Origin of the sequence: Nocardioides cynanchi (genome assembly GCF_008761635.1) — a bacterium.
Taxonomy (GTDB): Bacteria; Actinomycetota; Actinomycetes; order Propionibacteriales; family Nocardioidaceae; genus Nocardioides; species Nocardioides cynanchi.
In genome coordinates, this window is the sequence record NZ_CP044344.1 from 53,385 (window position 1) to 163,077 (window position 109,693).

The 109,693-nt window shown below is 71.3% G+C and carries 119 protein-coding genes, 6 tRNA genes, 1 other RNA gene and 1 pseudogene (2 of these 127 only partly in view); 80 read left to right on the top strand and 47 right to left on the bottom strand.

Going from position 1 to position 109,693, the window contains the following annotated elements:
• Both E3N83_RS00315 and ssrA read left to right on the top strand, forming a co-directional pair.
• Positions 1 to 115, top strand: partial view of an amidohydrolase family protein gene (locus E3N83_RS00315; protein WP_238342993.1) — the end only. It extends 770 nt beyond the left edge of the window; the window shows 115 of its 885 coding nt (coding positions 771-885); its start codon lies off the left edge, out of view; its stop codon occupies positions 113 to 115.
• A gap of 207 nt (positions 116 to 322) precedes the next feature.
• Positions 323 to 692, top strand: a transfer-messenger RNA (tmRNA) gene (gene ssrA / locus E3N83_RS00320).
• A 50-nt stretch (positions 693 to 742) separates the two neighbouring features.
• On the opposite strand, the gene E3N83_RS00325 is transcribed toward ssrA, so the two are convergent.
• Together E3N83_RS00325 and E3N83_RS00330 are read right to left on the bottom strand one after the other, a co-directional pair.
• Positions 743 to 1,159: a hypothetical protein gene (locus E3N83_RS00325; protein ID WP_151081456.1), complete on the bottom strand. Its 417-nt coding sequence runs from the start codon at positions 1,157 to 1,159 to the stop codon at positions 743 to 745.
• A gap of 108 nt (positions 1,160 to 1,267) precedes the next feature.
• On the bottom strand, positions 1,268 to 1,900 hold the full coding sequence (locus tag E3N83_RS00330; RefSeq protein ID WP_151081457.1) for a TetR family transcriptional regulator: 633 nt from the start codon (positions 1,898 to 1,900) through the stop codon (positions 1,268 to 1,270).
• Positions 1,901 to 1,963: 63 nt separating this feature from the next.
• Between E3N83_RS00330 and E3N83_RS00335 the strand changes: the two genes are divergently transcribed.
• The 10 genes from E3N83_RS00335 to E3N83_RS00380 all read left to right on the top strand — a co-directional run bounded on the left by E3N83_RS00335 (position 1,964) and on the right by E3N83_RS00380 (position 8,648).
• Positions 1,964 to 2,446: an ester cyclase gene (locus E3N83_RS00335; protein WP_151081458.1), complete on the top strand. Its 483-nt coding sequence runs from the start codon at positions 1,964 to 1,966 to the stop codon at positions 2,444 to 2,446.
• Positions 2,443 to 2,964 (top strand): ester cyclase, encoded by a 522-nt coding sequence (locus E3N83_RS00340; RefSeq protein WP_151081459.1) that lies wholly within the window; start codon positions 2,443 to 2,445, stop codon positions 2,962 to 2,964. The genes E3N83_RS00335 and E3N83_RS00340 overlap by 4 nt, the downstream gene beginning before the upstream one ends.
• Before the next feature lie 120 nt (positions 2,965 to 3,084).
• Positions 3,085 to 3,762, top strand: a complete 678-nt coding sequence (locus tag E3N83_RS00345) for a TIGR00266 family protein (protein ID WP_151081460.1) — start codon at positions 3,085 to 3,087, stop codon at positions 3,760 to 3,762.
• A gap of 115 nt (positions 3,763 to 3,877) precedes the next feature.
• Positions 3,878 to 4,546: a phosphatase PAP2 family protein gene (locus tag E3N83_RS00350; RefSeq protein WP_151081461.1), complete on the top strand. Its 669-nt coding sequence runs from the start codon at positions 3,878 to 3,880 to the stop codon at positions 4,544 to 4,546.
• A gap of 75 nt (positions 4,547 to 4,621) precedes the next feature.
• Entirely contained in the window at positions 4,622 to 5,047 is a 426-nt protein-coding gene (locus E3N83_RS00355) for an HIT family protein (RefSeq protein ID WP_151081462.1), read from the top strand.
• 37 nt (positions 5,048 to 5,084) lie between these two features.
• Positions 5,085 to 5,327, top strand: coding sequence for a helix-turn-helix domain-containing protein (locus E3N83_RS00360; protein WP_151081463.1), 243 nt, complete (start codon positions 5,085 to 5,087; stop codon positions 5,325 to 5,327).
• 40 nt (positions 5,328 to 5,367) lie between these two features.
• On the top strand, positions 5,368 to 6,129 hold the full coding sequence (locus E3N83_RS00365; RefSeq protein ID WP_151081464.1) for a Clp protease N-terminal domain-containing protein: 762 nt from the start codon (positions 5,368 to 5,370) through the stop codon (positions 6,127 to 6,129).
• A gap of 121 nt (positions 6,130 to 6,250) precedes the next feature.
• On the top strand, positions 6,251 to 7,021 hold the full coding sequence (locus E3N83_RS00370; RefSeq protein ID WP_151081465.1) for an SDR family NAD(P)-dependent oxidoreductase: 771 nt from the start codon (positions 6,251 to 6,253) through the stop codon (positions 7,019 to 7,021).
• A complete protein-coding gene (locus tag E3N83_RS00375; RefSeq protein ID WP_151081466.1) occupies positions 7,014 to 7,520 on the top strand; it encodes a hypothetical protein in 507 nt (168 codons plus the stop codon). Before E3N83_RS00370 ends, E3N83_RS00375 begins: the two co-directional genes overlap by 8 nt.
• A gap of 114 nt (positions 7,521 to 7,634) precedes the next feature.
• Positions 7,635 to 8,648 (top strand): DUF3048 domain-containing protein, encoded by a 1,014-nt coding sequence (locus E3N83_RS00380; protein WP_191907890.1) that lies wholly within the window; start codon positions 7,635 to 7,637, stop codon positions 8,646 to 8,648.
• Here the strand turns inward: E3N83_RS00380 and E3N83_RS00385 are convergent.
• On the bottom strand, positions 8,635 to 9,330 hold the full coding sequence (locus tag E3N83_RS00385) for a TetR/AcrR family transcriptional regulator (RefSeq protein ID WP_151081468.1): 696 nt from the start codon (positions 9,328 to 9,330) through the stop codon (positions 8,635 to 8,637). The genes E3N83_RS00380 and E3N83_RS00385 overlap by 14 nt on opposite strands.
• A gap of 153 nt (positions 9,331 to 9,483) precedes the next feature.
• Here E3N83_RS00385 and E3N83_RS00390 point away from each other — a divergent pair, with 153 nt between their 5' ends.
• The 5 genes from E3N83_RS00390 (at position 9,484) to E3N83_RS00410 (ending at position 13,709) form a co-directional block, all read left to right on the top strand.
• Positions 9,484 to 10,017: a hypothetical protein gene (locus tag E3N83_RS00390; protein WP_151081469.1), complete on the top strand. Its 534-nt coding sequence runs from the start codon at positions 9,484 to 9,486 to the stop codon at positions 10,015 to 10,017.
• 24 nt (positions 10,018 to 10,041) lie between these two features.
• Entirely contained in the window at positions 10,042 to 10,611 is a 570-nt protein-coding gene (locus tag E3N83_RS00395; protein ID WP_151081470.1) for a YqgE/AlgH family protein, read from the top strand.
• A 14-nt stretch (positions 10,612 to 10,625) separates the two neighbouring features.
• Positions 10,626 to 10,904, top strand: coding sequence for a DUF3039 domain-containing protein (locus tag E3N83_RS00400; protein ID WP_151081471.1), 279 nt, complete (start codon positions 10,626 to 10,628; stop codon positions 10,902 to 10,904).
• A complete protein-coding gene (locus E3N83_RS00405) occupies positions 10,901 to 12,682 on the top strand; it encodes a DEAD/DEAH box helicase (RefSeq protein WP_238342994.1) in 1,782 nt (593 codons plus the stop codon). Before E3N83_RS00400 ends, E3N83_RS00405 begins: the two co-directional genes overlap by 4 nt.
• 112 nt (positions 12,683 to 12,794) lie before the next feature.
• A complete protein-coding gene (locus E3N83_RS00410) occupies positions 12,795 to 13,709 on the top strand; it encodes a bifunctional helix-turn-helix transcriptional regulator/GNAT family N-acetyltransferase (RefSeq protein WP_151081472.1) in 915 nt (304 codons plus the stop codon).
• Between the two features lie 53 nt (positions 13,710 to 13,762).
• Here E3N83_RS00410 and E3N83_RS00415 read toward each other — a convergent pair whose 3' ends face one another.
• A complete protein-coding gene (locus E3N83_RS00415) occupies positions 13,763 to 14,230 on the bottom strand; it encodes an Lrp/AsnC family transcriptional regulator (RefSeq protein ID WP_151081473.1) in 468 nt (155 codons plus the stop codon).
• Positions 14,231 to 14,312: 82 nt separating this feature from the next.
• Between E3N83_RS00415 and hppD the strand changes: the two genes are divergently transcribed.
• Together hppD and E3N83_RS00425 are read left to right on the top strand one after the other, a co-directional pair.
• Positions 14,313 to 15,539, top strand: a complete 1,227-nt coding sequence (gene hppD / locus E3N83_RS00420; RefSeq protein ID WP_151081474.1) for a 4-hydroxyphenylpyruvate dioxygenase — start codon at positions 14,313 to 14,315, stop codon at positions 15,537 to 15,539.
• A gap of 483 nt (positions 15,540 to 16,022) precedes the next feature.
• Entirely contained in the window at positions 16,023 to 17,831 is a 1,809-nt protein-coding gene (locus E3N83_RS00425) for a bifunctional metallophosphatase/5'-nucleotidase (RefSeq protein WP_151081475.1), read from the top strand.
• Here E3N83_RS00425 and E3N83_RS19680 read toward each other — a convergent pair.
• Both E3N83_RS19680 and E3N83_RS00430 read right to left on the bottom strand, forming a co-directional pair.
• Positions 17,828 to 18,043 carry a hypothetical protein gene (locus E3N83_RS19680; RefSeq protein ID WP_202879375.1) on the bottom strand — a complete coding sequence of 72 codons (216 nt, stop codon included), beginning with the start codon at positions 18,041 to 18,043 and terminating at the stop codon, positions 17,828 to 17,830. The genes E3N83_RS00425 and E3N83_RS19680 overlap by 4 nt on opposite strands.
• On the bottom strand, positions 17,974 to 18,246 hold the full coding sequence (locus tag E3N83_RS00430; RefSeq protein ID WP_202879283.1) for a hypothetical protein: 273 nt from the start codon (positions 18,244 to 18,246) through the stop codon (positions 17,974 to 17,976). The genes E3N83_RS19680 and E3N83_RS00430 overlap by 70 nt, the downstream gene beginning before the upstream one ends.
• A 60-nt stretch (positions 18,247 to 18,306) precedes the next feature.
• Here E3N83_RS00430 and E3N83_RS00435 point away from each other — a divergent pair, with 60 nt between their 5' ends.
• The 3 genes from E3N83_RS00435 to E3N83_RS00445 are packed head-to-tail and all read left to right on the top strand — an operon-like array spanning position 18,307 to position 20,008.
• Positions 18,307 to 18,837: a DUF1697 domain-containing protein gene (locus E3N83_RS00435; RefSeq protein ID WP_151081476.1), complete on the top strand. Its 531-nt coding sequence runs from the start codon at positions 18,307 to 18,309 to the stop codon at positions 18,835 to 18,837.
• Positions 18,834 to 19,607 carry an enoyl-CoA hydratase gene (locus E3N83_RS00440; RefSeq protein WP_151081477.1) on the top strand — a complete coding sequence of 258 codons (774 nt, stop codon included), beginning with the start codon at positions 18,834 to 18,836 and terminating at the stop codon, positions 19,605 to 19,607. The genes E3N83_RS00435 and E3N83_RS00440 overlap by 4 nt, the downstream gene beginning before the upstream one ends.
• Positions 19,607 to 20,008 carry a nuclear transport factor 2 family protein gene (locus E3N83_RS00445; protein ID WP_151081478.1) on the top strand — a complete coding sequence of 134 codons (402 nt, stop codon included), beginning with the start codon at positions 19,607 to 19,609 and terminating at the stop codon, positions 20,006 to 20,008. Before E3N83_RS00440 ends, E3N83_RS00445 begins: the two co-directional genes overlap by 1 nt.
• On the opposite strand, the gene E3N83_RS00450 is transcribed toward E3N83_RS00445, so the two are convergent.
• Together E3N83_RS00450 and E3N83_RS00455 are read right to left on the bottom strand one after the other, a co-directional pair.
• The gene (locus tag E3N83_RS00450; RefSeq protein WP_151081479.1) at positions 19,995 to 20,570 is read right to left on the bottom strand and encodes an isochorismatase family protein; all 576 of its coding nucleotides are present in this window, start codon (positions 20,568 to 20,570) and stop codon (positions 19,995 to 19,997) included. The genes E3N83_RS00445 and E3N83_RS00450 overlap by 14 nt on opposite strands.
• A gap of 76 nt (positions 20,571 to 20,646) precedes the next feature.
• Positions 20,647 to 21,930, bottom strand: coding sequence for a nicotinate phosphoribosyltransferase (locus E3N83_RS00455; RefSeq protein WP_151081480.1), 1,284 nt, complete (start codon positions 21,928 to 21,930; stop codon positions 20,647 to 20,649).
• A gap of 50 nt (positions 21,931 to 21,980) precedes the next feature.
• Here E3N83_RS00455 and clpS point away from each other — a divergent pair, with 50 nt between their 5' ends.
• From clpS to E3N83_RS00525, 14 genes are all read left to right on the top strand, one after another.
• Positions 21,981 to 22,274, top strand: a complete 294-nt coding sequence (gene clpS, locus E3N83_RS00460; protein WP_151081481.1) for an ATP-dependent Clp protease adapter ClpS — start codon at positions 21,981 to 21,983, stop codon at positions 22,272 to 22,274.
• Between the two features lie 49 nt (positions 22,275 to 22,323).
• Positions 22,324 to 22,905 (top strand): DUF2017 domain-containing protein, encoded by a 582-nt coding sequence (locus E3N83_RS00465; RefSeq protein WP_151081482.1) that lies wholly within the window; start codon positions 22,324 to 22,326, stop codon positions 22,903 to 22,905.
• Positions 22,906 to 22,982: 77 nt separating this feature from the next.
• Positions 22,983 to 23,831 (top strand): HAD family acid phosphatase, encoded by an 849-nt coding sequence (locus tag E3N83_RS00470; protein ID WP_151081483.1) that lies wholly within the window; start codon positions 22,983 to 22,985, stop codon positions 23,829 to 23,831.
• A 179-nt stretch (positions 23,832 to 24,010) separates the two neighbouring features.
• Positions 24,011 to 24,478, top strand: coding sequence for a M67 family metallopeptidase (locus tag E3N83_RS00475; protein WP_151081484.1), 468 nt, complete (start codon positions 24,011 to 24,013; stop codon positions 24,476 to 24,478).
• Positions 24,468 to 24,767, top strand: coding sequence for a MoaD/ThiS family protein (locus tag E3N83_RS00480; protein ID WP_151081485.1), 300 nt, complete (start codon positions 24,468 to 24,470; stop codon positions 24,765 to 24,767). Before E3N83_RS00475 ends, E3N83_RS00480 begins: the two co-directional genes overlap by 11 nt.
• Positions 24,764 to 25,318, top strand: coding sequence for an NYN domain-containing protein (locus E3N83_RS00485; protein ID WP_151081486.1), 555 nt, complete (start codon positions 24,764 to 24,766; stop codon positions 25,316 to 25,318). The genes E3N83_RS00480 and E3N83_RS00485 overlap by 4 nt, the downstream gene beginning before the upstream one ends.
• 21 nt (positions 25,319 to 25,339) lie before the next feature.
• On the top strand, positions 25,340 to 26,287 hold the full coding sequence (locus E3N83_RS00490; protein WP_151081487.1) for a PLP-dependent cysteine synthase family protein: 948 nt from the start codon (positions 25,340 to 25,342) through the stop codon (positions 26,285 to 26,287).
• A 66-nt stretch (positions 26,288 to 26,353) separates the two neighbouring features.
• Positions 26,354 to 27,337, top strand: a complete 984-nt coding sequence (locus tag E3N83_RS00495; protein WP_151081488.1) for a ribose-phosphate diphosphokinase — start codon at positions 26,354 to 26,356, stop codon at positions 27,335 to 27,337.
• Positions 27,338 to 27,458: 121 nt separating this feature from the next.
• Positions 27,459 to 28,271, top strand: a complete 813-nt coding sequence (murI, locus tag E3N83_RS00500) for a glutamate racemase (RefSeq protein WP_151081489.1) — start codon at positions 27,459 to 27,461, stop codon at positions 28,269 to 28,271.
• A complete protein-coding gene (locus E3N83_RS00505; RefSeq protein ID WP_151081490.1) occupies positions 28,268 to 29,047 on the top strand; it encodes an MBL fold metallo-hydrolase in 780 nt (259 codons plus the stop codon). Before murI ends, E3N83_RS00505 begins: the two co-directional genes overlap by 4 nt.
• 53 nt (positions 29,048 to 29,100) lie before the next feature.
• On the top strand, positions 29,101 to 30,024 hold the full coding sequence (locus E3N83_RS00510) for an ABC transporter ATP-binding protein (protein WP_191907891.1): 924 nt from the start codon (positions 29,101 to 29,103) through the stop codon (positions 30,022 to 30,024).
• On the top strand, positions 30,021 to 30,824 hold the full coding sequence (locus E3N83_RS00515; RefSeq protein ID WP_151081492.1) for an ABC transporter permease: 804 nt from the start codon (positions 30,021 to 30,023) through the stop codon (positions 30,822 to 30,824). The genes E3N83_RS00510 and E3N83_RS00515 overlap by 4 nt, the downstream gene beginning before the upstream one ends.
• A gap of 19 nt (positions 30,825 to 30,843) precedes the next feature.
• Entirely contained in the window at positions 30,844 to 31,587 is a 744-nt protein-coding gene (gene rph, locus E3N83_RS00520) for a ribonuclease PH (RefSeq protein WP_151081493.1), read from the top strand.
• A 3-nt stretch (positions 31,588 to 31,590) separates the two neighbouring features.
• The gene (locus tag E3N83_RS00525) at positions 31,591 to 32,226 is read left to right on the top strand and encodes a non-canonical purine NTP pyrophosphatase (RefSeq protein ID WP_151081494.1); all 636 of its coding nucleotides are present in this window, start codon (positions 31,591 to 31,593) and stop codon (positions 32,224 to 32,226) included.
• 188 nt (positions 32,227 to 32,414) lie between these two features.
• Here E3N83_RS00525 and E3N83_RS00530 read toward each other — a convergent pair.
• The 3 genes from E3N83_RS00530 to bcp all read right to left on the bottom strand — a co-directional run bounded on the left by E3N83_RS00530 (position 32,415) and on the right by bcp (position 34,319).
• Positions 32,415 to 32,487 (bottom strand) — tRNA-Leu (locus E3N83_RS00530).
• Entirely contained in the window at positions 32,478 to 33,800 is a 1,323-nt protein-coding gene (locus E3N83_RS00535; protein ID WP_151081495.1) for an MFS transporter, read from the bottom strand. Before E3N83_RS00535 ends, E3N83_RS00530 begins: the two co-directional genes overlap by 10 nt.
• A gap of 51 nt (positions 33,801 to 33,851) precedes the next feature.
• Positions 33,852 to 34,319, bottom strand: coding sequence for a thioredoxin-dependent thiol peroxidase (gene bcp, locus E3N83_RS00540; RefSeq protein WP_151081496.1), 468 nt, complete (start codon positions 34,317 to 34,319; stop codon positions 33,852 to 33,854).
• A 43-nt stretch (positions 34,320 to 34,362) separates the two neighbouring features.
• Here bcp and E3N83_RS00545 point away from each other — a divergent pair, with 43 nt between their 5' ends.
• Positions 34,363 to 34,614 (top strand): DUF3618 domain-containing protein, encoded by a 252-nt coding sequence (locus tag E3N83_RS00545; RefSeq protein ID WP_238342996.1) that lies wholly within the window; start codon positions 34,363 to 34,365, stop codon positions 34,612 to 34,614.
• A gap of 6 nt (positions 34,615 to 34,620) precedes the next feature.
• Positions 34,621 to 34,956 (top strand): GroES family chaperonin, encoded by a 336-nt coding sequence (locus E3N83_RS00550; RefSeq protein WP_151081497.1) that lies wholly within the window; start codon positions 34,621 to 34,623, stop codon positions 34,954 to 34,956.
• On the opposite strand, the gene nicT is transcribed toward E3N83_RS00550, so the two are convergent.
• From nicT to E3N83_RS00570, 4 genes are all read right to left on the bottom strand, one after another.
• Complete coding sequence (gene nicT, locus E3N83_RS00555) at positions 34,953 to 36,086, bottom strand: Nickel transporter NicT (RefSeq protein WP_202879284.1); 1,134 nt, start codon at positions 36,084 to 36,086, stop codon at positions 34,953 to 34,955. The genes E3N83_RS00550 and nicT overlap by 4 nt on opposite strands.
• Positions 36,087 to 36,162: 76 nt before the next feature.
• On the bottom strand, positions 36,163 to 37,185 hold the full coding sequence (adhP, locus tag E3N83_RS00560) for an alcohol dehydrogenase AdhP (protein WP_238342997.1): 1,023 nt from the start codon (positions 37,183 to 37,185) through the stop codon (positions 36,163 to 36,165).
• 60 nt (positions 37,186 to 37,245) lie between these two features.
• On the bottom strand, positions 37,246 to 38,175 hold the full coding sequence (locus E3N83_RS00565) for a universal stress protein (protein WP_151081498.1): 930 nt from the start codon (positions 38,173 to 38,175) through the stop codon (positions 37,246 to 37,248).
• A gap of 25 nt (positions 38,176 to 38,200) precedes the next feature.
• Positions 38,201 to 38,749, bottom strand: a complete 549-nt coding sequence (locus E3N83_RS00570) for a flavodoxin family protein (RefSeq protein ID WP_202879285.1) — start codon at positions 38,747 to 38,749, stop codon at positions 38,201 to 38,203.
• A 143-nt stretch (positions 38,750 to 38,892) separates the two neighbouring features.
• Here E3N83_RS00570 and E3N83_RS00575 point away from each other — a divergent pair, with 143 nt between their 5' ends.
• Positions 38,893 to 39,198 (top strand): hypothetical protein, encoded by a 306-nt coding sequence (locus tag E3N83_RS00575; protein WP_151081499.1) that lies wholly within the window; start codon positions 38,893 to 38,895, stop codon positions 39,196 to 39,198.
• Between the two features lie 68 nt (positions 39,199 to 39,266).
• Here E3N83_RS00575 and E3N83_RS00580 read toward each other — a convergent pair.
• A tRNA-Lys gene (locus E3N83_RS00580) sits at positions 39,267 to 39,342 on the bottom strand.
• Positions 39,343 to 39,474: 132 nt separating this feature from the next.
• Between E3N83_RS00580 and E3N83_RS00585 the strand changes: the two genes are divergently transcribed.
• A complete protein-coding gene (locus E3N83_RS00585) occupies positions 39,475 to 40,422 on the top strand; it encodes a pirin family protein (protein WP_151081500.1) in 948 nt (315 codons plus the stop codon).
• Positions 40,423 to 40,552: 130 nt separating this feature from the next.
• Here the strand turns inward: E3N83_RS00585 and E3N83_RS00590 are convergent, their stop codons facing one another.
• From E3N83_RS00590 to orn, 3 genes are all read right to left on the bottom strand, one after another.
• Complete coding sequence (locus E3N83_RS00590; RefSeq protein WP_151081501.1) at positions 40,553 to 41,110, bottom strand: hypothetical protein; 558 nt, start codon at positions 41,108 to 41,110, stop codon at positions 40,553 to 40,555.
• Between the two features lie 213 nt (positions 41,111 to 41,323).
• Positions 41,324 to 41,399, bottom strand: a tRNA-His gene (locus E3N83_RS00595).
• A gap of 47 nt (positions 41,400 to 41,446) precedes the next feature.
• Complete coding sequence (orn, locus tag E3N83_RS00600; RefSeq protein WP_151081502.1) at positions 41,447 to 42,088, bottom strand: oligoribonuclease; 642 nt, start codon at positions 42,086 to 42,088, stop codon at positions 41,447 to 41,449.
• 123 nt (positions 42,089 to 42,211) lie between these two features.
• Between orn and E3N83_RS00605 the strand changes: the two genes are divergently transcribed.
• From E3N83_RS00605 to E3N83_RS00620, 4 genes are read left to right on the top strand one after another with little or no spacing between them, the layout of a single operon-like run.
• Positions 42,212 to 42,718: a DoxX family protein gene (locus E3N83_RS00605; protein WP_238342998.1), complete on the top strand. Its 507-nt coding sequence runs from the start codon at positions 42,212 to 42,214 to the stop codon at positions 42,716 to 42,718.
• Positions 42,684 to 43,436, top strand: coding sequence for a DsbA family protein (locus tag E3N83_RS00610; RefSeq protein WP_191907892.1), 753 nt, complete (start codon positions 42,684 to 42,686; stop codon positions 43,434 to 43,436). Before E3N83_RS00605 ends, E3N83_RS00610 begins: the two co-directional genes overlap by 35 nt.
• Positions 43,436 to 43,702: a transcriptional regulator gene (locus tag E3N83_RS00615; RefSeq protein WP_151081504.1), complete on the top strand. Its 267-nt coding sequence runs from the start codon at positions 43,436 to 43,438 to the stop codon at positions 43,700 to 43,702. The genes E3N83_RS00610 and E3N83_RS00615 overlap by 1 nt, the downstream gene beginning before the upstream one ends.
• A gap of 13 nt (positions 43,703 to 43,715) precedes the next feature.
• Positions 43,716 to 44,741, top strand: a complete 1,026-nt coding sequence (locus E3N83_RS00620; RefSeq protein WP_151081505.1) for an adenosine deaminase — start codon at positions 43,716 to 43,718, stop codon at positions 44,739 to 44,741.
• Here E3N83_RS00620 and E3N83_RS00625 read toward each other — a convergent pair.
• From E3N83_RS00625 to E3N83_RS00655, 7 genes are all read right to left on the bottom strand, one after another.
• Positions 44,726 to 45,889, bottom strand: a complete 1,164-nt coding sequence (locus tag E3N83_RS00625; protein ID WP_202879286.1) for an adenylate/guanylate cyclase domain-containing protein — start codon at positions 45,887 to 45,889, stop codon at positions 44,726 to 44,728. The genes E3N83_RS00620 and E3N83_RS00625 overlap by 16 nt on opposite strands.
• Positions 45,886 to 46,260, bottom strand: coding sequence for a response regulator (locus E3N83_RS00630; RefSeq protein WP_151081506.1), 375 nt, complete (start codon positions 46,258 to 46,260; stop codon positions 45,886 to 45,888). The genes E3N83_RS00625 and E3N83_RS00630 overlap by 4 nt, the downstream gene beginning before the upstream one ends.
• Complete coding sequence (locus E3N83_RS00635; protein WP_202879287.1) at positions 46,257 to 48,509, bottom strand: hybrid sensor histidine kinase/response regulator; 2,253 nt, start codon at positions 48,507 to 48,509, stop codon at positions 46,257 to 46,259. The genes E3N83_RS00630 and E3N83_RS00635 overlap by 4 nt, the downstream gene beginning before the upstream one ends.
• A gap of 377 nt (positions 48,510 to 48,886) precedes the next feature.
• Positions 48,887 to 49,741 (bottom strand): class I SAM-dependent methyltransferase, encoded by an 855-nt coding sequence (locus E3N83_RS00640; protein WP_151081508.1) that lies wholly within the window; start codon positions 49,739 to 49,741, stop codon positions 48,887 to 48,889.
• A 114-nt stretch (positions 49,742 to 49,855) separates the two neighbouring features.
• Positions 49,856 to 50,947, bottom strand: coding sequence for an alpha/beta fold hydrolase (locus E3N83_RS00645; protein WP_151081509.1), 1,092 nt, complete (start codon positions 50,945 to 50,947; stop codon positions 49,856 to 49,858).
• A 9-nt stretch (positions 50,948 to 50,956) separates the two neighbouring features.
• Positions 50,957 to 51,574 carry an HAD-IA family hydrolase gene (locus E3N83_RS00650; protein ID WP_202879288.1) on the bottom strand — a complete coding sequence of 206 codons (618 nt, stop codon included), beginning with the start codon at positions 51,572 to 51,574 and terminating at the stop codon, positions 50,957 to 50,959.
• On the bottom strand, positions 51,574 to 51,999 hold the full coding sequence (locus tag E3N83_RS00655) for a PPOX class F420-dependent oxidoreductase (RefSeq protein WP_151081510.1): 426 nt from the start codon (positions 51,997 to 51,999) through the stop codon (positions 51,574 to 51,576). The genes E3N83_RS00650 and E3N83_RS00655 overlap by 1 nt, the downstream gene beginning before the upstream one ends.
• A 172-nt stretch (positions 52,000 to 52,171) precedes the next feature.
• Between E3N83_RS00655 and E3N83_RS00660 the strand changes: the two genes are divergently transcribed.
• Positions 52,172 to 52,846, top strand: coding sequence for a PAS and ANTAR domain-containing protein (locus E3N83_RS00660; protein WP_191907893.1), 675 nt, complete (start codon positions 52,172 to 52,174; stop codon positions 52,844 to 52,846).
• A 38-nt stretch (positions 52,847 to 52,884) separates the two neighbouring features.
• Here the strand turns inward: E3N83_RS00660 and E3N83_RS00665 are convergent, their stop codons facing one another.
• A complete protein-coding gene (locus tag E3N83_RS00665; protein WP_151081512.1) occupies positions 52,885 to 53,385 on the bottom strand; it encodes a hemerythrin domain-containing protein in 501 nt (166 codons plus the stop codon).
• A 330-nt stretch (positions 53,386 to 53,715) separates the two neighbouring features.
• On the opposite strand from E3N83_RS00665, the gene E3N83_RS00670 reads away from it, so the two are divergent.
• A complete protein-coding gene (locus E3N83_RS00670; RefSeq protein ID WP_151081513.1) occupies positions 53,716 to 54,537 on the top strand; it encodes a hypothetical protein in 822 nt (273 codons plus the stop codon).
• Positions 54,538 to 54,548: 11 nt separating this feature from the next.
• On the opposite strand, the gene E3N83_RS00675 is transcribed toward E3N83_RS00670, so the two are convergent.
• Positions 54,549 to 54,622, bottom strand: a tRNA-Arg gene (locus E3N83_RS00675).
• An 87-nt stretch (positions 54,623 to 54,709) separates the two neighbouring features.
• On the opposite strand from E3N83_RS00675, the gene E3N83_RS00680 reads away from it, so the two are divergent.
• Positions 54,710 to 55,921 carry a cysteine desulfurase-like protein gene (locus E3N83_RS00680; RefSeq protein WP_151081514.1) on the top strand — a complete coding sequence of 404 codons (1,212 nt, stop codon included), beginning with the start codon at positions 54,710 to 54,712 and terminating at the stop codon, positions 55,919 to 55,921.
• Positions 55,922 to 56,175: 254 nt separating this feature from the next.
• Here the strand turns inward: E3N83_RS00680 and E3N83_RS00685 are convergent, their stop codons facing one another.
• On the bottom strand, positions 56,176 to 57,783 hold the full coding sequence (locus tag E3N83_RS00685) for a peroxidase family protein (RefSeq protein ID WP_191907894.1): 1,608 nt from the start codon (positions 57,781 to 57,783) through the stop codon (positions 56,176 to 56,178).
• 91 nt (positions 57,784 to 57,874) lie between these two features.
• On the opposite strand from E3N83_RS00685, the gene E3N83_RS00690 reads away from it, so the two are divergent.
• Positions 57,875 to 58,834 (top strand): LLM class F420-dependent oxidoreductase, encoded by a 960-nt coding sequence (locus E3N83_RS00690; protein ID WP_151081516.1) that lies wholly within the window; start codon positions 57,875 to 57,877, stop codon positions 58,832 to 58,834.
• 3 nt (positions 58,835 to 58,837) lie between these two features.
• Here the strand turns inward: E3N83_RS00690 and E3N83_RS00695 are convergent, their stop codons facing one another.
• Entirely contained in the window at positions 58,838 to 60,304 is a 1,467-nt protein-coding gene (locus E3N83_RS00695; RefSeq protein ID WP_238342999.1) for an aminopeptidase P family protein, read from the bottom strand.
• Between the two features lie 69 nt (positions 60,305 to 60,373).
• On the opposite strand from E3N83_RS00695, the gene E3N83_RS00700 reads away from it, so the two are divergent.
• The 5 genes from E3N83_RS00700 to ettA all read left to right on the top strand — a co-directional run bounded on the left by E3N83_RS00700 (position 60,374) and on the right by ettA (position 67,230).
• Complete coding sequence (locus E3N83_RS00700; protein WP_151081517.1) at positions 60,374 to 61,495, top strand: PrsW family intramembrane metalloprotease; 1,122 nt, start codon at positions 60,374 to 60,376, stop codon at positions 61,493 to 61,495.
• A complete protein-coding gene (locus tag E3N83_RS00705) occupies positions 61,492 to 63,261 on the top strand; it encodes a GTPase family protein (protein ID WP_238343000.1) in 1,770 nt (589 codons plus the stop codon). The genes E3N83_RS00700 and E3N83_RS00705 overlap by 4 nt, the downstream gene beginning before the upstream one ends.
• A gap of 73 nt (positions 63,262 to 63,334) precedes the next feature.
• Positions 63,335 to 64,957, top strand: a complete 1,623-nt coding sequence (locus E3N83_RS00710) for a GTPase (RefSeq protein ID WP_238343001.1) — start codon at positions 63,335 to 63,337, stop codon at positions 64,955 to 64,957.
• Positions 64,958 to 65,082: 125 nt separating this feature from the next.
• A complete protein-coding gene (locus E3N83_RS00715) occupies positions 65,083 to 65,496 on the top strand; it encodes a single-stranded DNA-binding protein (RefSeq protein WP_151081519.1) in 414 nt (137 codons plus the stop codon).
• A 51-nt stretch (positions 65,497 to 65,547) separates the two neighbouring features.
• Positions 65,548 to 67,230, top strand: coding sequence for an energy-dependent translational throttle protein EttA (gene ettA, locus E3N83_RS00720; protein WP_151081520.1), 1,683 nt, complete (start codon positions 65,548 to 65,550; stop codon positions 67,228 to 67,230).
• A 9-nt stretch (positions 67,231 to 67,239) separates the two neighbouring features.
• Here the strand turns inward: ettA and E3N83_RS00725 are convergent, their stop codons facing one another.
• The 3 genes from E3N83_RS00725 to E3N83_RS00735 form a co-directional block, all read right to left on the bottom strand.
• A complete protein-coding gene (locus tag E3N83_RS00725; protein ID WP_151081521.1) occupies positions 67,240 to 67,734 on the bottom strand; it encodes a MarR family winged helix-turn-helix transcriptional regulator in 495 nt (164 codons plus the stop codon).
• A 64-nt stretch (positions 67,735 to 67,798) separates the two neighbouring features.
• Positions 67,799 to 69,022, bottom strand: coding sequence for an acetyl-CoA C-acetyltransferase (locus tag E3N83_RS00730; protein ID WP_151081522.1), 1,224 nt, complete (start codon positions 69,020 to 69,022; stop codon positions 67,799 to 67,801).
• A gap of 39 nt (positions 69,023 to 69,061) precedes the next feature.
• Complete coding sequence (locus tag E3N83_RS00735) at positions 69,062 to 69,640, bottom strand: TetR/AcrR family transcriptional regulator (RefSeq protein ID WP_151081523.1); 579 nt, start codon at positions 69,638 to 69,640, stop codon at positions 69,062 to 69,064.
• 113 nt (positions 69,641 to 69,753) lie between these two features.
• On the opposite strand from E3N83_RS00735, the gene E3N83_RS00740 reads away from it, so the two are divergent.
• The gene (locus E3N83_RS00740) at positions 69,754 to 69,936 is read left to right on the top strand and encodes a hypothetical protein (protein ID WP_151081524.1); all 183 of its coding nucleotides are present in this window, start codon (positions 69,754 to 69,756) and stop codon (positions 69,934 to 69,936) included.
• Positions 69,937 to 69,972: 36 nt separating this feature from the next.
• Complete coding sequence (locus E3N83_RS00745; protein WP_151081525.1) at positions 69,973 to 70,848, top strand: acyl-CoA thioesterase; 876 nt, start codon at positions 69,973 to 69,975, stop codon at positions 70,846 to 70,848.
• On the opposite strand, the gene E3N83_RS00750 is transcribed toward E3N83_RS00745, so the two are convergent.
• From E3N83_RS00750 to E3N83_RS00770, 5 genes are all read right to left on the bottom strand, one after another.
• Positions 70,838 to 71,401: a sigma-70 family RNA polymerase sigma factor gene (locus tag E3N83_RS00750; RefSeq protein WP_151081526.1), complete on the bottom strand. Its 564-nt coding sequence runs from the start codon at positions 71,399 to 71,401 to the stop codon at positions 70,838 to 70,840. The two genes, E3N83_RS00745 and E3N83_RS00750, sit on opposite strands and share 11 nt — an antisense overlap.
• Entirely contained in the window at positions 71,397 to 72,092 is a 696-nt protein-coding gene (locus E3N83_RS00755; protein WP_151081527.1) for a hypothetical protein, read from the bottom strand. Before E3N83_RS00755 ends, E3N83_RS00750 begins: the two co-directional genes overlap by 5 nt.
• Positions 72,093 to 72,179: 87 nt before the next feature.
• A complete protein-coding gene (locus E3N83_RS20140) occupies positions 72,180 to 72,767 on the bottom strand; it encodes a PT domain-containing protein (protein ID WP_151081528.1) in 588 nt (195 codons plus the stop codon).
• Positions 72,768 to 72,836: 69 nt separating this feature from the next.
• Complete coding sequence (locus tag E3N83_RS00765) at positions 72,837 to 73,211, bottom strand: globin (protein ID WP_151081529.1); 375 nt, start codon at positions 73,209 to 73,211, stop codon at positions 72,837 to 72,839.
• 30 nt (positions 73,212 to 73,241) lie between these two features.
• Positions 73,242 to 74,237: a mechanosensitive ion channel family protein gene (locus E3N83_RS00770; protein WP_151081530.1), complete on the bottom strand. Its 996-nt coding sequence runs from the start codon at positions 74,235 to 74,237 to the stop codon at positions 73,242 to 73,244.
• Positions 74,238 to 74,258: 21 nt separating this feature from the next.
• Between E3N83_RS00770 and E3N83_RS00775 the strand changes: the two genes are divergently transcribed.
• Together E3N83_RS00775 and E3N83_RS00780 are read left to right on the top strand one after the other, a co-directional pair.
• Positions 74,259 to 74,627, top strand: a complete 369-nt coding sequence (locus E3N83_RS00775; protein WP_151081531.1) for a hypothetical protein — start codon at positions 74,259 to 74,261, stop codon at positions 74,625 to 74,627.
• Between the two features lie 5 nt (positions 74,628 to 74,632).
• Complete coding sequence (locus tag E3N83_RS00780; protein ID WP_238343146.1) at positions 74,633 to 75,010, top strand: DUF5130 family protein; 378 nt, start codon at positions 74,633 to 74,635, stop codon at positions 75,008 to 75,010.
• Positions 75,011 to 75,272: 262 nt separating this feature from the next.
• On the opposite strand, the gene pepN is transcribed toward E3N83_RS00780, so the two are convergent.
• Positions 75,273 to 77,822, bottom strand: coding sequence for an aminopeptidase N (pepN, locus tag E3N83_RS00785; protein ID WP_151081533.1), 2,550 nt, complete (start codon positions 77,820 to 77,822; stop codon positions 75,273 to 75,275).
• 117 nt (positions 77,823 to 77,939) lie between these two features.
• Here pepN and E3N83_RS00790 point away from each other — a divergent pair, with 117 nt between their 5' ends.
• Together E3N83_RS00790 and metG are read left to right on the top strand one after the other, a co-directional pair.
• Positions 77,940 to 78,542, top strand: a complete 603-nt coding sequence (locus E3N83_RS00790) for a mycothiol-dependent nitroreductase Rv2466c family protein (protein ID WP_151081534.1) — start codon at positions 77,940 to 77,942, stop codon at positions 78,540 to 78,542.
• 50 nt (positions 78,543 to 78,592) lie between these two features.
• Complete coding sequence (metG, locus tag E3N83_RS00795) at positions 78,593 to 80,416, top strand: methionine--tRNA ligase (RefSeq protein ID WP_151081535.1); 1,824 nt, start codon at positions 78,593 to 78,595, stop codon at positions 80,414 to 80,416.
• A 17-nt stretch (positions 80,417 to 80,433) separates the two neighbouring features.
• Here the strand turns inward: metG and E3N83_RS00800 are convergent, their stop codons facing one another.
• From E3N83_RS00800 to E3N83_RS00810, 3 genes are all read right to left on the bottom strand, one after another.
• Positions 80,434 to 80,781 carry a YrdB family protein gene (locus E3N83_RS00800; protein ID WP_151081536.1) on the bottom strand — a complete coding sequence of 116 codons (348 nt, stop codon included), beginning with the start codon at positions 80,779 to 80,781 and terminating at the stop codon, positions 80,434 to 80,436.
• Positions 80,782 to 80,802: 21 nt separating this feature from the next.
• Complete coding sequence (locus tag E3N83_RS00805) at positions 80,803 to 82,077, bottom strand: GNAT family N-acetyltransferase (protein ID WP_151081537.1); 1,275 nt, start codon at positions 82,075 to 82,077, stop codon at positions 80,803 to 80,805.
• A 67-nt stretch (positions 82,078 to 82,144) separates the two neighbouring features.
• Complete coding sequence (locus E3N83_RS00810; RefSeq protein ID WP_151081538.1) at positions 82,145 to 83,491, bottom strand: hypothetical protein; 1,347 nt, start codon at positions 83,489 to 83,491, stop codon at positions 82,145 to 82,147.
• Between the two features lie 56 nt (positions 83,492 to 83,547).
• On the opposite strand from E3N83_RS00810, the gene E3N83_RS00815 reads away from it, so the two are divergent.
• From E3N83_RS00815 to E3N83_RS19370, 11 genes are all read left to right on the top strand, one after another.
• A complete protein-coding gene (locus E3N83_RS00815) occupies positions 83,548 to 84,057 on the top strand; it encodes a ribose-5-phosphate isomerase (RefSeq protein ID WP_151081539.1) in 510 nt (169 codons plus the stop codon).
• Positions 84,050 to 84,910: an Fpg/Nei family DNA glycosylase gene (locus E3N83_RS00820; RefSeq protein WP_151081540.1), complete on the top strand. Its 861-nt coding sequence runs from the start codon at positions 84,050 to 84,052 to the stop codon at positions 84,908 to 84,910. The genes E3N83_RS00815 and E3N83_RS00820 overlap by 8 nt, the downstream gene beginning before the upstream one ends.
• Positions 84,911 to 84,941: 31 nt before the next feature.
• Entirely contained in the window at positions 84,942 to 86,033 is a 1,092-nt protein-coding gene (locus E3N83_RS00825; RefSeq protein WP_151081541.1) for a PP2C family protein-serine/threonine phosphatase, read from the top strand.
• Between the two features lie 131 nt (positions 86,034 to 86,164).
• A tRNA-Gly gene (locus E3N83_RS00830) sits at positions 86,165 to 86,235 on the top strand.
• A 37-nt stretch (positions 86,236 to 86,272) separates the two neighbouring features.
• Positions 86,273 to 86,345: transfer RNA gene (locus tag E3N83_RS00835), tRNA-Pro, on the top strand.
• Between the two features lie 181 nt (positions 86,346 to 86,526).
• Positions 86,527 to 87,936 (top strand): trigger factor, encoded by a 1,410-nt coding sequence (gene tig / locus E3N83_RS00840; protein WP_151081542.1) that lies wholly within the window; start codon positions 86,527 to 86,529, stop codon positions 87,934 to 87,936.
• A 100-nt stretch (positions 87,937 to 88,036) separates the two neighbouring features.
• Positions 88,037 to 89,206 carry a lipase family alpha/beta hydrolase gene (locus tag E3N83_RS00845; protein WP_151081543.1) on the top strand — a complete coding sequence of 390 codons (1,170 nt, stop codon included), beginning with the start codon at positions 88,037 to 88,039 and terminating at the stop codon, positions 89,204 to 89,206.
• Positions 89,207 to 89,325: 119 nt separating this feature from the next.
• Complete coding sequence (locus E3N83_RS00850; protein WP_151084756.1) at positions 89,326 to 89,931, top strand: ATP-dependent Clp protease proteolytic subunit; 606 nt, start codon at positions 89,326 to 89,328, stop codon at positions 89,929 to 89,931.
• A gap of 3 nt (positions 89,932 to 89,934) precedes the next feature.
• Complete coding sequence (locus E3N83_RS00855) at positions 89,935 to 90,543, top strand: ATP-dependent Clp protease proteolytic subunit (RefSeq protein WP_151081544.1); 609 nt, start codon at positions 89,935 to 89,937, stop codon at positions 90,541 to 90,543.
• Between the two features lie 121 nt (positions 90,544 to 90,664).
• Positions 90,665 to 91,951, top strand: coding sequence for an ATP-dependent Clp protease ATP-binding subunit ClpX (gene clpX / locus E3N83_RS00860; RefSeq protein ID WP_151081545.1), 1,287 nt, complete (start codon positions 90,665 to 90,667; stop codon positions 91,949 to 91,951).
• Between the two features lie 139 nt (positions 91,952 to 92,090).
• Complete coding sequence (locus E3N83_RS19370; protein ID WP_191907895.1) at positions 92,091 to 92,699, top strand: hypothetical protein; 609 nt, start codon at positions 92,091 to 92,093, stop codon at positions 92,697 to 92,699.
• Between the two features lie 7 nt (positions 92,700 to 92,706).
• On the opposite strand, the gene valS is transcribed toward E3N83_RS19370, so the two are convergent.
• On the bottom strand, positions 92,707 to 95,307 hold the full coding sequence (valS, locus tag E3N83_RS00870) for a valine--tRNA ligase (protein ID WP_151081546.1): 2,601 nt from the start codon (positions 95,305 to 95,307) through the stop codon (positions 92,707 to 92,709).
• A 67-nt stretch (positions 95,308 to 95,374) separates the two neighbouring features.
• Positions 95,375 to 97,033: a glycoside hydrolase family 44 protein gene (locus tag E3N83_RS00875; protein WP_191907896.1), complete on the bottom strand. Its 1,659-nt coding sequence runs from the start codon at positions 97,031 to 97,033 to the stop codon at positions 95,375 to 95,377.
• Positions 97,034 to 97,055: 22 nt separating this feature from the next.
• Between E3N83_RS00875 and E3N83_RS00880 the strand changes: the two genes are divergently transcribed.
• From E3N83_RS00880 to E3N83_RS00890, 3 genes are read left to right on the top strand one after another with little or no spacing between them, the layout of a single operon-like run.
• Complete coding sequence (locus E3N83_RS00880; protein WP_151081548.1) at positions 97,056 to 97,943, top strand: GNAT family N-acetyltransferase; 888 nt, start codon at positions 97,056 to 97,058, stop codon at positions 97,941 to 97,943.
• Positions 97,944 to 97,966: 23 nt separating this feature from the next.
• Positions 97,967 to 99,340 (top strand): bifunctional folylpolyglutamate synthase/dihydrofolate synthase, encoded by a 1,374-nt coding sequence (locus tag E3N83_RS00885; protein WP_151081549.1) that lies wholly within the window; start codon positions 97,967 to 97,969, stop codon positions 99,338 to 99,340.
• Positions 99,337 to 99,711 carry a DUF4233 domain-containing protein gene (locus tag E3N83_RS00890; protein WP_151081550.1) on the top strand — a complete coding sequence of 125 codons (375 nt, stop codon included), beginning with the start codon at positions 99,337 to 99,339 and terminating at the stop codon, positions 99,709 to 99,711. Before E3N83_RS00885 ends, E3N83_RS00890 begins: the two co-directional genes overlap by 4 nt.
• Before the next feature lie 10 nt (positions 99,712 to 99,721).
• On the opposite strand, the gene pdxR is transcribed toward E3N83_RS00890, so the two are convergent.
• On the bottom strand, positions 99,722 to 101,059 hold the full coding sequence (gene pdxR / locus E3N83_RS00895) for a MocR-like pyridoxine biosynthesis transcription factor PdxR (protein ID WP_151081551.1): 1,338 nt from the start codon (positions 101,057 to 101,059) through the stop codon (positions 99,722 to 99,724).
• A 70-nt stretch (positions 101,060 to 101,129) separates the two neighbouring features.
• On the opposite strand from pdxR, the gene E3N83_RS00900 reads away from it, so the two are divergent.
• The 3 genes from E3N83_RS00900 to E3N83_RS00910 are packed head-to-tail and all read left to right on the top strand — an operon-like array spanning position 101,130 to position 103,539.
• The gene (locus tag E3N83_RS00900; RefSeq protein ID WP_151081552.1) at positions 101,130 to 101,813 is read left to right on the top strand and encodes a pyridoxamine 5'-phosphate oxidase family protein; all 684 of its coding nucleotides are present in this window, start codon (positions 101,130 to 101,132) and stop codon (positions 101,811 to 101,813) included.
• 10 nt (positions 101,814 to 101,823) lie between these two features.
• A complete protein-coding gene (gene ndk / locus E3N83_RS00905) occupies positions 101,824 to 102,234 on the top strand; it encodes a nucleoside-diphosphate kinase (protein ID WP_151081553.1) in 411 nt (136 codons plus the stop codon).
• Between the two features lie 54 nt (positions 102,235 to 102,288).
• Entirely contained in the window at positions 102,289 to 103,539 is a 1,251-nt protein-coding gene (locus tag E3N83_RS00910) for a hypothetical protein (RefSeq protein ID WP_151081554.1), read from the top strand.
• 21 nt (positions 103,540 to 103,560) lie between these two features.
• Here the strand turns inward: E3N83_RS00910 and E3N83_RS19685 are convergent, their stop codons facing one another.
• Together E3N83_RS19685 and E3N83_RS20320 are read right to left on the bottom strand one after the other, a co-directional pair.
• Complete coding sequence (locus E3N83_RS19685; protein ID WP_202879289.1) at positions 103,561 to 104,745, bottom strand: DUF7743 domain-containing protein; 1,185 nt, start codon at positions 104,743 to 104,745, stop codon at positions 103,561 to 103,563.
• Positions 104,746 to 104,833: 88 nt separating this feature from the next.
• Positions 104,834 to 105,265 (bottom strand): annotated as a pseudogene (locus E3N83_RS20320) (calcium-binding protein); the annotation flags it as partial.
• 422 nt (positions 105,266 to 105,687) lie between these two features.
• Between E3N83_RS20320 and E3N83_RS00920 the strand changes: the two are divergent.
• The 4 genes in view from E3N83_RS00920 to mrdA are tightly spaced (at most 17 nt apart) and all read left to right on the top strand, a layout consistent with a single transcriptional unit that may run on beyond the window.
• The gene (locus tag E3N83_RS00920; protein ID WP_151081556.1) at positions 105,688 to 106,716 is read left to right on the top strand and encodes a rod shape-determining protein; all 1,029 of its coding nucleotides are present in this window, start codon (positions 105,688 to 105,690) and stop codon (positions 106,714 to 106,716) included.
• Entirely contained in the window at positions 106,716 to 107,690 is a 975-nt protein-coding gene (mreC, locus tag E3N83_RS00925; protein WP_151081557.1) for a rod shape-determining protein MreC, read from the top strand. Before E3N83_RS00920 ends, mreC begins: the two co-directional genes overlap by 1 nt.
• Positions 107,687 to 108,193, top strand: a complete 507-nt coding sequence (gene mreD / locus E3N83_RS00930; RefSeq protein WP_151081558.1) for a rod shape-determining protein MreD — start codon at positions 107,687 to 107,689, stop codon at positions 108,191 to 108,193. Before mreC ends, mreD begins: the two co-directional genes overlap by 4 nt.
• A 17-nt stretch (positions 108,194 to 108,210) precedes the next feature.
• Positions 108,211 to 109,693, top strand: partial view of a penicillin-binding protein 2 gene (mrdA, locus tag E3N83_RS00935; RefSeq protein ID WP_151081559.1) — the 5' portion only. It continues 668 nt past the right edge of the window; only the first 1,483 of its 2,151 coding nucleotides appear in the window; it begins with the start codon at positions 108,211 to 108,213; its stop codon lies off the right edge, out of view.

The window sequence follows — 109,693 nt, forward strand, 5'->3', positions numbered from 1 at the left end:
CATCCCCTACCCCTACGCCGAGCAGCTGGCCGGCCTCCAGCGACTCGAGCTCGGCGACGCGTGGCTGCGCGCCGTCTGCTGGGACAACGGCGTCCGCCTCTTCGGCGGCCCCTAGCGCGGTGGTCGTGCGGCGGATCTCGGCGTTCGAGGGGGCGGATCTCGTCGGTCGAGGGGCGGATCTCGTCGGTCGACGGGGCGGATCTCGTCGGTCGAGCGGAGTCGAGACCACCAACTGGTTCGCGACGGTCGGCGCCGGCCCGTAGACTGGGAATGTTCGCAGGTCACACGCGTTGAGACCTGTGGACGGTTTCACAACTCAAGAGGGGCTGATCGGTTTCGACTTGGGACGTACGTTCCAGGGGAAGCGGGTCGAGGAGCCAGCGTCATCTCGTAAACGATCGCTGGAAACCTATAACTGCCAACAACACGCGCAGTAACTTCGCTCTCGCTGCCTGAGCAGTGACCGAAGGGTCTGACCGGGCATCTGCCTTCGTCCCGGATCCAGGCCTCATCTAGAAGGCTTGCTGGTCACTCTCTGTCAGGAGGGGTGACCGGGACTTCATCCTGACTGAGCCTGTCGGCGACGTGTCTGTGCGAGCGCCGGGGCCGAGAAAACGACATCACCGACTGCACCCGGAGAAGACCTGGCTCGACGCTCGAGGACGCGGGTTCGATTCCCGCCAGCTCCACGCATCGCGACGCCCCGGACGCCTCACGGCCTCCGGGGCGTCGCGCGCCCCGGCTACTTGCCCATGCCGGTCTCGACCGCGGCCTGCTTGAGGCTGGAGTCGAACTTCACCGTCACCTGGCTTCCGTCGCTCTGGGTGACGTGCACCTCGTACGCCGCGTCGCCGCTGTCGGTCTCGACGCGGTCGACGGTGCCGCCCGGGACCGCCTTCAGTGCAGCCGCCTCGAGCGTGGCCGCCTTGGCGCCCGTCACCAGGGTCTCCTCGGGTCCGTGACCGTTCGGCGTCGCGCCACGAGGAGCGCTTCCGGTGCCGCCCGTCATTCCCTGCGACGGAGCGGTTCCCGATGACGGGACGGACGACGATGACGACGAAGCGGTGGCGGCGCTGGCGTCCATCGAGCCGGCCACGATGCCGCCGGCGACGGCACCGCCCGCCAGCAGGGCCACCGACGCGATCCAGGTCTTCCTCATGAGTTTCCTTTCGCTGTGCGGCACCGACCGGCCGCGGGACGGTCAGGGTTGCCGCCACGTCTGGGCGGAAGGTGTCGGCGCACTGGCAGTCGCCTGTGGGCTGCGGGGCTACCCGTTGAGCACGTCGGTCAGCGACTCGACCAGCCACTCGGTGTAGTGCCGTCCCGACCAGCCCAGGGCCTCGAACTCGTAGAAGACGCTGGTGCTCGAGAGCACGAAGACCAGGTCGACGACCCGGGTCCGGCGGTTCCCGGTGATGCCGCAGGCGCGCACCAGGGCGACGCACACCTCGCGCCGACGGGCCCCGATGCTGAGGCGCCACGCAGCGAGCTCCGGGTCGGTCTGGGCTGCCTGAGCGAGTACGGCGAACAGTCGCCCGGCGCGCTCATGGACGGCCTGGCTCGATGCGGCGTACGCACGGACCCGGTCGTCGACCGAGAGATCCGGCGCCAGCATGCCCCGGAACACCTCGGCCTCGAGCTCCGGATCGTCGGCACCACCGGCGCCGACCGCCGCGACGAGCGCGGCCTGGAGGAGAGCCGGCTTGGGTCCGATCGACAGGTGCACGGCCTGTGGGCTGACCCCGGCACGGGCGGCGATCTGCGCGAGCGTCGTACCCGACCAGCCGGTCTCGGCGAAGCAGGCTGCTGCAGCAGCCGCCACCCGGGCCCGGGTGGCGGCAGCCTGCTCCGCACGCACGGTCGAGACGTAGCCGCGCGTCCGCGATTTTGCCTCGCCCATGGATTGAGTGTAGAACTTCTCAAATCACTTGATAGAGTATCAAGTGAAGTAGAAGGAGTGATCATGGGTGTGTTCGACAAGGACTTGGGTCAGGCGCAGGTGGGCGCGCTCGAGGTGATGCGGCGGATGTTCGACGAGGGCTTCGCCACCGGCCGAGGTGACGTGGTGGACGAGCTCTGCTCGCCCGACCTCGTGGACCACCAGTTCGGGCTGGCCGGGGTGGGCGAGCAGGCGCGGCAGCACGTCCGTGACGCGATGCGTGACGTGCACGGCGCCGTCCCCGACATCCGGTTCGAGATCGAGGACGCGGCGTTCGAGGACGACCTGATCTGGGTGCGGGTGCGAGCGCGGGGCACCGCGTCCGGGCCGTTCTTCGGGCCGCCCAGCGGACGGCCGGTGGACTTCACGGTGATCGACGTCGCCCGCGTCAGGGACGGGCAGATCGTCGAGCACTGGGGAGTGCCGGACCGGTTCGCGATGCTCGCCCAGACCGGCGTCCTGGACCGTCTGGCCGGCTCGGCGCCGGCCGGGACCGCGGCCCGATGAGCCGGGACACCGACCGGCTGGCGCAGACCGGCGCCCGGCTGGTCGAGCTGATCACCGGCGGCGACGCCGATGAGTTCGCCCAGGTGGTCCACCCGGACGGCGTGAACCTCGAGGCCGGCCACGAGCCTGCCGACGCACGCCGTCCCGGCCCGCAGGGCTTCCTGGCGACCTCCCGGTGGCTGCTCACGGCGTTCCCGGACCTGAGCGTCGAGATCCACCACGCGCTGGCGGTCGACGACCTCGTGGTCGTGCACAACACGATGCGGGGGACCCAGGCCGGCACCATGGTTTACTACCGCGAGGACCTCACGGTGGGAGAGGTGTTCCCGCCCAACGGCGGCTCGTTCGAGACCACCCAGTCCCACTGGATGCGGATGCGTGACGGGCTGGTGCTCGAGCACTGGGCCAACCGCGACGACCTGGGCATGGCTCGGCAGCTGCACTGGGTGCCGCCGACGCCGGCCTACCTGCTGCGCAGACGTGCCGCCCGTCGGGCGGTGGTCCGGCGGGCCGGCTGACCCGGCAGGCACGGGGGAGTGCCGGGCCGTGTCGCCCGGGCGCAGGCCGGCGCCCGGGCGACACGCGGTACCGCCTGCGTGACGCCGGAGCGGAGCTGCGACGCCCGTACTCTCGGTCCCATGCAGACCGAGATCATGTACGGGCCGGCGTACGCCGCGGCCAAGGTGACCCTGACCGCCGGCGAGAGCGTACGAGCCGAGTCGGGGGCGATGCTCGCGATGTCGCAGGGGCTCCAGATCGAGACCTCCACCCAGGGCGGGGTCCTGAAGGGACTGCGTCGCTCACTGCTCGGTGGCGAGTCGTTCTTCATGAACACCTTCACCGCGGCCAGCGACGGCGCCGAGCTGTGGCTGGCGCCCACGCTGCCGGGCGACGTCGTCTCGTGGCCCGTCCAGGGCACGCTGTTCGTGGCCTCGGGCTCGTTCCTCGCCTCGTCCGCCGGCGTCGACGTCGACTCCAACTGGGGCGGCTCGAAGACCTTCTTCTCGCGTGAGGGCCTGTTCATGCTCCGGGTCAGCGGCCAGGGCGACGTGGTGCTCTCCAGCTACGGCGCCATCCACTACATCGACCTCCAGCAGGGACAGACCTACACGGTCGACACCGGCCACATGGTCGCCTGGACCGAGAGCATCACCTACGCCGTCCGCAAGGTCGGCGGGTGGAAGTCGACGCTGCTCTCCGGGGAGGGCCTCGTCTGTGACCTGACCGGCCCGGGCCGGATCTACCTCCAGACGCGCAGCCAGGACGACTTCCTCGGCTGGCTGATCCCGCAGCTTCCGACGAACAACAGCAACTGACGCCCGAGGGTCCGTTCGGCGGCGATCACGCGCCCCAGCGCCGAACCACATAGTTTGCTGTGAAGGTCCTGAGGAGCGGGGTACGACGAGGCGCAGCACGGGTACGGTCCCGTCCGTGGAGTCCCGAGCGGTCGACAGCCGAGCCGGGGCACCCGCGAGCGATCTGCGGCCCACGGCGCCGTGGTGGCGTCGTCCCGGTGCTCGGTCCCTCGCACTCCTCGGAGCCTTCGCCGTGCTCACCGCGACGGTCGAGCTCTCGTGGTGGCGCGTACTCGACCACACCCTCAACGACTGGGCCGCCGCGCACCGGGTGATGACGTTGTGGCGCGCGGGCAAGGTGATCTTCGACGTGGCCACCCCGGAGGTCGCGCTGCCGATCACTCTCGTGCTCGGCGCGCTGGTGGCGTGGCGGCGGCGACGGTGGCAGATCCTGGGAGACGCGGCGGTCCGGGTCGGTCTCGTCGTGGCGGCGGTCCTGGTGCTCAAGCCCCTGATCGCCGCGCCCGGTCCCACGCGGAACTCCATGGGCCCCCACGGCGGAGCCTTCCCGTCCGGTCACACCACCTCGACCGTGGTCTGCGTGGCGCTGGTCCTCGCCTGGGCCGGCCGTCCGCGCAGCGTGACCGGCCGGGTTGCGGTCGACGCCGCCGTCGTCGCGGTCGTGGGCGTGACCGTGATCTACCTGAGCTACCACTACCTGAGCGACGTCGTGGGCGGCGTCGTGCTCGGCACGCTGATCGCAACCGCGCCCCTCCCGTTCCTCCGGCGCCGCGACGACGTCTAGCCCGACCCTCGGGAGCCGGCGCCCGACCCGAGCGGCGCACGGGCCCTGAGGTCCCGGACGTCCTAGCGTGGGGCCATGGACTGCGTCTTCTGCTCGATCATCACCGGTGAGATCCCGGGTGCGATCGTCCTCGACGAGCCCGACTTCGTGGCGTTCCTCGACGTCCGTCCCCTGTTCAAGGGGCACACGCTGCTCGTCCCGCGGACCCATGTCGAGACGCTGCTCGACCTCCCGACCGAGCTGCGGGACGGCCTCCTCGAAGCCACGCAGCGGCTCGCGCGTGCCGTGGTCGACGGGCTGGGCGCCCAAGGCAGCTTCGTGGCGATGAACAACGTGGTCAGCCAGTCGGTCCCGCACCTGCACCAGCACGTCGTACCCCGTACGAAGGGTGACGGCCTGCGTGGCTTCTTCTGGCCGCGCACGCGGTACGACGACGGGGAGGCGGAGGAGTACGCCGCTCGGCTACGGGTGGCGCTGGGCGCGGGTGAGGCGTCAACCTGAGTTGACAACCTCAAGTGTGTCAGGTTTACTTGACGGAGTGAACGTCGCCGACCGACCCGCAGCCGCCGAGCTCGACGAGCTCTCCCGGACCGCGGCCCATCGAGACCCCGCACAGGGACTCGCCGCAGTCCGTGCCCTCCGCGCCCTTGCTGACCGCCTCGAGGCGGTGCAGGTGCGCAACGCGCGAGAGCAGGGCTGGAGCTGGCAGGCGATCGCGGACGTGCTGCAGATCAGCCGTCAGGCCGTTCACCAGAAGCACTCCCGCGACTCCGACCGTTGAGCCGCGGGACCACTCCCTTCCCAGCCTCAAGGAGCACCACGTGTACAGCCGATTCGACACCGAAGCCAGGATCGCCGTCGCCCAGGCGACCGATCTCGCCCGCGAGCTCGGGCACAGCCAGGTCGGTCCCGACCACCTGCTGCTGGGCCTGCTCGCCAACATGAGGGGCACGGCGTACGCCGCCCTCACCGACCACGGTCTGCGGCTCGACGCCGCGCATTACCTCGTGGTCACCCAGCACGCCGCCACCACGCCCACGGCGGCCACCGCGGCCGACCGTCCGGAGGGCGGGTCCGACGAGACCGACCGGCTCGCCGAGGACCGCGAGGCCCTGCGCGCCATCGGCATCGACCTCGACCGCGTCACCGAGGCCGTCCGGGCCAACCTCGGCGCCGACCTCGTCGAGGGCTGGGGCTCCCGGTCCGGGCGTGGTCGCCCCGAGCGCCGCGGACGCGGACGACGCCACCACGACCACCACGACCACCACGACCACCAGGGTGACCAGGAGGGTCGCGAGCGGGACCAGGCCGAGGACCTCGAGCGGGAGCGTCCGCGCGGACGCGGCCGTCGGGGACCGCGCAGCCGCCGCGACGACGGCCCGCGCTTCTCGCCGGCCCTGCGCGACCTCCTGCACGACGTCCGTCGGGCCCCGGCGCGCGAGGCGATGACCGGCCGGCGGCTGGCGCTGGCCCTGCTCGACTCCGAGGACGCCGGCGTGCGCGGCGTGCTCGCCACCGCCACCGACCTCGACGGGCTCCGGGCCCGGCTCGAGGCGGCCGACGTGGTCGCGCCGACCGCCTGACCCGTCGACGGTGGGGGCGCCGGCTCCCACCGTCGGTCGCCTCCCACGAGGGCTCTACAGTGGCCGATGGTCGCGCCGCGCGCGGCCGGCCAGTGCACGGTACAACCCAGGAGGAGTCACGATGGGTCGCTTCGACGGGCGGGTCGCCGTCGTCACCGGAGCCGCACGCGGCATCGGGTTCGGGATCGCCAGCCGCTTCGCCGCCGAGGGGGCCTCGGTGGCCGTCCTCGACCTCGACGAGGCCTCCGCCGCCGAGTCGGCCGGCCGCCTCGAAGCCGGCGGCGGCACCCAGCAGCACCTCGGGATCGCCTGCGACGTCAGCGACTCGGCGTCGGTGCAGGCCGCGGTCGACCGGGTGGTCGCCGAGCTCGGCGCACTGCACATCCTGGTCAACAACGCCGGCGTCACCCGCGACAACCTGCTCTTCAAGATGACCGACGACGACTGGGACCTCGTGATGGGCGTGCACCTGCGCGGTGCCTTCCTGATGACCCGGGCCGCGCAGAAGCACTTCGTCGAGCAGAAGTACGGCAAGGTGATCTGCCTCTCGAGTGTCTCCGCCCTGGGCAACCGCGGCCAGGCCAACTACGCGGCCGCGAAGATGGGGATCCAGGGCTTCGTGCGCACACTCGGCATCGAGCTCGGCCCGTTCGGGGTCACCGCGAACGCGATCGCGCCCGGCTTCATCGCCACCGACATGACCGACGCCACGGCGGCCCGGGTGGGCATGCCGGTCGAGGAGTTCCGCAAGGCGGCGGCCGATCGCAACCCGGTGCGGCGCGTCGGCTTCCCCGAGGACATCGCAGCCGCCGCGGCATTCCTGTGCAGCGACGAGGCGTCGTACATCACCGGCCAGACGCTGTACGTCGACGGGGGCGCCAAGCTTGTCTGAGCCGGTCGCCCGGCCCCGTGGCCGGCCCTACGGCTTCAAGCCGTTCCACCTGGTGGTCGGCGCGGTCGTCGCGTGCTTCTGGGTCGGGCTGGCCGCCTTCGTGCTCACCCACGGCCGCGGGGACCCGTCGGCGGTGGACGTCTACTCCGAGCTGCCCGCCGACTTCACCGCACACCTCCAGGCCCAGGGGGTGCAGTACCAAGGGCTCTCGTCTGTCGACGCCGCCACGACGCAGCGCGTGCTCTCCCAGCCGCTCGGCGGTGGCGTGACGTCCACAGGGTCGAGCGCGATCGTGCTGCGCACGGCGCTGACCGACAAGGGCGGCAGCCAGGGCTCCACGGCGTACACCGACCAGGCGGCCCTGATGGTCGTCGTCCCCGACGTGCAGTCCGGCGGGGGCTCGGGATCCTCGGTCTACGTGGCGTTCCTGGACCCGGTCACCTTCAAGATCCTGACCTCGCTCACGTACGACGCCGCGGCGCCGAGCTCGAGCGGGTGAGGTTGGTCATAGCCACGGCGTGGCCTTCGCGATCTGCTTGGCCGGGTCGTCCACACTGGACCGAACCGTAGAGCCCGTCCCGTCCCCGTCCCACCCCCCGATGGAGAGTTCCTCGTGCGACGCATCGCCCTGTCCCTGTCCGCCCTCACCGCGACCAGCCTGCTGCTGACCGCCTGTGGCGGCTCGTCCAGCTCGAGCCCGGACGCCAGCAACCCCGACTCCCTGGCCGGCGGTCAGACGCTCACGCAGTACTGGCCGCTGACCGGCCTGAAGGTGCCGTCCAACCAGTCAGCCACCCTCGACCACCCGGTCCTGGTGACCAAGATGGACAACACCCTGTCCAGCTCGCCGCAGGTCGGGCTGAGCAAGGCGGACATGGTCGTCGAGGAGCTCGTCGAGGGTGGTCTGACGCGGCTCGCGGCGTTCTTCTACTCCGACATCCCCACCAACGTGGGCCCGGTGCGCTCGATGCGGGCCAGCGACATCGACATCGTCTCGCCGGTGCACCCCTCGATCGTCACCAGCGGTGCTGCGGCCAAGACCATCGCCCTGATCCACGGGGCCTCGATCCCGTTCTTCGGTGAGAGCGCCAAGGGCATGTACCGCTCGTCGACGCGGACGGCGCCGTACAACCTGTTCGTGCATCTCAACGAGGTCGCCACGGCGGCCAAGCTCAAGAAGGCGGCGACGCCGCCCGACTACTTCAGCTGGGGCACGGAGAAGGACTTCCCGAAGGGGCCGAAGGCCGCCTCGATCACTGCTCAGTTCTCCGGTGGGCACAGCACGCAGTGGACCTACACCAACGGCAGCTACCACAACGACAACAGCAACGCCCCGGCCGGCGACCAGTTCCCGGCCACCACGGTGCTGGTGCTGCGGGTCAAGGAGGGCCTCGCCGGCTACCTCGACCCGGCGGGCAACCCCGTGCCGCAGACGCTGCTGACCGGCAAGGGCAAGGCGATGGTCTTCCACGACGGCCGGATGGTCGCCGCGACCTGGCACAAGGGCAAGGCCGCGTCGCCGATCACGTTCACGACCCGCAAGGGCCAGCTGAAGGTGCCGGCCGGTCACACCTGGGTCGAGCTGGTGCCGATCAACGGCGGCAACGTCACCTTCACGAAGAAGTAGCCTCCAGCGAGCCGGAGCCGAGCTCCACGCCCTGCTCGGCGAGGGCGCGCAGGCCCGAGAGGATGAAGGTGATCGCGACCTCCACCCGCTCGGCCTCGGCGTCGGCGTCCTCCGACGTCGAGACGCTCGTGCCCGACGACGACATCGCCCCGAAGAAGATCCGGGCGAAGGTGTGCTGCAGCTGAGGGTCGAGATCCCACTCGCCCGCCCGCAGCACCGCGCCGACGATGTCGAGCACGTAGGCGAACGTCGACCGTTCCTCCTGCTCCCGGAACCGCTCGTAGCCCAGCACGGACGGGCCGTCCTGGATCACGATCCGGCTGTACGACGGCTGCCGGACCACCTCGAGGAAGGCGTGCAGACCGGACAGCGCCTTCTGCCAGGGGTCCTGGTGACCCGTCAGCGCCTGCTGGATGGAGGCCGCGCCGGCCGACTCGACGCGTTCGAAGACCGCCTCGAACAGCGCCTGCTTGCCGGAGTAGTGGTGGTACAGCGCACCCTTGGTCACCCTGGCCTCGGCGACGATCGCGTCCAGCGACGTGGCGGCGTAGCCGTGCTCGGTGAACAGTCCCTGCGCGGCGTCGACCAGGGCCCGCCTCGTCGAGGCGGAGTACTGCGCCCGGCGGCTCGTCCCGGGCAGTGACGGGACCTTGGGCGCCAGCCGGCGCGCGCTCTTGGTCATCGGCGCAGTCTAGAGGCCGGGGGAGTGGGCTGGGTCACACGCCCCGCCTTTGCATACCGCTGGTTCTTTGCATACTCTGAGTACGTACCAATGGTATGTGAGTCGAGAGCGGGATCGATCGATCCCCTCGACCACCGACGAGAGGGGCAGGCCATGACCTGGACCACCTTCCACCACCGCGGAGACGTGCTCCGCGCCGTGACAGCGACCGCCGACGAGCGACGCGACGGCCTCCTGCCGATGGACGTCGACGGCGTCCTCGAGACCTTCGGCGACGAGCTCAGCCTGCTCGGCGCCCTCCAGCTGCGCTGGCACACCCGCCTGTCGGGGCAGATCGAGCGCGAGCTCCTGCAGCGGCCGCTCGACCTCGAGGCGGCGGTGATCGCTGCCTGGCACGCGGCGGCGGACGAGCTGCCCGGGACCCGCGCCATCCTGGACCACTACCGGGAAGAGCCGCGCGACGAGCAGATGGCCTTCGTGATGGCCACCTCGGAGGCCAAGGAGCGGGTGCTGCTCGCCGCGATGGCCGGGCGGGCCGGCGTGGACACCGCGGCGACGGCGACCGCCGGCCAGGCGCTCGAGGAGCGGGCCCGGCAGAGCTGGGCGCCGACCACGACTCCGGCCGAGGTCACCGGGCACCGCGGTCCCGGGCTGCTCGGCCGGATCCGGGCGTACGTCGCGGCCTGACCGCCAGGCGGGCAGAATGGACGGATGGGCGAGACCAGGGCCGAGATCCGAGCGGGGATGCTGCTGCTGGCATCGCCCGAGCTGGTCGACCCGAACTTCGCCGACACCGTCGTGCTCCTGCTCGACGCCGACGAGGACGGCGCGATGGGCGTCGTCCTCAACCGGCCGTCCCCGGTCCCGGTGATCTCGGTCCTGGCCGACTGGGGCGACCTCGTCGCGGAGCCCGAGGTCCTCTTCCGTGGCGGCCCGGTCTCGCCGGAGGGGGCGCTCGCGGTCGCCCTGGTCCACGACCCGGCGGTGGTGCCGCCGGGGCTGAGACCGGTGACCGACCGGCTCGCGATCGTCGACCTCGACGCTTCTGCCGACGACCTCGACGCGGCCGTCGAGGGCATGCGGATCTTCGCCGGGTACGCCGGCTGGGGGGCCGGCCAGCTGGAGGGTGAGGTCGACGGCGGCGACTGGTACGTCGTACCCGCGCTGGCACCGGACGCCTTCCGTGCCGACCAGTCGACCCTCTGGCGCGAGGTGATGCGACGCCAGCCCGGAGAGCTGGCGTGGCACATGAACCGGCCGGTCGATCCCGAGCTCAACTGACGTAGGCTGGCCGGGTGCCTCAGATCGGATTCTCGACCGGAACCGCCGTCGACGAGCGGATCGAGGAGCGCACGGTCCCGACCGACGACGGTGACCACGAGCGCTTCAGCCACTACGTCGACAAGCACAAGCTGACCGAGGCGATGGTGATGGGCACCCCGGTGGTGGCCCTGTGCGGCAAGGTCTGGGTGCCGAGCCGGGCGCCGGAGAAGTTCCCGGTGTGTCCGGAGTGCCAGGAGATCTGGGGCGAGATGAAGCCCGGCGGCGGGGACTCCGGGGACTCGACCGAGTGAGCGGGCGGCACCTGCCCGGTCCCGCCGTCCCGCCTTCACCCGCACTCACTCCGGCCTGGCCGGAGCGCGCGGCCTGGGGCACGGCTCCGCTGCTGCGGGCCTGGCAGACGGCGGCGCTGACCGACTACGTCGCGCGGGCACCCCGCGACTTCCTCGCCGTCGCCACACCCGGGGCCGGCAAGACCACCTTCGCGCTGTCCGCGGCCGCCGAGCTGCTGGGGCGCCGGATCGTGGACCGGGTCGTCGTGGTCGCTCCGACCGAGCACCTCAAGCTGCAGTGGGCCGAGGCCGGTGCCCGGGCCGGCGTACCGCTCGACCCGACCTACTCCGCGGGCTCCGGCAAGACGTCGGCCGACTACGTCGGCGTCGCGGTGACCTACGCCGGGGTGTCGGTCAACCCCCTGGCGATGCGGATCCGCACCGAGCGCTTCAAGACCCTGGTGATCCTCGACGAGGTGCACCACGCCGGCGACGCGCTCTCGTGGGGCGAGGCCGTGCGCGAGGCGTTCGAGCCCGCGACCCGTCGGCTGGCCCTGACCGGCACGCCGTTCCGCTCCGACGTCAACCCGATCCCGTTCGTCACCTACGCGCCGGGCAGCGACGGGATCCCGCGGTCGGTGGCCGACTTCACCTACGGCTACGGGCACGCCCTGGCCGACCACGTCGTCCGCCCGGTGCTGTTCCTGGCCTACTCCGGCGAGCTCAGCTGGCGGACCCGTGCCGGCGACGAGATCGCCGCCCGGCTGGGCGAGCCGCTGACCAAGGACCTGACCGCGCAGGCCCTGCGCACCGCGCTCGACCCCACGGGGGAGTGGATCCCGTCGGTGCTGGCCGCGGCCGACCGCCGGCTCACGGAGGTACGACGACACGTGCCCGACGCGGGTGGGCTGGTGATCGCCACCGACCAGGACTCGGCCCGCGCCTACGCCGCTCTGCTGAAGCGGGTCAGCGGCGAGTCGCCCACCGTGGTGCTGTCCGACGAGAAGACCGGCTCCAAGAAGATCGCCGCGTTCACCGACTCCGACGCACGCTGGATGGTCGCGGTCCGGATGGTCAGCGAGGGCGTCGACATCCCGCGGCTGGCAGTCGGTGTCTACGCCACGAGCACCGCGACCCCGCTGTTCTTCGCGCAGGCAGTCGGGCGCTTCGTCCGGGCCCGGGCCCGGGGCGAGACAGCCTCGATCTTCGTGCCCTCGATCCCCAACCTGCTCGGCTTCGCCGCCGAGATGGAGCTCGAGCGCGACCACGTGCTCGGCCGCCGGATCACCGACGAGGACGACCTCTACGCCGCCGAGCAGGAACTCCTCGCCCGCGCGAACGCCGACGTCGGGGCCTCCGACGAGCTGGAGGGGTCGTTCGAGGCGCTCGGCTCGGAGGCGCGCTTTGACCGGGTGGTCTACGACGGTGGCGAGTTCGGGCACGAGGGCGTCGTGCACGTCGGGTCGGAGGAGGAGATGGACTTCCTCGGCATCCCGGGGCTGCTCGACCACGAGCAGGTGCGCGAGCTGCTGCACCACCGCCAGCGTTCACGTCGTACGACGTCGGCCGAGGCGGCTCCCGAGCGCGAGCTGTCGACCCACGAGCAGCTGGCGATCCTGCGCCGCGAGCTCAACGGGCTGGTCGCGGCGTGGCACCACCGCACCGGGCAGGCCCACGGGATCACCCACTCCGCCCTGCGCAAGGAGCTCGGCGGACCCGCCGCCGCGATCGCCAACGCCGAGCAGCTCCACGCCCGGATCAACCGCCTCCGCGAGTGGGCCTCCCGCCCCACCGGCTGACGCTTCCTCTCCCGATAGTCCGTGACGAACGGCAGGTCGGTCGAGCGTTTTCGCCTGCGAATGGTCACGGACTATCCTTCCGTCGTCCCAGATCTCTGACTATGGTCAGAGAATGCAGACCGAGCTGGATCCGGCGATCGAGACGCTGCGGAGGTTCAACCGGGCGTGGAGCCAGCGGGTCGGCGCGCTGGAGGACTCCTTCCTCGGCACCGGCCGCTCGCTGGGCGCGTCACGGCTGCTGTTCGAGATGGGGGTCGAGGGGGCCGGCGTGCTCGATCTGCGTCGCCGGCTCGGGCTCGACTCCGGCTACCTCAGCCGGCTCCTGCGGGGGCTCGAGGAGGAGGGGCTGATCGCTGTCCGCCGCGACCCTGCCGACCGGCGCCGCCGCGTCGTCGTACCCACGGCGTCGGGGCGCCGGGCGATCGCCCGGCTCGAGGAGCGGTCGGAGCGTCGGGCGCTCGAGCTGGTCGGGCCGCTCGGGCCCTCCCAGCGCCGGCGCCTGACCGAGGCGCTGGGCACCGCCGGGCGCCTGGTCCGGGCCGCGACGATGACGTGCGAGGACGTGCCGGCGGGCTCGCCGGACGCTGTCGACGCCGTACGCCGCTACTTCGCCGAGCTGGACGAGCGCATTCCCGGGGGGTTCGACCCCGGTGACGCCGCGACCTCCGACGTGGCCGGCCTGGCGCCGCCGTACGGCGTGTTCGTGGTCGGCCGGATCGACGGCGAGGTGATGGCCTGCGGGGGAGTCCAGCGGCACTCGCGCACCATCGGCGAGATCAAGCGGATGTGGATCTCCCCGGAATGGCGTGGCTGCGGGCTCGGTGGCCGGATGCTCTCGGAGCTCGAGGGGCGGGCGCGCGGGCTGGGCTACCGCTCGGTCCACCTCGACACCAACGGAACGCTGGTGGAGGCGATCGCGATGTACGAGCGCGCCGGCTACCGCGCCATCGAGCGCTACAACGACAACCCGTACGCGCAGGCCTGGTTCACCAAGCCCCTGCCACGTCGTACCCCCACCCAGGGATAGTCCGGCACGCCAGGCACCTCAGGACGGTCCTGGAAGGTGCCAGGCGTGCCGGACTATCCCGAGTGGGCCAGGGGGAGCACCCGGTAGGGGATCTGGGTGGCCAGGGCGATCACCGTGGAGCTGCGGACGATCGCCGGGTCCTTGAGCACGAGGTCGATCACCCGCTGCAGGTCGGAGTTGGAGCGCGCCACCACGCGCGCCCAGAGGTCTCCGGCGCCGGTGATCGTATGCGCCTCGAGCACCTCGGGGATGGTCGCCAGGTGCCGGGCGACGGCGTCGTGGCCGCCGTGCTCCGCGCTGTCCTGCCGGATCTCGAGGGTCAGGAAGGCCGTGACCGGGAAGCCGAGGGCCTCGGGCGAGAGTTCCGGACCCCAGCCGGTGATCACCCCGGCGCCGCTGAGCTTGTCGAGGCGGGCCTGGACGGTGCCGCGGGCCACGCCGAGCCTCCGGCTCGCCTCGAGCACCCCGATCCGGGGATCGGTGACGAACAAGCCGAGCAAACTGCGGTCAAGATCATCCATCTGGGGCTCCTCGGCTGGACAGATTGCGCGACGATTCGCCGTACTGTTGCGCAGGTTGTCATCGCCGGGCAAGGTGTGGCGCATGACGACCACCCACAACACCCCGTCCACCGGTGGCGCCCTCACCGCCGACGAGCTCAAGGCCGACCTGACCCTGGAGCAGCTGCAGCAACTGGTCGGCCTGGTGGAGTACGACGCGTCCAGCGACCCGTTCCCGGTCACCGCGATGGACTACGTCGGCTTCGTCGTCGGCAACGCCACCCAGACCGCGCAGTTCTACCAGCTGGCGCTCGGCATGGACCTCGAGGCCTACTCCGGGCCGGAGACCGGCAGCCGCGACCGCAAGTCCTACGTGCTCCGCTCCGGCAGCGCGCGCTTCGTCTTCACCGGTGGCGTGACCCCCGACAGCCCGGTCCTCGACCACCACCGCGCGCACGGCGACGGTGTCGTCGACATCGCGATCGAGGTGCCCGACGTCGACCAGTGCATCGCCCACGCCCGCTCGACGGGCGCCACGATCCTCGACGAGCCGCACGACGTGACCGACGAGCACGGCACGGTCCGGATCGCCGCCATCGCGACGTACGGCGAGACCCGGCACACCCTGGTCGACCGTTCGTCGTACGACGGCCCCTTCCTGCCCGGGTACGTCGCGTCCACCACGAAGGTGACCCGGCGCGAGGGCCACCCCAAGCGGCTGTTCCAGGCGATCGACCACTGCGTGGGCAACGTCGAGCTCGGCCGGATGGACGAGTGGGTGGAGTTCTACAACAAGGTCATGGGCTTCACGAACATGGCGGAGTTCATCGGCGACGACATCGCCACCGACTACTCCGCGCTGATGTCGAAGGTGGTGGCGAGCGGCAACCACCGGGTCAAGTTCCCGCTCAACGAGCCGGCGATCGCGAAGAAGAAGTCGCAGATCGACGAGTACCTCGAGTTCTACGACGGCGCCGGCTGTCAGCACATCGCGCTGGCCACCGGAGACATCCTGCGCACCGTCGACATCCTGCGCGACAACGGGATCGAGTTCCTCGACACCCCCGACGCCTACTACGACGACCCCGAGCTCCGGGCCCGGATCGGCGAGGTGCGGGTGCCGATCGAGGAGCTGAAGAAGCGGGCCATCCTGGTCGACCGCGACGAGGACGGCTACCTGCTCCAGATCTTCACCAAGCCGATGGGCGACCGACCGACGGTCTTCTACGAGTTCATCGAGCGGCACGGCTCGCTGGGCTTCGGCAAGGGCAACTTCAAGGCGCTCTTCGAGTCGATCGAGCGCGAGCAGGAGCTCCGCGGCAACCTCTGACCGATTTCCGCTGAGCCGTCATGTGACGACTCGGCGGCCTGCGGCTGCTTGTTTGCGCCGACTCGGCGTACTGCAGCTGCTCGCTTGCGCCGACTCAGCGCCCTACGGACGCCTGTTTGCGCCGACTCAGCGGTCTGCGGGCGCCACTTCGCGCCGAGTCGGCGGGGTGTGGCTGTCTGTTTGCGCCGACTCGGGGAGGGGGGCGCCGTCGCAGCAGTTGGCCTTCATGTGGCAGTGCGGGCACAGCCATCTGGTGGAGATGGGGTCGAACTCGACGCCGCAGTAGTCGCAGGGCACGACGTCGACGGTACGACGCCGCACCGACGCCGGCGCCGTCCCACGCCGCGGTGTGCACGAGGCGCGCCCTCCGGCAGGAGGCGTCGGCCGCGCCGGTGAACACCGGGTGACGGTCCGGCGTACCCGCTTGACGGGGGCCGCCCGTCGTCCGGTAGACAGTGACCCCACTCTCGGAAGGGTTCTCGGATGTCTTCAGCTGCCCCCACGCGTCGCGGTGTGCTCACCGGCGCCGCCGCCCTCGCTGCCGCCGGCTATGCCGCGTCGCCTGCCTCCGCAGCCTCCGGTCACGGCGGCCACAGCACGCGGCTGACGATTCTCGGCACCACCGACCTGCACGGCAACGTCTTCGACTGGGACTACTACAAGAACACCGTGTACGACGACGCCGCGCACAACGACATCGGCATCGCCAAGGTGCAGACGCTGATCAAGGCGCAGCGCGCCCGCCTGGCCGGACAGCCGCTGCTGATGCTCGACGCCGGTGACACGATCCAGGGCACGCCGCTCGCGTACTACTACGCCAAGGTCGAGCCGATCACGTCCGGCGGCACCCACCCGATGGCCACAGCCATGAACCTGGTCGGGTACGACGCGGCGGCGCTGGGCAACCACGAGTTCAACTACGGCATCCCGCTGCTGCGCACGTACGCCTCGCAGCTCAACTTCCCGTTGCTCGGTGCGAACGCGGTCGACCCCGTGACCAAGCTGCCGGTGTTCACGCCGTACCTCGTCAAGACGGTCCGGATGCCCGAGGGCCCGGACCTCAAGGTCGGCATCCTGGGGCTGACCAACCCCGGCATCGCGATCTGGGACCGCGACAACGTCGCGGGCCGGATCGAGTTCCCGGGCCTGGTCGAGCAGGCGACGGTCTTCGTGCCGAAACTGAAGAAGCTGGGTTGCGACGTGGTCGTCGTCGCCGCGCACTCCGGCGCCGTCACGTCGTCGTCGTACGGCGATGCGTTGCCCTACCCGGAGAACGCCTCGTCGCTGGTCGCCGCGAAGGTGCCCGACATCGACGCGATCCTGGTCGGCCACGCCCACGTGGACATCCCGCAGAAGCTGGTCACCAACGAGCAGACCGGGCGTCCCGTGCTGCTGTGCGAGCCCGACTTCTGGGGGATGCGGCTGGCGGTGATGGAGCTCGACCTGGTCCGGCACGGCAACCGCTGGTCGGTGGCCTCGGCGAGCTCGCAGACGCTGAACTCCAACGAGGCGCTCGAGGACCCCGAGGTGGCCGCCTCGGTGCGCACCCAGCACGACAAGGTCGTCGCCTACGTCAACACCGTGATCGGCACCTCCACCCAGGCGATGTCGGCCGCACGCGCGCCGGTCGAGGACGTCCCGATCATCGACTTCGTCAACTACGTCCAGGCGGCCGCGGTCAAGCAGGGCCTGACCGGCTCGGACGCGTCGCTGCCCGTGCTCTCGATCGCAGCGCCGTTCAACCGCAGCGCGTCGTTCCCGGCCGGCGAGGTGAGCCGGCGCGACGTGGCCGGCCTCTACATCTACGACAACTTCCTGTTCGCCGTGAAGGTGACCGGGCAGCAGGTCAAGGACTACCTCGAGTACTCCATGCGCTACTTCCGGCAGGTCCCCGGGCCCGGCAGCTACTCGATGGACCAGGTGACCAACGCGCCGTCCCAGGGCGTGCCGATCCCCGACTACAACTTCGACACGATCGCCGGGCTCGACGCCCGACTGAGCTACGACGTCGACCTCGCCCAGCCGGTCGGCTCCCGCATCATCGGCCTGGCCTACGGCGGCAACCCGGTGACGCCCGCGCAGGAGTTCGCCCTCGCGGTCAACAACTACCGGCAGAGCGGCGGTGGCGGCTTCCCGGCGGTGAGCACCGCGCCGGTGCTCTACAGCAACTCCACCGACATCCGGCAGCTGCTGATCGACTGGGTCGGGGCGCACCACACGATCGACCCGACGCAGTTCGCCTCGGTGGACTGGCGGCTGGTGGCGAACGGGCAGCCGCTCACGATCACCTAGGGCTGCTCGGCCATCACGTCGCGGAGCACGGCCACCGCGGCCGCGACCTCGTCGGCGGTGTGACCGGTGCGCGCCAGGCGCTCCGCGACGACCGCACCGTTGTCACGTCGCGCGTCGACCAGGCGCTTCCGGCCCGCCACGGTCAGCCGCACCACCGAGCGACGTGCGTCGTCGGGGTCGGCCGCCTTGGCGACCAGGCCCTGCTCCTCCAGATGGCGTACGGCGCCGGAGACGGTCGGCTGCGAGGAACGCGGTCGACCTCGGCCAGGGCGGTGACCCCCTGCGGGCCCAGCTCGTCGAGGAGCGCGAGGATCCGGATGCCGGCCGGATGTCCGACCCGACGGCGGATCGCCCGCACCAGCCGCGCGGCGTACACGACGAGCTCGCCGCTCTGCTTCTCCAGGTCGCTGGGCACCGGGGAAGCCTACATAGGCGACCGATGGACCGGCCCCACCGCGAACGGCAGGATGGGCGCATGCCTACGTACATCGCGTTCCTCCGTGCGATCAACGTCGGGAAGCGGATGTTCGCCAAGGCCGCCATCGTGGAGGCCTGCGAGGCCGCCGGGTGCACCGACGTCGAGACCTACATCAACACCGGCAACGTCCGGGTCACGACGCCGTTGCGCAGCCGGGCCAAGGTGGAGGCCGCCCTGGAGAAGGCGTTCCGCAGTGCGGCGGGCTTCGAGGTGCCGACCATCGTCTTCACGCCCCGGGAGCTGAGCCGGGTCGCCGCCGACGCCGACGAGCTCGCCGAGGGTCACGACGGCCTGCGCTACGTCTCGCTGCTGAAGGACGCCCCCACCGCGGCTGCGGTCCGCAAGCTCGACGGAGCCGGCAAGGAGGGTGAGCGGGCCGAGGTGCGCGGTCGCGCGGCGCACCTGCTGCTCGGCGACGACTACCACTCCGCCAAGCTCGACAACGCGGTCGTGGAGAAGCATCTGGGCGTGGCGACCAACCGCAACGTGAAGGTGGTCCGCACCCTCGCCGAGAAGTGGGGCGGATGACCACGACGCTGGGAGTGACGCGCTCCGACGGCGTGCTCACCCTGACCCTGGACCGGCCGGACCAGCTCAACGCGCTGACCGACGAGCTCTCCGACGCCGTCGCCCACGAGCTCGAGCAGGCGGCGTCGTACGACGACCTGCGCGTCGTGCTGCTCCGTGGCGCGGGTCGAGCCTTCTGCGCCGGCGCCGACATCTCGGCGCCGGACGGCCCGATGCAGCTCGACGTGCGGGCTCTGGACCGGGCCAACCGGATCGTACGCGCGATCACCCGACTCGACCGGCCGGTGGTGGCCGGCGTCCACGGCGTCGCGGCCGGCGTGGGCTGCTCGATCGCGCTGGCCAGCGACCTGTGCGTGGCCTCGGAGTCGGCGTCGTTCCTGCTGGCCTTCACCCGGATCGGGCTGATGCCGGACGGCGGCTCGAGCGCCACCGTCGCCTCGTCGATCGGCCGGGCCCGGGCGATGCGGATGGCGTTGCTGGCCGAGCCGTTGACCGGTCGTGAGGCCTACGACGCCGGGCTGGTCAGCCACCTGGCCGAGGACGACGCCTTCGAGACGGTGCTGTCCGAGGTGGCGGGCCGGCTGGCAGCCGCGGCCCCGCTCGCGTTGGCCGCCACCAAGCGCGCGGTCAACGCGGCGTCGCTCCGAGGACTCGACGACGCGCTGGAGCGCGAGCGCACCGGGCAGACGATGCTGTTGCGGACCGCCGACGCGGCGGAGGGGATGCGGGCGTTCGCCGAGCGCCGCCGCCCGGAGTTCGAGGGGGAGTGATGGAGCAGCTGCGCAGGGCCCTGGAGACCAAGGACGCCGCCGCCGTCGAGGCGCTGCTCGCCGAGGACGTGGTGTTCCGCAGCCCGGCGCTGTTCAAGCCGTACGCCGGCCGGGCAGCCACGATGGTCTTCCTGCGGGCGGCGATGGAGACCTTCGAGGACTTCCGCTACGTGCGGACCTTCATCGAGGACTCCTCCTCCGGGAGCCGGGGGCACGTGCTGATGTTCACCGCGTCCGTGGGTGGCCGAGAGCTCGAGGGCGCGGACTTCGTGACCGTGGACGAAGTGGGCCTGGTCAGCGAGTTCCGGGTGATGATCCGGCCGATGAGCGGGCTGGTCGCCCTGGCCGAGGCGATGGCGCCGCGGGTCGCCGGGCCCCTCGCCGACCTCAGTCGAGGGTGACGCCGGCCCCGGCCAGCTCGACGAGCGCCGCCTCGGTCGTCTCGGCCGCGACACCGGCGCACAGGGCGGTCAGCACATGGGTCTCGAACCCCTCCGCCTGCGCGTCGAGGGCGGTGGCCCGGACGCAGTGGTCGGTGGCGATCCCGCACACGTCGACCTGCTCGACCCCGCGCCGGCGCAGCCACTCGGCGAGGCCGTCCCCACCCGTCGTACGGCCCTCGAAGCCGGAGTAGGCCGCTGCGTGCTCGCCCTTGAGGAAGATCGCGTCGAAGGGTTGCGGATCGAGGTTGGGGTGGAACGCCTCGCCGTCGGTCCCGACCTTGCAGTGCACCGGCCACGAGTCCACGAAGTCGGGCTCCCGCGCCCAGTGGGCGCCCGGGTCGACGTGGTGGTCCTTGGTGGCCACGACGTGGTCGTACGCCGGGGCGTCAGGCCCCTGCCGGGTCCAGAGGTGCAGGAGCTCGCCGATGTCGCTGGCCACCCGGGCGCCACCGGTCACCGGCAGCGAGCCGCCCTCGCAGAAGTCGTTCTGCACGTCCACGACGATCAGCGCGCGGGTCATGGGTCGAGATTATCGGGGCCGCTCGTGCGGCGGTGACGCGGAGTGGACGGGCTGCCCCGGGGTCCTCCGGGCCCGCTCAGACGTGGAGGGTCGGGATCACCGGCTCGCCGCGGGACATCTGCTGGGCCGCCGGGGGCAGCTCGGCGCGGGCCGCATGGTGGCGGTCCCGGGCGGCGTCGAGGGTTTCGCGACCGACGACCTCGCCACCCCGCACCAGCGGCACGAGCAGCGACCGGTCGTCTCCGTCGTCGATCGGCGCCTCGCCGATGCCGACCACCTCGGCCTCGGCCACCCCGGCGGCGCTGCGGCGACGCAGGGCGTACTTGCGGCCCCCGATCGAGATCTTGTCCGTGCTCCGCTTGGCCACCGAGACCATCGCGCCGTCGTCGCCCTCCCGGGAGACCAGCTTGTAGACGAAGCCGCAGGTCGGGTGGCCCGAGCCGGTCACCAGCTGCGTGCCGACGCCGTACGCGTCGACCGGCGCCGAGGCCAGCGCCGCGATCGCGAACTCGTCGAGGTCGCTGGTCACCACGATCCGGGTCGAGGTCGCCCCGAGGGAGTCCAGCTGCCGTCGCACCTGATGGGCCAGTTCGCCGAGGTCACCGGAGTCGAGGCGTACGGCGCCCAGTGAGGTGCCGGCGATCTCGACGCCGAGCCGCACCGCCTCGCGGATGTCGTAGGTGTCGACGAGCAGCGTGGTGCCCTCACCGAGGGAGGTGACCTGCGCCCGGAACGCGTCGGCCTCGGTGTCGTGGAGGAGGGTGAAGCTGTGTGCGCTGGTGCCGGCCGTGGGTACGCCGTACCGCTGACGGGCCGCGAGGTTGGAGCTGGTCGCGAAGCCGGCGACGTACGCGGCCCTGGCCGCGGCGACCGCAGCCTCCTCGTGCGTCCGGCGCGACCCCATCTCGATGCAGGGGCGGTCGCCGGCCACGCTGGTCATCCGCGATGCCGCCGAGGCGATCGCCGAGTCGTGGTTGTAGATCGAGAGCAGCAGCGTCTCCAGCAACACCGCCTCGGCGAACGTGCCCTCGACCACCAGCAGCGGCGAGTACGGCAGGTACACCTCACCCTCGGCGTAGCCCCAGACGTCGCCGGTGAACCGGTGCGACGCCAGCCATTCACGGGTGCGCTCGTCGACGACGTCGCGCAGCGCTTCGAGCACCTCGTCGTCGAAGCGGAAGCGCTCCAGCGCGTCGAGCGCCCGGCCGACGCCGGCCACGACGCCGTACCGACGGCCCTCCGGGAGGCGGCGGGGGAACAGCTCGAACACCGACCGGCGCTGCGCCGTCCCGGAGCCGAGGGCCGCCTGGAGCATGGTCAGCTCGTAGTGGTCGGTGAGCAACGCGGTCGAGGCGGGCACGCGCCCAGCGTAGGGCCGGGGCGACGTCCCGGCTGTGCCACCATGGCCCCATGGCGACCACGAGCCCGGTCGAGGTCGAGCCTGACCTCACCCCCGACGAGATCACCTTGGTCTCCAAGCCCTGGGTGACCATCGTCTGGAACGACCCGGTGAACCTGATGAGCTATGTGACCTACGTGTTCCGCACCTACTTCGGCTACGACAAGAAGAAGGCCGAGAAGCTGATGCTCGAGGTGCACCACGACGGCAGGTCGGTGGTCAGCAACGGCTCCCGCGAGGAGATGGAGCGCGACGTCCAGGCCATGCACGAGTACGGCCTGTGGGCCACCCTGGAACGCCAGTGAACACAGCACCAGATCGCTCGCTGCGCTCTCGCTCCGGCGGGGACCCCGGATGAGCGGCTTCACGCGGCACCGGCGGAGCGGTCACCTGATCGCCACGTTCTCCGGCTTCGAGGCCGACCTGCTGCGCTCCCTGGCCTCCCAGCTGGTCGAGCTCCTCCGCAACGAGGCCGCCGTACCCCACGAGCACGCCGATCCGCTGGAGGCCATGCTCAGCTTCGACGGGCCGACCACCGAGCCCGAGGACCCCGTGCTGGCCCGTCTCTTCCCGACGGCGTACGGCGAGGACGACGAGGCGGCCTCCGAGTTCCGCCGGTTCACCGAGGGCGCCCTGCGCGACGGCAAGGCGGCGGGCGCAGCCTTCGTCATCGACTCCCTGGAGGAGGCGGGGCTGCCCGCCGAGCTGGGAGAGGAGCGGCTGGTGATCGACGTCGAGCTCGACGAGCCGGGCGCCCTGACCTGGCTGAAGTCGTTCACCGACCTCCGGCTGGCCCTGGCCACGCGCCTGGAGGTCGTCGAGGGTGACGAGGCCTATTGGGACGCCCTGCCCGACGACGATCCGCGGGCTCAGGCGCACGACATCTACGAGTGGATCGGGGCGCTCCAGGAGACCCTGGTCGACGCCCTGGGGTAGTCCGACGGCGTACTTGTGGTCTGGCCCGACTCCGTGTTTGGGTGACCGCACCACACGCACCCACTCGGAGGAACTCTGTGAAGCTCACGCTCAAGCGCCCGGCGCGGACCACCACCATCGCGTTCGCGTCGCTCGCTGCCGGCATGGCACTGACCGTGCCCGGACTGGCGCTCGCCCACGACGGTCACAAGGCCGTCCCCGCTCCGCCGGCAGCACCGACCAGCGCCGACCAGATCCAGAACATCGACCAGGTCAAGACCGCGATCAAGGCCTACTACGGCGACACGCCGACCACCACCGTCGCCCCCGGGACCGCCACCAACCCGCCGACGTTCATCCACACCTTCAACCCGGACGGCGCCTACGCCCACGAGGTCGAGGGCATCGCCGCCCGCGCTGCCAAGGAGCTCAGCCACCACCACAAGCGGACCGCGAACAAGGCGATCCTGTTCGACATCGACGACACGACGCTGAACACCTACAGCTACGAGATCTTCAGCAACTTCGTGTACAACCCGGCGACGAACGCCAACTTCGTCAACGCCTCCGACCCGCAGGTCTTCCCGGCGGTTCCCGGCATGGTGGGTCTGGAGAAGTCGGCCGAGGCCCACGGTTACCAGGTCTACTTCCTGACCGGGCGTCCGATCACCCAGAAGGACGGCACCATCCTCAACCTGACGAGGGCCGGCTACGACGTCGACCCGACCCACGTCTACCTCAAGGACGCCAGTGGCGCGACCGAGCCGTGGCTGTCCAGCTGCGCCCCGGCCTGCACCACGGTCCAGTACAAGTCGCTGACCCGTCAGCACATCGAGAGCCTCGGTGTCGACATCGTCGCCAACTTCGGTGACCAGTTCAGCGACCTGAAGGGCGGCTTCGCGGACTCGACCTACAAGATCCCGAACCCGATGTACTACCTGCCCTGATCACCTCGGCGGTCGAGTGACCATCTCGGTGGTCGAGCGACCATCTCGGTGGTCGCGCACCATCTCGGTGGTCGAGCGACCATCTCGGTGGTCGAGCGAAGTCGAGACCACACGAACGACGCCCCGGGACCTCGGTCCCGGGGCGTCGTCGTACCCGGCGGTTCACTACCCTGAACGGCGTGCTCACCCTCGCGCGGACGACGTACGACGGCATCGTGGCGCACGCCAAGCGGGACCACCCCGACGAGGCGTGCGGCATCGTGGCCGGCCCGGAGGGCAGCGATCGCCCCGAACGGCTGGTGGAGATGGTGAACGCGGCCGGCAGCCCGACGTTCTACGAGTTCGACTCCACAGAGCTGCTCGCGCTCTACAAGGAACTGTGGGCGCGCGACGAGGAGCCGGTCGTCGTCTACCACTCGCACACGGCCACCGAGGCCTACCCGAGCCGCACCGACATCGGCCTCGCGAGCGAGCCTGGGGCCCACTACGTGCTGGTCAGCACGCGGGAGCACGGGAATAACGACGGCCCCGTGGAGTTCAGGTCGTATCGGATCGTCGACGGTCAGGTGACCGAGGAAGAGGTCATCGTGGTCGACGTCCTGCCCGAGACCCCCACCGACCCAGGAGACCAGCCCGATGCCCGTTGAGGTCCGGATCCCGACCATCCTGCGCACCTACACCGCCGGTCAGAAGGCCGTCGACGCGAGCGGCAGCAGCCTGAGCGCGCTGATCGACGACCTGGAGGCCAACCACCCGGGCCTCAAGGACCGCCTGATCGAGAACGGCGACCTGCGCCGCTTCGTCAACGTCTACGTCAACGACGAGGACGTCCGGTTCCTCGGCGGCCTGGAAGCCCCGGTCGCCGACGGCGACCAGGTGGTCGTCCTGCCGGCGGTCGCCGGCGGCGGTCTCGACCGGCTCGCGCACCGGGGATGAGCGACCCGCGTCGTACCTTCCTTCTCGTCGACGGCGAGAACATCGACGCGACGCTCGGCACGTCCCTGTTCAACCGGCGGCCCCAGCCCGAGGAGCGGCCCCGCTGGGAGCGGCTGACGTCCTTCGCCGAGGCGACGTGGGGCCAGCCGGCCATGGGGCTGTTCTTCCTCAACGCCAGCAACGGCAACATGCCCCTGCCGTTCGTGCAGGCCCTGCTGGCAATGGGCTACCGGCCGGTCCCGCTGGCCGGCAGCTCCGACGAGAAGGTCGTCGACGTCGGCATCCAGCGTACGCTCGAGGCGCTGAAGGGCCACGACGCCGACGTGATGCTGTGCAGCCACGACGGTGACTTCGCGCCGCAGCTGGGCGCACTGGACGACGGTCGGCGGCTCGGGCTCCTCGCGCTCCGCGAGTTCGTCAGCGGCCAGCTCACCGGGCTCGACATCCCCTTGTTCGACCTCGAGGACGACGTGGCCGCCTTCAACGCGCCCCTGCCGCGGGTCCGGATCATCCCGCTGTCCGACTTCGACCCCGAGCACTTCCTGCGCTGACCCACCGGAGGCACTCACCCCATGCGCTACGACAACCTGCTGGCCTCGGTCGGCGGCACCCCGCTGGTCGGGCTCCCGACGCTCTCGCCGAGTGCCGACGTCCGGCTGTGGGCCAAGCTCGAGGACCGCAACCCGACCGGCTCGATCAAGGACCGGGCCGCCCTGGCGATGATCGAGCACGCCGAGAAGGACGGGCTGCTCCGACCCGGCTGCACGATCCTCGAGCCGACCAGCGGCAACACCGGCATCTCCCTCGCGATGGTGGCCAAGCTGCGCGGCTACCGCCTGGTCTGCGTGATGCCGGAGAACACCTCGCAGGAGCGCCGTCAGCTGCTGGAGATGTGGGGTGCCGAGATCGTGTCGTCGCCCGCCGCCGGCGGGTCCAACGAGGCTGTCCGGGTCGCCAAGGGCATCGCCGCCGAGCACCCCGACTGGGTGATGCTCTACCAGTACGGCAACCCGGCGAACGCCCTGGCGCACTACGAGGGCACCGGCCCCGAGATCCTGGCCGACCTGCCCGAGGTCACCCACTTCGTCGGCGGCCTCGGCACCACCGGCACCCTGATGGGGGTCGGGCGGTTCTTCCGCGAGCACAAGCCGGGGGTCCGGATCGTCGCTGCCGAGCCGCGGTACGGCGAGCTGGTCTACGGCCTGCGCAACCTCGACGAGGGCTTCGTCCCGGAGCTCTACGACGACTCGCTGATCGACAGCCGCTTCTCGGTGGGCCCGCGGGACGCCGTACGCCGGGTGCGTGAGCTGCTCGAGGGAGAGGGCATCTTCGCCGGCATCTCGACCGGCGCCATCCTGCACGCGGCCCTCGCCCAGGCCGTCAGGTCGGTGAAGGCGGGGGAGCGGGCGGACATCGTGTTCATCGTCTGTGACGGGGGCTGGAAGTACCTCTCCACCGGTGCCTACGAAGGCACCATCGACGAGGCCGAGGACCGGCTCGAAGGGCAGCTCTGGGCCTGAGGGGCGGCTTCGCCGGATTCGGGTTACCCTGAGCCGACCGCCGAGCCCAGCCCACGTGGAGTGCCCGTGCCCGACCGCAACATCGTCGTCTTCAGCGGGTCCGCACACCGTCCCCTGGCCAAGGCCATCTGCCATGACCTCGAGGTCCCGCTCTCGTCGGTGGAGATGACGCGGTTCAGCAACGACTGCCTCCAGGCCCAGCTCCAGGCGAACTGCCGCCAGCGCGACGTCTTCATCGTCCAGCCGCTGGTGCCGCCCACGCAGGAGCACCTGATGGAGCTCCTGCTGATGATCGACGCCGCTCGCGGAGCCAGTGCCGGCTCGATCACCGCGGTGATCCCGTTCTACGCCTACGCGCGCTCGGACAAGAAGGATGCCTCGCGGATCTCGATCGGCGGCCGCCTCGTGGCCGACATGCTGGCCACCGCCGGTGTGCACCGCGTGATCACGATGACCCTGCACGCACCCCAGGTGCACGGGTTCTTCTCGGTGCCCGTCGACCAGCTCACCGCGCTCGGCATCCTCGCCGACCACTTCCTCGCCCAGGACCTCTCCGACGCGGTCGTGGTCTCGCCCGACTTCGGCAACGCCAAGACGGCCACCCAGTTCTCCCGGCTGCTCGGCCTCAACGTCGCGGCCGGCAACAAGCGCCGCCTGGCCGACGACCGGGTGGTGATCGACTCGATCGTGGGCGACGTGGTCGGCAAGCGAGCCATCGTGCTCGACGACGAGATCGCCACCGGTGGCTCGATCATCGAGCTCCTCGACCGGCTCGGTGACCAGGGCTGCACCGACGCCGCGATCGCCTGCACCCACGGGCTGTTCGTCGGCAAGGCCGTCGAGCGGCTGCGTGACCATCCGATGATCTCCGAGGTGGTCACCACCGACACGGTGCCGGCTCCCGCGAACTGGCCGGAGCTGAAGGTGCGCACCGTGGCCGGGCTCTTCGCCGAGGCGATCGCCCGGATCCATGCCGGCGAGTCGGTCAGCAGTCTGTTCGACGGCGTCGACCCCTCGCTCGGGCCGCCGCAGGCCAAGCTCTTCGAGTAAGCCCGGCTCGGGCTGCTCTCGACATCGCTCGACCACCGACCCGCCGGCTGGTCACCGATCCGCGTGACGTCGGTCGCGTCGGAGTGCGGGCCGGGGGTGGGACCACCTACCCTGTGCGTTTGTGTCCCCGTTGTCCCTCGATGCGCCGATCGGGATCTTCGACTCCGGCTTCGGCGGCCTGACGGTGGCCAGGTCGGTGATCGACCAGCTGCCCCACGAGTCCCTGGTCTACCTCGGTGACACCGCCCGGCAGCCCTACGGCCAGAAGCCGATCGGCGAGGTCCGCGAGTACGCCCTCGAATGCCTCGACCACCTGGTGGCCCAGGGCGTGAAGGCGCTGGTCATCGCCTGCAACTCCGCCAGCGCGGCGATGCTGCGTGATGCCCGCGAGCGCTACGACGTACCGGTGGTCGAGGTGATCCTGCCGGCGACGCGTCGGGCCGTGGCGGCGACCCGCAACGGCCGGATCGGCGTGATCTGCACCCGTGCCACCGCCGACTCGCTGGCCTACGACGACGCGTTCGCCGCTGCGCCCCAGATCGAGCTCACGACCCGCGCCTGCCCGCGTTTCGTGGAGTTCGTCGAGGCCGGGGTGACCGGTGGGCAGGAGCTGCTCGCCGCGGCGCACGACTACCTCGACCCGCTCGTCGCCGCCGAGGTCGACACGGTGATCCTCGGTTGCACCCACTACCCCCTGCTCACGGGTGTCATCTCCTACGTCGTGGGCGACGAGGTGACGCTGGTCAGCAGTGCCGAGGAGTGCGCCAAGGACGTCTACAAGATGCTGGTCGGCCGTGACCTGATGCGCGACGGCGGCGACCCGTCGTACCACTTCCTGACCACCGGCGCGCCCGAGGAGTTCGAGCACATCGGCCGCCGCTTCCTGGGGCCTGAGCTCGCGATGGCCGCCCAGTTCGCCGGGGGCCTGCGATGAGGCTGACCGTGATCGGCTGCTCGGGCTCCTTCGCCGGACCCGGCTCGGCAGCGAGCTGCTACCTGGTCGAGGCCGACGACGCCGACGGCCGCACCTGGCGGATCCTGCTCGACCTGGGCAGCGGCGCGCTGGGCGCCCTCCAGGAGTACGCCGACGCCGACGCGGTGGACGCCGTCTTCTTCAGCCACCTGCACCCGGACCACTGCCTGGACCTGTGCGGCTACTACGTGATGCGCAAGTACCACCCCGGTGGCGCCCTGCCTCCGATCCCGGTCTGGGGACCGGCCGGCGTGGCGGCGCGGATGACGCGCGCCTACGACCTGGCCAACGAGGACGACATGTCAGGCGAGTTCGACTTCCACGAGTACGCCGACGGGTCCGCGGAGATCACGCCGGTCGAGATCGGCCCCTTCCTGGTCGAGCCGGTGCGGGTCGCGCATCCGGTGCCGGCGTACGCCGTCCGGGTGACCGCGGAGGGTCGCACGCTCGCCTACACCGGCGACACCGGCCCCTGCGACGCGCTCGACCGGTTGGCCGGTGGAGCCGACCTGCTCCTGGCGGAGGCGTCGTTCCACCACGGGGAGGCCAACCCGCCCGACGTCCACCTGACCGGGCACCAGGCCGGCCAGGTCGCCGCGCGCAACGAGGTGCCTCGACTCGTGATCACCCACGTCCCGCCGTGGTACGACGTCGACGCGATGGTGGCCGAAGCGCGACTCACCTGCGACGGCGAGGTCGTGGCCGCGGTGCCGGGCGCGTCGTACTCCATTTCGTGACTCGGGGTCATCCCTGATCCCTCTGCCTCCCCCGATAGGGCAGGGTGGACCCCATGATCAAGGTGGAAAGGCTCACTCGGGCCTACGGGAGTTTCATCGCAGTCGACGACATCAGCTTCGAGTGCGAGCCGGGGACGGTCACCGGCTTCCTCGGGCCCAACGGCGCGGGCAAGACCACGACGATGCGGGTCATGGTCGGGCTCACCCCGGCCAGCCACGGGGAGGTCACGATCGGGGGTCTGCACTACCGCGACATCCCCAACCCGGGTCGCCATGTCGGGGTCCTCCTCGACGCGTCCGCTCAGCACGCGGGCCGCACCGGCCGGGAGACCCTCGAGCTCGGGGCCCGCACCATGGGGCTGCCCGGGTCGCGGGTCGACGAGATGCTGGCCCTGGTCTCGCTCGACGCCAAGGAGGCCAAGCGCCGGGTCCGCAACTACTCACTCGGGATGAGGCAGCGGCTCGGCATCGCCCACGCTCTCCTCGGCGACCCGACCGTGCTGATCCTCGACGAGCCGGCCAACGGCCTCGACCCCGCGGGCATCCGCTGGATGCGCGGCCTCCTCAAGGGGTACGCCGACAAGGGCGGCACCGTGCTGCTCTCCAGCCACCTCCTGCACGAGGTCGAGCAGATCGCCGACGAGATGATCCTGATCGGCAACGGCAAGATCGTTGCCCGGGGCACCCGTCAGGAGCTGCTCGCGACCGCCACCGGGGGCGCGTCCACCACCCTGGTCACGTCTCTCGACAACGCCGCCCTCGACGCGGCCCTCACCGCCAAGGGCCTGCACACGACCCCGGCCGGAGCCGGGATCCGGGTCACCGCCGAGCCGGTCGACGTCGGACGCGTCGCCGCCGAGAAGTCCATCGTGCTCACCGACCTGCGCGCCGGGAACGAAGGCGGCCTCGAGGACCTGTTCCTCGAGCTGACCGCCGACACCCAGCGCGAGCCACTCCAGAGCGAGGTATCCGCATGACCACCACCGCCCCCGTCGGCCTCGACATCTCCGGCACCACGTCGATCCCGTTCTCGCGACTGTTCCGGGTCGAGCTGCGCAAGACAGTCGACACCCGAGCCGGCCGCTGGTTGGTCGGCATCACCATCGGGGCCGCGCTGCTGGCCGAGGGGATCTTCCTCGCCGTGGTCGCGACGCACAGCGACGCGACCGCGCAGTACGGCGACTTCGTGGGCGCCGCAGCCTTCGTGTCCTCGATCCTGCTACCGGTCGTCGGCATCATGCTGGTGACCAGCGAGTGGAGCCAGCGCACGGCGATGACGACCTTCACCCTGGAGCCGCGACGGATGCGGATCGTGGTCGCCAAGCTGCTGGCGGGGGTCACCCTGACCGCGTTCGTGATCGCGTTCGCGTTGGTGGTAGGCCTGGTCTGCAACCTCCTGTACGGCGCCCTCCAGAGCCACCAGAGCATCGACTGGACGTTCGGTTGGTCGGGTTTCGCGGGCTTCGTGATCAACCAGACGTTCGCAATGCTGGGCGGCTTCGCCCTGGCCTGCCTGCTCCTGAACACCCCCGCCGCGATCGTGGTCTTCTTCATCTACAAGTGGGTGCTCCCGGGGCTGTTCGCGCTCGGCGCCGCCCTGATGTCGTGGTTCAACTCGCTCGTGGGCTGGATCGACTTCCAGGCCGCCCAGAACGAGCTCTACGACATGCCCCTGACCGGGACCCAGTGGGCCCATCTGGCGGTGAGTGGGTTCATCTGGCTCGTGATCCCGCTCGCGATCGGGATCTGGCGGATCCGGCGGGCCGAGGTCAAGTAGGGGTCACTAGGGTCGGGGCATGAACGCCCCCCGACCCGACAGCCCTGCCCGCAGTGACGGCCGCGCCGACGACGCTCTGCGCCACATCACGATCACCCGCCACTGGCTCGACCACGCCGCCGGCTCGGTGCTGGTCGAGTTCGGCCGGACCCGCGTGCTCTGCGCGGCCTCGGCCACCGAGGGCGTGCCCCGGTGGCGGAAGGGCTCCGGGCTCGGCTGGGTGACCGCGGAGTACGCCATGCTCCCGGCCGCCACCAACACCCGCTCGGACCGCGAGTCGGTCCGCGGCAGGATCGGTGGCCGGACCCACGAGATCTCCCGGCTGATCGGGCGCTCGCTGCGGGCGGTGGTCGACTACAAGGCGCTCGGCGAGAACACCATCGTCCTGGACTGCGACGTCCTCCAGGCCGACGGCGGCACCCGCACCGCCGCGATCACCGGGGCGTACGTCGCGCTGGCCGACGCGGTGACCCACCTGCGGGCCCGCGGGGCGCTGAAGGGCGAGCCGCTGACCGACTCGGTCGCGGCGGTCAGCGTCGGCATCATCGACGGATCGCCGCGCCTGGACCTGCACTACGACGACGACGTCCGCGCCGAGACCGACATGAACGTCGTGATGACCGGCTCCGGCTCGTTCGTCGAGGTCCAGGGCACCGCCGAGGGCGCGCCGTTCGACCGCGCCGAGCTCGACGCGCTGCTCGACCTCGCTGCCGGTGGCTGCGCCGAGCTGACCCGGCTCCAGCGGGTCGCGCTGGAGAGTTAGCCGGTGGGCGAGTCGGTGCGGGTGTTCCTGGCGTCGCGCAACCCCAAGAAGCTGCTCGAGATGCGCCGGATCCTGGAGGCCCACCTGCCCGGCGTCGAGGTGCTCGGCCTCGACGACGTCGCGCCGTACGACGAGCCGGTCGAGGACCAGCCGACGTTCGTCGGCAACGCCACCCTGAAGGCGCGGGCCGGGCTGGCCGCGACGGGGCTGCCGAGCGTCGCCGACGACAGCGGCCTGTGCGTCGACGCCCTGAACGGGATGCCCGGAGTGCTCTCGGCCCGCTGGTCGGGGCCGCCCAAGGACGACGGCCGCAACAACGCCCTGCTCCTCGACCAGCTCCACGACGTTCCCGACGACCGTCGTGGCGCCCACTTCGCGTGCGCCGTGGCCTTCTGCGCGCCGCCGAGCGCCGGTCGCCCGGAGGGTGCCGAGCTGGTCGTGGAGGGCCGGATGGACGGCCGGGTGATCCGCGAGACCCGGGGGGGCGGCGGGTTCGGGTACGACGTCCTGTTCGAGGCCGTCGAGTTCCCTGGACGGACCACCGCCGAGCTCGATGCCGCCGACAAGGACTCCGTCTCGCACCGCGGCCGGGCCCTGCGCGAGATCGCCCCGCAGATCGCCGACCTGCTGACCCCTTGAGCCGGGCCACCGGTCCTGGGCGGCGCCGCCCCGGCGGGCTGGGTCGTCGGAAGGCCCGGACTTCCCAGCCGAAATCGTCGCCTCTCGGCCGGAATTTCGGCTGGGAAGCGACGGTTTCACCGGTGAACCGGGGAAAGCTTCTCCCCGACCCGCCGATCGGCGTGGAGTCGCGGGGGAGTGGGCCGGTGTGCGCTCGGAGAGATTCGAACTCTCACTGGACGGCACCTAAAGCCGTTGCCTCTGCCATTGGGCTACGAGCGCGAGGGGGTCGTGCCGGGCAAGTCTAGAGAGGCGGCGGCCGACGCCCGGGCGGTGGCGCCGTCCAGGGTGGCGAGCATGAGCAGCCCGGCCACGACGTACCCGACGCCCTGGACGGCCAGGACCGGCATGATCCCGACCGACCCACCGAGCAGCCCGGCCCCGAGGGAGCCGAGCACCACGGTGACCGACGACGCCAGGGAGCCGAGCGCGAACACCCGGCCGCGCTCGGCGTCCACGGTGTGCCGCTGGAACAGGGTCTGGAGGCCGGCCACGGTCACCGCGCCGGGCAGGCCGACCACGATCATCCCGACGGCCGCCGGCCAGGGCGAGACCAGGAGCAGCGGATAGAGGAAGATCGCCAGGTCCACCAGCCCGAACGCCACGGCACCGGCGCCGAGCATCACCGCCGGCGACCAGCGGGACCCGAGGCTGGCCACCAGGAAGCCGCCGACGATCCCCCCGATCGCCTGCACGCCGCTGATCTGCCCGTAGACCTGGGCGCCGCCGTGCAGCACCTCGCGGACGTAGGGCGCGAACAGCGTGCCCATGATCCCCTCGCCGGTGCTCGTGATCAGCGTGAAGACCAGCAACATCCGGATCACCGGCGAGCGCCAGGTGGCGCGGAGCCCGGTCCGCCACTCCTCGGCCAGCCCGGCGAGCCGGCTACGGACGACGTCGGTGGGGTCGTCGGACGACGCGTCGAGGGGCCGGCCCGAGGTGCGGATCCGAGAGACCAGGAACGCCGCCAGCAGGAAGGTGACCGCGTCCGCGGCGGCGATCGCGGTGATGCCCCCGAGGGCAGCGGTCACGCCACCCAGCCCGGAGCCGAGGAGGCGGGCCAGGTTGCGGACCTGGCCGTTCAGCCCGTTCGCCGCGACGAGGTCCTCGTCGGCCACGACCCGGGGCAGCAGGGCCTGCTCGGCCGGGGCGAAGAAGACCTCCACGACCGACTCCGCGGCCAGCACGACGTACACGAGCCAGATCCGGTGCGCCCCCGAGACCAGCAGCAGGGGGAGCAGGCCGACCGCCAGCACGAGGTTGGCGACCACCATGGTCCGCTTGCGGTCCCACCTGTCCACGAAGACCCCGGCGATGCTGCCCACCACCACCTGCGGGACGAACGACGAGAGCAGGGTGGCGGCCGACGCCAGCGTGGAGCCGGTGAGGGCGTAGACCGAGTAGGCGAGACCGATGCCCAGCAGCCAGTCGCCGGTCATCGAGACCAGCCCGGCTCCGAGCAGGAACCTCAGGTCGGGCACGCTCCGGAGCAGGCGTCCCGGAGCGCGCAGGTCGATCCAAGGCTGTGACGGCATTGTGACACCGTACAGACGTCACTGTGGTGTCGCAATGGTGCGGGCGTGATGTCAGGCCAGCTTCAGGTCCCGACGCAGCTTGGCGACGTGGCCGGTGGCCTTGACGTTGTACTGCGCGAGCTCGATCCGGCCCTCCTCGTCGACCACGAAGGTGGAGCGGAGCACGCCCTCGACGGGCTTGCCGTACAGCTTCTTCTCGCCGAACGCGCCGTACTCCTTCATCACCGCGCGGTCGGCGTCCGAGAGCAGGGTGATCGTGAGCGAGTCGCGGGCCCGGAACTTCGCGAGCTTCGCGGGGGCGTCCGGCGAGATGCCCAGCACCTCGTAGCCGGCGCCCTTGAGCGAGGACAGCGAGTCGGTGAAGTCGCAGGCCTGCGTGGTGCAACCGGGGGTCATCGCCGCGGGGTAGAAGTACACGATCACCTTGTGTCCGCGCAGGCCGGACAGGCTGACGGTGGAGCCGTCGTCGGAGGGCAGCGTGAAGTCGGGAGCCGGGTCACCGGGAGAGAGTCGGGTCATGGCCCGCACTCTAGGAGGTCGGGGCGGTTGGTAGCCTTCGCGCGTGACCAAGGAGACGACCCCGCTCGAGCTCGAGATGGAAGCGACCCGCGAGCGCCTGGCCAGCACCATCGACCAGCTCGTCCACCGCGCCAGCCCGAAGACCATCGCCAAGCGCGAGCTCACCTCCATGAAGGGCTACTTCGTCGATCTCCAGACCGGTCAGCCCCGCACCGACAACATCCTCAAGGTCGCCGGCGGCGTCCTGGGTGTGGTCGTGCTGTTCGCCGTGGTCCGCAAGGTCGCCTCGGACTAGGTGCCGATGGCCACGAAGGTGCCCGACAAGCTGCCGATCAAGATGCTGCACGACCGGATCCTGGTCGAGGTGGACCGCGAGAGCGGTGAACGGCGTTCCTCCGGCGGCATCGTGATCCCGGCGACGGCCGCGATGGGCGCTCGTCGGCTGGTCTGGTCGCGGGTGGTCGCCGCCGGACCGCACGCTCGCTCGGTCCAGGTGGACGACCGGGTGCTGTTCGACCCCGAGGACAAGGCCGAGGTCGAGGTCCAGGGTGAGACGTACGTCGTGATGCGCGAGCGCGACGTCCATGCGGTGGCCGCGGACCGCCTCGGCGACGAGTCGGCCGGTCTCTACCTCTAGCCGGACAGGTCGGAGGACCAACGCTCCTCGATGCGCCCGAAGCGCCAGACCGCCAGCGCCACCACCCAGGTGACCACGAAGAGCCCGACGATGCCGTAGCCGGCATAGTCCAGCGGGATCGACGCGATCGCCGCCAGCGGCCCGGAGCTGATGCCGGCCTCGTGGACCAGAACGCTGAGCAGCTCGATGGTCCCGATGATCAGGGCCACGGCCACCGAGATGCTGGTGATCGTGATGTTGTAGAAGACCTTGCGGACCGGGCGTGAGAACGCCCAGCCGTAGGCGACGTTCATGAAGACACCGTCGACCGTGTCGGCCAGGCACATGCCCGCCGCGAACAGGATCGGCAGCACGAGGATCGCGTAGAAGGGCAGGTTGAACGCCGCGGCCCCGCCGGCCATCACGAGCAGGCCGACCTCGGTTGCGGTGTCGAAGCCGAGCCCGAAGAGCACCCCGATCGGGTAGATGTGCCAGGGCTTGCGGACGCCCCGGGTGAGACCACCGAGGATGCGGTTCATGAAGCCCCGGTTGTTCAGGTGCTCCTCGAGCTGCGCCTCGTCGTACACGCCACGCCGCATCTCCCGGAAGACCCGGATGATGCCGAGCAGGACCGCGAGGTTGAGCAGGCCGAGGACCCACAGGAAGACCCCGGAGACCCCGGCGCCGATCTCGCCCGCGGCCGAGTGCAGCGTCGAGCCGCCGTCGGTGACCGGGCCGACCACGGCCTTCACGCCCAAGGACAGCAGCAGGGCCAGCGCGAAGACGATGGTGGAGTGCCCCAGGGAGAACCAGAAGCCGAGCGAGAGCGGCTTGCGGCCGGCGTCGTCGGCGAGGAGCTTGCGCGTCGCGTTGTCGACCGCCGCGATGTGGTCGGCGTCGAACGCGTGTCGCAGCCCGAACGTGTAGGCCAGCACCCCGACCCCGACGGTGAAGACCGGATGGTCGCCACCGATCCGGAAGTGCTGGGGTGCGACGATCCCGCACAGGATGCCGATGCCGGCCACGTGCAGGAACACGATGAACGCACCCATGCCCCACAGCGCGCGCCGGTCGGCGGCGGTCAGGCTGGCGCGGAACCGGGTCAGGGCGCGCTCCGACCGGACGCCGGGTTCGGTCAGGGTCGGGGCCACCCACCGATTCAATCGCGAATGATCCCTTGTTGCAAGTGGCTTGCAACAAGGGATCGTTCGCAGCGTGTTCAGGCGGTCAGAACTCGATGACCAGCCGCGCGGCCGCCCGCCCGGCGAGGACGTCGTCGATCGACTCGTTGATCTCGTCGAGCTTGCGGGACTCCGCGATCACCCGGGTCCGGCCGTGCGCGTGGAGCTCTAAGACCTCTGTCAGGTCCTGCCGGGTCCCCACGATGGACCCGATCACCGAGATCCCCTTCAGCACCGTCGGGAAGATCGGCAGCGCCATCGGCCCCTCGTTCTCCGGCGGCAGGCCGACGCAGACGAGGCGTCCGCCGCGGCGGAGTGCCGCGAAGGCCTCCTCGAAGACCGACGGGATCACCGCCAGGACGATCGCGACGTCGCAGCCGCCGAGGGCCTCGATCGCCTTGACCGGGTCCGTCGTACCCGCGTTGACGACGTGGTCGGCCCCGAGCTCGCGGGCCAGGTCCAGCTTGGTCGGCTCGACGTCGACCGCGATCACCGTCGCGCCGACGATCTTGGCGTACTGCACGGCGAGGTGGCCGAGGCCCCCGATGCCGAAGACGGCGACCCGCTCGGTGGGCTTGATCTGCGCGACCTTGACTGCCTTGTACGTCGTGACCCCGGCGCAGGTCAGCGGGGCCGCGTCGCGGGAGTCGATGCCCTCGGGCACCGGGACGACGTAGTCGGCGAAGGCGACGGCGTACTCCGCCAGGGCTCCGTCGATCGCGTAGCCGGAGTTGAGCTGCGACTCGCACAGGGTCTCCCACCCGCTGATGCAGTAGCTGCAGTGACCGCAGGCGTAGCCGAGCCACGGGATGGCGACCCGGTCGCCGATCCGGCGGTGGGTGACGCCCTCGCCCAGCGCCTCGACGATGCCGACCCCCTCGTGGCCCGGGACGAACGGCGGGGTGGGCTTGACCGGCCAGTCACCGTGCGCGGCGTGGATGTCGGTGTGGCACAGGCCACTGGCCTCCATCCGGACCAGGACCTGGCCCGGCCCGGGCGACGGGATCGCGCGGTCCTGGATCTCCAGTGGCTGGGTGAAGTCGGTGACGACTGCTGCCTTCATGGTCATGCCTTCCTGCTGAGATGGTGCTTCCAGCCTTCAGGTGGCAGACCAGTGACGACAGAGCCTTCACGCCCGATCCGGGGAGGACCTTGGCCCCGGATCCGACACCGGGACCACTGCGATCGGCACGGACGCGCGCTCCAGGATCGCGGTCGCGGTGGAGCCGTGGGTCAGCCGCCCGAGGAGTCCACGCTCGTGGTGACCGACCACGACGAGGTCCATGGAGTCCGCCAGGGTGAGCAGGCACTCGGCGGGCACGCCGTACCCGATCAGCAGGCGGGTGGGCACCCCGGGGAACCGGGCGGTGGGGCCGGCCAGCGAGTCGACGAGGGTACGACGTACCTCCGCCAGGTCGGGGTCGTCCGCGCTGGTGACCCGGGACGGCCGTCGCGCGGCGACCTCGTCCCACACCGTGTGCATGACGGTCAGCGGCAGCCCGCGCAGGGCGGCCTGCTCGTAGGCGAAGTGCAGCGCCGGGAGCGACACCGGCCCCTCGTCGGTCCCGACCAGCACCCCCTGGGGCTCGATGTGCTCGTGCCGCGGCCGGATCACGACCACGGGACACGTCGCCCGGCCGACCACCTCCTCGCTGACCGACCCGAGCGCGATGCTCAGCACATGGCCGCGGCCACGGGAGCCCATCACGATCATCGCCGCGTCCGCGGAGGCGTCGAGGACGGCCTGCCGGGCGTCGGAGCTGCGCACCACCTGGTGCACCACCAGCCCCGGCTGCCGGCTGACCACCCGGGTGGTGGCGCGGGCGAGCAGCCCGTGGGCTGCGGCCTGGAGGTCGGCGAAGAGGTCGAGCGGGTCGGGGGAGCCCTGGGTCATCGACGGCAGGGCGACCCCGAGGGGACTGCCCGTGCCGTGCACGAGGACCACATGGCGGTGCTCCAGTGCCGCCAGGTCCGCGGCCCATTCGAGCGCCCACACCGTGGGCTGGGCGGCGTCGACTCCGACGACGATGCTCCCCGGCGGCAGGTGCTCGGTGTCCATGACCCCTGGCTCTCCGGGCCGCGGCTCAGTGGGCCGGGGTCAGTCGGCTCCAGGACTCGGTGGCCACGCCGCGCCCCCAGGCGATCGCGCGGTCGAGCTCGTGCGGCTCGAGCGGGCCGGGTACGGCGTGCACGAGGAAGCCGGTCGGGGCCGCGACGATCTGGTGCCCGTGGTCGTCGAGGATCCGGGCCGCCCGGCGGGACGCCGAGGCCGGCAGGTAGCGCACCTTGGTGACCCGGGTGTCGAACGTGGCGACGAGGGGGAGCCGGGACGCAGTGACCAGGGTGTCGAGCCACTCGCGCATGCCGATGTCGATGACGACGTCGCGACCGCCCTGGCGTACGGCGTCGCGCCGCGTGGCGGGGCGGCTCAGGGAGAAGCCGTGGGTCGGGGCACCGACGACGAGGAGGTCGACGTCCGCCAGATCGGCAGCGCCGGCGCGTGACACGTCGAGCACCGTCGTGTCGCAACCTTCCAGACGCAGGCCGGCTGCCACGGCTCGGGCAACGCGCTCGGTGTTGCCGAACATGGACTCGTAGGCCACGAGGGCCTTCACTGCCGGCTGGTCGCCCATCCTCGTACTCCTCGTCGTCGGTCCGTTCCACCATGGCTCGGCCCACGTGTCCCGGCTCGGGTCCCCGGACCCCGCTCGCGAGGCCGAAGGTCCCTGTCTGGTCGCTCGCGGGTCGGTGAGGCTGGTGGAGACAGGAGTGAGCGATGTACTTCATGTGGGTGCCGCCCCCGTCGGAGCCCTACGGTTCCGACCCGCCGCCGGCCGAGCACCGGGTGGTGCTCGACCCGGCCGGTGACCCCGAGGCACTGCGACGGGCCGTGGCCCGGCTCACCCTCGACCAGCTGGCCGGTGCGTGGCACAGCTCGCAGACCGCCCTGGCCGCCGGCCACGACGTACGACGCCAGGCACAGCTAGTCATGCTGCGCGGCATGGTGCTCGACGAGGTGGAGCAACGCCGCCCCCGGCTCTACCGCCGCTGGCTGCGCGACGGTGGGCCCCGCCTCGGCTGACTCGGTCCACGCGGTGGCGTCGACGCGACCGCTCAGGCCAGGGAGCGCCTCTGACCTGCGAGGATGAGTGGTACGCCATGTAGGACTTGAACCTACAACCCGCTGATTAAGAGTCAGCTGCTCTGCCAATTGAGCTAATGGCGCATGCCCCGAAGAGCGACCGCAAGACTAGCAGCGGGGCGCGCGCGCTCCCAATCGGATGGGCGGGGTGGAATATCAAAGATTCAACTACCGTTGCTCCGGGCGACCGCACGACGAAGCAGGAGGTGGGCCCCGATGCCCGCAGTGACCGTTGACGACCTGACCACGCTGACCCGGCTGCCCGAGCCGGGCCTGGGCGACCAGCCGCGACCCGTCTGGCAGGTGACGACGGCGCCCCAGGGGTACGAGGGTGAGGGCTTCCCGGTCCGCCGCGCCTTCGCCGGCATCGACCTGAGCCTGCTCGACCCGTTCATCATGATGGACCAGATGGGCGAGGTGGACTACGCGCCGGGCGAGCCCAAGGGCACGCCGTGGCACCCGCACCGCGGCTTCGAGACGGTCACCTACATGATCGACGGCGTCTTCGAGCACCAGGACTCCCACGGCGGCGGCGGCACGATCACCAACGGCGACACCCAGTGGATGACGGCCGGCTCCGGCATCCTCCACATCGAGACGCCGCCCGAGTGGCTGGTCCAGTCCGGCGGTCTCTTCCACGGCATCCAGCTCTGGGTGAACCTCCCGCGCGAGGAGAAGATGGTGGCGCCTCGCTACCAGGACATCCGCTCCGGAGAGGTCGCCCTCCTGACGTCGTACGACGCGGGGTCGCTGGTGCGGGTGATCGCCGGCCGGGTGGGTGCGCAGGCCGGACCCGGCTCCACCCACACGCCGATGGCCCTGGTGCACGCGACGATCGAGCCCGGTGCCCGGCTCGACCTGCCGTGGGACAACGAGTTCAACGCGCTGGTCTACGTGCTCAACGGCCAAGGCACGCTGGGGACTGACGCCCGGCCGATCCGGTCCGGCCAGTCGGCCGTGCTCGGGGCCGGCGACTTCCTCACCATCGCCGCGGACGCCGGCCAGGAGAGCCGCTCGCCGAAGCTCGACGTGATCGTGGTCGGCGGCAAGCCGATCGGCCAGACCCTGGCCTGGGCCGGGCCGTTCGTGATGAACACCAAGGCCGAGGTGCTGCAGGCCTACGAGGACTTCCAGAAGGGGCGCTTCGGCCACATCCCCGGCTGAGTCACTCCGCTCGGAGGCCCCGGACGGCAACGCGTCCGGGGTCTCCGATCGTTGGCCGTGACAGGGACAACCACGGGCCATCAAGGGCGGGCACACAGGGGGGTGGCGCTCGCCGCGGAGTCGATCAGGTTCAGCCGACCTGCGGGACCGCGATCACCACGGCGGTCGACGAGCAGCTGCTGCTCGAGACCTGGGCCGTGATCATCCCGGCGGGCCGGTGGTTGCCGGTGCCGATGTACGCCATCGTCTTGACCGTGAAGACGGGTGCGACCGAGCTGTTGCCGGCCAGCGGCGCTGCGGTCATGAAGGTGAACGTGTAGCAGCCGTTGCCGTCGGGGTCGAGGTGCTTGTTCCCCTTGCCGAGCTGGGTCCAGCCCGCGGGCAGGTTGGTCGTGTCGGAGTAGGTGAGGTCCTGGATCCCGCAGATCGTCAGGGTGACCGACAGCCCGGTGACCGCGGTGCTGCAGCCGTTGACGACCGACAGCGGAATGTCCAGGTAGTTGAGGCCGCCGGTGCGCCACCGGGCGCTGCCGGTGAGCGAGATGTCGCAGCACCCGGTGCCGGCGAACGCCGGAGCAGTCGCGGCGATCTGGATCATGGGCACGGTCCACGCGACCGTGGCCGTCGTACGGACGAGCCTGCGGCGGGTGATGCGGCGCGGCTCAGCGGTCGAGTTGACAGACGTCATCGAAGATTCCCCCAGGTGAGTGGCCGCCTGTCTCGCCCGTTGCAAGACATCCCCGTCGGCCTGCCGGTCATCCCCCGATGAACCCGGCAACTGGAAGGTACGGGGGCGGTTGCAGCACTCGTCGGCGAACGCGCCGGATTTTGCCTGGAGGTCGTGAAGACCGTCCGAACGGTCCGAGTCGGTAGCGACTCGGACTATTCGACGGGACCCGATTGGGGTGAGTGACGGGACTTGAACCCGCGACATCCGCGACCACAACGCGGCGCTCTACCAGCTGAGCTACACCCACCATGCGGCTCCGCCCAGGGGCGGAGACAGTCAGGAAGTGTAGGGCAATCAGCCCTCGGAACTCCCATCGGGGGCGCCGTGGCCGGGGTCGGTCAGGGAGCCGCCGTGCTCCACGGCCATGGCCCTCGCGCCGGCGGTGTCGGGCCCCGGCGTCGGCACGAAGACGGCGGCCCGGTAGTAGCGCAGCTCCTCGATGCTCTCCTGGATGTCGACCAGCGCCCGGTGGTGGCCGGCCTTGACCGGAGCGGCGAAGTAGGCCCGGGGGAACCAGCGGCGGGACAGCTCCTTGATCGAGGAGACGTCGACGATCCGGTAGTGCAGGAACGCGTCGAGATCGTGCATGTCGCGCGCGATGAACGCCCGGTCGGTGCCGACGGTGTTGCCGGCCAGCGGCGGGCGCGACCCGTCGGGGCAGTGCTCGCGCAGGTAGGCCAGGACCTGCTGCTCGGCTTCCTCGAGCGAGATGCCGTCGTCGAGCTCGTCGAGGAGCCCCGACTTCTCGTGCATCGTGCGGACGTAGTCGTCCATCTGCGCGAGGGCCTCGGCCGGAGGCTTGATCACCAGGTCGATGCCGTCGCCGAGGACGTTCAGGTCGAAGTCGGTGACCACCGCGGCGATCTCGATCAGCGCGTCCGCTACATAGTCGAGACCGGTCATCTCGCAGTCGATCCAGACCAGGCGCTCGTTCACAAGGAGTCACCCTACCGACGTCGGTCGTCCTGGGCGCCGGGTCCCCGCAAGGGGAAGGAGGTCTCGCGGGGGAAGGACCTTCGCCCCGTCCGCGCCGGAACCGCCTCGCACAGGCTGAGAGGTGTGAAGCAGCAGTGGATCGGCTTGGCGTGCCGCGCCGTCCTCGCTGCGGTCTGGCTCAGTGCGGGGGTCCTCAAGTTCCGTGACGCCGCCGGGACCGTGCGGGCCACGCGCGCCTTCCGGCTGCTGCCCGAGTCGCTGGTGCCGGCCGTCGGCCACTTCCTGCCCGTGCTCGAGCTGGTGATCGGCGCCTGCCTGCTCCTGGGGTTGCTGACCCGGGCGATGGCGATCGCGACCGGGGTGCTGATGGTGGTGTTCATCGTCGGCATCGCGTCTGCGTGGGCACGCGGCCTGGAGATCCAGTGCGGCTGCTTCGGTGGCGGCGGCAACGTGAAGATCGACGCCACCGCCGGCTACGTCCGCGACCTCCTCCGCGACCTCGGTCTGCTGCTGCTGTCCGCCTGGCTGGTCTGGCGACCCCGCACGTGGCTGTCGCTGGACAACGTCCTGTTCCGCCCCCTCGAGAGGTTCGATGATGTCGACGAAGAACCAGCAGCAGTCCAGGGCTGAGCGCGCCCGTCGCGCCCAGAGCCTGATGCGCGAGCAGCAGCGCCGCGAGCGCAGCCGCAACCTGATGGTGGTGGGTGCGGTGGTCGGCGCTCTCCTGGTCATCGTGGGGGTGCTGTTCTACGTCCAGAGCAAGCGCGACACCACGGGTCAGGCCGCCGGCAGCGTCCCGGGCAACCTCACCGGCGGCTACTCGGTGACCGTGGGGCAGGCGTCGGCGCCGACCACGCTGAAGCTCTACGAGGACTTCCTGTGCCCGATCTGCGGTGAGTTCGAGGCCGCGACGAGCGCCCAGGTGGATGCCGCGATCGCTGCCGGCAAGCTGAAGGTGGACTACCACATGGCCGGCTTCCTCGATCCGCACTCGACCAACGCGTACTCGAGCCGGGCCCTGAACGCCGCAGCGGTCGTGCTCGACACCTCCGGGCCCGAGGTCTTCCTGACGTTCCACAACCTGCTCTACCAGCACCAGCCGGCGGAAGGCGGGCCCGGGCCGTCGGACGACCAGCTGATCGCGTACGCCGTGCAGGCCGGTGCCCAGGAGTCGGCCGTGGCCGGGCCGATCCGGGACAAGGTCTACGCTCAGTGGGTGCTGAACGCCAACGACCAGATGTCCAAGGACGGCGTGGTCGGCACGCCCACCGTCTTCATCAACGGCCAGCAGCAGGACCCCACCAACCCGGCGGCCGCAGCCCAGGCAGTCCTGGCGGCGATCAAGTAGTGCAGGTCGAGCGCGTCCAGCGCTGGGTCATGTCGACCCTCCTGCTCACCGTCTGCGCCCTCTTCGCCACCGGTATGGCGATCCTGTCGGGGATCGTCGACCGGGCCGGCGCGCGACCGGGGCTGCTCGGGATCTCCGGCGTGGTCGGCCTGATGGCGATGGCCGGGATGCGGGCGATCAACCTCAAGCGGATCCTGACCCCGTGGCTGCTGCTGGGGCTGCTGCCCGCGATCGTCGTTGGTTCGTACTACGCGCTCACCGCCTGACAGACTGCTCCGCGTGAGTCTCGCGTCCTTCATCGCCGGTCTGCCCAAGGCCGAGCTCCACGTGCACCACGTGGGTTCCGCCTCGCCGGCGATCGTCTCCGAGCTCGCCGAGCGGCATCCGGGCGTGGTCCCCTCCGACCCCGACGAGCTGCGGCGCTTCTTCGAGTTCCGCGACTTCGCGCACTTCGTCGAGGTCTACCTCGCCGTGGTCGACCTGGTGCGCACGGAGGACGACGTCCGCTACCTGACCTACGAGGTGGCGCGGGAGCTGGCGACCGGCCAGCAGGTGCGGTACGCCGAGCTCACCTGCACGCCGTACACCTCGGTGCTGCCGGACGACGACGACCTCGGCATGCCGATCGAGGTCTACACCGAGGCGATCGAGGATGCCCGGATCGCCGCTGAGCGCGACTTCGGGATCGTCCTGCGCTGGATCTACGACATCCCTGGCGAGAGCGGGATGCCCGCCGCCGACGCGACCCTGTCGTTCGCGCTCAACCACCGGGTCGACGCCTTGGTCGGCTTCGGGCTCGGCGGCCCCGAGATCGGGGTGGCCCGCGCGCAGTTCAAGCCGCACTTCGACGCCGCCCGCCGGGTGGGCCTGCACAGCGTCCCGCACGCCGGCGAGACCACCGGCCCCGAGACAGTGTGGGACGCCCTGCAGGTGCTCGGTGCCGAGCGGATCGGGCACGGCACCTCCGCGGCCACCGACCCGAGGCTGCTGAAGTACCTCGCCAAGACCGGGATCCCGCTGGAGGTCTGCCCGTCCTCCAACGTCGCGACCCGCGCGGTCGCCAGCCTCGAGGAGCACCCGATCGCGACGTTCCGCGACGCAGGCGTGACGATCACGATCAACTCCGACGACCCGTCGATGTTCGGCACCACCCTCAACCGGGAGTACGAGATCGCCGCCGACCTGCTCGGGCTCGACTCCGGGGGAGTCACCGACCTGGTGCGCGCGGCGGTCCGCGCGTCGTTCGCCCCCGACGAGGTCAAGTGGGCGATCCTCTCCGAGATCGACGTCTACGCGGGCCGCTGAGGGCTCTCCTCGAAGGCGGGTCGCGACCCCGGGAGCTCGGCGGCCGAGATGTCGTTCACGTGTACGCCGTGCGCGAAGCCCTTGGGGGTGATCTTGCCGAGCGGCTCGTGGTCTGCCACCGGCCGGACCAGGGAGTCCAGCACCCGGTCGGTGGTCAGCACCTGCCACGGCTCGGCGGCCGCGACCAGACGGGCCGCCAGGTTCGTCACGCTGCCGATCGCGGCGTAGTCGAACCGGTCCTCGAAGCCGATCCGGCCGAGCGTCGCGTAGCCCTGCGCGATGCCCGTCCCGAGGGCGAGGTCGAAGCCGCGGCGCCGCCAACCCTCGGCGAGCTCGCGCACCGTGCGGTTCGCGGCCAGGGCCGTGGCCACCGCGCGGTCGGCGGAGTCGGAGCACGGGACCGGGTCGTTGAAGAACACCATGGCGCCGTCACCGGTGAAGCGCTCCAGCGTCCCCTCGTGGTCGTGGATCAGGCGCCCGATGGCCGCGTGGAACTCGCCGAGCACCTGGGTGACCTCCTCCGGCTCACTGGTCTCGGCGAACGGCGTGAAGTTGCGCAGGTCGAAGAACACCACCACGATCTCGCGCCGATGGCTCAGCAGGAGACCCTCGTCCGCCATCACCAGCTCGGCGACCTGAGGGGACAGGAAGCGACGGAGGCGGCCGACACGCTCGAGCTCGCCCAGCTGCTCCTCCACGCGGGCGGTGAGCTCCTGGTTCCAGGCGGCCAGCTCGGCGGCCTGGCGGCCGATGGTGTCGTGGAAGCGCTTGATCCGTGCCAGTGAAGCGATCCGGGCGAGCAGCTCGCTCTGGTCGAAGGGCTTGGTCACGAAGTCGTCGGCACCGGCCTCGAGCGCCCGCGCCCGCTGCTGCTCCCCGCTGGCGGTGATCATCACGACCGGGAGGAACTCGGTGGCGGGCTCGCTCCGGATCCGGCGGCACACCTCGTAGCCGTCCAGGCCCGGCATCAGCACGTCGAGCAGGACCACGTCGACGAGATCGTCCTCGGCGAGCCGCGCCAGGCCCTCGGCTCCCGACGGGCAGACGACGACGTCGTACCCCCGCGGCGAGAGCACCGCGTCGATCAGCCGCAGGTTGGCGGCCTGGTCGTCGATGGCGAGGACCCGCACGGCGCGGTGGTGGCTCACGGCTGCTCCCGCAGGAACGAGGCCACCTGGTCGGGCAGCGAGCGGACGCTGATCGGCTTGTTGAGGTAGCCGTCGAAGCCGGCGGTCTCGGCGGCCGCGTGGTCACGGTCCATGACCAGGGCGCTGAGCGCGATCACGGGTACGTCGTCGGCGAGGACGCCGCTCCGCAGCCGGCGCAGGGTCTCGGTGCCGTCGATGCCGGGCAGCTGCAGGTCCATCAGCACGAGGTCGGGCGGCAGGTCTCCGGCCAGCAGCAGGCCCTCCTCGCCGGACCCGGCGCCGACGACCTCGTAGCCGGCGTACTCGAGCACGTCGCGGACCAGCTTGAAGTTCAGGGGGTTGTCCTCGACCACCAGGATCCGCGTGGTCATGGGAGGCCCCCCGTTCCGACATCGGTCCCCCGGAGGACCCCGGCCCCCGCCAGGGCCTCGAGCAGGTCGGCGCGGCCGATGGGCTTGGTGAGGTAGGCAGACGCGCCGAGCGCCAGACCCCGCGCATGGTCGTCGACGATCGAGGCCACGACCACCGGAACCTGCGCGGTGGCAGGGTCGCCCTTGAGCTCCTCGAGCACCTGCCAGCCGTCCATCCGGGGCAGCTGCACGTCCAGCACGACCGCGGCCGGTGGGCTGCGCCGTGCCATCTCCAGCGCCTCGACGCCGTCATGCGCGGTGAGCACGAGGGCGGGGCTGCCGGCGAGGTAGGCGATCATCAGGTCGAGCGAGGCCCGGTCGTCCTCCACCAGCAAGATCGTGGGCCGGCCGTCCTTCCCGAGGGTGGTCGCGGCCCCGTCGGCCGTGAGGGCCGGATAGACCGGCAGCGAGAAGGTGAAGGTGCTGCCGCGCCCCTCCTCGGACTCCAGCCACAGCCGGCCGCCGAACAGCTGAACGATGCGCCGCGACAGGGTGAGGCCGAGACCCGTGCCCTCGGCCTTGGGCGCCCCCCGGCCGCCCTGCTGGAACGAGTCGAAGATCCGCTCGCGGTCCTCCTCCGGGATCCCGGGGCCGGTGTCGCGGACCGCCACGACCAGGTCGCGGCCCGTACGGCGGGCCGACACGGCCACGGCGCCGCCGTCGGGGGTGAACTTGACCGCGTTCGAGACCAGGTTGAGCACGACCTGCTTGAAGCGCAGCTCGTCGGCGTCGAGCTCTTCGACGCCCGGACCCACGTCGAGCTCCAGCGCGATCGCATGAGCAGCAGCTCGCTCCCGGACCATCGAGAGCGCGGACTCGAGCGCCACCCGGATGGAGAACCGGGCCGGCTCGAGCACCATCTGCCCGGCCTCGACCTTGGAGAGGTCGAGGATCTCGTTGAGCAGCTCCAGGAGGTGCCGGCCCGAGCTCCAGATGTCGCGGACGTACTCGGCCTGGCGTTCGTTGAGGTCGCCGAACATCTGGTCCATCAGCACCTCGGAGAAGCCGATCACCGCGTTGAGGGGCGTCCGGAGCTCATGGGACATGCTCGCGAGGAACTCCGACTTGTGGCGGCTCGCGACCTCGAGCTCCCGGCGCTGCGAGTCCAGCTCGCCGTAGAGGCGCGCGTTGACGATGGCCAGGCCGCTCTGGCCTGCAAAGGTCCGCAGCAGGTCGCGCAGTCCCTGGTCGAACAGCCCCGGCGTCCGGCGCCGGATCACGAGGGCGCCGACGAGGTCGTCGTTGCGCTGCACCGGGACGGCGAGCGCCGATCGCCAGCCGTCCTCGAACAGTGCCTGCAGGTGCGGGTCCCGGGTCGGCATCTCGGCCAGGTCGGCCACCTCGAGGGGTTGCCCACCCATCGCCGCCTGCCCGACGAGTGTGGAGTCACGACGGATCTCGATCGAGCGCAGCCGGGCGATCAGGCGGTCGCTGCTGCCGTAGGCCGCGCGGACGATGAACGTCTCCGTGACCGGGTCGAACTCCATCACCGACCCACCGTCCGCGCCGGTGAGGTGGACGGCGTTCGCCACGATCCGGGTGAGCACCTCGTCGAGGTCGAGGCTCGAGCTGACCCCGACGCCGACGTCGCGGAGCGCCTCGAGTTGGGCGACCTTGGTGGCCAGCTCGGCCCCCCTGCTCTCCAGCGCGCCGAGCAGGTCGACCTGGCGGAGCACGATGGCGGCCTGGGCGGCGAAGAGCCCCAGGGTGGCCACCGCGTCGTCGTCGAACGGGTCGACCTCGGTGCGCCACATGGAGAGGACCCCCACGACCTCGTCGTCCAGCATCATCGGCGCGGTGAGCAGCGAGCGATAGCCGGCGATCTGCTGCAGGTCGTTCCGGCCGTACTCCTGGTCGGCGAGCACGTCATCGACCCGTTGGGAGGAGCGGTCCACTGCGGCCCGGCCGACCATGGACTCCCGGTTGCGGGCGATCGGGTGGTCACGCACGTACTGGCGGAAGTCCTCGGGGAAGTCGCCGGAGATCCGCGACAGCCGGATCACGGTGGGCTCGACGAGGTAGAGCTGACCGACCTGCGCACCGCACAGGCTCTGGGCACGCTCGACGATCACGTCGAGCAGCGAGCCCGGATCGGCGCCGGCGCGGCTCAGAGCGACCAGGATCTCGTGGGTGGCGACAGCCTGCTCGCGAGCCTTGTCGCCACCTGCGTCACCCGGCCTCGGCGCCCGGGTCGGAAGGTCAGGTCCCACCTCGCACCTCCCCCGTGGAGGGACCTGGCCAGTGTGCTGCTCCTCGGCGGGGTGCGCAACGGCGAATTCACGAGCGTCGTACGGCGTGTCGGGGCCGACACGCCGAGGGCCGGGAAATTGGTGCCGCCAGCGTCTTGTCGGGGACGCTTCCGCGGGATAGAACTGTCCTGTCGGAAGGGCTTCGGCCCCGAAGACATCGAAGGCCCACCAACTCATACTTGGTGGGCCTTCACCTATTTCTGCCCCGGTTGCGCCGGGTCTCCGCGAGCGCCGGGAAAAGCACAGGCCCGGCGATCTCATACGTCGCCGGGCCGAGACCATTGGACCCTGCGGACGCACGAGATGCAGGGATCTGGGCGGCGTGTCGTCCTCCCGGCTCAGACGACCGTGGCGACCACCATGAGGTACTCCCACTCCAGGCTGCCGTCGGGCTGCCGGTTGCGCTCGGCGAGGTCGAACAGTGCCTGGTCGAGCTCGGCGACGCGCTCGGGCTGGTCGGCGATGCCCCGGTACGCCGCGATGGTGGGGCCGTAGTTGGACTTGAAGTAGTCCCGGAAGGCGCCGGGAGCCTCCAGACCGTCGACCCGCAGCGACTGCTGGGTGACAAGCACGTCGGTGATCCGATCGGCGAAGAGCTCCCTCAGGTGAGCGACGTCCCCCCACAGCGGCGGTGGCTGTGCGCCGGGCGGGGGCGCCGGAGCGAACGGCTTCATCGTGGCGAACAGCTGGCCGATGAACCCCGCCGGGGTCCAGCTGATCAAGCCGATCCGGCCGCCGGGACGGGTGACCCGGACCAGCTCGTCGGCTGCTGCCTGGTGGTGCGGGGCGAACATCACGCCGACGCACGACGTGACCACGTCGAAGGCGCCGTCGTCGAAGGGCAGGCGCTCGGCGTCGGCGACCTGCCACTCCAGTCGGAGGCCGCGCCCAGCGGCATCGACCTCGCCCCGGTCGAGCAGCTCGGGGGTCAGGTCGGTGGCGATGACGTGTGCGCCGGTCGCCGCGGCCGGGATGGCCACGTTGCCGGAGCCGGCGGCGACGTCGAGCACGTGCTGTCCCGGCCCGATCTCGCAGGCCGCCACCAGGGTGGGGCCGAGGTCGGCGATGAGCTCGGTGGCGACGGCGTGGTAGTCGCCGAGTGCCCACATGGCGCGATGGCGCGCCTTCAGGGCCTGGTCGTCGGTGGTGGTGCGGGTGCTGGTGCTGGTGATCAGGGTCTTGGTGTCAGGCATGGGTCCCTCCTCGGTCGGTGCCGCCGACGCTAGGAGGGGTCGCGGGGTGCCGACATCGGTGCAGGCACCCATCAGGTGGGGCGGACCGGTCGTCGTACGACTGCGTAGTGACGCTCAGCCGGAGGAGAGCAACCGGCCGACGGCGCCGGTGCGGGCCGACTTCCCGCGCAGGCCGAGCTTGTCGTAGATGTTCTGGAAGTGCCGCTCCACGGTCCGCACGCTGAGGGTCAGCTCAGCGGCGATCCCGGCGTTGTCGTGGCCCCGGGCGGCGAGCTCGAGGACCTCGAGCTCGCGGGTGCTGAGCACCGAGCGCGGGTCGTCCTCGGGGTCGACCGGGTCGTCGGCGCCGTCCTCGGCCAGGAACTCGGTGACCGTCTGCAGGAACACCGGCCAGGCCGGCTCATCCTCGAGCACGATGTGGTTCTGGCTCTCCAGGCCCACCAGGCGGGCTCCGTCGATCCGGCTGGCGAGCAGCCGGGCGTAGTCGAAGTCGTTCATCCGGTCGCCCACGGAGTGGACCACCAGGGTGGGCGCGGAGATCTGCGGCAGCAGGTGGTTGGAGTCCACGGCTCGCCGCTGGCGCCGAGCCGTGGCCGCGATGCGGCCGGTGACCGCCCGGCGTTGGAGGTCGTCGAGCCAGCCCATCTGCTCCTCGGAGGCGCCGGGGATCATCAGGTAGGTGAACACCCGGCGGAACTCCGGCGTCGGGCGCTCCCACCCGAGCTCGATCACCGCGTTCAGGGCCTCGTCCAGCTCGCGCTCCTCCGGGAGGTCGACAGCGGACGACCCGGGGTAGCTGCCGTAGAAGACGAGACGGCTGACCTGCTCGGGATGGCGTACGACGTACTCGATCGCGACCGGGCCGCCCTGCGACATCGCCAGGAGTGCGAACCGCTCGAGGCCAGCATCCTGGACGACGGCTTCGAGGTCGGCGATCCGCGGCTCGAGGCCGTGGTCGGTGACCTCGCGGTCGGACAGCCCGTGCCCGCGCTCGTCGAAGCGGTAGACGGTCGCGATCTTGCCCAGCTCGCTGAGGTAGTGCCGCCAGACCGGGCTCTCCCAGTCGTACTGGAGGTGGCTGAGCCAGCAGGAGTCGATCACCAGCGGCGGCCCCGAGCCGTGCACGGCGTAGGCGATCGTGACGCCGTCGGCGGAGCGGCAGAAGCGCACCTCCTGCTTCGGCGTGATCCGCGGCGACCCGGCCATGGGCCGATGCTAGCGCCGGCGCAGGGTCACCGTCGTCAGGTCGCGGACCCGCTGGAGCCCGCTGGTGACGGGGGCCTCGAGGTCGCCGACGACGACCACCCGGGCGCCGGCGTCGAGGGCCGAGCGCACCCCCGGCTCGGCGTCCTCGAACGCGACGCTGTCGTGGGGCTCGACACCGAGCAGCGCGGCCGCACGGAGGTAGCCGTCGGGAGCGGGCTTGCCGTGCGTCACCTCGTCGGCGGGGACCAGCACCTCCGGGACGGGGAGACCGGCCGCGACCAGCCGTCGTACGGCGAGGACACGGGGGGCCGAGGTGACCACCGCCCAGGGCAGGCGCAGGGAGCCGAGCAGCGCCGCGGCTCCCGGCACCTCCCGGATGCCGTCGTCCGCCTCGAGCTCCCGGCGCTCGAGCTCGGTGGTCACCGACCGCAGCCGGTCGGTCGAGGCGTCGGGCAGGAAGCGCCGCACGATGTCCGGCGTACGGCGGCCGTGGGAGTAGGCGAGCAACACGGCGGGATCCACGCGGTGCTCGGAGCAGAACTGCAGCCACAGCGACTCGACGACGGCCGTGGAGTCGACGAGCGTGCCGTCCATGTCGAACCGGGCGGCAGCGACCGTCAGCTCCACTAGCGGTCGCTCAGAGCGCCGTACACATGGTCGGGACGGAGCCGGATGACGGCGCGCCCGTCGCGGACCATCGCGGCGCGGTAGTCGTCCCAGTCGTCGTGCTCGCCGTTCGCGGCCCGGTAGTAGGCCACCAGCTCCTCGACCACCTCGTCGTCCACGGCCGCTGCCGGCTCGGTGACCTCGACCGCACCCTCGAGCACCGCGTAGGACCAGAAGTCCTGGCTGGTCACGTGCAGCGCGGCCCACGGCGTACGACGGAGGTTGGTGTACTTCGCGCGGTCGGAGGTGGTCGAGATCCGCACCACCCCCTCGTCGTCGACCCAGTGCAGGACGTTGGACAGCTGGGGCCGGCCGTTGCCGCGCAGGGTGACCAGCACGGATCTGGGGTGGCTGCGGGCGAAGTCGAGCGCCTGGGAGATCTCCATGTCCCCATCGTGCCAGCGGGGCCGCGGAGAGGCTCGACGCGACCGCGCCAGATCCTTGGGGATCGGTCAGCCGGCGGATTATCATCGGGCTCGGCCTCGTCAGGGGCCTTGCCATGTGGGAGGCGCGGGCTCACCGGGAGGGACGCTCGCCGACGTGACCGGAGCGGCTGGGGTGTCAGCAAACGATCGTCAGTACGAGCGCGACGACTACGGCGACCACGCCGAAGCCCCGGCGCTGGTCGGCGGCTTTGCCTACGACAAGGCGACGGACCGCTGGACCTGGTCGGCGGAGGTCTACCGCATCCACGGGTTCGAGCCCCACGACGTCGTCCCCACCACCGAGCTGATGCGCTACCACCTGCACCCCGACGAGGGGGAGGCGATCCTGGTGACGCTGTGGCAGGCGATGGCCGCCCGGGCGCCGTTCAGCGAGCACTTCCGGGTGGTCGACGCGCGCGGTACGACCCGCAACGTGCTGGCCCTGGGCACCGGCGACACCGGGAGCAGGTCGGGTCTCGGGCTGCGCGGCCAGCTGGTCGACCTGAGCGACATGCACCACGAGATCCTCCGGAACGACGTGGGTCCCGCCGTCGAGGAGTTCCAGGCGCACCGGGCCGTGATCGAGCAGGCCAAGGGCATCCTGATCCAGATGCTGGCCGTCGACGCCGACGAGGCGTTCGACCGGATGCGCGCCTACTCCCAGCACGCCAACGTGAAGGTGAGGTTCCTGGCCGAGTGCCTGGTCGCAGCCGCGACCAAGGACCGGACCGACCCGACGGAGGGCCCCGGGCTCACCGTCGACGAGCTCTTCGCGATCTTCTCCGAGGCGACCTCCGACGAGCGCTGAGCCCGGCCCCCGAGAGAGGCCGGCTCAGCAGGGTCCGCTCAGTCGACGACGGCCTTGACGACCTTCTTCAGGGTCCCCGGCTGGGAGGGCCGCTTCGGGGCGCGTTTGCGGCGCTCGGCCATCTCCGCACCGATCTCCTGGAGCTGCTTGCGCCCGAGGCCCTCGCGAACCTTGGGGAACCACTCCTTCTCCTCTTCGTCCATGTGATGCTCGACGTTCTCGATCAGCACCGTGGTCTTGGCGGTGAAGCGCTCCGCATCGGGCTTCATCGTCGACAGCTCCATCACGAGCACGTCGGCGACGTGGTGCTCCTCGTAGGACTCGAGCACGTCGTCTTCCAAGTCGGGCAGGAGCTCGCGCACGCGGGGGTACATGACCTCGTTCTCGAGGTAGGTGTGGATCGTCAGCAGCTCGATCATCCGGTCGACGAGGCGACCCTTGACCACGAACGCGTCGTGGCCGGCCTTCTCGAAGTCGCGGAAGACCTTGCGGATCTGCTTGTGCTCGTCCTTGAGCAGGACGATGGCGTCGGTCGACATGGGGCTCCTTGTGGTGGGTTACCCATCAGTACCCGTGAGAGCCCGGGCGCATGCCGACCCGGGCGGCCGACCGGGGAGTCGTGCATCACTTCTGGCGGTGCCACGACACCGTTTGTTGGACGGCGGCAACCGGAACGCGTGGCGCTGCGTCCGAGAAGCGTGGGCAAGGTGAGTCGTGGTGTGCGGGCGAGGCTGCCGGCCGGGTTCCTGGTCGTCGTGACGTCGTTGGCTGCCTGTGCCGTCCACGACTCAGCCGGGCGTCCGAGTGCTCCCGCCGAGACCGCCTCGTCGGGCGTCGAGGTGCAGCCCCGTCCAGCGAGGATGCCGGACGTGCCGTTGCGGTACCTGTATCTGCGAGCGACCGGCTCCGAGGGTGTCCTGGTCAGTCCCGCGGGGACCACCGAGACCGGGCAGCGCGCCTCGGCCTATGTGCCGACCCGGACCGGAGTGGTCTTCGCTGCTGGCGACCGCGTCTACGAGCTCGTCGACGGGGGCACGCCCGTCCCGATCGCCACGGTGCCGGAGGATGCCGTCTCCCTCCAGGTGGATCCGACCCTGCGCTACGTGGCGTGGGACGTGCGCCGGGCCGACGGTGTGCACGCGAGAGCGGTCGTGTACGACGTCGTCAGGCACCGGGTCGTTCTGGACCGGGTGCTCCTCTGGGCCGACCGGTCCGGGCCGCTCCGGATGACGGCCTTCGGTGCGGCTCGACTGCGCCTGGTGCACCTGCCCGGATGGGGTTCCTGGATCTTCGCCACGGTGACGGGCCAGGTGCTGGCCACCCCCGGGGGACAGGTGGTGGATCTGCGAACCCATCGGGTCGAGGGTCCCAGTGTGAGCCGGGGCGTGTGGTCACCCGGTCTGCGATACCGCGCATCCGAGGCCCGTGGTCGACGTCCCTGGCAGGTGGTCGACCTGACGAACGGCCAGGACGTCACGCCCCGTGCGTTGGTGCATCAGCACGGGTACGCCGCCCGGCTGACGGGCTGGCTGGGGAACGCGACCTTCGGGGTGCTCACATCATCGGGCACAGTGCGTCACTCGTCTGTCACGGCGTCCGTCTGCGAGGTCGCGGGGCGCTGCTCGGTGGTGTGGCACCTTCGTCTCGAAGCCGCGGACAGCGGCCTCCAAGGCACCAACCAGATCGACTGAGTCGCTCCCGGCGCCCCCGGCAGGACTCGAACCTGCGACCTAGAGATTAGAAGGCTCTTGCTCTGTCCAGCTGAGCTACAGGGGCCGGGCCGGACAGCGAGCACCCGACCAGGCACCATTGTGACGCACGGCGTTGCGCCTCAGCGACGCGACAGACCCCAGGGAGGCCTGCGTGACCAGCTCGACCACCTACGACGTGGAGGCGGTCCGCGCGCACTTTCCCGCCCTGGCCGGGGGTACGGCGTACTTCGACGGCCCCGGCGGCTCGCAGACCCCGGACGTGGTGGCGCAGGCGATCTACGACGTGATGACGGGGCCGCTGTCCAACCAGGGGGCGAACACCCCAGCGGAGCGAAACGCAGCCGCCACGGTGGACGGAGCGCGCCGGGCGCTCGGCGACCTGCTCGGTGCCGACCCGTCGGGGATCGTCTTCGGCCGGAGCATGACCCAGCTGACCATGGACCTCGCCCGGACCATGGCCAAGGACTGGGGCCCGGGTGACGAGGTCGTGGTCACCCGCCTCGACCACGACGGCAACGTGCGCCCGTGGGTGATCGCCGCCGAAGCGGTCGGGGCCACCGTCCGGTGGGCCGACTTCGACCCGGCCACCGCCGAGCTCGACCCCGCAGTGATCGGCGACCTGCTGAGCGACCGCACCCGGCTCGTGGCGGTGACGGCGGCCTCCAACCTGCTCGGCACGATGCCCGACATCCGGGGGATCGCCGACCTCGTGCACCGCACCGACGCCCTGCTCTACGTCGACGGGGTGCACTACACCCCGCACGCCTTCGTCGACGTCACCGCCTTGGGTGCCGACTTCTACGCCTGCTCGCCCTACAAGTTCCTCGGCCCGCACTGCGGGGTCGTCGCCGGCCGGTTCGAGCTGCTGGAGAACCTGCGCCCCGACAAGCTGGCGCCGTCGTCCGACCAGGTGCCCGAGCGCTTCGAGCTCGGCACCCTGCCCTACGAGCTGATGGCCGGCACCACCGCCGCGATCGACTTCCTGGCCTCGCTGGTGCCGGGCGGCGGCAGTCGGCGGTCCGGGCTGGAGGTGTCCCTCGCGGCGGTCGGGGCGCACGAGGCGCGCCTCGGCACGAGGGTCGAGGAGGCTCTCGCCGCACTGCCCGGTACGACGCTCTGGTCGCGCGCCGCACGCCGTACCCCCACCCTGCTCGCCACGTTCGACGGTCACGCCGTCGCCGACGTCTACGCCCACCTCGGCCGGAACGGCGTGAACGCCCCGGCCGGGACGTTCTACGCCTACGAGGCCGCCCGGTTGCTCGGACTCGACGAGGGCGGCCTGCGGATCGGCCTGGCGGCGTACACCAGCGACGCCGACGTGGACCGGCTGCTCGACGTGCTCACCGACTACGTGACGCGCTGAGCCTCAGTCGTCGTGGTCGACGACCTCTGCCCATCTGTTCCCCGCGCGACTCACCTGACGGCTCGTTGCCTGACGGCGTGTGGCCGGTGCCCTCTGCCTGCGTGCCGGCCTCGGAGCTCTCCACCGCCTCGTCGATGGTGTCACCGCCCAGGCTCGGCTCGTGATCGTGCAGAGTCTCGGACGAGTCATGCTCTTCGCGGGTCATCTCGTCAGTGTGGCGACAAGGTCGTGCCGCCGCCTCACCCCGACGTGCCTCACTGACCCCGCGTCGCCGGGTCGACCCCGGCAAAGCGCAGGAAGTCGGTGAGCGCATAGCTGCTGCCGGTCGCGCCCAGCGTCGGGTGCCAACCGGGCTGCTGGTTGAGGTAGCTCGACGGGTCGGCGCGGAGCAGCCCGATCATCACCTCGGCCACGATCCGCCCGCCGACCGGGCCGAGGAACTGGCCGGCGTTGGCCAGCTGGGCCTCGCGCAGCACGTAGAGCCACAGCGGGGTCGAGCGGTCGAGCCGGAACCCGTGGGCCCCCACGTCGGAGAGGTCGGCCGCGGACAGCACCGGCGCCCGCATCCGACGGGCGACGTCCTGGCCCGACGGCAGCGACCAGGTCAGGTGCCGCAGCAGGGTGCGCTGGGGCAGCGCGATCGGCCCCGGCGCGCCGGGGACATGCGCGATCGCGCTGGTCGGCAGGGCGAACAGAGGCGTCGACAGCACGGTGTCGATCACCTTGTTGGGCCGGACCGCGGCGGAGTAGGCACCCCCGAAGTCGAAGAACGTCTGCCAGCCGACGAACCTCCGGGCCGAGCGGAAGCCGCCTCGCAGGTCGCCCGGGTCGGACGTCGGGTTCTGCCCGTCGGGCACGTCGACGCGGGAGTCGAAGATCAGGCCGAAGAAGGGGTTGCCGTTGTCGCCGGCCAGGTTGGCGCGGTACGACGGCCGCACCATGCTGTGCCCGAACCGGTAGGCACCGCCCGAGAACTCGACCGGGATGTAGGCGCCGTGCTGCGGGTGGAAGTAGCGCGGACCCCGCGCGAGGACGTCGTCGACCATCGGCTGGCCGACGAAGTTCGGCAGGACCTGGTTGACCACCAGCCATTGATAGTGCCAGGTGGTGAGTCGCCGCGCCGCGAGGAACGTCTCCATCGGGTCGCCGCCGGGAGCGGCCACGGCGTCGACCGCGTTGGTGTGGAACTTCAGGAAGGCCGCGTGCAGCCCGGAGATGATCAGGTTGGAGTCGTTGCGCGGGTCGCCGACCACCGCGGAGTGGTCGGCACGGCGGGGCAGGTCCTCGAACTGGCCGCCGGACTCGACCAGCAGCTTGATCGGGTGCGCCGGGTCGTAGAGCTCGGACTGGGCGATCGGGCCGCCGCCGTACACCGAGTCGAGGTCGAAGCGGGCAGTGCGCGCGTTGGGCGACGTCCTGGGATCGGTGGCGACGCCGAGCCGTGAGGTCGCGTCGAAGGTCAGGTCGTGGTCGATGAACTGACCGACGAAGGTCATGCCCGCGGTGTCGTGCGGGTTGTTCTTGTTGACCAGGCTGAGGCTGGGGTCGGTGATCAGCAGCACGGGGCCGCCGTTCGGGCCGAACAGGTCGTCGCCGGCATCGAGCATCCCGCCGGGTGCGGCGATCTCCAGGAGGGCCTGACGCAGCTCCGGGGTGTTGGCGGCGAAGGGCGGCAGCTCGTCGAAGATCCGGCCGAACATCGCCGACGGCGTCGCGCCGGACGCCGTACCCCCCATCGGGCAGCCGCCGGACGCGGCGACTGCCGGCGACCCGCCGCCGGACACCGCGACCAGCCCCGCGCTCGCGGCTCCGGCCGCCCCGGCCTGGAGGAATCGGCGTCTCGACGCGCTCTGCTGGCTCATGGTGGTGTCCTCTCGTCGAACCAGTAGGAGGAGTGGCGCGGGCCACTGATACCCGCGTGGTGGGCGAGCCGGAAATGGGTACGGCGCGGGCATGAGACTCGGGTACACGTTGATGTCGGAGCAGTCGGGACCCCGCGAGCTGGTCGTGCACGCCGCCGCGGCCGAGCGGGCGGGCTTCGAGTTCGAGGTGATCAGCGACCACTACTTCCCGTGGCTCGACGAGATGGGCCACTCGCCGTACGCCTGGAGCGTGCTGGGCGCGGTCACCCAGGTGACCTCCCAGGTCGAGCTGATGACCTACGTGACCTGCCCGACCATGCGCTACCACCCCGCGGTCGTGGCCCAGAAGGCAGCGACCGTCGACCTGCTCAGCGGCGGGAGGTTCACCCTGGGGCTGGGCGCGGGGGAGAACCTCAACGAGCACGTCGTCGGCGCCGGCTGGCCGCCGGTCAACGTCCGCCACGAGATGCTCGAGGAGGCCGTCACGATCATCAAGGAGCTCTTCCAGGGTGGCTACGTGAGCTTCTCCGGTGACCACTACCGGGTCGACTCGGCCAAGCTCTGGGACCTCCCGCAGCAGCCGGTGCCGATCGGCATCGCGGTGTCGGGCGAGCAGTCGGTGACGACGTTCGCGCCGCTCGTCGACCACCTGATCGCGGTCGAGCCCCAGGCCGAGCTGGTCGCCCGGTGGGACGCCGCGGTGGGGCACCCGAACAGCCGCAAGATCGGTCAGCTGCCGGTCTGCTGGGCTCCCGACCGGGACCAGGCGGTGACCCGGGCGCACGAGCTGTTCCGCTGGTTCGGCGGAGGTTGGAAGGTCAACGCCGAGCTACCCGGCCCGTCCGGCTTCGCCGGTGCCTCGCAGTTCGTCCGGCCGGAGGACGTCGCCGACTCGATCCCGTGCGGGCCCGACGTCGACGCGATCGTCAAGGCGGTACGCGAGTTCGAGGACGCCGGGTTCACCGACCTGGCGCTGGTCCAGATCGGCGACGAGTCGCAGCACGACTTCCTGGAGTTCGCCGAGAAGGAGCTGCTCCCGGCGCTGCGCTGAGGGTCAGGAGCGGGCGCTCCCCATCCACGCCTCGACGTCGGACGACGTACGGGGCAGGGAGTCGGAGAGGTTCCGGAAGCCGTCGGCGGTGACCAGGATGTCGTCCTCGATCCGGATGCCGATGCCGCGCATCTCCTCCGGGACCAGCAGGTCGTCGGCCTGGAAGTAGAGGCCGGGCTCGACCGTGAGCACCATGCCCTCGGCGAGGTCGCCCTTCGGGTAGACGTCCGGCGACGCCTGTCCGCAGTCGTGGACGTCCATGCCGAGCATGTGGCTGGTGCCGTGCAGGGTCCAGCGCGCGTAGACCTTCGACTCGGGGTCCAGCGCCTCCTCGGCCGAGCAGGGCAGCAGCTTGAGGCCCTCCAGCCCGTGGGCGAGCACGTGCATCGCGGCGTCGTGCGCGGCGTGGAACGGTACGCCGGGACGCACCGCCTGGATGCCGGCCTCCTGTGCGGCGTACACCAGGTCGTAGAGCTCGCGCTGGAGCGAGGTGAACGTGCCGTCGATCGGCAGCGTGCGGGTCACGTCGGCGGTGTAGAGGTTGTGGCCCTCGACGCCCATGTCGAGCAGGACCAGCTCGCCCGGGGTGATCGGCCCGGTGTTGTCGATCCAGTGCAGCGTCGTCGCGTGGGCGCCGCCGCCGACGATCGAGTCGTAGCCGATGTCGTTGCCCATCGCCCGCGCCCGTCTGAAGAAGGTGCCCTCGACCCAGCGCTCGCCGTACTCGAGCACGCGGTCCCACTCGGCGACCGAGTCGGTGAAGCCGAGCGTGGTGATGTCGCAGGCGGTCTGGAGCTCGCCGACCTCCCAGGCGTCCTTGACCAGGCGCATCTCGGAGATCACCCGCGCGAAGTCGGCGTCACGGGTCTCGTCGGCCGACACGATCCGGTCGACGCCCTCGGAGACACCGCGGTGGACGCGGGTCTTGCCCGAGCGGCCGAGGTCGGCGGGGAGGTCGTCGATGTGTCGCACCTCCAGCCCGAGGGAGTCGGAGATCTCCTTCAGGGAGGGCCGGCGGCCGACCCAGAGCTCGCCGTACTGGCGGTCGCGGAAGAACTCGTCGGTGGTGCGCTCGGAGCGGGGCCGTGCGTAGAGCACGGAGTCGCCGGCTCCCGTCTCCGGGACGACGAGCACGGCGTCGCTGGTCTGGTTGCCGCAGAAGTAGGTGTGCGCGGTGTCGGGACGGAAGCGGTAGTCGGTGTCGTAGGAGCGCACCTTGAACCCCCCGGCGGGCAGCACCAGCCGCTCGCCCGGGAAGGCCTCGGCGAGCTTCCGGCGGCGAGCCTCGGCGTACGACGCGATGGGGTGCGCGGGCAGGTCGAGCTCCCGGTCACCCCAGCCCTGGCGCATGAACTGCGAGTAGGCGGGCGGCACGGCCGGGTCGTGGGACTCTGTCTTCAGCGCGGTCTCCGGAGACTGCTCCGGGCCCGTGGTGGTGGTGGCAACGGCGTCGGGTGTCTGTTCGCTCACGTCGGCAGCCTACGCCCGGCGCGGCCGTGTGTGCGAAGGGGAAAGGTGCTCCTCGGATAGGCTGGGGGGATGGGCCGAGCCACCCGCGACGGTGCCGTCTTCACGGTCGTGGTGACGGCCTCGGTCCTCGTGTGCGCGGTCCCGGTGACCGTGGTCGTGGGCCTGTCCGGGGCTCCGCGCGGCACCGCGCTCGCGGCGCTCCTGGCCGCCGTACCGGTCGGGCCGCTGGTCGCCTGCTTCCTCTGGCTGGACCGCTACGAGCCCGAGCCGCGCCGGCTGCTGGCCGGCGGCCTGGTGTGGGGCGTCTTCGTGGCCACGGCGATCGCGCTGCTCCTCGAAGGTGTCGGCGGCTTCGTCGGCGGGCTCTCCGACAAGCGGATGCTCGAGCTCAGCGCGCCCCTGGCCGAGGAGGCGAGCAAGGGTCTCTTCCTGCTGCTCCTGCTGTGGTGGCGTCGCGCGGAGCTCGACGGCGTGCTCGACGGCATCGTGTACGCCGGGATGGTCGGGGTCGGCTTCGCCTTCACCGAGAACATCCTCTACCTGGCCAGTGCGTACGACGGCTCCCCGGACCTGGGCCCCGGCGGGGTCCACGCCCTGACCGGCACCTTCGTCCTGCGCTGCCTGGCCAGCCCGTTCGCGCACCCGCTCTTCACGGCGTGCACCGGGGTCGGTGTCGGGATCGCGGTGAGCTCCCGCCGCCGGGCCGTGCGCATTGGTGCGCCGGTTGCGGGGTACGCCTGCGCCGTGATCGCCCACGCCGCCTGGAACACCGCCACCGTCTACGGTCCGGGCAACTTCGTGACGGTCTACCTGATCCTGATGGCGCCCGTCTTCCTGCTGGCGGTGGCGCTGGCCACCTGGGTCCGGCAGACCGAGGGCCGGATGCTCGCCGGCGCCCTGGCCGACGCCGCACGGCGGGGGCTGCTTCCGGCGACCGACATCGGGTGGGTCGTCGACCTCGCGGCCCGGAGGACGAGCCGGGCGTATGCTCGGGAGACCGGGGGAGCCGACGCCGAGCGCGCCATGCGCGACTACCAGCAGGCGGTGGTCGAGCTCGGCTTCCTGCACAGCCGCTACCTGCGCGGCGTACCACCCCCGGACTTCGCTGATCGTGGACGTGGATACGTTGCGCGCATCAGTGAGATCCGGCCCTCGATCGCGTTCCCGGGACAGGTGGTACCCATCCGATGACGGAGCCGACCCGACCGGGCAGCGCCCACACGGGCGCCCAGACGAGCGGGACCGAGATGGTCACCGCCCTGGTGCGCCTGCGCTCGGTGCTGCAGGAGGCCGTGCTGCCCCTGGAGCTGCCGGGCGTCGAGGCGAGCCGCTCCGCCCGCGCCGAGATGGTCGACCAACTCGAGGACTACGTCATCCCGCGGGTGGTCACGCTCGACGCCCCGCTGCTGGCCGTGGTCGGCGGCTCGACCGGCGCCGGCAAGTCGACGTTGGTCAACTCGCTGGTCGGCACCCGCGTGACCGAGTCCGGCGTCCTGCGCCCGACGACCCGCTCGCCGGTGCTGGTGCACAACCCCGCGGACGCGCACTGGTTCGGTCCGGGCCGACTGCTGCCCGAGCTGGAGCGGGTCAGCCGGCCGACGGTGGACCCGCGGGCCCTGCAGCTGGTGCCGCTGGACGTCGTACCCCAGGGACTGGCGATCCTCGACGCTCCCGACATCGACTCCGTCGAGGAGAGCAACCGCCACCTCGCCGCCGAGCTCCTGGCGGCCGCGGACCTGTGGATCTTCGTCACCTCCGCCGCGAGGTACGCCGACCAGGTGCCGTGGGACTTCCTGCGCCAGGCCGCCGAGCGCTCGGCCGCGGTCGCGATCGTGCTCGACCGGACGCCCGCGGACGCCGTCGAGACCGTGGCCACCCACCTGGCCCGGATGCTGGCAGCCCGCGGGCTGAAGGACTCGCCGCTGTTCACCGTCAACGAGACGACGCTGAACGAGCAGGGGCTGCTGCCGCCGCGCCAGGTGGCGGAGATCCGGCGCTGGCTCTCGCAGCTCGGCGCCGACGCGGACGCGCGGGCGGCCATGGTCAAGCAGACCCTCGACGGTGCCATCCGGGGCCTGGCTCGCCGGGCCCACACCGTGGCGGACGCCTGTCTGGAGCAGGCGGAGGTCGCCGAGCGGCTGCGCGTGGGCGCCGAGGCGGCGTACGACGAGGAGGTCCGCCGGATCATCGACGCCACCGCCGACGGCACGCTCCTGCGCGGTGAGGTGCTGGTGCGGTGGCAGGAGTTCGTCGGCACCGGCGAGCTGCTCCGGTCCCTGGAGCAGCGGGTCGGCCGGCTCCGCGACCGGATGGTCAACGCCGTCAAGGGCAAGCCGCAGCAGGCCGAGCGGGTCAGCGTGGCGGTCGAGTCCAGCCTCGAGACGCTGATCCTCGAGCATGCGGAGGCTGCGGCCGAGCGCGCCGAGGCCTCCTGGCAGACGCTGGCACCGGGTCAGGAGCTGTTGTCCGACGTCGGCGAGGACCTCGGGCGAGCCTCGCGCGGGCTGCGCCGCAAGGCCGAGCGCGCCGTCCGCGAGTGGCAGCAGGACGTGCTCGACATGGTGCGCACCGAGGGTGCCGACAAGCGCACGACCGCGCGGTTCCTGGCATACGGCCTGAACGGGCTGTCGGTCTCCCTGATGGTGGTGGTCTTCGCCCAGACCGCGGGGCTCACCGGTGCGGAGGTCGGCATCGCCGGAGGCGGCGCGGTGCTCGGCCAGAAGCTGCTCGAGGCCGTGTTCGGCGACCAGGCGGTCCGGCGCCTGTCCGACCGGGCCCGACGCAAGCTCGAGGTACGGGTCCGGGCCCTGCTCGACGACGAGCGGGCCCGCTACCTCGACCTGCTCGGCAGCCTCGGCCTCGAGCCGGGCGCGGCCGACCGGGTGCGCGCCGCCGCGCGGAAGGTCGACGACCTCCGGTTCGCCGCCAGCGATGGGCCCGCGACCCACTCGCACTAGGCTTGAACGCGTCATCGTCCGGGTCTGTGCGAGGGAGAACATGTCGTCGCTGGTGGAAGGGGCCAGGAGACTGGTGTCTCGTGGCTCGGATCTGGGAGACCGGATCGACGGGCTCGGACGGGCGACGGCGGCCGCCCGCGGTCGCCTCCCCGACCCCGTGGTCGACGAGGCCGAGGCCACGGTCGGCCGGGCCACCCACCGGCTCGGGCTGACCGCCGACCACACCGTGGTGGCGCTCGCCGGGGCCACGGGCTCCGGGAAGTCGTCGACCTTCAACGCGCTCGCGGGGGTCGAGCTCTCCTCGGTGGGCGTACGCCGGCCCACGACCTCGTGGGCGACCGCCTGCGTCTGGGGCAAGGCCGGTGCCGACGAGCTGCTCGAGTGGCTCGGCATCGCGCCGCGCCACCAGGTCATGCGCGACTCCCTGCTCGACCTCGGCAAGGAGGACAGCGCGCTCCAGGGCGTCGTACTCCTCGACCTGCCCGACCACGACTCGACCGAGGTGTCCCACCACCTCGAGGTCAACCGGCTGATCGAGCTGACCGACCTGATGGTGTGGGTCCTCGACCCGCAGAAGTACGCCGACGCCGCCGTCCACGACCGCTATCTCGCCCCGTTCGCGTCCCACAAGGACGTCATGCTGGTGGTCCTCAACCACATCGACGAGGTGCCCGAGGACCGGCGACAGGCGATGCTGGACGACGTACGCCGGCTGGTGGACGCAGACGGCCTGGACGGCGTACCCGTGCTGGCCACCAGCGCCCGCACCGGCGAGGGGATCGACGCCCTCCGGAGCGAGATCCAGCGGCGGGTGAAGGCCAAGAGCGTGACCCGGTCCCGGATCCAGGCCGACCTCAAGGACGCGGCGACCCGCCTACAGGAGGCCAGTGGGACGAGCACCCACCCGGCCCTGTCCAAGGAGCGGATCGCCGCCCTCGAGGACGCCTTCGCCGACGCCGCCGGGGTGCCGACGGTGGTGGCGGCGGTCGAGTCGGCGACCCGGCTCCGGGCCGGCCGCGCCACCGGGTGGCCCGTGACGTCGTGGATCTCGCGGCTGCGCCCTGACCCGCTCCGGAGGCTCCACCTCGACCTCGGCGAGGCCGGCAAGGAGTTCACGCGGCGCGGGCGGACGTCGGTTCCGGCAGCCACATCGGTGCAACGGGCCAGGGTCGACAGCGAGGTGCGAGCCGTGGCCGACGAGGTCTCGGCGCCCCTGGCCCGACCGTGGGCCGATGCGGTCCGCCGGGCCTCGGTCTCGCGGCTGCCCGATCTCAACGACCGCCTCGACTCCGCGCTCGCGGGCACGGAGCTGGACGCCGACCGGATCCCGGTCTGGGCCGGCGCCGTCCGGTTGCTCCAGTGGGTGCTCCTCCTGGCCGCCCTGGTCGGCCTCGGCTGGCTGGGGGTGCTCGCGGGCGATCAGTACCTGAGCGGCTCGAACCCCTCGGCCCCGGAGGTCGGTGGCTTCCTGCTGCCCACAGCGCTCCTGCTCGGCGGTGTGATCCTCGGGGTCCTCCTGGCCCTGGCCTGCCGGCTGCTGGTCTCGGCCACCGCGCGCTCCCGTGCCCGCACCGCGGACCGGCGACTCCGTGAGGCGATCTCACGGGTCGCGGACGAGCTCGTGGTGGCCCCGGTGCGCGGTGAGCTGGCGGCGTACGACACGGTGCGCGAGGGGCTGGCCGGGGCGCTCAAGTAGCCCGCTTCCCTTCCACAGCCCCTCTACCGGTCCGCCGTCTCCACAGGTCCTGTCCGGCGCCGGTGGTCCTGTCGGTGCTCCTCCCGAGGCTCGTCCCAGCAACCGACGAGACCGAGGAGAGACCCATGAACGAAACCTTCGTCACCCTGTCCGGCTGGCTGGGCAACGACGTCAGCGTGCGTCAGGCCGCCGACGTGCCCGTCGCCAGCTTCCGGGTCGCGAGCACCCCGCGCCGCTTCCAGCGCTCCACCCAGACCTGGGAAGACGGCGACACCCAGTGGTACTCCGTGAACGCCTGGCGGGCGCTCGCGGAGAACTGCGAGCAGTCCCTGCGGCGCGGCGACCCCGTGGTGGTGCACGGCAAGCTGAGCGCCCACGTCTGGACCAACAAGGCCGGGCTGGAGGTGACCACCTTCGAGATCGAGGCCGCGTTCGTCGGCCACGACCTGAACCGCGGCACGAGCCGGTTCCAGCGCCGGAAGCCGGTCGTCGCGTCCGACGGCGCGAGCACCGAGGAGGTGCCCGCCGACGCCGCCTGACGAGTGGCCCCGATCCGGCGTTTGCGGTGCTCGCGCCGTAGGGTTCGGAGCATGGCTGACTACGTCTTCACCCTGCGAAACGTGCGCAAGGCGCACGGCGACAAGGTGGTTCTCGACAACGTGACGTTGTCGTTCCTGCACGGCGCGAAGATCGGCGTCGTCGGGCCCAACGGCACCGGCAAGTCGACCCTGCTCAAGATCATGGCGGGGCTCGAGCACGCCAACAACGGCGACGCGATCATCGACCCGGACGCCACGGTGGGCATGCTCCAGCAGGAGCCGCCGCTGACAGAGGGCAAGACGGTCCTGGAGAACGTCGAGGAGGCCGTGGCCGAGACCAAGGCCAAGATGGCCCGCCTCGACGAGCTCTACCTGATGATGGGCGACCCCGACGCCGACCAGGACAAGGTCGCGACCGAGGCCGGTGACCTGCAGAGCGAGCTCGACGCCGCCAATGTCTGGGACCTCGACAGCCGGCTCGACCAGGCGATGGACGCGCTGCGCTGCCCACCTCCCGAGGTGCTGGTCGACAACCTGTCGGGTGGTGAGCGGCGCCGTGTCGCGCTGTGCAAGCTGCTGCTCCAGCAGCCGGACCTGCTCCTGCTCGACGAGCCCACCAACCACCTCGACGCCGAGTCGGTGCAGTGGCTCGAGGGGCACCTCGCCTCCTACCCCGGCTGCGTGCTCGCCGTGACCCACGACCGGTACTTCCTCGACAACGTCGCGCAGTGGATCCTCGAGCTCGACCGCGGCAAGGCCCACCCCTACGAGGGCAACTACTCGACCTACCTCGAGACCAAGCAGGAGCGCCTCAAGATCGAGGGCGCCAAGGATGCCAAGCGCGCCAAGATGCTCGAGCGCGAGCTGGCGTGGGTGCGGTCCAACCCGAAGGCGCGCCAGGCCAAGAGCAAGGCCCGCCTGGGCCGCTACGAGGAGATGGCCGCCGAGGCCGACCGCAACCGCAAGATCGACACCGGCGAGATCAACATCCCGGCGGGTCCCCGGCTGGGCGACATCGTGCTCGAGGCCAAGGGCCTGGGCAAGGGCTTCGACGGCCGCACGCTCATGCACGACCTCTCCTTCACGCTGCCCCGCGCCGGCATCGTCGGTGTGATCGGCCCGAACGGCGTCGGCAAGACCACGCTGTTCAAGATGATCATCGGCGAGGAGAAGCCCGACGACGGCGAGCTGGTCGTGGGCAAGACCGTGAAGATCTCCTACGTCGACCAGAGCCGCGGCGGCCTCGACCCGCAGAAGAACGTCTGGGAGGTCGTCTCCGACGGGCTCGACTTCATCAAGGTCGCGAACTTCGAGATGCCCTCGCGGGCCTACGTCGCGTCGTTCGGCTTCAAGGGTCCCGACCAGCAGAAGCGCGCCGGTGTCCTCTCCGGCGGTGAGCGCAACCGGCTCAACCTCGCGCTCACGCTGAAGATGGGCGGCAACCTCCTGATGCTCGACGAGCCGACCAACGACCTCGACGTCGAGACGTTGCAGTCGCTCGAGGACGCGCTGCTGGAGTTCCCCGGCTGCGCCGTGGTCACCTCCCACGACCGGTGGTTCCTGGACCGGATCGCCACGCACATCCTGGCGTGGGAGGGCGACGACGAGGACGACGCCAAGTGGTTCTGGTTCGAGGGCAACTTCGCCGCCTACGAGGACAACAAGATCGAGCGGCTGGGCATCGAGGCGGCGCGGCCGCACCGGGTGACCCACCGCAGGCTGACCCGCGACTGACGGCAGCGCTCAGCTGGGTCGGATGTCCATCTCCGGGTGGCAGGCGATGAGCCGGTCGGAGACGGCGTCCATCACCCGGCCGAGGGCCGCGAAGTCGGCCGGGTCGACCCGGTCGACGAGGTAGTCGCGCACCCCGGTCACGTGGACGTGCGCTGCGGCGACCAGCAGGTCGTACCCCTGGTCGGTCAGCCGACAGACGATGCCCCGACCGTCCTCGGGCGAGGTGGTGCGGTAGACCAGCCCGGCCTTCTCCATCCGGGTCACGGTGTGGGTGACCCGGCTGCGGCTGTGCGCGAGCGCGTCGGCCAGCTGGGCCATCCGGAGCTGCCGCTGCGGACGCTCGGAGAGACGGACCAGGATCTCGTACTCGGTCAGCGACAGGTCGAAGTCGTGCTGGAGGTCGGCATCGAGCCGGTCGAGCAGCAGGGTCACCCCGACCACGAACGAGCGCCATGACGACTGTTGCTCCACGTCGAGCCAGCGCGTCCCCCGTCCTTCGGACATGCCGGAATCGTAGCGAGCAGCCGACGGAATCCGTCGGACACCGCGCCCCGGCGGGTTCGGAGGGTCAGGCCAGCCGCTCCAGGATCAGGGCCATGCCCTGGCCGCCACCGACGCACATGGTGATCAGGCCGAGCGTCTTGTCGTGCCAGTCCAGTGAGTTGAGCATGGTGGTCTGGAGGCGTGCGCCGGTCATGCCGAAGGGGTGGCCGACCGCGATCGCGCCGCCGTTGACGTTGAGCCGGTCCAGGTCGATGCCGAGATCCTGGTACGACGGCACCACCTGGGCCGCGAACGCCTCGTTGATCTCGACCAGGTCGATGTCACCGATCGTCATCCCGGCGTTGGCCAGCGCCCGCCGGGTCGCCTCGACCGGGCCGAGTCCCATGATCTCGGGTGACAGAGCGCTGACCCCGGTGGAGACGATCCGCGCGAGTGGTGTCAGCCCGAGCTCCGCCGCCCGGGTGTCGGACATGATCACCACGGCCGCAGCGCCGTCGTTCAGGGCACAGCAGTTGCCGGCGGTGACGACGCCGTCGGGACGGAAGACCGGCTTGAGCCGCGAGACCGCCTCCAGCGTGACCCCTGCGCGCGGGCCGTCGTCGGCGCTGACCACGGTCCCGTCGGGCGTGGTCACCGGGGTGATCTCACGCTGCCAGAAGCCGTCGGCCAAGGCCTTCTCGGCGAGGTTCTGCGAGCGTACGCCGAACTCGTCGAGCTCGCGGCGGGACAGCCCGCGCAGGGTGGCGACGTTCTCAGCCGTCTGCCCCATGGCGATGTAGGCGTCCGGGACGTAGTCGTCGCTGCGCGGGTCGTGCCAGGCCTCGCCGGACCCGCTGCCGGCCCGGGTCGAGGTGCGGGCGACGGCGTCGTCGAACAGGGGGTTGCGGGTGTCGGGCCACGAGTCGGAGCTGCCCTTGCCGAAGCGGGACACCGTCTCCACCCCCGCCGAGATGAACACGTCACCCTCCCCGGCCTTGATCGCGTGGAAGGCCATCCGGGTGGTCTGGACCGAGGAGGCGCAGTAGCGGGTCACGGTGGTCCCGGGCACGTCGTCCATGCCGTTCATCACGTTGACGATGCGGGCCATGTTGAAGCCGCTCTCCCCGCCGGGCAGACCGCAGCCGAGGTGGAGGTCGTCGACGGTGTGCGGGTCCAGGGCCGGGATCTTGTCGAGCGCGACCCGGATGATCTGGGCGACCAGGTCGTCGGGCCTGACCTCGGTGAGTGAGCCTTTGCCGGCCCGGCCGATCGGCGAGCGGGCGGCGGAGACCAGGACTGCTTCGGGCACGAGGATCGCTCCGATCGGGACGGGGAGGTCGGACTCAGGTCACCCTAGTCCGCCGATCAGGACCTCGATCGACTGCCGGACGAAGGGCCGACGGTCCGGCTCCGGCAGGGGGAGGGCGCCCAGGAGGATGCCGTCGAAGGACGCGACCAGCGTGGCCGCGCGCTCGCCGCTGTGGTCCTTGTGCCGGGCGGTCAGGATCGACTGGACCAGCTCGGTCAGCTGCTGCTGGTTGCTGGCGAGCACGGAGGCGAGCTCGGGGTCGCGAGCCGCCGCCAGCGACAGCTCCATCCGCGCCAGCAGCCGCTCCCGCTCGTCGAGCCGCCTCATGAAGAACGAGGTGACCAGCTCGATCGCCTGACGGTTCTCCAGGTGGCAGGCGGCGAGGTCCCGGGCCAGCTGCTCGCAGTCCTCGGTGACCCCGGTGGCGACGTACGACGTCAGCGCGGTGACCAGGGCCCGGCGGGTGCGGAGGTACGCCGAGCAGCTGCCTTCGGGCAGTCCGGCCTCGCGGTCCACGGCGCGGTGGGTCAGGCCCCGCAGGCCGTGCTCGGCGACGACGTGCAGGGCGGCATCGAGGAGCAGCACCATCCGCGGGCTGCGCACGCGCTCCTGGGTCATCGATCCTCACTCCGGCCGGTGACGCGTGACACTACCCGCCGAGTTGACGTCGTGACGGGCACGGCGTACTTTCTACATACGTAGAGATTCTACAGAAGTAGAAAGGAACTGAGATGGCTGCCTTCGACTCCACACTGCTGGGCGACTACCTCCTCGGTGTCCTCGTCCTCGCCGCGATCGCCCTCGGCCTCGCCGTCGGGATGGGCGTGCAGGTCGTCACGAGCCACCGCCGGGTACGGCTCGCACGTCACCAGACGATGCGCACCTACTACGGCCGGGCCGCGCTGCACCACTGACCCGCGCAGTCGCCGGGTGCTGGCAGGATCGTGGCCGTGCGCCACGTCTACGAGTGCCCGATGCGACGCGCCGACCTGCACCCCGGCGGGACGGTGAACAACGTCGTCTTCGCCGACTACCTCCAGGAGGCGCGGCTCGACCTGCTGCGCCGCCACGACACCCAGGTCTCGCCCCAGCCGGGCGAGGGCCTGGTCGTGGTCCGCACGACGCTGGAGTACCTCGCCCCACTGCGGCTGTCGTTCGCCCCGCTGCGGATCGAGACGTGGGTGGTCGAGGTCCGGGCCGCGTCGTTCACCCTCGGCTACGAGCTGACCACGCACGCCGACGGCGAGGAGCCGCTCGTCCACGCCCGCGCCACGACCGTGCTGACGCCGTTCGTCTTCTCGGCCAACCGCCCGCGCCGGCTCACCGCCGAGGAGCGCTCGCGGCTGGCAGTGGGCTGTGAGCCCTCGACCGTCTCCGAGGTCGAGCGTCGTCGTCCGGCCCCGTGGGGGGGCGGCGCCTTCACCCGGCCGGTGCACGTGCGCTTCTCCGACATCGACCTGCTCGGCCACGTCAACAACGTGCGTTACCTCGACTACCTCCAGGACGCGCAGACCGATCTGGCCGTCGGCGTCTTCCAGGAGGCGCGCATCAACGGGACGGTGGACCTGGTGGTCGCCCGCACGGACATCGACTACCTCGGGCAGATGAACCTGCGTCCGGAGCCTTACCTTGTGTGGGGTCGGGTCGAGGAGGTCGGCTCGAGCTCGGTCACCTACGAGCTCGAGCTCCGTGACCACGACCGGGTGATGGCCAGGAGCCGGGTGGTCAGCGTGAACATCGGTGACGACGGCCGCGCGGTGCCGATGCACCCGCGCCACCACGAGCTGTTCGAGGAGCGACGAGAGGCCGCGCGCCTCACGCCGTGAGGACGACGCCCAGGCCACGGAGCCGGCGCAGGCCGCGGTGCCGGGCGACCCGCACGGCGGAGGCCGACATCCCCAGCGCGGCGCAGGTGGAGGGGACGTCCAGGCCCACTACGTCGAGGCAGGCCACGACCTGACGCTCGCGCTCGGGCAGGTGGCTCAGCAGCCAGGCGACCCACCCGTCGGAGTCGGGACCGGCGCTGGCGTCCGGGGCCGGCTCCCGGGCCGAGAGGTCCAGGATCTCCACCGAGGTGGGTGAGGTACGCCGCCGGCTCGTCCGGCGCTGGGCGTTGCGCAGGAGGAGCCGGGCGATCCCGAACAGCCAGCCCGCGAACTCGTCCGAGGTGCCGTCGAAGTCTGCGATCTTGCGGGCGGCGGTGAGCCAGGCGTCGGCGGCGACGTCCTCGGCGCTCACGCCGGCGTCGCGCGTGGGCTGGGTGTCGAGCCAGACGACGAGGCGCCCGGCGTTCGCCTGGTAGAGGGCGCGCCACGCCGCGTGATCTCCGTCCTTGGCCAGAGCGATCGTCTCGTCATCGGCCGTGACGACGGTGCTAATCGGCGACGCCCCTCAGGCCGCTGCCGTCGTGACCACTGATGTCCGAGCTGGTGCCGGGGCTGCTGTCGCCGCCGCCGTCGCTGCCGCCATCAGTGCTGGGGGTGCTGTCGCCGCCGCCGCCGTCGCCCCCGTCGCCGCCGCTGTCGGACGGCTCACCGGTGGGACTCTGGCTGGGATCGTTGCTGGAGCTCTCGGTGGGCTCGCTGCTGGGGTCCTCCGTGGGATCCTCGCTGGGGTCCCCGCCACCGTCCGTGCTGGGGTCGCCCGGGCCGGGGTTCGGGCCGGGCAGCGGACCGTCGGTGGTCCCCGACGTGACGGTGCCGACGGGAGTCGTGGCCTCGACGTTCCGGGTCGCGGCGTCCGACCGGTGGCGCCGGCCGGCGCCGACCGGGTCGCCACCGCCGTCGCTCGAGGCGGAGTCCGAGGCGGTGGGCGAGCTGGTCTCCTGGGTGCCGATCGGCGGACTCGGCAGCGGGTGGGAGTGGTTCATCTGCCCTGCGGCCACGGCGGTCCCGGCCGCGATCGCGGCCACCGCCGCTGCCGCTGCCAGTGAGCGTCCGGTCGCGCCCCCGAGGACGGCGACGCCCGATGGGGTCGGGCGAGAGGCGCGCGCGAGCTCGGAGAGCCGAGCGACGAAGGCGTCGTCGGGCTCGAGTGTCGGTGCGTCGCACCGCAGGGAGGTGATCGTCACCGTCGTACCTCTTTCTCAGGAGCCGCCGATCGGCGCCTCCCCGCGCCACGTGGGGGACATGGACGGGGAGACGCCGGCGTCAGACAGTCAGCGAAGGCCGTCGCCGCTGTCACCGCCACCGCCACCGCTGTCGCCGGAGCTGTCGCCGCCGCTGTCACCGGAGTTGTCACCCGAGCTGTCACCGGAATTGTCACCGGAGCTGTCGCCGGAGCTGTCCGTACCGTCGCTGGAGCCGTCGCCGGGGGTGTCGCCCGAGTCGTCGCCGTGGTCGTCACCGGGGTTGTCGTCACCGGGGTCCTCGCTCGGGTCCTCGGTGGGGTTGTCCGTCGGGTTGTCGGTCGGCCCGTCGGTCGGGTCCTCGGTGGGCTCCTCCGTCGGTTCTTCCGTCGGAACGTCGGTGGGGTCCTCGGTCGGGTTGTCCGTGGGGTCGTCCGAGGGGGTACCGGCGGTGGTGCCGCTGGTACCCAGTTGACGCCCATGGCTGTGGATACGAGCGCTGCCGTGGTGTCGGTTCAGACCGTCCTGACGAGCCTGGTCGCCGGTGCTGACGGACGGACGCACCTGAGCCGGGTGTCCGGACTGCGCGAACGCGCCGGCGGCATAGCTGCCACCGACGGCGATCACGGCCAGCGAGCCGCTGATCGCGACCATGCGGCGGAGCTGGGTGTTGTTCATGACTCTCCTCGGGGGGTGGGGAATCGACCCTGTGCCCACTACTTGTCGCGAAGAGCGCTGTGCGTTACATCACTCGAACGAGTTGACCATGAACTGGGCCGCGTGGGTGACGTAGTCCCAGAACTGCGCGTCCTGCTCGGGTGGCAGCGCCACCTCGTCGAGGGCCGCCCGGAAGTGCGTCAGCCAGTGCTCCTTGGCCACCGGCGTGACCGCGAACGGCGCGTGGCGCATCCGCAGGCGCGGGTGTCCGCGCCGGTCGGAGTATGTCGTGGGCCCGCCCCAGTACTGCATGAGGAAGGTCCGGAAGCGCTCCTCGGCCGGGCCGAGGTCCTCCTCGGGGTACAGCGGTCGCAGCACCTCGTCGCCGGCGACGCCGCGGTAGAACGCGGCGACGATGGCCGTGATCGTCGGCTCGCCGCCGATCTCGTCGTAGAAGGTGGTCACACGGTCATTGTCGCGGGTGTCCGCCCGCCGTCACGCATCGGCCGAGTCGGCGCCGACCGGCGCCGGCTCCGGGTCGGCGTTGCTGCGGTTCATCACCACCGAGGTCGGGTACGGCGCCGCGATGTCCTCGTGGTCGAACCGGGCCTTGATCCGCTCCCGCATCTCGCGGGCGACCCGCCACTGCTCCATCGGCGCGGTCTTGAGGGTGACCCGCAGGGTGATCGCATCGGGCGTCATCGCCTCGATCCCCCAGATCTCCGGCTGCTCGATGATCACGCCGTCGAACTCGTCGTCCTTCCACAGGTCGTCGCTCACCTCGGCGAGCACCCGTCGTACCTTGGCGAGGTCCTCGCGGGCGCTGACCTGGATGTCGAGGACCGTGCGCGCCCAGTTCTGGCTCATGTTCCCGACCCGTAGCAGCTCGCCGTTGCGGACGTACCAGACGGTCCCGTTGGTGTCCCGCAGCCTGGTCACCCGGAGGCTGACCGCCTCCACGGTGCCGGAGAGGCTGTCGCCGAGGTCGATCACGTCGCCGACGCCGTACTGGTCCTCGAAGATCAGGAAGATGCCGGCCAGGAAGTCCTTCACCAGGGTCTGGGAGCCGAAGCCGAGCGCCACGCCGATGATGCCGGCGCTGGCCACGATCGGACCGATGTTCAGGCCCAGGGCGCTGAGCATCATGGTCGCGATCACGGCGACGACCACCCCCGAGCTGATGCTCTTCAGGAGGCTGCCCATCGTCCGCGCCCGCTGCATGCGCCGGGTGGAGCCGGCGACGGGGGGAGCAGAGCTGCGGCCGAGCGTCGCCTGGGTGATCCGGTCGGGCAGCGCGCCTTGCTCGGCGCTGCGGACCAGCCGGTCGATCAGCCGGTGGAGCACGAACTGGATGATCAGCCCCACGACCACCAAGGTGATCAGGGTCGCCGACTTCTTGGCCGCCAGCGAGCCGAGGCTCGACCACTTCTCGTGGCTGGGTCCGAGCTGCGACCAGGTGATCTGGGGGAGCAGGGAGAGTGGGTCGGGCATGGCTACCAGTATCCTCGTCGCGTGACCTCGACGTCCTCCACCCTGCGCCGCCTCGCTGTCGTTGTGGGCTCGGCCACCCTGCTCCTGATGACCTACGCCGGGCCCGCGTCAGCGGACATCCCGGTGGGCTGGAGCGACCCCAAGCCGGTGCCCGTGCTCCACCAGCTGCTGTTCCTCCTGGGCGTCCCGGTGCTGATCACTTTGGTGATCCTGGCGGCGATCTACCTGCCCGGCATCGTGCGCGGGGAGTCGGTGGCGCCGGCCGGCGTCCGGACCGACGACCAGTGGTTCGGCGGCCGCCGCGACACCGCAGAGCTCCAGGCGGCCGGCGCGGACCGCGAGGCGTCTGGTGGTGACCGCGAGACCGGCGGCGCCAGCGGCTCCTGGTGACGACGATGGCCCGCGAGTTCAACGCCTCCCAGCGCGTGGCGATCGACCAGACGATCCGCGCTGCCGAGCAGGTCTCCAGGTTCGAGTTCTCCGTCTTCGTCGGCAATGCCGAGGGCGAGCCTCGACAGTTCGCCGAGCGCCTCCACGCCGCGCTCTCCACGCCCGACCGCAGCATCCTGATCATGGTCGACCCGGGGGCGCGTCACCTCGAGGTGGTCACCGGGCCCGAGGTACGCCGCCTGCTCTCCGACCACGAGGTGGCCCTGGCCGTGCTGGAGATGCGCACCGAGTTCGCCGCCGGCGACGTGGTCCGTGGCCTCCGCCGCGGCATCAGCATGCTGGCGATGCAGGCCCGCGCCCCCCGCACCCTCCACGCCCAGTAACGCCGAGTCGGCGCAAACAGGCACGGTGAACACGCCGAGTCGGCGCGAACAGGCACGCTCCAGGCAATGACTCGGCCCGAAAGGGCACCCGGGCAGCCCCGGCCTAGGCCATGCAGACGCTTCTTTGCGCCGAGTCAGCGTCGTACCGGCGCCTATTTGTGCCGACTCGGCCTGGTTCGGGTGCCTCTTTGCGCCGAGTCGGCGTTGTTCGACTGCCTTTCTGTGCCGACTCGGCGGGGTGTGAGTGCCTGTTTGTGCCGAGTCAGCGGGTGGGGGCGTCCTTGGCCTGGGCGGCGAGGGCACGGAGCACGTCGGCCCGGCCCTCCTGCACGAAGCGCTTGGCCGCGGGGTTGGCGGGTGACTCGTCGAGCCAGCGGTCGATCCGCGAGACCAGGTCGGGGCTGCCCAGGGGGAGCGGGAAGGCGCCCTCCAGCGCCTCGGACGCCATGTGGGTGCCGAGCCGGTCCCAGACGGTGTCCGCGGCCTCGAGGTACTTCTCGACGTACGGCGCGAGGACGTCCTCCTGGCCGTGCCGCATGAAGGCACCCGCGATCGAGCTGTGGGTGCCGTTGGGGATGTCGGAGCTCTCCATCAGGTCGGTCCACGCAGCGGCCTTGGCCTCGGCCGTCGGCATCGAGGCACGGGCGGCCGCGGCGTACTCCTTGCCGGAGATCGTGGGGTCCCGCTGGAGCTCCTCGTCGATCCGGCCCTCGTCAGCGGCGCCGGCCTTGGCCAGCCCGATCAGGAGCATCCAGCGCAGGTCGGTGTCGATCTCGAGCCCCTCGATGGTCACCGACCCGTCGAGAAGACCCGCGATCTCGGCCTTGCCCTCGTCGGAGACGAGCGCGGCGCCGTAGAAGCGGGCGAACGTGAGCTGGCGGTCGCTGCCCGGCTCTGCGGCGTGGAGCAGGTCGCGCAGCCCGGCCTCCCACGAGGTCCGGAGCCCGGCCCGGTTGTCCGGAGCGGAGTAGAGGTTGACGGCCGCGTTCGCGTACCCCGGGATGGCGCGGACACCGAACGAGTCGGTCTCGGTGCCGATGTTGGCCAGCACCAGGGTCACGAAGTCGCTGGCACTCATCTCGGCGTCACGGGTCATGTCCCACGCCGCACCCCAGCACAGGGCCCGCGCCAGCGAGTCGTCGAGGAGCCGCAGGCCCTTGACGACCGTCTCGAGCGAGCGCTCGTCGAGGCGGATCTTGGCGTAGCTCAGGTCGCCGTCGTTGAGCAGCAGGAGGTCGGGCTGCCGTTCGCCCACCAGGTCGGCGACGGTCGTGAGGTCGCCCTCCACGTCGGTCTCGATGCTGCGACGGCGGACGAGCCGGCCGTCGACCTCGTCGTAGAGGCCGATGCCGATCCGGTGGCGGCGCAGGGTGGCGTCGTCACCGGCGCCGGTCTGCCGCACCCCGAACGACGCGTAGCTGCCGTCGTCGGCCAGCTCGAACTCGGGGACCAGGGTGTTCACGCCGCTGGTCTGCAGCCACTCCTTCGCCCAGGCGTCGAGCTCGCGGCCCGATGCCTTCTCCAGCGCGGTCAGCAGGTCCACGAACTCGGAGTTCCCGAACGCGTGGTCCTTGAAGTACTGCCGCAGGCCGACCATGAACGGCTCGAGCCCCACCCAGGCCACCAGCTGCTTGAGCACCGAGGCGCCCTTGGCGTAGGTGATGCCGTCGAAGTTCACCTCGACGGCGTGCAGGTCGTAGTTGTCGGCCGCGATCGGGTGGGTCGAGGGGAGCTGGTCCTGGCGCAGCGCCCAGTTCTTGCGGGCGTTGGTGAAGCCGGTCCAGGCCTCGGTGAACTCGGTGTTCTCGACCGCTGCGTGGTAGCACGCCCACTCGGCGAACGACTCGTTGAGCCAGAGGTCGTCCCACCACTTCATGGTGACGAGATCGCCGAACCACATGTGGGCCATCTCGTGCAGGATGCACGAGCACCGGAACTCGTAGAAGGCGGCGTCCTGGCGGCTGCGGGGGAGGTACTCGTCGCGGATCGTGACCGCCCCGGCGTTCTCCATCGCGCCGGCGTTGTACTCCGGGACGTAGAGCTGGTCGTACTTCCCGAACGGGTAGGGGAAGTCGAAGGCCTCCTCGAAGAACTCGAAGCCCTGCTTGGTCATCCGGAGCAGGTTGTCGATGTCGAGGTGCTCCACCAGGGCCTGCCGGCAGTAATGGCCGAGCGGGATCTGGCCGTAGGGACCGTCGTACACGTCGAGGTGCTCGTGGTACTCCCCGGCGATCAGGGCGGTGATGTAGGTCGACATCCGCTTGGACTCGGGGAAGCTCCAGCGTGCCTTGCCGCCGTCGAGCTCCTCGGGCTCCGGGGTCGCCGCGTTGGACACGACCTTCCACCCGGACGGCGCGGTGACGGTCCAGGTGAAGACCGACTTGAGATCGGGCTGCTCGAACGTGGTGAACACGCGGCGGGCGTCGGGCACCTCGAACTGCGTGTAGAGGTAGATCCGGCCGTCGACCGGGTCGACGAACCGGTGCAGACCCTCGCCGGAGTGGGAGTAGGCGCAGTCGGCGCGGACCACCAGCTCGTTCTCGGCCTGGAGGTCGGTCAGCCGGATCCGGCTGTCCTGGTACGACGACGCCTCGTCGACGCGCTCGCCGTTCAGGGTGATCTCGTGGATGATCGCGCCGACCAGGTCGGCGAACGTCTCCGCGCCGGGCTCGCGGCAGGTGAACCGGAGCGTGGTGGTGGACTCGAAGGTCTTGTCGCCGGTCGTGAGGTCCAGGTCGATGGAGTACGACGTGACGTCGAGGAGGGCGGCACGGGTGGCGGCCTCTTCCCGGGTGAGGTTGGTTCCAGGCATGGAGGGCATCCTGCCATCCGGTGTGACGAGGGCGACAACTCCGGCCCGGTCACGACTCGGCAACGGATTCTGCGGCGATCGGGGAATCACCGGAGATCTGCATCGGTTGAAACTTGTATGACTGACTCGGCTGACTTCTGGTTCGACCCCCTCTGCCCCTTCGCCTGGATCACCTCCCGCTGGATGCTCGAGGTCGAGCAGGTGCGCGACGTGAGCGTCAGGTGGCGGGTGATGAGCCTGTACTTCCTGAACAAGGACCGCGACCTCTCCGAGGACTACCAGGCGCGGATCGCCCGCGGCCTCCCGATCGGCCGGGTGCTGATCGCGACCGAGCAGACGGTCGGCCCCGACGCGCTGGGCCCGCTCTACACGGCGTTCGGCGCGCGCATCCACCACGAGAAGCAGGAGCTCGGCCGCGAGCTCGTCGAGGCGGCCCTCGCCGACGCCGGGCTGCCGGCCACCCTCGTGGAGGCGATGGACGACCCGTCGTACGACGACGCTCTGCGTGCGTCGCACCAAGAGGCCATGGACCGCGTCGGCGACGACGTCGGCACGCCGACCATCGCCTTCAACGACTCGTCGTTCTTCGGCCCCGTGCTGTCGAAGATCCCGCGCGGCGAGGACGCCGGGCGGATCTGGGACGGCACGATCGCGCTGGCCGCCTTCCCGTACTTCTTCGAGATCAAGCGCACCCGCGTCGGCGAGCTCGACTTCAGCTGACCGGGCGACCGCCGGGAAACCGGTGGCGCGGTCTCACTAGGGTTGTTGCCATGACCCACGTCCTGTCCGCCGTCGCCTGGCCGTACGCCAACGGCCCGCGCCACATCGGCCACGTGGCCGGTTTCGGCGTGCCGTCCGACGTCTTCAGCCGCTACATGCGGATGGCCGGTCACGACGTGCTGATGGTGTCCGGCACCGACGAGCACGGCACCCCGATCCTGGTCGCGGCGGACGCTGCCGGCGTGTCCGCCAAGCAGCTCGCCGACAAGAACAACGCGGTGATCGTGCAGGACCTCCTGGACCTCGGCCTGTCCTACGACCTGTTCACCCGGACCACGACCGGCAACCACTACCGCGTGGTGCAGGAGCTCTTCACCACCGTGCACCGCAACGGCTACATGGTGGAGAAGACCACCAAGGGCGCGGTCAGCCCGTCGACCGGCCGCACGCTCCCGGACCGCTACATCGAGGGCACCTGCCCGATCTGCGGGTACGGCGAGGCGCGGGGCGACCAGTGCGACAACTGCGGCAACCAGCTCGACCCGACCGACCTGATCGACCCGCGCAGCAAGATCAACGGCGAGACACCGACGTTCGTGGAGACCCAGCACTTCTTCCTCGACCTGCCGGCGCTCGCCGACGCGCTCTCGTCGTACGTCCGCGGGCGCGAGGAGGGCGGCACCTGGCGCCCCAACGTCATCAAGTTCTCCCTGAACCTGATCGAGGACCTCCGGCCGCGAGCGATGACCCGCGACATCGACTGGGGCATCCCGGTCCCGGTCGACGGGTGGCGGGACAACCCGACCAAGCGGCTCTACGTGTGGTTCGACGCGGTGATCGGCTACCTGTCCGCCTCCATCGAGTGGGCGCGACGGCTGGCCGAGCAGGACGGCGGCGACCCCGAGCGCTGGCGAGAGTGGTGGAACGACCCGGAGGCCCTGTCCTACTACTTCATGGGCAAGGACAACATCGTCTTCCACTCGGTGATCTGGCCCGCCGAGCTCCTGGCGTACGACGGGAAGGGTGCGCTGGGTGGCGAGCCCGGGCCGTTCGGCGACCTCCAGCTGCCCACCGAGATCGTCTCCAGCGAGTTCATGACCATGGAGAGCAAGCAGTTCTCCACCAGCCGCGGTCACGTGATCCTGGTCGGCGACATGCTGGCCCGCTACCAGCCCGACGCGCTGCGCTACTTCATCTGCGCCGCCGGGCCGGAGACCTCCGACGCCGACTTCACCTGGGCGGACTTCGTCCAGCGCACCAACTCCGAGCTGGTGGCGGGCTGGGGCAACCTGGTCAACCGCACGGCCACGATGATCGCGAAGAGCTTCGGCGAGATCCCGGCCGCGGGTCCGCTCGAGCCGGTCGACGAGGCCGTGCTGTCGGCGGTCCGCTCGGCCTTCGGCACCGTCGGAGACCTGGTCGGGCGGCAGCGCCTGCGCGCCGGCATCGCGGAGGCGATGCGCGTGGTCGGCGAGGTGAACCGGTACCTCACCGCCACCGAGCCCTACAAGATGAAGGACGACGCGCAGCGGGAGCGGCTCGGTACCGTGCTCCACGTGGCGGCCCAGTGCGTGCTCGACTGCAACACCCTGCTCGCGCCGTTCCTGCCGTTCTCCGCCAACGCCGTGTGGACGACGTACGGCGGCGAGGGCGTGTTCATGCCGATGCCCGTGGTCGAGCACGTCGAGGACCTCGACCCCGAGGAGGGGGCCGGCCTCCACGTCTACCCGATCATCACCGGCGACTACACCGGCACGCCGCCCTGGGCGAGCCGGCCGGTCACGGTCGGGGCGAAGGTCGAGAAGCCCACCCCGATCTTCACCAAGCTGGACCCCGGCGTGGTCGCCGAGGAGCTGGCCCGGCTCGCGGACTGACCCGGCAGGCGGGCCGGTCAGGTCTGCGCAGCGACCTCGCTGATCCGCGGATGGAGCGCGACGGCGTTGACCACGACGGAGAACACCAGCAGGGCCAGCGCCCAGCCGTGGTGCCCGGCGTCCCACAGGGCCAGCGAGGCCAGGCCGAAGACCAGCACCTTGACCACCTCGCGGCGTCCGCGCTCGCCGTACCTCGCCTTGGGTGAGGCGAAGAGCCACCAGGCCGTCATCGCCGCCAGCGGGAGGACCACGACCCAGAGCAACCGGGGGTCGGCCACCTGCCAGCCCCAGACGCCGTACGCCGCCATCGCTGCCAGCTCGTCGAGGAAGACGAGGCCCAGCACCACCCAGGCGAACCCGGTCACGCGCGTCACGCTGGCGGCGGGTCAGAAGCCGCGCGAGGCGTACGGCGGGACGTCGGTACGGAAGGCGCGCCACAGGTCGCTGACGGCGCCGGGGCGGTGCTCGGCGACCAGCCCGGCCCGTCGCATCGCGGCCAGGTTGCCGCCACCGAGGTACGCCGCGCCGAGGGCGGCGATCGACAGCGACACCTCCGCGTCGTCCTCGGTCCGGGTCGCCTCGGCGGCACCCTGCTCGACCCTGATCCGCCAGCGGCCTGCGTTCCACGGCGCCGACTCGTCGGCCACCTCGACCACGACGTCGCAGTCGGCCTCGTAGCCGCGGGCGGCCAGGGCCTCCGGGAGGTCGACCAGCCGCACCCACAGGCTGTCGTAGGTGTTGAGGTTCCCGGTGGCCCGTGGACCGGCGATCCACGAGAGCATCGGGTCGTCCTGGGCGACGCCGGTCACCTTGATCGTGCCGGCGAGGTCGAGGTCCACCAACCGTCGCATCAGGGCGAGGTGTGCCGCCGGAGTCGCGTGGTGGGCGTGCACGTCCACCACGGCGCCCGGACGGGCGTTGTCCCACTTGTGGGTGCGCCGGAACAACGCGTAGCCGACGTCCCGACCGTCCTGCATCGCGAAGAGGAGGCGCGGCACCTCCTTGTCACGCACGTCCTCGGGTACGACGTGGGTGAGGTCGGCGAAGAACCCCGGCTCGCCGACGATGGCCCCGACGCACGACGGGGCGACCGCCAGCTCGCAGGCCCGTCGGCGCTCCGCCATCCCCTCGTCGCTCATGCTCGTCATCCGGGTGACCAGGGCGGCGGCCTCGTCCTCCAGGTGCGGTGCGACGAACGTCGTACCGCGGCCGAGGTCGACGGAGAGCTCGAGGGACGCCAGGCCGTAGCCGTGCCGGCCGTAGATGCCCGGCTCGCTCGCATGCAGGACCGAGACGTGGACGCCCTCGCTCCGGGTCTGCTCGACGTGGTGGCGCATCATCGCGGTCAGCAGCCCGCGACGCCGGTGGTCCGGATGGACACCCACCCAGGTGAGGCCCGCCACCGGCAGGAGACGTCCGGCGCCGGTGCCGTCGGGTACGGAGAGCTGCATGGGGCGGACCCCGTAGACGCCGGGGTGGAACCGTGGGTCGACATCCGCGTCGGGGAGCTCGACGACGAACCGCTGGTGCTCCGGGACCCCGAGCAGCAGCGCTTCGGCCGTCTCGTCGCTGACCGGCTCGGAGAACCAGATCAGCAGGTCGGAGGCCAGGTAGCGGTCGGGGTCGGTCGCGCGCACGACGCGGATCTCGAGGTCGGCCATGCCCTCAAGGAAACCGGGCGGTGGCGCGGGTGTCCAACCGATTGCGTCCGGCCGGTCCGGCCTGCACTCAGTGCTGGAAGGTCGCCAGCAGCCCGAACGCGCCGGCCACGACCTGCTGCTGCGTGACGCCGTACACCTGGCGGAGCAGGCGTGGCGTGAGCGCGTCCACGTCGGCACCGGCGTAGTCGGTGCGGTAGGCCCGCATCAGCTCCAGCAGCTTCGCGATGCCGAAGTGCGAGACGAGCCAGGTGACGGCGGCCTGCGAGATCGGGTAGTTCACCGAGGGGTCCTCGTTGAAGAGCCCGATGATCGGCAGGGTGCGGTCGGCGTGCATCAGCCGGTCGTAGAGGTCGGCGGGCACGGTGTACGCCGAGAAGTCGTCGGGGTAGTACTGCACCCAGGTCGCCACCCCCTCGACCAGCCACTTCGGGGACGAACCGCTGGAGGCGCGCAGGAGGTAGTGGGTGAGCTCGTGCCGCAGGATGCCGGCGTCGTTGACCACCTGGCCCACCAGCTTCGGGTTGACCTTGACCGCGGTGCCGGCCAACCCCGTGACCTGCTGGCCGAGCGGGTCCGTGGCGGTGACGCCGAACGTCACGGCCGCAGCCTCCTCGGTGCTCAACGAGCTGAAGTCGTAGCTGAGGCCGTTGGTGGTCGCGTCGACGAGCAGGCGGTACGACGGGGCGACGCCCAGCAGGTGCGCGTCGTAGGCGATGTCGTCGCGGATGGCGGTGCTGAGGGTGGCGAGCGAGCCCGACTGGGAGCGGTCGACCAGCACCGTCAGCGGACCGACGTGGCGGGCGACGATCGGCACCCCGAACCACGGTCGCTCCTGGGCCGCGTCGAAGGCGTTGCGGTCGGTGGCCTGGCTCTCGGCCCCGAGCAGCCAGTGCCCGTCGCGGCGCACGAACGTCTGGTCGACGGAGTTGGAGATCGGGCGGACGAAGGTGCCGGCGAGCTGGAGGTGCTCGACCACGGCCGGATGCAGCACCGGGTCGTGGCCGGGGATCCCGGCCGGGACCAGTGCGGCGCTGGTGTCGATGCCGTAGCGGAGGTGCGAGACCGGCAGCTGGGCGACGTTGTCGTAGAAGGTCGACTGCTGCTCGACCAGTGCGGGCTGGGTGGGGTCGACCGTGGCGAGGTAGGCGCTCCGGTCGTGGTCGAGGAGGGCGGAGGCACGGCGCGCGAGCAGGCTCCGGATCGCCCGGAAGTCGGCCGGGCCGGGCTGGAACGACGCCTTCGTCGAGGCCGCTGTGGAGGCGGTGGGCCCGGTGGGCCCGGTGGGGGAGGCGGGTGACGGCGGAGCCGTCGAGGCGCCGGTGCCGCTGCCACCGCAGCCGGCGACGAGCAGGGCCAGCCCGGTGGTGGCCACGACCAGGCCGCGGCCGAGCGTCGTCCCCGCGCGCCCGGCCATGCACGGATCCTAGACGGGCGGTGCGCGCTGTCGGGGGTGGCTGGAACACTGTCGGCATGCGCGTCCACCTCGGCACCGACCATGCCGGCCTCGAGCTCAAGCAGCACCTCATCTCGTGGCTGGAGACCCACGGCCACGAGCCCGTCGACCACGGGGCGTTCGTCTACGACGCCCAGGACGACTACCCCGTCTTCTGCCTGCGCGCGGCCGCGGCGGTGGCGGCCGACCACGGCAGCCTCGGTGTCGTGATCGGCGGATCCGGCAACGGCGAGCAGATCGCAGCCAACAAGGTGAAGGGGGTGCGCGCTGCCCTCGTGTGGAACCACGACACCGCCGTCCTCGCCCGCCAGCACAACGACGCCAACGTGATCTCGGTCGGCGGCCGGATGCACACCGTGGAGGAGATGACCGGGTTCGTCGAGCTGTTCCTCGCCACCCCGTTCTCCGGCGAGGAGCGCCACGTCCGCCGGATCAAGATGCTCACCGACTACGAGGTCACCGGCGACCTGCCCGCCCTGCCGGCCTCCGCCGAGGGCCACACCGCCACCCCGGACGCCGATGCCTGAGGGTCACACCCTGCACCGGCTCGCCAGCTCGCTGTCGGAGACCTTCGCCGACCGCTCGCTGCGCGTCAGCAGCCCGCAGGGACGGTTCGCCGGAGAGGCCGCCCAGCTCGACGGGGCACGCCTGGTCACCGCCGAGTCGGCGGGGAAGCACCTGTTCCTCGACTTCGAGGCCGATCGGGTCGTGCACGTGCACCTGGGCCTGATCGGGGCGTTCGAGGTGCACCGCGACGTGCCCGAGGTCCCCGAGCCGGTCGGGCAGGTGCGGCTCCGGCTGGTGCACGCGCCGGTCCCGCCCGGCGCCGGCCACCCGTCGTACGCCGACCTGCGCGGAGCCACGCAGTGCGACCTGGTGACGAGCAGCCGCCGCGACGAGATCGTCGCGAAGCTCGGGCCCGACCCCCTGCGTCCGGACGCCGACCCGCAGCGGGCCTGGCTGCGGATCTCCCGGAGCCCGCGGGCGATCGGCGACCTGCTGATGGACCAGGCGGTCCTGGCCGGCGTGGGCAACGTCTACCGCGCCGAAATGCTCTTCCGGCACCGCACCCACCCGCTGCGTCCCGGCCGGACGCTGCGCGTGGGGCAGTGGCGGGCGATGTGGGCCGACCTGGTCGACCTGATGGCCGAGGGAGTGCGCACCGGCCGGATCGACACGGTGCGGCCCGAGCACACCCCGGAGGCGATGGGCAGGGCACCGCGGGTCGACGACCACGGCGGCGAGGTCTACGTCTACCGCCGCACCGGTCAGCCGTGCCTGGTCTGCGGTACGACGGTCCGCACCGACGTCCTGGTCGGTCGCAACATCTTCTGGTGCCCCCAATGCCAGCGCCGGTTCCGCTCGCGCGCTCTACAGTGATCCCCACACAGCCGGACGGGACCACACACCGATGACTCCACCCCTCACCGGACGTCTTCCCGCCGCCAGGTCGCGGCGGCGCTGGCGCCAGCTGACCTCGGGCTCCCAGCCCGATCGGCTGACGCTGATCGCCCTGTTCGTGCTGTCCACCCTGGTCGGGGTGGCGATGCAGATCTTCCCCAACGTCGTGGCCATCACCACGATCACGGTGCCGCTGGTGATGGGCAGCCTGTTCCTGGGTCCGCGGCCGCTGCCGTGGTTCGTGGTCTACCAGCTGGTGCTGCTCACGCTGGCGCTGCCCAAGGTGCCCCAGTTCACCCCGCGGACGACGTCGGCGGTGGTGGTGATCTTCCTGATCGCCCTGCTGATCATGCTCACGTCGTTCCGTCGCTCGCGGCTGGGCATCGCCGGGAGCATGGGCGAGTCGATGCTGGCCGAGCTCAGCGACCGGATCCAGGGCCAGGGGGTGCTCCCCGAGCTGCCCCGACCCTGGCACGCCGAGTCGGTGATCCGGTCCTCGGGTGGCTCGCGCTTCGCCGGTGACTTCTTCGTGGTCGGCGACACCGAGACCGGGCGTCTCGACGTGGCCGTGGTCGACGTCTCCGGGAAGGGCGACCGGGCGGGCAGCCGGGCGCTGCTCCTGGCCGGTGCCATGGGCGGCCTGGTCACCGCGGTCGAGCCCGCCGAGTTCCTCGACGCCACCAACGTCTACCTGCTCAACCACCCCTGGCAGGACGGCTTCGCGACCGCTGTCCACCTCAGCCTCGACCTGCGTACCGGTGCCTTCCGGATCTGGACCGCCGGCCATCCGCCCGCCCTGCACTGGCGGGCCGGCGCCGGCCGCTGGAAGCCGCTCGACTCCGAGGGGCCGATGCTGGGCCTGATCCCCGACGGCGACTTCGTCTGCTCCGACGGCGTCCTGCGCCCCGGTGACGCCCTGATGCTCTACACCGACGGCATGGTCGAGACCCGGACCGACGACATCGGGATCGGCATCGACCGGCTGATCGGGCAGGCCGACCGGCAGCTGCGCAGCAACTTCACGGGTGGCGCGGCCAAGCTGGTCGATTCCACCGGCAGCCGCGGCGACGACCGGGCGCTGCTTCTGGTCTGGCGCGACTGAGGGTGCCCCGGCACGCGCCGTGGAGCGCGGGGCGGAGTGGGTCGCGGCGGGCCCGGTGTGGCACCATGACCACGCGTTGAGCGTGGGACGGATCCGGCCGGGAGGCAGGGTCCCGAGCGCGGACGACGTGCGCGGACGTAGCTCAATGGTAGAGCCTCAGTCTTCCAAACTGATGACGCGGGTTCGATTCCCGTCGTCCGCTCGCTGGTGGATTCCGGAGCCCTCCGGGAGCCGTCACGCGGGGCGTAGCGTAGTGGCTAGCGCGCCTGCTTTGGGAGCAGGAGACCGCAGGTTCGAGTCCTGTCGCCCCGACCGATCCGGGTCTGCGCGACCGCGAATTGAGGGGCCTGCGCAGGGGTGCCCTAGGCTGGGAAGCGCCGTGCGGGCGGGTCCGTGACGTCGTCGGTCCCGAGTGGGTCGACGCGTGCGTCCACGTGCCAGGCAGCCCGGCGCCACACCCCACGCATGCCCATGCACACAAGGAGACACTGCAGTGAAGAGCGCCGTCGAGACCGTGAGTCCGACCCGGGCCAAGCTGACCGTCGAGGTGCCGTTCGAGGAGCTCAAGCCGAGCCTCGACAAGGCCTACAAGACGATCGCCCAGCAGATCAACGTCCCGGGCTTCCGGCGCGGCAAGGTGCCGCCGATGGTGATCGACCGCCAGGTCGGCCGTGGCGCCGTGCTGGAGCAGGCGATCAACGACGTACTGCCGCAGAAGTACATGGAGGCGATGCAGGAGCACGACCTCCAGCCCCTGGCGCAGCCGGAGATCGAGGTCACCCGGATCGACGACAACGAGGCGCTGGAGTTCACCGCCGAGGTCGACGTGAAGCCGGAGATCACGATCCCCGACTACTCCGGCCTGAGCGCCGAGGTCGACGACGTCGAGGTCGCCGACGACGACGTGCAGGAGCAGGTCGAGGCGCTGCGTGAGCGCTTCGGCTCCCTGGTCGACGTCGAGCGCCCCGCCGCCGACGGCGACTTCGTCGTGATCGACCTGGTCGCGACCCAGGACGGCGAGCCCGTCGAGGGCGCCGAGGTCAGCGGCATGAACTACCGCGTCGGACGCGGCGGCATGCTGGAGGGCCTCGACGAGGCCCTGGCCGGCATGAGCGCCGGTGACGACAAGACGTTCACCTCCCAGCTCGTCGGCGGCGACCTCGTCGGTCAGGACGTCGAGGTCCAGGTCCGGGTCTCGCAGGTCCAGGCCCAGGAGCTGCCCGAGTACGACGACGAGTTCGCCCAGCTGGCATCCGAGTTCGACACCGCCGACGAGTTGACCGAGGACATCCGGACCCGCCTGGGCAACGGCAAGCGCCTCGAGCAGGCGGCCGCGGCCCGCGACGCGATCCTCGAGAAGCTCCTGGAGCTGGTCGAGGTCCCGCTGCCCGAGACGGTGGTCGCCGACGAGCTCACCGAGCGCCGCCGCAACATCGAGCAGCAGCTGGCCTACGCCGGCATGCCGCTGGAGAAGTACCTCGAGGACGAGGGCCAGACCCTCGAGGAGTTCGAGGCCGACCTCGAGCGCCGGGTGCGCGACTCCGTCGCCGCCCAGTTCGTCCTCGACGAGATCGCCGGCTCGCTGGAGCTCGGTGTCGACCAGAACGAGCTGACCGAGCACATGGTGCGCCGCGCCCAGCAGTCCGGTGAGGACCCGCAGGAGTTCGCCAACCACATGTTCGAGCACAACCACATCCCCGAGCTGGTCGGCGAGATCCGGCGCGGCAAGGCGCTGGCCCGGCTGGTCGAGGGCGCGACCGTCACCGACGCGTCGGGCAACGTCGTCGACCTGAAGAACCTCCGGCCCGACGGCACCATCGGTGACCCGGCCGAGACGGAGGCCGCCGCCGAGGCCGCGACCGACGAGGCCGAGGGCGCCGAGACCGCGACCGACGAGGGCTGACCCGCCCTCCCCACCCCGATGCTCCGCGCGGGGTGTCCGGACCATCGCCGCGCGCGGGCAGGTCGTTGACCGGGGCGGCGCACCTCGTCACGATCGGCTCATGACAGTCGCCTCGGGCCCGCGCCTCCTCGATGCCGCGTCCCTGCTCACCCAGGTGGTCGACGAGCTGGTGGTGCGGACCGTGCGCGACACCCACCTGGCCTGGACCGACCGGGTGCACACCGTGCTGGCCCCGCCCGCCCGTGGCCCGGCCCACGTGTCCCTGCGCGTGCACCGGGGCATCGCCGCGGGGGTGTACGGCGGGCTCGGGCTCGGGCTGCGTGCGGCGTCGTCCGGGCTCGGCACCCTCGCGGCGCGCGAGGTGGGCCCGCCCCTGGAGCAGTCGCCGCGCGGCCGTCTGGTGAGCGCGGTGGCCAACGGGCTGATCGGTGACCGGCTGGAGCGTGAGCGACCGCGCCTCGCCGTGCCGCTCGCCGTACGACGTGACGGGCGCGACGTGGAGCTCGAGCGGGCTGCCCTGGCCGCGGCCCACCCGGGGGCCACCTCACGGGTCGCGGTGCTGCTGCACGGCCTGTCGGAGAACGAGGAGGCCTTCGACCGCGGACGCGTCGAGCTCGGCCGGACCTACGCCGACACGCTCGTCGACCTCGGCTGGACCCCCGTCCTCCTGCGTGCCAACACCGGGCTCGCGGTCCGCGCCAACGGGGTCGCGCTGGCCTTGCTGCTGCAGGGCCTGGTCGACCGGTGGCCGGTCGCGGTGGAGCAGGTCGCGCTGGTCGGGCACTCGATGGGCGGACTGATCCTGCGGGCGGCCTGCGCGGTCGGCACCGACGAGGACCGGCCCTGGACGGACCGGGTCACCCACCTGGTCACCCTCGGGACACCGCACCTGGGCGCTCCGCTGGCGGGCGGGGTGGGCTCCGGCGCCCGGGCGCTGGCCAGGCTTCCCGAGACCGCAGCGTTCGGACGGATCCTCGACCAGCGGTCGGTCGGTGTCCACGACCTGGTCGAGGGGCTGGCCGACGACGTGCCCCCGCTGCCGCACGCGCGCTACCACCTGGTGTCGGCGACCCTGAGCCGCTCACCACGGCATCCGGTCGGTCGCTTCCTGGGAGACCTGCTGGTCCGCCAGCCGTCCGCGTACGGGCGTTCGCGGCGGCATCCGGGGCTGTTCCCCGGGGCCGACGAGCTGCACCTGCCGCGGGCCGGCCACTTCGACCTGCTCAACCACCCCGCCGTGCACGCGGCCCTGCGCGACTGGCTCGGCTGATCCCAAATCCGCTGTCGGCGAACAGGGCCCCGGAACGCGTGGAAGCGTCGGCGGATGCGGCTAGGGTCGCAGACGTGAACGACAACACGATCTCCTCTCCCGGGGCCCTGCCCCCGCAGATGAACGGTGGCGGTGCCGGCTACGGGCTGGACGACCACATCTACCAGCGGCTGCTCAAGGAGCGCATCATCTTCCTCGGCTCCGAGGTGCGCGACCAGAACGCCAACGCGATCTGCGCCCAGCTGCTGCTGCTCTCCGCGGAGGACCCCAAGGCCGACATCTTCCTGCACATCAACAGCCCCGGCGGCTCGGTGGACGCCGGCATGGCGATCTACGACACCATGAACTACATCCCCAACGACGTGGCGACCGTCGGCATGGGCCTGGCCGCCTCGATGGGGCAGTTCCTGCTCTGTGCCGGCGCCAAGGGCAAGCGCTACGCCCTGCCCCACGCGCGGATCATGATGCACCAGCCCAGCGGCGGCATCGGCGGCTCGGCCTCCGACATCAAGATCCAGGCCGAGCAGAGCCTGCTGCTGAAGAAGCAGCTGACCGAGCTCCAGGCCCTGCACACGGGTCAGTCGCTGGAGCAGATCGAGCTCGACTCCGACCGGGACCGCTGGTTCACCCCCCAGCAGGCGCTCGAGTACGGCTTCATCGACAGCGTGATCACCCGGGCCAGCGAGGCCGCCGACGAGGGCCGTCCGGCCCGCAGTGAGGACTGACCGATGAACTACTACATCCCGCAGTGGGAGGAGCGGACGTCGTACGGCTTCCGCAGGATCGACCCCTACGGCAAGCTGTTCGAGGACCGGATCATCTTCCTCGGCACCCCGATCTCCGACGACGTCGCCAACGCCGTGATGGCCCAGCTGCTGTGCCTGGAGTCGATGAACCCCGACCAGGACATCAGCATCTACATCAACAGTCCCGGCGGCTCGTTCACGGCGCTGACCGCGATCTACGACACGATCAAGTTCATCAAGCCCGACGTCCAGACCGTCTGCCTGGGCCAGGCCGCCTCGGCGGCCGCGGTGCTGCTGGCGGCGGGCACGCCGGGCAAGCGGCTGGCTCTGCCCAACAGCCGGATCCTGATCCACCAGCCCTACACCGAGGGCACCGGCGGCCAGATCTCCGACCTGGAGATCCAGGCCAACGAGATCATCCGGATGCGTGGGCTGCTGGAGAAGATGATCGCCGACGCGAGCGGCAAGGACCCCGAGCAGGTCAGCCGCGACATCGAGCGCGACAAGATCCTCACCGCCGAGCAGGCCGTCGAGTACGGCTTGGTCGACGGGATCCTGGAGTCCCGCAAGGCAGTTCCGGCGCTCGCCTGACCCGTCAGGGTTTACCGTGTTGGGCGCTCCCAACCGGTCTCCCAGGCGGTACCGTCGAGTGGCTCACCCGTACAGCACAGATCACCGGCCCTGCGCCGGCCGAACCGGAGGTTGACCGCCCGTGGCACGTATCGGTGACGGAGGTGACCTGCTGAAGTGCTCGTTCTGCGGAAAGAGCCAGAAGCAGGTCAAGAAGCTGATCGCAGGCCCCGGCGTCTACATCTGTGACGAGTGCATCGACCTCTGCAACGAGATCATCGAGGAGGAGCTGAGCGAGGGCAGCGAGGTCAGCCTCGAGGAGCTGCCCAAGCCCCGCGAGATCTTCGAGTTCCTGAACTCCTACGTGATCGGCCAGGAGCAGGCCAAGAAGACCCTCGCGGTGGCGGTCTACAACCACTACAAGCGGGTCCAGGCCGGTCTCCAGACGACCAGCTCCGCCAAGCACAGCAAGGAGGAGCAGGTCGAGGTCGCCAAGTCCAACATCCTGGTGATCGGCCCGACCGGCTGCGGCAAGACCTACCTCGCGCAGACCCTGGCCCGGATGCTCAACGTGCCGTTCGCGATCGCCGACGCGACCGCCCTCACCGAGGCCGGCTACGTCGGCGAGGACGTCGAGAACATCCTGCTCAAGCTGATCCAGGCCGCCGACTACGACGTGAAGAAGGCCGAGACCGGCATCATCTACATCGACGAGATCGACAAGGTCGCCCGCAAGGCGGAGAACCCCTCGATCACGCGCGACGTCTCCGGCGAGGGCGTGCAGCAGGCGCTGCTGAAGATCATCGAGGGCACCACCGCCTCGGTGCCGCCCCAGGGCGGGCGCAAGCACCCGCACCAGGAGTTCATCCAGATCGACACCACCAACATCCTGTTCGTGGTCGGCGGGGCGTTCGCCGGGCTCGAGCACATCGTGGAGCAGCGCGTCGGCAAGAAGACGCTCGGCTTCACCGCCGAGGTCCGCGGTGCCGAGGAGCGCAACGCCGACGACCTGTTCGCCCAGGTGCGCCCCGAGGACCTCACCAAGTTCGGACTGATCCCCGAGTTCATCGGCCGGCTGCCGATGATCGCGACCGTCAGCAAGCTCGACGTCGAGGCGCTCGTGGAGATCCTCACGGTGCCCCGCAACGCCTTCGTCAAGCAGTACCAGAAGCTGTTCGAGATCGACGACGTCGAGCTCGAGTTCACCCCTGAGGCGATCCGGGCCGTCGCCGGCCGGGCACTCGAGCGCGGCACGGGTGCACGTGGCGCCCGCGCCATCCTCGAGGAGGTGCTCCTCCACGTGATGTACGACGTACCCTCGCGGACCGACGTCGGCAAGGTGATCGTGACCGAGGAGGTCGTCACCTCCGAGGCGGCACCCACGCTGGTGCCCCGCGAGTCCGAGGCGAAGAAGAAGAAGTCCGCCTGAGGGTCGGCTCACCCTTCTGGGCTAGCCCGATCTAGTCAATTCTGGCCATTTCGGTCATCCGACCTCGACAAGCGCCGCCCGCACGAAAGACTGGCGCTGCAGCTGCACGCGCCGGGGGGCACGTGCTGGAGAGGGACGTGTGGGCGCCGACCGGAAGGGGCCGTTGGCGGCGTTCATCGTCGTCGCCATCGTTGCGGCCATCCTCCTGATCACGTCGGTGCGCAGCCAGGCTGCTCCGGCGTGGCTCGACCGCACGCTGCCGTCGCCGCCTCGTGTCGTCCGCGCCCTCGGTGGTGGGCTCGACCGGGTCGTCGAGCAGGGCGTGGTGCTGGCGCACCGGACCGGGCTGGCCTCGTCGGACGCCTCCCGCGGCTCGGTGACCGAGGCGGGTCCGCCTGCGGACACCTCGACCACCGCCACCGGCCACCTGGCCCCGGTACGTCACCGGACCACGCGGGCCGGACATCCTGCGCACCGCTCCTCCGCTGCTGCCGACCCGGTCTCCCCGACCGGGCCGTCGGCTCCCGACGCGGTCCGCCACGGCCGGCACGCCGGGACGGCCGACCACCGACGGAACGCCGGGCACGGACGCCACCTCGGCGGGACGCACGGCCAGCACGGGCACCACGAGCACGGGCACCACGAGCATGGCCACCCCGAGCACGGGCACCACGCTCACGGCACTTACGAACACGGGCACCACGAGCACGGGCACCACGAGCACTCGGAGCACGGGCACCACCGCTGAGCAGCGGTCAGGCCTCGGTGGCCGCCAGGGTCGCGGAGACCGACAGCTCGGGACCGTCGGCGACGACGTAGGTCGGCGCGCCGGTGATCCGCCCGGCCCGGCGCAGGTCGTCCTCGGCCAGGCGGACGGCGTCGAGGGCCGGCTGGGGGCCGCGGAGCTCCAGCGCGGACAGCTCGTGCTTCATCGAGACCTTGGCCTGCGACTTGGCACCCCGGATGCCGATCAGCGCGGCGGCCACGTGGTCGAGCGCGGCCGGGTCGCCGCCGAGGTCGCCGAGCTCAGCGCGCACCGGCCACGCCGCGCGGTGCACCGAACCGGCCTGCCACCAGGACCAGACCTCCTCGGTGACGAACGGCAGGAACGGCGCCAGCAGCCGCAGCTGGACGTGCAGCGCCAGCGCCAGGGTCGCCCTGGCCGAGGCGGTGGGCGCGCCGCCGGACTCGTCGTACGCCCGCTCCTTGACCAGCTCGAGGTAGTCGTCGCAGAACTCCCAGAAGAACTTCTCCGTCGCCTCGAGCGCCGTGGTGTAGTCGTATCCGTCGAAGGCGGTGGTCGCCTTGTCCACGACGGTCTCCAGCCGCGCCAGCAGGGCCCGGTCCACCGGCTCGGTGACGGCACCCGGGTCCGGTGCGGCCGCGACGCCCCCGAGCACGAACTTCGAGGCGTTGAGGATCTTCATCGCCAGCCGCCGGCCGATCTTGAGCGGGTGCTCGTCGAAGGCGCTGTCGAGGCCCGGGCGCAGGGAGGCTGCCCGCCACCGGATGGCGTCGGTGCCGTACTGGCCGAGCAGCTCGGTCGGGGTCGAGACGCTGCCCTTGGACTTGCTCATCTTCTTGCGGTCGGGGTCGAGCACGAAACCGGAGATCATGGCGTCCGACCACGGCACGCTGCCGTCCTCGAAGTGGGCCCGGACGACCCGTGAGAACAGCCAGGTCCGGATGATGTCGTGGGCCTGGGAGCACAGGTCCATCGGGTAGACCCGGGAGAAGAGGTCGGGGTCGGACTCCCAGCGACCGGCGATCTGCGGGGTCAGCGACGACGTGGCCCAGGTGTCCATGATGTCCGGGTCGCCGGCGAAGCCGCCCGGCACGCCGCGCTGCGACTCGTCGTACCCGGGCGGCACGGACTGCGACGGGTCGATCGGCAGGGTCGCCTCGGCGGCCGGGATCGGCTGGTCGTGCAGCGGCTGGCCCTCCGCGTCGAGGGGGTACCAGACCGGGAAGGGCACCCCGAAGAACCGCTGGCGGCTGATCAGCCAGTCGCCGTTGAGTCCCTCGACCCAGTTGGTGTAGCGGTGGTGCATGTACGGCGGTGTCCAGCTGATCTGGTTGCCGCGCTCGACCAGTGCGGCGCGGAGGTCGTCGTCCCGGCCGCCGTTGCGGACGTACCACTGGAGCGTCGAGACGATCTCGAGCGGCTTGTCGCCCTTCTCGTAGAAGTTCGCCATCCGCTGCGTGGGCCGGGGGTCGCCCTCGAGGTCACCGGACTCGCGCAGCAGGCCGACCATCGCCTCGCGGGCGGAGAAGGTCGTCTTGCCGGCCAGCTCGGCGTACGCCGTGGTGGCGGCCTCGCCGGAGAGCCACTCGGGCTGGTCGCGGTGGAGGCGGCCGTCGCGACCGATCACGGTGCGCACCGGCAGCCGCAGCTCGCGCCACCACTGCACGTCCGTCAGGTCGCCGAAGGTGCAGCACATCGCGATGCCCGCGCCCTTGTCCGGCTCGGCCGCCGGGTGCGCGACGACCGGGATCTCGACGCCGAAGACCGGGCTGGTGACCGTGGTCCCGAAGAGCGGCTGGTACCGCTCGTCGTCGGGGTGGGCGATCAGGGCGACCACGGCCGGGATCAGCTCGGGGCGGGTGGTCTCGATGTGGATCGGGCCGGAAGCGCCGTGGAAGGCGATCCGGTAGTAGTGGCCGGGATACTCCCGCGCCTCGAGCTCGGCCTGGGCGACGGCGGTCTGGAAGGTGACGTCCCACAGGGTCGGCGACTCCTGGAGGTAGGCCTCGCCCCGCTGCAGGTTGCGCAGGAACGCTCGCTGCGACGTCGCCCGGCTGTCGTCGCCGATGGTCGTGTAGAGGTAGCTCCAGTCGACGCTCAGTCCGACCTGGCGGAAGAGCGCCTCGAACGACACCTCGTCCTCGGCGACCAGCTGCTGGCACAGCTCGATGAAGTTCCGGCGCCCGATCGGCACCTGGCGCTTCGGGTCCGGCTTCTCCGGAGGGGTGAAGTCGGGGTCGTAGGGGACCGCCGGGTCGCAGCGCACGCCGTAGAAGTTCTGCACCCGCCGCTCGGTCGGCAGGCCGTTGTCGTCCCAGCCCATCGGGTAGAAGACTTCCTTGCCGCGCATCCGCTGGTAGCGGGCGATCAGGTCGCACTGGGTGTAGGAGCAGACGCTGCCGAAGTGGAGCGTGCCCGAGACCGTCGGCGGCGGGGTGTCGATGGAGTAGACCTCGGCCCGCGACCTGGTGCGGTCGAAGGCGTACGTGCCGTCGGCCTCCCAGCGCTGCGACCACTTGTCCTCGAGGCCCTCGAGCGCCGGCCGGTCCGGTACGACGACGGCCGGCTGCGGCGGCGTCGTCGTGGACACGGGCGTCTGGGTCTCGGTCATGGCCGAAGTCTATGAGGAGGCGCGACGGGGTTTCCCGGCGGTCGAGCGGAGCCGAGACCCTCCCGGCTCAGCGGGGGGCGAGGGCGACCAGGGTGACCGACTGCGCGGGGTAGGTGCGCGTGAAGCCGTCCGCTCCGACCCGGGTGTCGGGCTGCCGCTGGATGCCGTGGCCGGCATAGGTGTACGTCGTGGCGTGGGCCCGGGCGCGGAAGTGCCGCAGCGACAGCGGGCTGCTCAGTGCGCTGCTGGTCTTGTTGACCACAATGACCGTGACGGCGCCGTGCCCACCGTGCTGTGCGGCGTACACCGAGAGTCGTCCGCGGCCGCTGCTGGCGGCCCGCACGCTCACGTCGCCGAAGGTGTGGTGCCGCCCGTCGTAGTTGCGGAACATTGCGAACGCCGAGCCCGGGACCGGCGCGGACGCCTCCGGCCAGTAGGTCGCCAGCGAGAGCCCTTGCTCCCCGAAGATGCCGAGGGTGTCGGCCTCGATCACGGTCTGCACGCGGCGGCTGGAGCTGACACCGAGGCCGAGGTTGTACTCGCTGAGGGAAAGCCTCGTGCCCGGGTAGTCGTGGTGCACCCAGGCCCGCATCCGCGGGAGCAGCCGGATCGTGTGGTCGATCCAGGACGGGTCGCGGAAGTGCGGGTCCCACAGGGAGCGGGTGACGTCGGTGGCCGGCTGATAGCTGCCCTGGGGGTAGTAGTGCAGGTCGAAGTAGTCCAGCAGCCGGGTGCCGGTGCGGGCCTGGGCCGCCGCGAACCTCCGGAGGTACCACGACGAGAGTGCGGCCCCACCGTGAGCGGCGCGGTCGGGGGAGGAGGCGTCGCAGCTGCCCAGCGCGCGCAGGTCGACACTCGAACAGAAGTAGTTGGGCCAGCCCCACTCGGCCGGGCCGAGCACGGCCGCGGTCGGGTCCGCCGCCTTGACCGCCGTGGCGGCTGCCACCGACCTCGCCCAGAGCTCGTCGTAGCCGACCGGCTTCGGGTGGAAGTCGTGGTGGGTCTGGTCCCACAGCCCCGGCTCGTTGCCGAGCTCGTAGATGCCGACCCCGCCGCGGCGGGCTGCGCCGTACCGCCGGACGAGGTGCGAGACCCAGGCGCCGTCGAAGGCCGCGCCCGCGCGGGTGCCGGCGATGGAGGCGTCCGGGCCGGCGACGAAGGCGCCGTTGTGGCGGCCGTTGCCGCAGGCGGGGTGGTAGGGGTCGTGGTCGTCCTGCGGGTCGTAGCGCGCGGCCGGGAAGCTGCAGGGGTTGGAGTTGTCGTAGGTGACGGCGTTCGCGACGCGGCCGTCCAGCGGCAGGGTGAGCAGGGTCTGTGTGCCGCTCGCGCGGTCCTGGCGGATCTGCGCGTCGACCGCGCTGTAGCCGTGACCTGTCGCGCAGTAGCCGAAGGCAGGCGTCCAGCAGTCGGGGAAGTTCTCGAAGTACCAGTCGTTGCCGTGGTTGCTGCCCCGGATCTTCCAGTTGTAGGTCTCGGCGGAGTTGCCGCCCCACCGGTCGACCGGCAGGTGGGTACGCCGTGCGAACGACCGGCCGGCGCCGTTCGCGCCGTAGATGTCCGGCGAGATCCGGTGCCGGTGGGCGGCGACGTCGACGACGAGGCGTGGGCCGGAGGACCGCCCGGGAGCGAGTGGCGCGACGGTCCGGCCCTGGGCGGCCAGGAGTGGGCCGAGCATCAGGGCCGCCACGACGGCGGCCAGGCCGAGATGTCTGACGCGGACCGGCATGCGCCGACGGTAGCGTCGCCGCATGGAGCTGCGCTTCTTCGACGACCCGGTCCTGTTCCTCGACGTCGCCGCCGACCACCTCGCCGAGCAGCCCGTGGTGAGCACGGTGGTCTCCGGGGTGGCGAACCGGATCGCGGCCGAGGCCGCGGAGGGGATCGCGTGGCCCGAGGGCGTTCCCCGCTGGTTCGCGGTGGTCGGCGACGGTGAGGACATCGTGGGCGCGGCGATGCGGACCGCGCCGTTCGGCAGCTATCCGGCCTTCCTGCTGCCGATGCCCGAGGAGGCGGCGCGCCTGCTGGCTCGCACGCTGGTCGAGCGCGACGAGCCGATGACCGCAGCGAACGGCGCGCTGCCCGCGGTGCAGGTCTTCTGCGAGGAGATGGCGGCACACAGCGGCGGCACCGTCCGGGTCGGGCAGCACACCCGCCTGTTCGAGCTCGGCGACCTGGTCGAGCCCGAGCCGGTCGAGGGACGGCTCCGGCCGGCCAACCTCGACGAGCTCGACCTGGTCCTCTCCTGGTACGACGCGTTCATGGCCGACGCCGACGAGCAGGCGGGGCGCGCGCCGGGGGAGAGCCCGCACGAGTCGCTCGACCGCGAGGCCATGACGCGACGCATCGAGGGCGGCCGGATCTTCGTCTGGGAGGACACCTCGGGGGAGCCTGTCCACGTCACCGCCGCCAGCCAGCCGTCGTACGGCGTCTCCCGGATCGGGCCGGTCTTCACCCCACGCGAGCACCGCGGACGAGGCATCGCCAGCACCGCGGTGGCCCAGGTCTCGAAGCTGCTGCGCGACAGCGGCGAGCAGGCCTGCCTGTTCACCGACCAGGCCAACCCGACGTCGAACAAGATCTACGAGGCCCTCGGCTACCGCCGGGTGGTCGACATGGCGAATCTGCGGGTCGAGTGAGCGTCCCTAGACTCAGAGCCGACATGACCGACGCCCCGATCGACCAGCCCCGCCTCGCGCAGACGTTCGCCGAGGTCGAGGACGCCCTGCTCTCCCGCTGGCCCGAGACCAAGCTCGAGCCGTCGCTGGACCGGATCCGTGCGTTCACCGAGCTGCTCGGCGACCCGCAGCGCAACTACCCGGTGATCCACCTGACCGGCACCAACGGCAAGACCTCGACGAGCCGGATGATCGACACCCTGCTGCGGGCGCTCGACCTGCGCACCGGACGCTTCACCAGTCCCCATCTCGAACGCCTCAACGAGCGGATCTGCGTCGACGGCGAGCCGCTGACCGACGAGGAGTTCGTGCAGGCGTTCAACGAGATCGCTCCCTACACCCACCTCGTCGACGGCTCCGAGCCCCTGCCGCTCAGCTTCTTCGAGACCGTGGTCGGCATGGCGTACGCCGCGTTCGCGGACGCCCCGGTCGACGTCGCGGTGGTCGAGGTGGGGATGGGCGGCACCTGGGACGCCACCAACGTCGCCGACGCCGCGGTGGCCGTGGTGACCCCGATCGGCGTCGACCACGCGTCGTACCTCGGCACGACGCCGGGCGAGATCGCGGTCGAGAAGTCCGGGATCATCAAGCCCGGGTCGGTCGCGGTGCTCGCCGAGCAGACCGTAGACGCCGCGGAGGTGCTGCTGGCGCGATGCGTCGAGGTCGGCGCGACCGTGGTCCGCGAGGGCCTGGAGTTCGGCGTCGCGTCGCGGGTGCCCGCCGTCGGTGGCCAGATGCTCTCGCTGCAGGGCCTGCGCCGGAGGTACGACGACGTCTTCCTGCCGTTGTACGGCGCCCACCAGGCCCAGAACGCCGCCACGGCGCTGGCCGCGGTCGAGGCGTTCGTCGGCACCGAGCCGCTCGGCGAGGACCTGGTCCGCGAGGCGTTCGCGCGGGCGACGTCACCGGGGCGCCTGGAGATCATCCGGCGCAGCCCGATGATCCTGCTCGACGCCGCCCACAACCCGCACGGTGCCGCCGCAGCGGCAGACGCGCTCGAGGACTCCTTCGCCTTCGACCCGCTGATCGGGGTGGTCGGGGTGATGGCCGACAAGGACCACGAGGGCGTCCTGGGGGCGCTCGAGCCGCACCTCGCCCACATCGTCTGCACCCAGAACTCCACCGAGCGCGCGCTGCCGGCCGAGCAGCTGGCCGTGGTGGCCCGCGAGGTGTTCGGCCCCGACCGAGTGAGCGTCGAGCCGCGGCTGGCCGACGCGATCGACCGGGCGACCGGCCTGGCCGAGGCCGGTGAGGGGTCGGGCTCCTCGATCGGCTCCGGGGCCGTGCTGGTCACCGGCTCGGTGATCACGGTGGGCGAGGCCCGGGCCCTGCTGCGACGGCGGGGGAGCGGGTCGTGAGCGGGCCGGCGGAGCGCTCGCCGAAGCGCGGCATGTGTGCGGCGATCCTGGCGCTCGAGGGGGTCGCCCTCGCCCTGACCACGCCGGTGATGATCAACCTGGCGAACGTCCCGTGGCGGACCGCCTGCTGGGTGGGCCTCGGCCTGTGTGTGGCGTGCCTGCTCCTGGCCGGGCTGCTGCGCTCCGAGATCGCCTACGCCGCGGGCTGGGCGATCCAGGTCGCTGCGATCGGGCTCGGCTTCGTGGTGCCGATGATGTTCGTGCTCGGCGTGATCTTCGCCCTGCTGTGGGGTACGGCGTACTTCCTGGGCCGCCGGATCGAGCGCGAGCGGGCAGCGGCGTACGCCGCGTTCGAGGCCGAGCGCTCCTGACCCGTCGGCCTCAGCCGAGGCCGCGGACCACGGCGGCCAGGGCCCGGTCCAGCTCGGCGTCGGTGCAGCCGCCGAAGCCGATGATCACCCCGGACAGCTGCGCCGTGCGGCAGTAGTCCTGCAGCATCGGGATCTCGAAGCCCGCCTCCCGTGCCGAGGCCCGTACCCGCCGGGCCCGGGCCTGCGGCAGCGGGATCGTCGCGTACATCCCGGCCACCGGCAGGATCGGCGTCGCCAGCGGCCGCACCGCCTCGGTCACCCGCTGGGCCCGGGCGGCGTAGGTCCGGCGTGCCGAGCGCACCACCTGGTCGACGTAACCGTCGCGGAGCAGCGAGACGAACGCGCGCTGGACCGGCCAGGGCGGCACGTCGTGGGTGACCTCGCGGCGCTCCAGGATCGCCCGGTGAAGTCCCGGCGGTGCCACCAGCCAGCCGAGCCGCATGCTCGGTGCCACGGTCTTGCTCGTCGTCCCGAGATAGGCGACCCGGTCGCGGTCCAGCGCAGCCAGCGCGGGTACCGGGGCCACGTCGTAGCGGAACTCCGAGTCGTAGTCGTCCTCGATCACGACCGCGCCGGCGGCGTGGGCCGCCGCCAGCAGCGAGAGCCGGGCCGAGCCCGGCATCACCGGACCGAGCGGGTGCTGATGGGCGGGCGTCACGTAGACACCGACGGCGCCGGTGAGGTCGGTGATCGGCTCGGTCGCCGGGAGGTCCCGGAGATCGCGGCCGGAGGCCCGGATCGCCTCGGCCGCGGCCCGGTAGCCGGGATCCTCGTGGCCGACGGGGCCGGGCGGGAGGGCCGCCAGCACCTGGCCGAGGCCACCGATGGTGCCGCTGGTCACCAGGATCTCGTCGGGCTCGCAGACCAGGCCGCGGGTCCGGGCCAGATGGGCGGCCAGCTCGATCCGGAGCGCGCGCACGCCGGCCGGGTCGTCGTACGCCGGGGGAGGGGTGGCCGCGGAGACGTCGCGCCAGGCGCGACGCCAGGCCGCGCGGTGCCGAGGGTCGATCCAGGGCGTTCCGGTGTCGAGGCGCAGCAGTCCGGTCTCGGGCCGCGGCGTCGGCGACGGCCGGTGCCGCAAGGGCGTCGTCGCTCCCGCGGCGACGAAGGTGCCCGAGCCGCGCCGGGTCTCCAGCCAGCCCTCGGCGGCGAGCTGGTCGAAGGCCTGCTCGGTCACCGACCGGGAGACGCCGAGGTCGCCGGCCAGGGCTCGGGTGCTGGGCAGCCGGGCGCCGACCGGGAGCACACCACCCACGAGGGCGTCGCGGATCTGGCCGGCGACCTGGCTGCCGAGCGGCGCGGCCGCGGAGCGGTCGATCACGAGCGGTACGGCGAGCGAGCGGCTCATCGAAGTGTCCTGTCGAACTGGGTGTCGAGTGGCCCGGGCGGACAGGCCACTTCCCGGTCAGACTAGCTCCATGACCGGATCGCTCTCCCCGACCGCCCGCACCACCCTGACCCGGCACCGGGAGCGGGGCAGCGAGGACCGCGCCGACCTCTTCGCGGTGCTCGCCGAGTCGCTGGTATGCCACGTGGGGATCGTCCGAGACGGCCAGCCCGTGGTGCTGCCGGCGGTCTTCGCCGTCGACCCGGGCGGTCCGGACGACGGCGGCACGCTCTACCTGCACGGCTCGGTCGCCGCGCCCTGGCTGGCGCAGGCGCCGACGACCCCCGTGTGCGCGACGTTCACCCTGGTCGACGCGGCGGTGGTGGCCCGGGCGTCGTTCAGCCACTCCCTGAACTACCGCTCCGCGGTGGTGATGGGGGTCGCCCGCCGCGTCGAGGACGACGCCGAGCGCGACCACGCGCTGGCCCTGATCGTGGACCAGGTGATCCCCGGCCGGTCGGCCACCCTGCGCGCCAACACCCGCAAGGAGCTTGCCGCCACCGTCGTGCTCGCCGTACCCCTGGCTGAGGCATCGGTGAAGGCGCGCACCGGTCCGCCGTCGGACGAGCCCGAGGACGTCGCCTCCGGGACCTGGGCCGGGCTGGTGCCCCTGCGTCTCGCCGCCGGGGAGATCGAGCCCGCCGCCGACCTGCCCGTGGCGGCCGAGGTGCCCGACGACGTGCGCCGCCGCGTGGCCCAGTGGAGCGCTCGCTAGGGTTTCGCCCATGGAGCGCACCCTTGTCCTCGTCAAGCCCGACGGCGTACGCCGCGGCCTCACCGGCGAGGTGATCCGGAGGATCGAGGCCAAGGGCTACCGCCTGGTCCGGCTCGAGCTGCGGACCGCCGGCCACGACCTGCTCGCCGAGCACTACGCCGAGCACCACGGCAAGCCGTTCTACGAGCCGCTGGTCGAGTTCATGATGTCCGGTCCGGTGGCCGCGATGGTGGTCGAGGGGGAGCGGGTGGTCGAGGGCTTCCGGTCGTTGGCCGGTGCCACCGACCCGACCAAGGCCGCCCCGGGCACGATCCGCGGAGACCTCGGGCGCGACTGGGGCGAGGCCGTCCAGCAGAACATCGTGCACGGTTCCGACGCCCCCGAGTCCGCCGAGCGCGAGATCGCGATCTGGTTCGGCTGACGGCTCGGCCGGTGTAGGGTCCCGCCGACCTGACACTCGGGAAAGGCTCGGCTCATGAAGATCGCACGGATGCTCGTCCTCGGCGTCGTCTCCGTCGGACTGCTCGGTCTGCAAGGCGTCCCGTCCAGCGCGGTGGACGCGACGCGCGTGATCCGCTCCTACGACGCCTTCGTGCCGCCGATGGGCACCCAACCGACGAACGGCATCGTCTCGTCGCCGTGCGACGCGGCGCACGCCGGCGAGCTGTCCGACACGCTCCCCGGCCGCGTCATCAACCGGGGGCCGGCCCCGGTCCCGCTGGGCAAGCGGACCTGGGGCTACCACCCGACCACGGCCGGCGCGGTCGGGTTGTTCCGTCGGGCCGACTCGATGGCGAGCCTCGCGGCCGACCAGGTGCAGGTGTACGGCGACACCGGGGCCGTCGACGGTGCCGCGTTCGCCAACGTGGGCGACTGGTTCGGCCTGGCGTCCCTGACCGTCCCCGGAGGGTCCTGGCAGACGGTCCAGGGAGCCGGCAGCACGTCGTACTCCTGGCACCAGACCGGTACGTCGGCGACGTTCACGGGCTCGATCAGCCAGCTGCTGGCCACCCAGATCACCGGCCACGACGCGGCCGGCTACGTCGGGATCGGCTTCGGCTGCAACACCGCGCCGTTCCACTTCGACGATGCTCAGATGGGCACCACCGGAGACGTGCTGACCTACGACTTCGAGGGTGAGTACACCAAGACCGCGATCACCGCGGCTCACCACACAGTGACGGCCGGACGGTCGCCGAGGCTCACCGGTTCGGTGTCCTCCTTCCACGACTTCGTCGACCCCAGCCCGCGGCTGGTCCTCGAGAGCCGACGGTTCGGATCCACGGTGTGGCGCAAGGTCGCCGGGGTTCCGGCGACGATCCCGGCGCCGGACGCGTTCGCACTGCTGACCAGGCCCGACCGCGCGACGCCGCTGCGACAGACGACCTACCGCTGGCGCTACGTCACCAACGCGACCACGGACGGGAGTGTCTCCCCGGCGCTGAGGGTCAGGGTGCACACCACACTCCGGGTCCAGGCGCCCACGCACGTCGCGCTCGGCTCCCAGGTCGTGGTGACGGGATCGACGCTGCCGAGGAAGCCGGGCCAGTGGGTCACCCTGTGGCACGGTGACCACCGGCTCGGTGCGGCGAGGGTGAGTCGGACCGGCACCTTCACCATCACCGCGAAGGCGACGTTCCGTGGACGGCTGCAGCTGGTCGCCCGGATCGCGAAGTCCCCCGGCAACCTGCGGGGGTCGACGTCGTTCGTCGTCCGGGTCCGCTGACCGCACCGGGTCGACGGTGGGTCAGCCGGCGTCGTTCGTCACGGTCACCGTCGGGTCCGTGTCCAGCTTGGGGAAGATCCCGCTCGGGTAGCTGGAGCTGATGTACTGTCGGCCGTTGTTGGCGTTGTCGTAGGCGTTCACGGCCACGTAGTAGGTGCCGGGAGGAGTGCCCTGCGGCAGGTCGACGGTGCCGGTCCAGACCCCGTCCTGGTCGGTACCGCTGGTGAGGGTCAGTCCGCCGAAGAGGAAGGCGGAGGAGAAGTCCGCGGTCCGCAGCATCGTGCCGGCCACCATCACCCCCGAGCCGCCGCTGTCGGTGATGTGCGCGGTGATCGTGACCTGGGCGGGACCCGACAGAGTGCTGACACTGCCGGGCGCCACGGTCACGCCCGACACGGCAGGCGGGTCGACGTCCGCGGCGCTGCCGACGACCGCCACCGAGCCCAGGCCGTCCGGGAACGGATGGTTCTCCCGGTAGGACCACATCGCCGGTCCACCGAACATCGCCGGGCCCCAGTACTCCGCGGCGAAGTCGGAGCCTCGGCTCGCCTTGTCCGCCACGACGACCTGGAGGGTCCACACGCCGCCGGTGACCCCCTGGGGGAGCTTGATCGTCCCGTCCCAGGTGCCGTCGCTCAGGTCGCCGGAGGTGAGGGTGAGCTGACCGCCGTACGCCACCCTGCGTACGCCGTTCGGGTCGGGCGACCACAGGTCGACGCGCAGCGAGTCGGGGTCGACCCCGGTGCCGACATCAGTGATCCGGGCCTGGACCGGGACCGACACGGAGCCGTCCCGGACGTCGTAGCTGCCCGCCTGGGTCGGCTTCTGCAGGGTGACCTGGGGAAGTGACTGGTCCGGGTTCGCGTCGACGACCGGGAGGGAGAAGTCCCAGAAGGTCTGCGAGTTGCTGCGGCCGACCCGGTCGTAGGTCTGCACGATCGGGATGTAGGTCCCCGGTCGGCTGGTCTGTCGGAACGTCAGGGAGCCCTCCCACCAGCCGTCGCGGATGTCTCCGCTGACCAGGTGCGCGCCGGTGCTCCTCGGCATCCACGGCACGCTCAGGTCGGGCCGGAAGGACACCATGCTCACGCCTGTGTCGTCGGTGACGTGGATCCGCACGGTAACGGTCTGGGCGGCGGCGCTCACGTCGACGGAGTCCACCGAGTAGGTCACCTGGTCGGCCAGGGCGGGCGCCTGGTCGTACACGCAGTTCTCGGAGGTGTCCTGCGGGTCGACGATGCACCAGTTCGTGCCGGCCCCACCGTCGATGTGGTCGGCCTGGAGCCCCCCCGGTCAGGTCGTCATCGCCCTGCTGGCCGGCGAGGCTGTCACGCCCGTTGCCACCCCGCGCGGTGTCGGCACCGTCGCCTGCCGTGATCTGGTCGTCACCCCCCGAACCCGCGAGGTGGTCGCGCCCCCGGCCACCCTGGAGCGCATCGCTCCCGCCTCCGCCACGGAGGCGGTCGTCGCCGGCGCCACCGATCAGGACGTCGTCCCCGCCACGGCCGATCAGCACGTCGTCGCCGCCGAGGCCGCAGATGACGTCGCGGTGCGTGGTTCCGACCAGGCGGTCGTGATGTGGGGTCCCGGTGATGGTGCAGCGTGGGGCTCGGGTCTGCGCGGCACCGGATGCCCCGGCGCCCGGTGCCGCCGCGACCGATGCCAAGGACTGCGCCGCCACCATCGAGAGCAGGGCCAGTGCGACCCGTCCGCGTCGACCCGACATCGGTGTCCCCTTCTCCGAACCTTCCGGAACTGTAGGACCTGCCACCGCCCTGAGTCACCGGATCGGGATGCGCACCTGGTGCATCGCATCACGGCGGTACGACGGTGTCACTCCGCCGCACCCACGTACCGCCATCAGCGGGCATGGACGCCTGGTCAGTCCGCTGACGGGTTGGTCGAACGTTCGACCAACCGGCGGGGGAGACCAGGACGCCGCGCCTGAGCAGGGGTGAACTGGCTCGTCCCCCGCCGTAAGCGGTCCGGCAGTGCACAAAACCGCAGGTCACGCGGCGTGGCACCAGAGCCGGGGCCGGGCGCGAACCTAACCTGCCACTGGGTCGGCGTGCGCTGCGCCGCACCTACGGGGGCGCAGGTGCGGCGCCCTCTTCCCCACGTACGACGCGAATCCTGCGAGGCGAGCGCATGGCGAACAGCTTCATCGGCCGTGACATGGCGGTCGATCTCGGGACCGCCAACACTCTGGTCTACGTCCGCGGCCGCGGGATCCTGCTCGACGAGCCGAGTGTGGTGGCGCTCAACCAGACCACGGGAGAGATCCTCGCGGTGGGTCACGAGGCCAAGCGGATGATCGGCCGCACCCCCGACAACATCAGCGCCATCCGGCCGATGAAGGACGGCGTGATCGCCGACTTCGAGGCGACCGAGCAGATGCTGCGCTACTTCATCCAGCAGGTGCACCGGCGCCGCTACTTCGCCAAGCCCCGGATGGTGATCTGCGTCCCGAGCGGGATCACGGCCGTCGAGCAGCGGGCCGTCAAGGAGGCCGGCTACCAGGCCGGAGCGCGGAAGGTCTACATCATCGAGGAGCCGATGGCGGCCGCGATCGGCGCCGGGCTTCCAGTGCACCAGGCCGCCGGGAACATGGTCGTCGACGTCGGCGGCGGCACCACCGAGGTCGCGGTGATCTCGCTGGGAGGCGTGGTCACCAGCATGTCCATCCGCACCGCCGGCGACGACCTCGACGCCGCGATCGTGGCGTGGATGAAGAAGGAGTACAGCCTGATGCTCGGCGAGCGGACCGCCGAGGAGGTCAAGATGACCCTGGGCTCGGCGTTCCCGACCTCCGACGAGCCGGAGGCCGAGATCCGCGGCCGCGACATGATCAGCGGCCTGCCCCGGTCGGTGGTCGTCTCCAGCGCCGAGGTCCGCAAGGCCCTCGAGGAGCCGTTGCACGCGATCATCGACGCTGTCCGCTCCACCCTCGACTCGACGCCCCCCGAGCTGGCCGGCGACATCATGGACCGCGGCATCGTGCTCACCGGCGGCGGCGCTCTGCTGCGCGGCCTCGACGAGCGGCTGCGGCACGAGACCGGGATGCCGGTGCACGTCGCCGAGGACCCGCTCTCGAGCGTGGCGATGGGCGCAGGCAAGTGCGTGGAGGAGTTCGAAGGCCTCCAGCAGGTGCTGGTCTCGGAGCGTCGGCGGTACTGATGCGGCTCCCTACCCGGACGTCGAGTCCCCGTACCTCGCGCCTGCTGCGGGGCTACCGACCGCTCCGCCCCGGCCCCGACTCGTTCGACACGCGCTCCGACCGCGCCCGGCTGCGCTCCCGGATGGTCGCGCTGGTGCTCGCCTGCCTGACCCTGATGACCCTCGACCACCACCCCGGCTCCGGTTCTCCCCTGGAGCCGGCGCGCTCGGCGATGGGGTCGTTGTTCGGCCCCGTGGAGTCGGCGACGTCGGCGGCGATCCGGCCGGTCACCGACCTCGGCGGCTGGCTGCACTCGCGCAAGTCCATGCAGAACGACATCGCGACGCTCCAGGCCGCCAACGCCCGGCTGCGCTCCCAGGCCGCGACCACGCAGTACGCCCGCAACCAGCTGGCCGAGTACCAAGGCCTGACCTCGGCCGCCGGGACCCTCGGTCAGGCGCTGGTGCCGGCGCACGTCGTGGCCTACGGCCCGGCACAGTCGTTCTCACGCACGGTGACCATCGACGCCGGTTCCAAGGCCGGGGTCACCCCCGACCAGACGGTGCTGAACGCCGACGGGCTGGTCGGCCGGGTGCTCCGGGTGACCGCGACCACGGCCACCGTGCTGCTGATCGTCGACACCGAGTCGGTGGTCGGGGGCCGGGTCGGGGCGAGCATGAAGGTCGGCTTCCTGCACGGCGAGGGTGGCCTCGGCGACCACGGCTCACTGGACCTCCAGCTGGTCGACGCCACCCAGGCGCCGGCCCAGGGCGACACGATCGTCACCTGGGGCAGCCACGACGGGGCGCCCTACGTCTCGGGCGTGCCGATCGGCCGGGTCACCACCGTGTACGCCAGCCTGCGGGAGAGCACCCAGCGGGCGGTGATCAAGCCGTTCGTCGACTTCGCCGCGCTCGACCTGGTCGGTGTCGTCGTACCCTCCGGCACGCACAGCGACCGGGGCATCATCGAGGCCGACGGGTCGCTGCAGTGAAAGCGCTGAGGGTCGCCGTGGCCGCGGCGCTGGTGCTGGTCGCGCTCGTTCTCCAGGTGGCGGTCTTCCCGCATCTGGCCTGGGACGGGATCGTCCCCAACTTCTGCCTGCTCGTGGTGGTCGCGGCGGCGCTGGTGCGCGGCCCGGGCTTCGCGGCCACACTCGGCTTCTTCGCGGGCCTCGCGCTCGACCTGGCGCCGCCGGCCGACCACGTGGCCGGGCGGTGGGCGCTCGCCCTGGTCGTCGTGGGGTACGTCGCCGGGCTGATGCGCCAGGACACTCGCTCGTCGGCGACCACCGTGGTCGCCACCGTCGCGGCGTCGTCGTTCATCGGCACCTCGGTCTATGCCCTGTCGGGCGTGATCCTGGGCGACGCGGTCGCCGGCTCCGGTGACCTCGTCCGGGTGATCCTGGTCGCGCTGCTGTGGGACGTGCTGCTGACGCCCTTGGTGCTGCCCGCAGTGATGCGGCTGCTCACTCGGCTGGAGCCCGCGAGAGCCTGATGACTCCGACGACACCGATGACGAAGCCAACCTCGCCCCGGACCACCAGTGAGCGGTCGCGCCTGCGCCTGGTCGTCGTCCGGGTGCTCGTCTTCTCGCTGTTCGCCACCCTGTTCGCGCGGCTCTACTACCTCCAGGTGGTCTCCGGCGAGGCCTACCACGCCCAGGCGGCCTCCCAGTCCCTGCGCGAGGTCGTGGTCCAGCCCCAGCGCGGGTTGATCGTCGACGACCAGGGCCGGCCGCTGGTCGCCAACCGGATGTCGTGGTCGGTGTCGGTGGACCGCAACCTCCTCGCGAAGCTGAGCTCGCACGACCGCACGGTGGTGCTGGACCGCCTGGCCACGGCGGTCGCGACACCGGTGCATCGGGTGCGTGAGGCCCTGGTCACCTGCGGAGATCCGGGCAGTGTGCGCGGCCGCTGCTGGAACGGCTCGCCGTACCAGCCGGTGCCGGTCGCCGCCGACGTCCGCCAGTCGGTCGCGCTGCGGATCCTCGAGCAGCCCGAGGACTATCCCGCGGTCGTCGCCCAGCAGCAGAGCGTGCGTGCCTATCCCCAGCCGTACGGCGTGAACCTGGCCGACGTCGTCGGCTACCTCAGCCCGATCACCGCCGGCGAGCTCCAGCACGCCCGGCAGCAGCAGGACCCCTCGCTCAACGCCGCCAGCACCGTCGGCCGGGCCGGCGTCGAGCAGGAGTACGACCGCTGGCTGCGGGGCCGCCCCGGCTACCAGCGGGTGGCCGTCGACTCCATGGGCCGGGTGCTCGGCTCGGACGGCACGGTGGCCGGTCACCCCGGCGACACCCTGGTCACCTCGATCGACGCCAAGGTCCAGGGCGTCGCCGAGCACGCGCTGGCCCAGGCGATCCGCACCGCCCGGGCGACCTACGACCCGGTGACCCATCGCAACTACCGCGCCGACTCCGGTGCCGCGATCGTGATGCAGGCGCGCACCGGCCGGATCGTGGCGATGGCCAGCCAGCCGACGTACGACCCGTCCGAATGGGTCGGTGGCATCTCCAGCAAGCAGCTGGCCCGGCTCTACTCCCCGAAGTCCGGTGACCCCCTCCTCGCCCGGGCGCTCCAGGGCCAGTTCGCCCCCGGGTCGACATGGAAGCCGTTCATGACCGTCGGGGCGCTCAACAACGGCTACCGGCCGAGCACCCGGCTCGACTGCTCGTCGGGCTTCCAGGTCGGCAGCCGGCTCTTCCACAACTACGAGTCCGAGTCGCTGGGCTACATCGACTTCGCCAAGGCCCTCCAGTACTCCTGCGACACCTTCTTCTACCGCGTCGGCTACCACTTCTGGCAGAAGTTCGGCTCCGACCCCACCAACCTGAACGCCCGTGACCCGCTGGTCGCCGAGGCGAAGGCCTTCGGCTTCGGGAGGCCCACCGGCATTGACGTGCCGGGGGAGTCCGCCGGCCGGATCGCCGACCGGCACTGGAAGCTCGCCTACTGGAAGGCGATGAAGGGCTACTACTGCAAGATCGACCGCAACA

Bases quoted from the DNA above. Each gene is read 5' to 3' on its own strand.
- E3N83_RS00325 (WP_151081456.1), bottom strand. From the start codon at position 1,159: ATGAGGAAGACCTGGATCGCGTCGGTGGCCCTGCTGGCGGGCGGTGCC.
- E3N83_RS00330 (WP_151081457.1), bottom strand. From the start codon at position 1,900: ATGGGCGAGGCAAAATCGCGGACGCGCGGCTACGTCTCGACCGTGCGT.
- E3N83_RS00335 (WP_151081458.1), top strand. From the start codon at position 1,964: ATGGGTGTGTTCGACAAGGACTTGGGTCAGGCGCAGGTGGGCGCGCTC.
- E3N83_RS00340 (WP_151081459.1), top strand. From the start codon at position 2,443: ATGAGCCGGGACACCGACCGGCTGGCGCAGACCGGCGCCCGGCTGGTC.
- E3N83_RS00345 (WP_151081460.1), top strand. From the start codon at position 3,085: ATGCAGACCGAGATCATGTACGGGCCGGCGTACGCCGCGGCCAAGGTG.
- E3N83_RS00355 (WP_151081462.1), top strand. From the start codon at position 4,622: ATGGACTGCGTCTTCTGCTCGATCATCACCGGTGAGATCCCGGGTGCG.
- E3N83_RS00370 (WP_151081465.1), top strand. From the start codon at position 6,251: ATGGGTCGCTTCGACGGGCGGGTCGCCGTCGTCACCGGAGCCGCACGC.
- E3N83_RS00385 (WP_151081468.1), bottom strand. From the start codon at position 9,330: ATGACCAAGAGCGCGCGCCGGCTGGCGCCCAAGGTCCCGTCACTGCCC.
- E3N83_RS00390 (WP_151081469.1), top strand. From the start codon at position 9,484: ATGACCTGGACCACCTTCCACCACCGCGGAGACGTGCTCCGCGCCGTG.
- E3N83_RS00395 (WP_151081470.1), top strand. From the start codon at position 10,042: ATGGGCGAGACCAGGGCCGAGATCCGAGCGGGGATGCTGCTGCTGGCA.
- E3N83_RS00410 (WP_151081472.1), top strand. From the start codon at position 12,795: ATGCAGACCGAGCTGGATCCGGCGATCGAGACGCTGCGGAGGTTCAAC.
- E3N83_RS00415 (WP_151081473.1), bottom strand. From the start codon at position 14,230: ATGGATGATCTTGACCGCAGTTTGCTCGGCTTGTTCGTCACCGATCCC.
- hppD (WP_151081474.1), top strand. From the start codon at position 14,313: ATGACGACCACCCACAACACCCCGTCCACCGGTGGCGCCCTCACCGCC.
- E3N83_RS00425 (WP_151081475.1), top strand. From the start codon at position 16,023: ATGTCTTCAGCTGCCCCCACGCGTCGCGGTGTGCTCACCGGCGCCGCC.
- E3N83_RS00435 (WP_151081476.1), top strand. From the start codon at position 18,307: ATGCCTACGTACATCGCGTTCCTCCGTGCGATCAACGTCGGGAAGCGG.
- E3N83_RS00440 (WP_151081477.1), top strand. From the start codon at position 18,834: ATGACCACGACGCTGGGAGTGACGCGCTCCGACGGCGTGCTCACCCTG.
- E3N83_RS00445 (WP_151081478.1), top strand. From the start codon at position 19,607: ATGGAGCAGCTGCGCAGGGCCCTGGAGACCAAGGACGCCGCCGCCGTC.
- E3N83_RS00450 (WP_151081479.1), bottom strand. From the start codon at position 20,570: ATGACCCGCGCGCTGATCGTCGTGGACGTGCAGAACGACTTCTGCGAG.
- clpS (WP_151081481.1), top strand. From the start codon at position 21,981: ATGGCGACCACGAGCCCGGTCGAGGTCGAGCCTGACCTCACCCCCGAC.
- E3N83_RS00465 (WP_151081482.1), top strand. From the start codon at position 22,324: ATGAGCGGCTTCACGCGGCACCGGCGGAGCGGTCACCTGATCGCCACG.
- E3N83_RS00480 (WP_151081485.1), top strand. From the start codon at position 24,468: ATGCCCGTTGAGGTCCGGATCCCGACCATCCTGCGCACCTACACCGCC.
- E3N83_RS00485 (WP_151081486.1), top strand. From the start codon at position 24,764: ATGAGCGACCCGCGTCGTACCTTCCTTCTCGTCGACGGCGAGAACATC.
- E3N83_RS00490 (WP_151081487.1), top strand. From the start codon at position 25,340: ATGCGCTACGACAACCTGCTGGCCTCGGTCGGCGGCACCCCGCTGGTC.
- E3N83_RS00505 (WP_151081490.1), top strand. From the start codon at position 28,268: ATGAGGCTGACCGTGATCGGCTGCTCGGGCTCCTTCGCCGGACCCGGC.
- E3N83_RS00510 (WP_191907891.1), top strand. From the start codon at position 29,101: ATGATCAAGGTGGAAAGGCTCACTCGGGCCTACGGGAGTTTCATCGCA.
- E3N83_RS00515 (WP_151081492.1), top strand. From the start codon at position 30,021: ATGACCACCACCGCCCCCGTCGGCCTCGACATCTCCGGCACCACGTCG.
- rph (WP_151081493.1), top strand. From the start codon at position 30,844: ATGAACGCCCCCCGACCCGACAGCCCTGCCCGCAGTGACGGCCGCGCC.
- E3N83_RS00535 (WP_151081495.1), bottom strand. From the start codon at position 33,800: ATGCCGTCACAGCCTTGGATCGACCTGCGCGCTCCGGGACGCCTGCTC.
- bcp (WP_151081496.1), bottom strand. From the start codon at position 34,319: ATGACCCGACTCTCTCCCGGTGACCCGGCTCCCGACTTCACGCTGCCC.
- E3N83_RS00550 (WP_151081497.1), top strand. From the start codon at position 34,621: ATGGCCACGAAGGTGCCCGACAAGCTGCCGATCAAGATGCTGCACGAC.
- adhP (WP_238342997.1), bottom strand. From the start codon at position 37,185: ATGACCATGAAGGCAGCAGTCGTCACCGACTTCACCCAGCCACTGGAG.
- E3N83_RS00565 (WP_151081498.1), bottom strand. From the start codon at position 38,175: ATGGACACCGAGCACCTGCCGCCGGGGAGCATCGTCGTCGGAGTCGAC.
- E3N83_RS00570 (WP_202879285.1), bottom strand. From the start codon at position 38,749: ATGGGCGACCAGCCGGCAGTGAAGGCCCTCGTGGCCTACGAGTCCATG.
- E3N83_RS00575 (WP_151081499.1), top strand. From the start codon at position 38,893: ATGTACTTCATGTGGGTGCCGCCCCCGTCGGAGCCCTACGGTTCCGAC.
- E3N83_RS00585 (WP_151081500.1), top strand. From the start codon at position 39,475: ATGCCCGCAGTGACCGTTGACGACCTGACCACGCTGACCCGGCTGCCC.
- E3N83_RS00590 (WP_151081501.1), bottom strand. From the start codon at position 41,110: ATGACGTCTGTCAACTCGACCGCTGAGCCGCGCCGCATCACCCGCCGC.
- E3N83_RS00610 (WP_191907892.1), top strand. From the start codon at position 42,684: ATGTCGACGAAGAACCAGCAGCAGTCCAGGGCTGAGCGCGCCCGTCGC.
- E3N83_RS00630 (WP_151081506.1), bottom strand. From the start codon at position 46,260: ATGACCACGCGGATCCTGGTGGTCGAGGACAACCCCCTGAACTTCAAG.
- E3N83_RS00640 (WP_151081508.1), bottom strand. From the start codon at position 49,741: ATGCCTGACACCAAGACCCTGATCACCAGCACCAGCACCCGCACCACC.
- E3N83_RS00645 (WP_151081509.1), bottom strand. From the start codon at position 50,947: ATGGCCGGGTCGCCGCGGATCACGCCGAAGCAGGAGGTGCGCTTCTGC.
- E3N83_RS00655 (WP_151081510.1), bottom strand. From the start codon at position 51,999: ATGGAGATCTCCCAGGCGCTCGACTTCGCCCGCAGCCACCCCAGATCC.
- E3N83_RS00665 (WP_151081512.1), bottom strand. From the start codon at position 53,385: ATGTCGACCGACGCCATCGTCCTGCTCAAGGACGAGCACAAGCAGATC.
- E3N83_RS00685 (WP_191907894.1), bottom strand. From the start codon at position 57,783: ATGAGCCAGCAGAGCGCGTCGAGACGCCGATTCCTCCAGGCCGGGGCG.
- E3N83_RS00690 (WP_151081516.1), top strand. From the start codon at position 57,875: ATGAGACTCGGGTACACGTTGATGTCGGAGCAGTCGGGACCCCGCGAG.
- E3N83_RS00700 (WP_151081517.1), top strand. From the start codon at position 60,374: ATGGGCCGAGCCACCCGCGACGGTGCCGTCTTCACGGTCGTGGTGACG.
- E3N83_RS00705 (WP_238343000.1), top strand. From the start codon at position 61,492: ATGACGGAGCCGACCCGACCGGGCAGCGCCCACACGGGCGCCCAGACG.
- E3N83_RS00715 (WP_151081519.1), top strand. From the start codon at position 65,083: ATGAACGAAACCTTCGTCACCCTGTCCGGCTGGCTGGGCAACGACGTC.
- ettA (WP_151081520.1), top strand. From the start codon at position 65,548: ATGGCTGACTACGTCTTCACCCTGCGAAACGTGCGCAAGGCGCACGGC.
- E3N83_RS00725 (WP_151081521.1), bottom strand. From the start codon at position 67,734: ATGTCCGAAGGACGGGGGACGCGCTGGCTCGACGTGGAGCAACAGTCG.
- E3N83_RS00735 (WP_151081523.1), bottom strand. From the start codon at position 69,640: ATGACCCAGGAGCGCGTGCGCAGCCCGCGGATGGTGCTGCTCCTCGAT.
- E3N83_RS00740 (WP_151081524.1), top strand. From the start codon at position 69,754: ATGGCTGCCTTCGACTCCACACTGCTGGGCGACTACCTCCTCGGTGTC.
- E3N83_RS20140 (WP_151081528.1), bottom strand. From the start codon at position 72,767: ATGAACAACACCCAGCTCCGCCGCATGGTCGCGATCAGCGGCTCGCTG.
- E3N83_RS00770 (WP_151081530.1), bottom strand. From the start codon at position 74,237: ATGCCCGACCCACTCTCCCTGCTCCCCCAGATCACCTGGTCGCAGCTC.
- E3N83_RS00780 (WP_238343146.1), top strand. From the start codon at position 74,633: ATGGCCCGCGAGTTCAACGCCTCCCAGCGCGTGGCGATCGACCAGACG.
- pepN (WP_151081533.1), bottom strand. From the start codon at position 77,822: ATGCCTGGAACCAACCTCACCCGGGAAGAGGCCGCCACCCGTGCCGCC.
- E3N83_RS00790 (WP_151081534.1), top strand. From the start codon at position 77,940: ATGACTGACTCGGCTGACTTCTGGTTCGACCCCCTCTGCCCCTTCGCC.
- metG (WP_151081535.1), top strand. From the start codon at position 78,593: ATGACCCACGTCCTGTCCGCCGTCGCCTGGCCGTACGCCAACGGCCCG.
- E3N83_RS00805 (WP_151081537.1), bottom strand. From the start codon at position 82,077: ATGGCCGACCTCGAGATCCGCGTCGTGCGCGCGACCGACCCCGACCGC.
- E3N83_RS00810 (WP_151081538.1), bottom strand. From the start codon at position 83,491: ATGGCCGGGCGCGCGGGGACGACGCTCGGCCGCGGCCTGGTCGTGGCC.
- E3N83_RS00815 (WP_151081539.1), top strand. From the start codon at position 83,548: ATGCGCGTCCACCTCGGCACCGACCATGCCGGCCTCGAGCTCAAGCAG.
- E3N83_RS00820 (WP_151081540.1), top strand. From the start codon at position 84,050: ATGCCTGAGGGTCACACCCTGCACCGGCTCGCCAGCTCGCTGTCGGAG.
- E3N83_RS00825 (WP_151081541.1), top strand. From the start codon at position 84,942: ATGACTCCACCCCTCACCGGACGTCTTCCCGCCGCCAGGTCGCGGCGG.
- E3N83_RS00845 (WP_151081543.1), top strand. From the start codon at position 88,037: ATGACAGTCGCCTCGGGCCCGCGCCTCCTCGATGCCGCGTCCCTGCTC.
- E3N83_RS00850 (WP_151084756.1), top strand. From the start codon at position 89,326: ATGAACGGTGGCGGTGCCGGCTACGGGCTGGACGACCACATCTACCAG.
- E3N83_RS00855 (WP_151081544.1), top strand. From the start codon at position 89,935: ATGAACTACTACATCCCGCAGTGGGAGGAGCGGACGTCGTACGGCTTC.
- valS (WP_151081546.1), bottom strand. From the start codon at position 95,307: ATGACCGAGACCCAGACGCCCGTGTCCACGACGACGCCGCCGCAGCCG.
- E3N83_RS00875 (WP_191907896.1), bottom strand. From the start codon at position 97,033: ATGCCGGTCCGCGTCAGACATCTCGGCCTGGCCGCCGTCGTGGCGGCC.
- E3N83_RS00880 (WP_151081548.1), top strand. From the start codon at position 97,056: ATGGAGCTGCGCTTCTTCGACGACCCGGTCCTGTTCCTCGACGTCGCC.
- E3N83_RS00885 (WP_151081549.1), top strand. From the start codon at position 97,967: ATGACCGACGCCCCGATCGACCAGCCCCGCCTCGCGCAGACGTTCGCC.
- pdxR (WP_151081551.1), bottom strand. From the start codon at position 101,059: ATGAGCCGCTCGCTCGCCGTACCGCTCGTGATCGACCGCTCCGCGGCC.
- E3N83_RS00900 (WP_151081552.1), top strand. From the start codon at position 101,130: ATGACCGGATCGCTCTCCCCGACCGCCCGCACCACCCTGACCCGGCAC.
- ndk (WP_151081553.1), top strand. From the start codon at position 101,824: ATGGAGCGCACCCTTGTCCTCGTCAAGCCCGACGGCGTACGCCGCGGC.
- E3N83_RS00910 (WP_151081554.1), top strand. From the start codon at position 102,289: ATGAAGATCGCACGGATGCTCGTCCTCGGCGTCGTCTCCGTCGGACTG.
- E3N83_RS00920 (WP_151081556.1), top strand. From the start codon at position 105,688: ATGGCGAACAGCTTCATCGGCCGTGACATGGCGGTCGATCTCGGGACC.
- mreC (WP_151081557.1), top strand. From the start codon at position 106,716: ATGCGGCTCCCTACCCGGACGTCGAGTCCCCGTACCTCGCGCCTGCTG.